A 115343-nucleotide genomic window follows, 5' to 3' on the forward strand; every position below is an offset into this window, starting at 1 on the left:
CACGCCGTGGTGCACTCGGCGACCAAGTACCTCGGTGGGCACTCCGACATCCTCGGGGGACTGGTCGTCACCACCGACGACGAGATCGCCGAGAAGGTCGGGTTCCTGCAGTTCGCCGCCGGCGCGGTCTCGGCTCCGTGGGAGGCGTTCCTGACGATCCGCGGCATCAAGACGCTGCCGCTGCGGATGGAGCGCCACAGCCGCAACGCCACGGCCGTGGCCCAGGCGCTGGTGGGGCACCGCGGCGTCGAGCGCGTCTACTACCCGGGCCTGGCAGACCACCCCGGCCACGAGGTTGCAGCCCGGCAGATGAGCGGCTTCGGCGGGATGGTCTCCCTCGCGCTCGCCGGCGGCGCCGACGCCGCCCGCACCTTCGCCGAGTCGACCCGTGTCTTCCAGCTCGCCGAGTCCCTGGGCGGGGTCGAGTCGCTGGTCAACTACCCGGCCGAGATGACCCACGCCTCGGTGCGCGGCACCGAGCTGGAGGTCCCGGTCAACATCATCCGGCTCTCCGTCGGCATCGAGGAGGAGGCCGACCTGGTCGCCGACATCCTCCAGGCCCTCGACCGCCTCTGACTCACCCCGCAGGATTCTCGGGTCACCCTGTGTGTCAGGCCGGTGGGTGGACGTCGAGGACCCAGGGCTTGGTGGCGCCGCGGCGCTCGTGCAACTCGACCCGGAACCGGGCCGGCGAGCATCCCGGCCAGGGCCGTCGGCGTGCGCGGGTCCACCGCGGAGACGCACAGGGCCCGGGTGACCAGGCCGCGGGTGTGCTTGGCCATGTGTGTCGCGCCGGGCACCCGGATCTGGACCCAGCGGCCGGCGAGCTCGCCCTGCGGGACCCACGCCGCGGCATACGTGCTTGAGCGGCAGTCCACCACCAGGCCGCGCCCGCGCGAGCCGGGGGCATCTCCCGCGCCAGCGGCTCCCGCCAGTGGGCCGCCACCGGCCCCAGGCCGGGGAGGTTCACGGCCATCGACAACCGGTAGGGCGCGACCTTGTCGCTCAGCCGCAGCGCGCCGTAGAGGGCGGACTGGACCACGCACCCGGCGTTGACGCGCGCCGCCGCGACCCGGGATCCAGGGTCGGCAGGTTGAGGGCGTCGTAGAGGACGCCGGTGTAGAGGTCGGGACACGCTGCAGCGGCGGGCGCCGACCGCGAGCCGGGTGTTGCGGGCGATCTCCTCCGCCAGGTTGGGGCTGACCCCGAGGACCGTCGGCCGCGTCGGGCCGGGCGCTGGCCTGACGCCAGGGCCTCCGCCGCCTGCTGCCGGGGCAGCGCCAGGGCGGGCATCGACAGCTGCGAGGGGTCCAACGGGTTGCCCGCGGGTGCGGGTCGACTTGGTCTCCGAGGGAGGCAGCAGGATCAGCACGGCTGCAGCCTAGATACCCCCGCCACGAGCGCGGCCGCGCGGGCTGTCCTGACGGGGCACTGCATAGGGTGGCCGGTATGGCGCAACGATCGACGACGATGTCCGGAGACGCCCGAGCGGCGGAGGCGACCCGCGGGTTGGAGGAGGCGTTCGCCCGGATCCGGGAGGAGGCCGAGGTCCGCGAGGAGTTCCCGCAGGAGGTGCTCGCGGCCGCCCAGCAGGCTGTCGCCGACCCGGACCTGCCGGAGCAGGACGAGCGCGGACGTCGAGTTCATCACGATCGACCCGCCCGGGTCCATGGACCTGGACCAGGCCATGCACATCGAGCGCGCACGGCGAGGGCTACCGGGTGCGGTACGCCATCGCGGACGTGCCCGCGTTCGTGGAGCCCGGCGGGGTCCTGGACGCCGAGGTGCGGCTGCGCGGGCAGACGATCTACTGCCCGGACACCCGGGTCCCGCTGCACCCGACCGTGCTCAGCGAAGAGGCAGCCAGCCTGCTGCCGGAGGTCGACCGTCCGGCCTTCGTCTGGGACATCGTGATCGACGCGGAGGGCAAGCGGGAACAGGCCGAGGTGCACCGGGCGATGGTGCGCAGCCGGCGGCGCTACACCTACGAGGAGGTCCAGCAGTTGGTCGACTCGGGGGAGGGTGAGGAGACGCTCCTGCTGCTCAAGGAGGTCGGCCTAGCTCCGCATCGCGCCGGGAGTCCGCCCGCGGGCGGCGCCAGCCTGCCGATGCCCGAGCAGGAGGTGCAGGTCGACGAGGACGGCCACTACACGCCTGCGGCTGCGCCCGCTGCTGGAGGCGGAGGACTGGAACGCCCAGATCTCGCTGCTCACCGGCATCGTCGCCGCCGAGATCATGCTGGAGGGCGCGGTGGGGATCCTGCGCACCATGCCGCCCGCCGAGCAGCGTGACCTCGACCGGTTCCGCAGACAGGCCCGGGCGCTCGGCATCGACTGGCCGAAGGGAATGGCCTACGGCGACTTCCTGCGCACCCTGGACCGGGACGAGCCGAAGCACCTGGCCCTGATCCACGACGCGACGTCCCTGTTCCGGGGCGCCGGCTACACCCCGTTCGACGGGGAGCTGCCCGAGCAGCAGGAGCAGGCCGCGATCGCGGCGCCCTACACCCACGTGACAGCCCCGCTGCGGCGCCTGGTCGACCGGTTCTCCCTGGTGGTCTGCGAGGCACTGACCCACGGCGAAGACGTCCCCGGGTGGGCCCGGGAGGCGCTGCCGGAGCTGCCCGGAGATCATGCAGAACTCGGACCGGCAGGCCAAGTCGGTGGAACGGGCCTGCACCGACGCGGTCGAGGCCGCGGTGCTGCGGCACCGGGTCGGGGAGGTGTTCGACGCGGTGGTCGTCGACGAGGGCAAGGACTCCCTGGTCGTCCAGGTCACCGACCCCGCGGTCAGCGCGGTCGCCACGGGCCAGGCACAGGTCGGGGACCGGGTGCGGGTCGAGCTCACCCTGGCCGACGTCACCCAGCACCTGGTCCGCTTCGTGGTCCGCGAGGTCGTCGACCAGGAATGAGCGCACCCCTGCCACGGGTCGTCGCGACCGACTGCGACGGCACCCTGCTCCGCCCCGACGGCACCGTCTCGGCGCGGACCCGCGAGGTGCTGGCCCGGCTCGAGAAGGCCGGCAGCACGGTGATCCTGGTCACGGCACGCCCGCCGCGGTGGATGCACGAGCTGGCCGATGTGGTCGGCGGCCACGGCATCGCACTGTGCGGCAACGGCGCCTTCACGTATGACGTGTCGCGCCGCCGTGTCGTCCGTCACCGGCTGCTGCGGGTCGAGGTGGTCAGGGACCTGCTCGGCGAGATCCGGGCCGCGCTGCCGGACGTCACCTTCGCCCTGGAGAGCCTGGAGGGCTTCGCCCGGGAGCGGGCGTTCCAACGGGCCTCCGGACGCCGGGACGCCGAGTGGCTGGTGGGCACCGTCGAGCAGATGCTGGCACACCCACCCGGCAAGATCCTGGTCCGGCACCCCGACTGGCCGGTGGACCAGTTGCGCGACCGGGTCGCGGCCGTCGTCGGTGCGCGCGCGGAGGTGTCGCACTCCGGCGCCGCGGGGCTGACCGAGATCGCGGCGACCGGGGTGACCAAGGGTCTGGCGCTGGCCGACTGGTGCGCCGAGCACGACGTGCCGCCGGAGCAGGTCTGGGCCTTCGGGGACATGCCCAACGACCTGCCGATGCTCTCCTTCGCGGGCCGCTCGTTCGCGGTGGCCAATGCCCACCCCGACGTGCTGGCAGCGGCGACGGACCGTGCCCCGGCCAACCACGACGACGGCGTGGCGACCGTCCTCGAGCAAGCTCTCGCACTCCGGTAGGTTCGCCACCACGACCCCTACCGGCCCGTCACTGGAGGCGCCATGTCCGTCCTGTCCGCACCTCACCGCCGCCCTGTCGTCCGGAGCCGATCGAGGTCGTCGACCTCACCGCTCCGCTGAGCAGCGAGACGCCGCTGCTGGAGCTGCCGCCGGAGTTCGGCCAGACCGCCAGGTTCGAGCTGGAGGAGATCAGCCGCTACGACGATCGCGGCCCGGCCTGGTACTGGAACAACTTCCGCACCGGCGAGCACACCGGCACCCACTTCGACGCCCCGAACCACTGGGTGACCGGCAAGGACCTGGCCGACATCGGCTCGGTCCCGGTGCGCGCGTTCGTGGCGCCGGCGATCGTGCTGGACGTCACCGCACAGGTGGCGGCAGACCCGAACTTCCTGATCGAGCGCGAGCACCTGCGAGGCCTTCGCCGCCGAGCACGGGGGCCTGCCCGACGGGCGGCTGGCTGCTGTGCCGCACCGGGTGGTCGACCCGGGTCACCCAGGAGGAGATGATCAACAACACCGAGACGGGCCCGACGAGCCCGGGCATGTCGGCCGAGTGCGCCCGGTGGGTCGCCGAGGAGTCGCCGCTGCAGGGGATCGGGGTGGAGACCGTCGGCACCGACGCCGGCGCAGCGCACTCTTTCGACCCCGCGTTCCCGTGCCACTCGTTCCTGATGGGCAACGGCAAGTACGGCCTGGCCCAGCTGCAGAACCTCGACCACGCTGCCGCCGACCGGGGCGGTGATCCTCGCCTCGCCGCTGAAGATCGTCGGCGGCTCCGGGCTCGCCGGCCCGCGTGGTCGCCCTCGTCGAGCGCTGAGCCGTGGCACGTCGCGCGAGGCCGTCGGTCGGACCCTGGTCGCGGCCGGGGTCGACCACGTCTTCGGCGTCGTCGGGTCGGGCAACTTCCACGTCACCAACGCGATGGTGGCCGCGGGTGCGCGGTTCGTCGCGGCCCGGCACGAGGGCGGTGGGCGCCACGATGGCCGACGCCTACGCCCGCACCTCCGGGCGACCCGCGGCGCTCACCGTGCACCAGGGGTGCGGGCTGACCAACGCGATGACCGGGATCGCCGAGGCCGCCAAGTCCCGCACGCCGCTGGTCGTGCTCGCCGCCGGAGGCGACCCTCGCCGCTGTCCAACTTCCACGTGGACCAGGAGGCGCTGGCCCGCGCGGTCGGCGCCGTTCCCGGTCCGCGTCGACCGACCCCGCGTATGCCGTGGAGCAGGCGGCTCGCGGCCGTCGCCACCGCGGTGCACCAGCGGCGCGACGGTGCTGCTCAACCTGCCGCTGGAGGTCCAGGCCGCAGCACGTCCCCGACGGTGCCCGGCGCTCGGGGCTCGCCCCGGCGTCGAGCGACCGCCCCGAGCGGCTGCGCCCGTCAGCGGATGACGTGGAGCGGCTGGCAGCCGCGCTCCTGCGAGTCGCGCCGGCGGCCGGTCTTCGTGGCCGGCCGCGGCGGCCGATCCCCCGCGGCGCGCGACGCGCTGAGTCGACGTTGGCCGACGCGGGCCGGTGCGCTGCTGGCCACCTCCGCGGTCGCCAAGGGGCTGTTCGCACGAGCACCCGTGGTCGCTCGACGTCTCGGGCGGATTCTCCTCACCGCTGGCGGCCGAGCTGATCGCCGACGCCGACCTGATCGTCGGCTGGGGTTGCGCGCTGAACATGTGGACGATGCGGCACGGGCGCCCTGATCGGCCGACGGACGCCACCGTCGTGCAGGTCGACGACACCGCCGGGCGCCCTCGGCGCCCACCGGGAGCTGACCTTCGGGGTGCACGGTGACGTGGCCGCCACGGCCCTGGCCGTGACCGAGGCGCTCGGCGGGCCGCTCACCGAAGCGGCAGGTGAGCCGGCGGACGGTGGCGGGCGGACGGCATACGGCTATCGGTCCCCCGCCCTGCGGGAGCGGCTGGCGTCCTCGCTGCGGCTGGCGCGACGTGCCCTACGAGGACACCGTCCGCCAGGACGGCCGGATCGACCCGCGCACCCTGCACCATCGCGCCTGGACGACCTGCTGCCGCGGGAGCGGGTGGTCGGCGGTCGACTCGGGCAACTTCATGGGCTACCCGAGCATGTTCCTGTCGGTGCCCGACGAGCAGGGCTTCTGCTTCACCCAGGCGTTCCAGTCGATCGGGCTCGGGCTGGCCACCGCGATCGGGGCGGCGCTCGCCCAGCCCGACCGGCTGCCGGTCGCGGCGCTGGGGGACGGCGGGGCTGCTGATGGCGCGCGGCCGAGCTCGACACCGTGCGCCGGCTGGGGCTGCCGATGGTGGTGGTGGTCTACAACGACGACGCCTACGGCGCCGAGGTGCACCACTTCGGGCCCGATGGTCACCCGCTCGACACCGTCACCTTCCCGGAGACCGACATCGCCGCCGATCGCCCGCGGCTACGGGTTCACCGGGGTCACGGTGCGCGCCGCCGAGGACCTCGCGGGCGGTCGCTGGCCTGGCTTGAGGGCCCACGGGACACCCCGCTGCTCATCGACGCCAAGGTCGTCGCCGACGAGCCCTCGTGGTGGCTCGAGGAGGCCTTCCGCGGGCCACTGACCGGCTATCCTGTCCCGGTGGATGAGTCGGTCAGGCGACCGCGTCGAGCCCTCCGGGGACTCGCCGAGGAACGTCCGGGCTCCACAGGGCACGGTGGTGGCTAACAGCCACCCGGGGTGACCCGCGGGACAGTGCCACAGAAAACAGACCGCCCCCGGTCCGCCGGGGGTAAGGGTGAAACGGCGGTGTAAGAGACCACCAGCGCGCCGGGTGACCGGCGCGGCTCGGTAAACCCCACCGGGAGCAAGACCAGACAGCACGCGTTCGAGGGCGGCCCGCCCGAGCGTGCGGGTAGGTCGCTGGAGGCGTCTGGCAACAGGCGTCGTAGATGGATGGTCGCCCCCGCCGCAGTGCCGGCAACGGCGCGGCGGGACAGAACCCGGCGTATCGACCGACTCATCCACCCATCAGGTCGGCAGGAGCCTGGTGCGCAGGTCCGCCAGCACGTCCTCGCCGGCGCCCGCGCCGGCCAGGTAGGCGGGCACCCCGCCGTGTTCGTCCTCGATCCACGCCAGGGTCTCCCGGAGCAGCGCGGCGGGGGAGTGGGCCAGCACCTCCAGGATGTTGTCGGTGACCGGCACCCGCAGCCGCCGCATCTTGCGCACCATCCGGTCGGTCCATTCGCCCGCGAGGTTGGCCTCGGTCGCCGCGTAGTCGGCCAGCACCGTGTCCGCGTCCACGTCCAGGGCCCGGAGCACGAGGGCGACGACCAGCCCGGTGCGGTCCTTGCCCGCGGTGCAGTGCACCAGGACGGGCCGGTCGCTCCCCGCGATCACCCGGACCGCACGCCCCAGGTCGGCCCGGTGCTGGGTGAGAATGCTGTGGTAGATGCCGCGCAGCTCGATGGTCTCCGGGTCCCGGTTCAGCGGGCTGCCCGCCATCGGGATCGGCAGGTGGCGGACCCCGGTGCCACGCAGCCGGTCCCGCCCGCCGACCCGTCGGTCCAGGTCGGAGCGCAGGTCGATCACGGTGCCGATGCCCAGGTCCCGCAGCGTCCGGCGCCCCTCCCGTGTCAGCCGGTGCAGGGCGTCCGAGCGGTAGAGCCGTCCCGGGCGCAGCGCCCCCGGCGCGACCTCCCGAAAGTTGTGCGTCCCGGCGACCTCGAGTCGGCCTCCGTCCGGGTCCGGTGTCATGGCCAGGACTCTAGACTGGGCCGGTGATGTCGACGATACGCGAACCCTCCCGCGAGGAGATCCGCCGCTGGCGGCAGTACCTCGCCGACGAACGAGCCGAGGGGCAGGTCTACCGCGACCTGGCCCGCCGGCGGCACGGCGAGGAGCGCGAGATCCTGCTGGGGCTGGCCGAAGCGGAGAAGCGCCACGAGGCGCACTGGTTGGAGTTGTTGGGGGACCAGGTGGGCAGCCCCGTCGCGCCGAGCCTGCGCAACCGGGTGCTGGGATTCCTGGCCCGCCGCTTCGGCTCGGTGTTCGTGCTGGCGATGGCGCAGAACGCCGAGGCCCGCACCCCCTACATCGAGGACGAGGACGCCACGGCCCAGATGGCCGCCGACGAGGTCATCCACGAGGAGGTGCTGCGGGGACTGGCCGCCCGGAGCCGGGCCCAGATGTCGGGCAACTTCCGGGCCGCGGTGTTCGGCGCCAACGACGGGCTGGTCTCCAACCTGGCCCTGGTGATGGGGATGGCCGCGACCGGCGTGGGCACCAGCATCGTGATCGCCGCCGGGGTGGCGGGGCTGCTGGCCGGCGCGATGTCGATGGGGGCGGGGGAGTACATCTCGGTCCGCTCGGCGCGCGAACTGCTCGCGGCCTCCCACCCCAGCGACGAGGCCCGGAACGCCGTCCCCCAGTTGGACCTCGAGGAGAACGAGCTCTACCTGGTCTACCGCTCCCGGGGGATGGACCCGTTGGAGGCGGTGGCCCGGGCGCAGCGTGTGATGCAGGCGGTCAAGAACAGTCCCGGGCTGGCCCTGCCGCCCGGTGCGATGCCGGACGCACCGGCGGATGTCGACCCCGACGAGGTGGTCGGCAACGGGTGGCACGCCGGGATCTCCAGCTTCTGCTTCTTCGCCAGCGGCGCGGTCATCCCGATCCTGCCGTTCGCCGTGGGGCTGACCGGGATCACCGCCCTCGCGGTGGCCGCGGTGCTCGTCGGGCTGGCGCTGCTGACCACGGGCGCCATCGCCGGGGTGCTTTCCGGTGCGCCGTCGTTGCTGCGCGGCCTGCGCCAGCTGGCCATCGGCTACGGCGCCGCGCTCGTGACCTACCTGCTCGGGCTGCTGTTCGGAGCCGCCGGCGTCGGGTGACGCCGGCGCGGCTACAGCCGGGTGGCCCCGGCCCCCCGCAGGTCGAGCACCTCCAGCCCACCCTCGGCGCCGAAGTTGCCCACGTGGCCCAGCAGCATCCCGCGGCCGGTGTCGTTGAGCAGCCCGTCATGGATCGGGACCGCCCGCGGCGCCCCGATCCGCCGGAGGAACCCGACGGTGTCGGCCACCCGCGACCACGGGGCCATCAGCGGCACCAGCACGACGTCCACCTCACCGGGCTCGGCGTCCAGCGCGTCACCGGGGTGGAACACGGTCGGCTCATCCGCGGCGCGGACCACCAGACCCAGGTTGTGGATGCGGGGGACGTACTCGTGGATCGTCGCGTGCAGGTCGCCGACCGGCGTGATGTCCACGGTGCCGACCTGCACGGTCTCGCCTGACGACATACGGCTGACCCGGTCCCCGTGCTCCTCCTGCTGCTGCGCCGCCGTCTCCGGCTCGAGCCACACCCGTGCCTCCGGGTTGGCTGCCAGTAGGGCGCCGAACCGTGCCGGGTCGAGGTGGTCGGGATGCTGGTGGGTGACCAGCACCGCCGTCACGTCGCGCACGTCCTCGAAGTCGGAGAAGGTGCCGGGGTCGATGAGGATGCGTTGGTCGGCCGCCTCGAGCAGCACGCACGAGTGGCCCAGGTGGGTCAGTTCCATCACCCCAATGTATGCCGTGGGGCGCGGCCGCGGGCAGGTGGCGGGGTCCACGTACGATGGGGCCCCGTGGAATTCCTTGGTGGCACCGAGCCGATGCACGACCTGACCTACAACGACGTCTTCATGGTCCCGTCCCGGTCGGCGGTGACCTCCCGCTTCGACGTGGACCTCACCACCCCGGACCAGGTCGGCACCACGATCCCGCTGGTCGTCGCCAACATGACCGCGGTCTCGGGCCGCCGGATGGCCGAGACGGTGGCGCGCCGCGGTGCGGTGGCGATCCTGCCGCAGGACATCCCGGTGCACGCCGTCGACGAGACCGTCAGCGCGGTGAAGGCCTCACACCCGGTCTACGAGACCCCCATCACGATCAGCCCCGACGCGCCCGTGGCCGAGGTGCTCTCGCTGATGGGCAAGCGCGCCCACCGGGCCGCGGTCGCGGTCGAGGGGGACCGGCCCGTCGGTCTGGTGACGGAGGCGGCCTGCCAGGGGGTCGACCGGTTCGCCCAGATCCGGGACGTGATGGTGGAGCCGTCGGTCACCATCACCGAGGGCACCGACCTGCGCGAGGCGTTCGACGCCCTCGAGGGGGCCCACATCGGCATCGCCCCCGTCCTGGACGGCGACCGCCTGCTCGGCGTCGCGACCCGGACCGGGCTGTTGCGCTCGGCCCTCTACACCCCGGCCCTGGACGCCCAGCGCCGGCTGCTCGTGGGCGCCGCGGTGGGGATCAACGGCGACGTCGAGGGCAAGGCGCGCGCACTGCTGGGCAGCGGTGCCGACGTGTTGGTCGTCGACACCGCACACGGCCACCAGGAGAAGATGATCGAGGTGCTGCCGCTCGTCGTCGCGGTGCGCGACGAGCACGAGGACGCGACCGGGGTGCGCGTGCCCGTCGCGGCCGGCAACGTGGTCTCGGCCGACGGCGCGCGCGACCTCGTCGCGGCCGGCGCCGACATCGTCAAGGTGGGCGTGGGGCCGGGGGCCATGTGCACCACCCGGATGATGACCGGGGTGGGCCGCCCCCAGTTCTCGGCCGTCCTGGAGTGTGCCGCGGCGGCCAAGGAGGTCGGCGCCCACGTCTGGGCGGACGGGGGCGTGAAGTATCCCCGCGACGTCGCCCTCGCGCTCGCAGCCGGGGCCGGCAGCGTGATGATCGGCTCCTGGTTCGCCGGGACCTACGAGAGCCCCGGGGACCTGCTGCGCGACGGTGACGGTCGGCTCTACAAGGAGAGCTTCGGGATGGCGTCTGCCCGGGCGGTGAGCAACCGGACCCGCGACTACTCGGCCTTCGACCGGGCCCGGCAGGCGCTGTTCGAGGAGGGGATCTCCTCCTCCAAGATGTACCTCGACCCGGCCCGCCCGGGCGTCGAGGACGTCATCGACCAGATCGTCTCGGGCGTGCGCAGCGCCTTCACCTATGCCGGGGCCTCCTCCATCGGCCAGTTCCACTCCCGCGCGGTCGTCGGCATCCAGGGTGCCGCGGGCTACGACGAGGGCCGGCCCCGCCACACGTCGTGGTGACGGACCCGGCATACGGTCCGGTCCGGCCCCGCCGGGGGGTCTGAGCCGTGCCCCAGGTGCGGGCCTCCGCGTTCGTCCCGGTGCCGCCGGAGGTGGCGTTTGCCGTCTCGCAGACGACCGGCGAGGTGCGGTTGCGCTGGGACCCCTTCATCCGGCACCAGGAGCTGCTCGACGCCGAGGCGCCCGCGAAGGGCGTGCGCACCCTGACCCGGGCCCGGGTGGGCCCGAGGATGGTCTCGGAGTACGTCTCCTACCGGCCCCCGACGTCCGTGGGGATGACCATGGTGACCGGGCCCTGGTTCTTCGACTCCTTCGGGGGTGGCTGGCGGTTCGCCCCGGCGTCGCGGGACGGCGTGGAGGGCACTGAGGCGGTGTGGAAATACACGTATGCCGTGCGTCCGGCCCTCCTGCGTCCGGTCGCCGAGCCGATCGGTCAGTGGCTGCTGGGACGGGAGATCCGGGCCCGGATCGAGGCCTTCGCCCGGGCCTGCGAGGACCCCGAGGTGCTGCGGGCCGCGGGCTACTAGCCGGTCAGGCGAGACCGTCGCGGTGGGCGGCGAGCCAGGCGGCCCCGATGATCCCGGCGTCGTTGCGCAACTGGGCGGCCACAATGGGGGCGCGCAGGTGCAGCAGTGGCAGGAACTTGTCGGCCTTCTTGGACACCCCGCCCCCGACCAGGATCAGGTCGGGCCACAGCAGGTTCTCCACGTGGCTGTAGTAGCGCTGCAACCGGGCGGCCCAGTCCTCCCAGGACAGGTCCTCCTCCTCGCGGATGCTCGAGGCGGCGCGGGTCTCGGCGTCGTGACCGTCCAGCTCCAGGTGCCCGAGCTCGGTGTTGGGCAGCAGCTCGCCGCCCAGGAACAGGGCGGACCCGATGCCGGTGCCGAGCGTCGTCATCAGGACGACCCCCTCGTTGCCTCGGCCGGCACCGAAGTGCATCTCGGCCGCGCCTGCCGCGTCGGCATCGTTGACCACCGTCACCGACCGACCGAGGGCCTCGCCGAACAGTCGCTCGGCGTCCGTGCCGATCCAGGACTTGTCGATGTTGGCGGCCGATCGCACCACCCCGTGGTGGACGACCGCCGGGACGGTGATGCCCACCGGGGAGTCCGGGGCCAGGTCGTCGGCGAACTGCTGCACCACCTCGGCGACCACCTCGGCCACGGCGGCCGGGGTCGAGTTCTCCGGTGTGTCGATGCGGTGCCGGTCGGTGGCGAACTCGCCCTTGACCAGGTCCACGGGGGCACCTTTGATGCCGCTGCCGCCGATGTCGATGCCGAGGATGGGGGTGGTGGCCACGCCGTGCTCCTTCGTCGTCTGGGTGTGCCGGACGAGCAAAGCCTAGGGGAGGGTGAGGATCTCGTTGCCGGTCTCGGTGATCAGGATGGTGTGCTCGAACTGCGCGGACCGTGTGCCGTCCGCGGTCAGGATGGTCCATCCGTCGTCCCAGGAGTACCAGTCGGGGGTGCCCAGGTTCAGCATCGGCTCGATGGTGAAGGTCATCCCCGGCTCGATGACGTCGTCGTAGTCCGGCGCGGCGTCGTAGTGCGGGATGACCAGGCCGGAGTGGAACGACTGGCCGACGCCGTGGCCGGTGTAGTCGCGCACCACGCCGTAGCCGAACCGCTTGGCGTAGGCCTCGATGACCCGCCCGATGACGTTGACCTGGCGCCCGGGGACCGCCGCCCTGATGCCACGCATCATGGCCTGCTCGGTGCGTTCCACCAGCAGCCGCGACTCCTCGGCGACGTCGCCGACCAGGAAGGTCGCGTTGTTGTCGCCGTGCACCCCGCCGATGAAGGCCGTGATGTCGACGTTGACGATGTCACCGTCCTGCAGCGGCCGGTCGTCCGGGATGCCGTGGCAGATCACCTCGTTGACCGAGGTGCACAGCGACTTCGGGAACCCCCGGTAGCCGAGGGTGGAGGGGTAGGCGCCGTGGTCCAGCAGGAACTCGTGGCCGACCCGGTCGATCTCGTCGGTGGTCACCCCCGGCTGCGCGGCCCGGCCGCACTCGGCGAGCGCCTGGGCCGCGATCCTGCAGGCCACCCGCATCGCCTCGATGGTCTCCTGGTCCTTGACCTCCGAGCCCTCGAAGGGGGCCGGAGCCGGCCGGTCGACATACTCGGGCCGGGCGATGCTCGGGGGGACGGCCCGACGGGGACTCACCGTGCCGGGGGCAAGACTTGCGTAGGAGGTCGGCATACGGTGAGTTTAGGTGCCCGGGTCTGCGGCCAGGAGCCGGACCGCGACGGGACCCGACCGGAGGAGGACACGATGCCGTACTGGTTCAACGTCAACACCCGCGAGGTCGTGGAGCACAGCGACCCCGAGCGACCCAAGGGCGAGAGCCTCATGGGACCCTACGACACCGCCGAGGACGCGTCCGCCGCGCTCGAGACGGCGCGCAAGAAGACGGAGGCATGGGACGAGGAGGACCGCCAGGAGGCGCAGTGGCGCACCGGTGACGCCGACGCCGACGGGTGGGACAACAACCCGTTGAACGGCTGACGCGCCGTCAACTTCCCCTGCGAAGCGCAGGATTATCGGGTGACCTGATAGTCCTGTGGCGCGTGGGACTCAGCCGCTGAAGCGGGCCAGCGCGCCCTCCCAGCGGCGGCGCAGCTCCTCGGCGGGGGCGTCCGGTGCCAGGTGCTCGTGGCGCAGGCTGAGTCGGGTGCCCTCCTCGTGGGGGGCGAACTGCAGGTCCACCACGGTCGCGGGGGCGTCGGGGTCGGCGTGCCAGGACACGCGGATCTGCTCGCCGGGGTGGTAGCTGCGGGTCACGCCGTAGGTGCCGTCGGCGGCCCGCCACGGCTCGCCCTTGCCCCCGAGTCGGGCGCCCTCGCCGAGCAGCGCCTCGATGCCCGACGGGGTGATCAGTCGGCGCCAGAGGTCGTCGACCCCGTGCGCGGTGATGTGGTGGACCTCAATGGCGGATTCCCCGGCGTCGGTGCTCGCGTCGGCGGTCTGGCTCTCGGTCATGCAGTGCCTCCTGGTGTGGGCCCACCGACCGTGCCCGGTGGGCAGCTGCTGGTGCGACCAGCCCACCACCGGATCGCCCCGCGCGCAACCCCCTCCGAGCAGGTTCCTGGCGCTCAGCGCTGGATGTAGTTGACCAGCTGCTCGCGCTCCTCCTGGAGCTCGTCGATCCGGTGCTTGACGATGTCGCCGATGCTCACGATCGCGGTGAGCCGCCCCTCCTGGAGGACCGGCAGGTGCCGGACCCGGTGGTCGGTCATCCGTTGTGCCAGCTCCTCCAGCGCGTCATCCGGGACGCAGGTGTGGACGTCGGCCGTCATCAGTTCGGCGACCGGCAGCGACAGGGCCCCCGGGCCGTCGCTGTGCAGCCGGCGCACGACGTCGCGCTCGCTGACGATGCCGGACAGGCTGGCGCCCTCGTCGTCGCTGACCACGACGGCTCCGATGCCGTGCTCGGCGAGCAGCGCCAGCAACGTCGTGACGTCGGCGTCCGATCGGATGGTCACGACCTGGTCGCCCTTGCGGCGGATCACCTCACGGATACGCATTCTCAGACGGTAGTCCGTTCCGGCAGTGGCCGCCAGGGTCCTGTCGGCTTTGTGACACGTCCGAGACCGGAGCCCCCCTGTCGGCGTCCCGCCGTGCCAACGTGGCGGCGACCAGGCCCAGCGCGTTGCTGCCCAGGTGCAGACCCGCCGGGGCGAGCAGACTCCCGGTGCGGCGCCGGAGCCAGCCGAACACCGCGCCGGCGACCGCGGTCGTGAGCAGCGCCTCACCGACCGCCGCGGCGGGTCGTCCCCGGCCGCGCGGCCCGCGCCGGGCCGTCTCCACGTGCCAGAGCGCGAAACAGGCCGTCTGCCAGGCAGCCGCCGCGCGAGGCGGCAGCGCCCGACGGGCGAGGGCGTCCAGGACCCCGCGGAAGATCAGCTCCTCGGCAAGCACCGTCCCCAGCGGGATATGCACCAACAGTTCCGCTGCCAGCGGCCCCCGCGGCGGGTCGGGTGCGGCGGCGGCGAGGGCCGCACGGGCGGCGGGCAGCGCCCACGCGAGCCCGTATGCCGTGCCCGCGCCGCCGAGCGCCAGCCCGCCGGCCGCGAGCCCGGCGGGCAACCGGGCGGGGGACAGGCCCAGGTCGGCGGGGGGCACCCCACCGGTGCGGGCGAGGGCGAGCAGGCCCGTCGCGGCGGCGACTCCGGCCCCGGTGCGGACGGCGGGTCGGTCGGGGAGGCGGGGCACCGCGAGGTTGCCCCACGCCAGCGTGCCCGCGGACGCGGCCGTCAGCACCGCCAGCTCCCGCGTCCGGACCACACCGGTGACCGTAGCGCCTCCTCCCGGCCACACGGCATACGGCAGGATGTGCGCATGGATCGTCAGCAGGAGTACGTGCTTCGCACCATCGAGGAACGTGACATCCGGTTCGTCCGGCTCTGGTTCACCGACGTGCTGGGCGCGCTGAAGTCCGTGGCTGTCGCGCCCGCCGAGCTGGAGAACGCCTTCAGCGAGGGGATCGGCTTCGACGGCAGCGCCATCGAGGGGTTCACCCGGGTCTACGAGGCGGACATGATCGTGCGCCCCGACGCCAGCACCTTCCAGACCCTGGCCTGGCGGGGCGACCACCACGGGACCGCCCGCATGTTCTGCGACATCCTGATGCCGGACGGCAGCCCGGCCGGCTCGGACCCGCGCCACGTGCTCAAGCGCGCCCTGGACGCGGCGGCGGAGGCCGGCTTCACCTTCTACACGCACCCGGAGATCGAGTTCTACCTGTTCAAGGAGCCCTACGTCTCCGGCCAGCCGCCGGTGCCGCTGGACCAGGCCGGCTACTTCGACCACGTCGCCCGCGGCGACGGCCACGACTTCCGCCGCGCGGCCATCACGATGCTGGAGCAGATGGGGATCTCGGTGGAGTTCAGCCACCACGAGGGCGGCCCGGGCCAGAACGAGATCGACCTGCGCTACGCCGACGCACTGTCCACGGCGGACAACATCATGACGTTCCGCACGGTGGTCCGGGAGGTGGCGCTGCGGCACCAGGCGCTACGCCTCGTTCATGCCCAAGCCGCTCGCCGGTCAGCCCGGGTCCGGGCATGCACACCCACGTGTCGCTGTTCGAGGGCGACACGCAACGCCTTCTACGAGCCCGGGGCGTCACTACGAGCTGAGTCAGACGGGGCGCCGGTTCATCGCCGGGCTCCTGCGTGCACGCCCGGGAGATCTCGGCCGTGACCAACCAGTGGGTCAACTCCTACAAGCGGATCTGGGGCGGCGCGGAGGCGCCGGCCCACGTCTGCTGGGGCCACAACAACCGCAGTGCCCTGGTCCGGGTGCCGATGTACAAGCCGGGCAAGGGACAGTCCAGCCGGGTCGAGATCCGGTCCCTGGACTCGGCGTGCAACCCCTACCTGTCGTTCGCGCTGCTCATGGCGGCCGGCCTCAAGGGGATCCAGGAGGGCTATGAGCTGCCGCCCGAGGCCGAGGACGACGTGTGGGCCCTCACCGACAACGAGCGGCGTGCCATGGGGATCGCCGACGCTGCCCGCAGTCGCTGTCGGAGGCCATCGCCGTGATGGAGGACAGCGAGCTGGTCGCCGAGACGCTCGGGGAGGCACGTCTTCGACTTCTTCCTGCGCAACAAGCAGCAGGAGTGGGAGCGACTACCGGGCGCAGGTCACCCCGTTCGAGCTCGATCGGTACCTGGAGCGGCTGTGACCGCGGGCCGGCCCCCCGGACCCACCGGCGGGGACCTGGCACGGGGCGGCTTCGCGGACGCGCGGCGGGCCTCGGGCCTGCTGGAGGAGCTGTCCGCCGCTGTCCCGGCCATGGAGACCGGGTCGTTGGTGCGGGAGCTGGGCGCGGTCGCCGACCCCGACCTGGCGCTGCTGGGGCTGGTCCGGCTGCAGGAGTCTGACCCCGGTCTGGCGCGAGCTGATCGGGACGTCGGGCACCCGCAGGGAGCGGCTGCTGGCGGTGCTCGGCGCCTCCACCGCCCTGGGAGACCACCTGATCCACCACCCGGAGCAGGTCCCGGACATCGCCGAGCCGCCACCCCGGGGCCACTGGGCCGGTCGCACCACGCAGGAGGCCTTCACCCAGCGGCTGCTCGACGGGGTGGGCGCGACCTGGGCGGCCGGGCGGCCATGGACGCGCTGCGCGTCGGGTACCGCCGGGAGCTGGCCGCGCATCGCCGTCGAGGACCTCACGGCCGCCGACGCCACCGAGGAGCTGCCGGTGGTCGCGGCGGCCCTGGCCGACCTGGCGGGCGCCGCGCTGGAGGTCGCGGTCGCGGCTGGCGCGCGGACGAGGAGCCGGACTCCGACGCGGGTGCGCCTGTCTCGCGTCATCGCAATGGGCAAGACGGGTGGCCGCGAGCTGAACTACATCAGCGACGTCGACGTGATCTTCCTTGCGGGTGCCGCCGACGGGGGCGACGAGGACCGCGCGGTGCGGGTGGGGGCCCGGCTTGGCGACGGCCGTCATCCGGATCTGCGGCGCAGGCCACCGCGGAGGGCAGCCTGTGGCCGGTCGACGCCGCGCTGCGGCCCGAGGGCAAGCAGGGGCCGCTGGTCCGCGTCGCTGGCCTCGCACCGGGAGTACTACCAGCGGTGGGCCAAGACCTGGGAGTTCCAGGCGCTGCTCAAGGCGCGGCACGCCGCGGGGGACGAGGACCTGTCGCGGGAGTGCGCTCGACCTGGTGGCAGCCGCTGGTCTGGTCCGCCTCCAGCGCGGGACGGGTTCGTCGACGAGCGTCCAGGCGCATGCGTCGCCGCGTCGACGGAGCACGTGCCGACGGCCGAGGCGGACCGTCAGCTGAAGCTCGGACCGGGCGGACTGCGGGACATCGAGTTCAGCGTGCAGCTGCTGCAGCTGGTGCACGGCCGGGCCGACGAGTCGCTGCGCTCCGAGACCACCCTCGAGGCGCTCGCCGCGCTGCGGCGACGGCGGCTACGTGGGACGGGACGACGCCGCGGCCCTCGACGCGGCCTACCGGTTGCTCCGAGTGCTGGAGCACCGCATCCAGCTGTACCGGCTGCGGCGCACCCACCTGATGCCGTCGGACGGAGGCTGACCTGCGTCGGCTCGGGCGATCCCTGGGCGAGCGGCGCGGACGCGGCCACGGCCATCGTCGCAGCGGTGGCGCGGACAGCAGCGCGAGGTGCGCCGGCTGCACGAGCGTCTCTTCTACCGACCGCTGCTGGCGGCGGTCGCCCGGCTGTCCACCGACGAGCGTGCGCTTGTCGCACCGACGCCGCCACGGACCGGCTTGTCGGCGCTGGGCTTCCGGGACCCGGCCGGGCGCGGTGCGGCACCTCGGAGTCGCTCACCGACGGGGGTCAGCCGCGCGGGCCACCATCCAGCGGCACCTGCTGCCGGTCATGCTCGGCTGGTTCGCCGACGGCGCCGACCCGGACGCCGGGCTGCTCGCGTTCCGGCAGATCAGCGACACCCTGGGCACCACCCACTGGTACCTGCGGATGCTGCGCGACGAGGGGTCGGCGGCCGAGCGGCTCGCCCACGTGCTGTCCACCAGCCGGTATGCCGTGGACCTGCTGATCCGGTCCCCGGAGTCGGTCGCCCTGCTGGGTGACGCGCGGGGTCTGGCCAGGCTGGACCTGGCGACGCTGCGCAGCCGCCTGCTGGCGGCGGCCGGTCGTCACGAGGGGCGGGACGAGGCGTTCCAGGCGGTCCGCACGGTGCGCGCCAGGGAACTGCTCCGGATCGTGCTTGCCGACCTCGTCGGGGAACTGGACGACGCCCAGGTCCGTGCGTCGCTGAGCGGCCTGACCGAGGCCCTCCTCGAAGCGGGGCTGCAGGTGGCCACCCGCGCCGTTGTCGGCGAGGACGACCCGCTGGTCCGGATCCTGGTGGTCGGGATGGGGCGGCTCGGTGGGGCCGAGCTGGGGTACGCCAGCGACGCCGACGTCATGTATGTCTTCGAACCGGTCACCGAGGGGGTCGACGGGGCGGCGGAGCAGGCCCTGGCGATCGTGACCGAGCTGCGCAAGGGACTCACCGGCAACGGGCCCGACCCGGCGCTGGAGCTGGACGCCACGCTGCGCCCCGAGGGCAAGAGCGGGCCGTTGGTGCGCAGCCTGGACTCCTACCGCACGTACTACCAGCGCTGGTCGGCCGGGTGGGAGTCACAGGCGCTGCTGCGGGCCCGGCCGGTCGCGGGGGACCCCGACCTGGGGACCCGGTTCGTCGAGCTCATCGAGCCGCTCCGGTGGCCGCCGGAGGGGATCGACGCCAGGGCGGTCCGCGAGGTCCGCCGGCTCAAGGCCCGGATGGAGGCCGAGCGCCTCCCGCGCGGTGCCGACCCGCGGACGCACTTCAAGCTCGGCATGGGCGGTCTGACCGACGTCGAGTGGGTGGTGCAGCTGCACCAGCTGCGGCACGCCCACGAGCTGCCGGGATTGCGCACCACCAGCACCCTCGACGCCCTCGACGCCCTGGTCGAGGCGGGCCGGGTCGCCGACGCCGACGCGGCGGTGCTGCGCCGGTCCTGGGTGCTGGGGTCCCGGCTGCGCGACGTCGGGGTGCTGTGGCGCGGGCGCCCGGTCGACTCGGTGCCCAGCCACCTGAGGGACGCCGAGGGGATCTGTCGGGTGCTGGGCCGACCGCCCGGGTCGGGGAGCACGCTGGCCGAGGAGTGGCGCCGGGGTGCACGCCGCGCCCGCCAGGTCGTGGAGCGACTGTTCTACGAGGCGCCGCCGGGAACGGCCGCGTCGCCGCGCACTTCGGGCCGTCGCCGTTCGTAGGATGGTCCGGTGACCCCCGACACCCGCACCCCCTCCGGCGCCGCCGGCGCCGAGGAGGAGCAGGCGGGTCTGCTGCTGGTGCGCGGTGCCCCGCCGGAGGTGTCCGCGTGGGCGCGCCGCGGCGTCGTGCCCGTCACCGTCGCGCCGCTGCCGGGCTGGACGGCGGTGCTGCCCAACGGCCCCTCCCTGGCCGGAGCGCCCTACGACGACGCGCTGACGGTCCTGGCCGCCCGGCACGTCTCACCCAAGATCGGCCCGGCCCTCGGCTTCTTCGCGATCGGGGGGCGGGCCGTCATCACCGTGCAGACCCGTTCGCTGCGGCGGCGGATCCGGTGGGTGGTGTGGGATCCCACCCGTGGGATCCAGCGGCCGCCGGACCTCGAGGTGGCACCGCCGAGCATGCTCCTGCGGGTCGCCGGCGGGGGCTCCAAGCGCGAGCTCGTGGAGATCCTGGCCGAGCGCCATCTGGCGCCGCACAAGCTGCTGGCCGCCATCACGGCGGTGCTCGAGCTGCCAGGGGGGCGGCTGCTTATCGACCGGGGCGGGGTGGACGACCTGGCCGGGGCGATCGACCGCGAGCCCTCCGGCGCGGAGGTCGCCTACTTCGAGGACGCGGTGCGCGATGCCGTGCTGCTGCGCCGGGAGCTGGAGTTGGAGGCGTGAGCGGGCCCCTCACTCTGCTCCCCGCGGTCGACGTCGCCGGAGGTCGCGCCGCCCAGGTGGTGGGTCGGGGCGACACCGACCCGTATGCCGTGGCCCGCGGCTGGGTGGACCAGGGCGCCCGGTGGGTCCACCTGGTCGACCTGGACCTCGCCTTCGGCAGGGGACAGAACGCCGCCCAGCTGGCCGACATCGTCCAGGCCCTGCCGGTGCCGGTCCAGCTCTCCGGAGGTCTGGCCGACGATGAGTCCCTGACGGCCGCACTGGGCACCGGCGCGGCCCGGGTCGTGCTCTCCAGCGCGGCGCTGCGCGATCCCGGCTGGGTCCGCGACGCGGTGCGGTCCGATCCCGATCGCGTGGCGGTCGGCGTCGACGTGCACGGTGCGGAGGTGGTGGCCCGCGGCACCGAGGCGCGGTTGGGCCCCCTGGACGACGTGCTGGGGGCGCTGTCCTCGGTGGGGTGCCGCACCTACGTCGTCGCCGACGCGGCCCGTGACGGGCGGCGGCACGGCGCCGACACGGCGCTGTTCCAACGGGTCGCCGAGGCCGTCTCCGGCGGGGTCATCGCCTCCGGCGGCGTCGCCTCGCTGGCCGACCTGACGCGGTTGGCCGCGCTGCGCGACGCGGGAGTCACGGGGGTGGTGCTCGGCTCCGCCCTGTACCACGGGGCGTTCACCCTGTCCGAGGCCCTGGAGACGGCGGCGGGGGTGTCCTCGTGAGCGGAGATCGGTTCGTCGGCCACGATCCCGCGCGGGGCCACGACACCGCGGGGGTGCCGTGGGCCGGCCGGACGCTGACCGGCAGCGGGTTCGACGACGACACCGGCACCGCGGACGCCGCGCTGACGGACGCCCTGGCGGCATTGCGTGCCGCGGGACGGTCGCAGGGGGAGGGACCGTCGCCCGAGGACGAGCGGGACCTGGTGCAGGCGGTGGCCGCGGCCCGCCTGCTGGTGCCGGTGGTCGCCGTGCCCGGCGAGACCGCGCAGTCCGCCACGACCGGCCTGGCGGCCGACGCCTCCAGCGACATGGCCGCCGTCACCCTGACCGCCCCCGACGGCACCCGGGCGCTGCCGGCCTTCACCGACCTGGCCGCGCTCGCCCGGTGGGACCCCCAGGCCCGCCCGGTCCCCGTGGAGGCGTCCCGGGCGGCCCAGGCCGCGGTGCAGGAGGGATGCCAGGTGATCGTGCTCGACCCCCCGCCACCCGGCACGCCGGTGGGGGAGGCGGCCCCCGCATACGTGCTGCGTGGGTCCATGGTGTGGGCCCTGGCCATGGGACGCCGCTGGTGCCCGCCGCATCAGGACCCGGCCGTCGCCGCGGCGGTCGCGGCTGCGGTCCGCGACGTGGACGCGGTCACCGGGCACGCCCTGGCTGCCGGGCCGGGCGGGGCGCTGCGCATCGAGCTGGGGCTGGTGGACGGGCTGGGGCCCGCAGTGGTGCAGGAACTGGTCACCGGCATCGGTCAGCGGATCGCCGCGGACGGCGAGGTCCGGGCCCGGATCGACGCACTGGCCTTCGGGCTCCGGGCCGGGGGGTAGCGACCGTCCGGTCCGTGTGAGGCGTCCGGAACTGCTATCCTTGTCGGGACCAGTCGTACGAACGCGCAGCCACCGGCGGTGGATGGGCGGGCGCACGACGTGCAAGAGAGGCCTAGCGCTTCCACCCGCGACGACCCCAGGGTTGCCGGGTCAAGGGTCCGCGACCGTGGGTCGCCCAGCCAGGGCGGGCACATGGTGCGTCGGCGTATCAGCCGTGGCGACACGGCATACGGCGGCTGCTCGGTGGACCACGGCTGCTCCGGCCTCTCGTGCACCCAGGTGACGGGAGGCCTTTCTCGTCCCCGGGGTCCACACCGACGATGAAGGAGCAAGCACATCAGCGAACCTCGTATCAACGAGCGCATCCGGGTCCCCGAGGTGCGGTTGGTTGGCCCGAACGGCGAGCAGGTCGGCATCGTCCGCGTCGAGGACGCGCTGCGGCTGGCCGCGGAGGCGGACCTCGACCTGGTCGAGGTGGCGCCGATGGCCCGCCCGCCGGTCGCCAAGCTCATGGACTTCGGCAAGTACAAGTACGAAGCCGCCATGAAGGCCCGTGAGGCCCGGAAGAACCAGGTCAACACGGTCATCAAGGAGATCAAGCTCCGCCCGAAGATCGACGCGCACGACTACGGCACCAAGAAGGGCCACGTCGAGCGGTTCCTCAAGGCGGGGGACAAGGTCAAGGTCACCATCATGTTCCGGGGCCGCGAGCAGTCCCGGCCGGAGTTGGGATTCCGGCTGTTGCAGCGCCTCGCCGAGGACGTCGCCGAGCTGGGCTTCGTGGAGAGCGCGCCCAAGCAGGACGGCCGCAACATGGTGATGGTCCTGGGCCCGTCCAAGAAGAAGGCCGCGGTCCGCGACGAGAAGCGCCGCGACCAGCAGCGTTCCCGGGATGCGGCCCGCACCGCCGAGGAGGCGGACACCGGCGCGGAGACCACTCAGGCCCCCGCGAGCTGAACCACCGGGCCGGAGCGCGGCGAGCCACGCCGCGCCCGCTGGCCCGTGCCCGAAGTTTGACGCAAGGAGCACGCGCGACCGTCCGCGGTCGCCAGAGCAACAAGGAGATCGGCACATGCCGAAAATGAAGACGCACAGTGGTGCGAAGAAGCGGTTCCGGGTGACCGGCAGCGGCAAGGTCATGCACCAGCGCGCCCGCCACGTCCACAAGTTCCAGGAGCGCCGCGCGACCCAGGCCCGCCGCCTGGTGAACGACAAGGTCGTCTCCGGCGCCGACGAGAAGACCGCCAAGAAGCTGCTCGGCCGCTGAGCCCGAGCCACCACCACTGACTGACACACAAGGAGTACTCACGTGGCACGCGTGAAGCGGGCGGTCAACGCCCAGAAGAAGCGCCGGGTTACCCTCGAGCGCGCCAGCGGCTACCGGGGCCAGCGGTCCCGCCTGTACCGCAAGGCCAAGGAGCAGGTCACCCACTCGCTGGTCTACAGCTACCGTGACCGCCGGGCCCGCAAGGGTGACTTCCGTCGCCTCTGGATCCAGCGGATCAACGCCGGCGCCCGCGCCAACGGGATGACCTACAACCGGTTCATCCAGGGCCTGAAGGCCGCCGAGATCGAGGTGGACCGCCGCATGCTCGCCGAGCTGGCCGTGCACGACGAGGCCGCCTTCGCCAAGCTGGTGGAGATCGCCAAGGCCAACGTCCCGGCGCAGTCCGAGGGCACCTCCGGCGACACCTCCGCCGCCTGAGCGGGCACGACCCGACGACGGCCCAGGTGACCGCGACCCCCGACCTCCCGCTGCTGAGCAACACGCGCAGCGAGCGGGTCCGGGCGGTGCGGTCCCTGGGCCGTCGTGCTGTCCGCGAACGGCAGGGACGCTTCGTCGTGGAGGGCCCGCAGGCGGTCCGGGAACTGCTCCGGTATGCCGTGGGGTCGGCCCGGGAGGTCTACGTCACCGAGGCCGCCGGGGCCCGGTATGCCGAGCTGGTCGCCGTGGCCAGGGAGGCGGGCGTCGCGGTGCGGACCTGCACCGAGGACGTGCTCGTTGCGATGACCGACACCCCCCACCCGCAGGGCGTGCTGGCCGTCGCCTCTCCCGTGGACGTGCCGCTGGCGCAGGCGCTCGAGTCCGTCTCCGGCGGGGGCTTCGTGGTCGTGCTGACCAACGTGCGCGACCCCGGCAACGCCGGCACCGTGATCCGCGGCGCCGATGCCTTCGGGGCTGCTGCCGTGCTGGTCAGCGACGCCAGCGTCGACGTCTACAACCCCAAGGTGGTCCGGTCCACGGTGGGGTCGCTGTTCCACCTGCCGCTCGTCCGGGGAGTGCCTGTCGCGGACCTGTTGCGGGCCTGCCGCGACGCCGGCCTGCGGTTGCTCGCCGCCGACGGCGGTGGGGCGACGATGCTGCCCGACGCCGACCTCGCCTCCCCGCACGCCTGGGTGCTCGGCAACGAGGCGTGGGGCCTGCCCGACGAGATTGTGGACCAGTGCGACGACGTCGTCGCCGTCCCCATCGTTCGCGCCGAGAGCCTGAACCTGGCGATGGCGGCCACCGTCTGCCTGCACGCCTCCTCGACCGCCTGATCGCCCCACCCGCCCGATCGCGCGCCAGGATCCGGGGTGAAGCCGGCCCCTGGCGCCGGGGCCGCTGAGCACTCACGGGGGTCACTGGCGTGGCGCCAGAGCGGATGACGTGGCTGTGGCTAGCGTTGGCCGATGCACCGAGGGGCGGGGATGGGCCGGGACTTCAACCGGCTGTGGGCGGCCACGGTGTCCAGCCAGGTGGGCAGTGCTGTCGCGATGGGGGCCCTGCCCTTCATCGCCGTCGTGGTCCTGGACGCCTCCGACCTGCAGGTCTCGATGCTGGCAGCACTGGCGGGCGTCGTGAGTGTGCTCCTGGCTCTGCCCCTCGGCCCGTGGGTGGAGTATCGCCGCAAGCGCCCTGTGCTCATCGGCTCCGACCTCTTCCGGTGCCTGGCGTTGGCCAGCATCCCGGTGGCGCATTGGCTGGGGCTGCTCAGCTATCCCCACCTCGCACTCGTCGCGGTGGCCTCGTCCCTGGGGCTGGTGCTGTCCGTGTCGGCCAGCGGGATGCACCTGAAGGCGCTCGTCCCGGCGGACCGTCGCACGGTGGCGCTCAGCAGGATCGACACCACGCAGTGGCTGGCCGGCACGGCCGGACCCCCGCTGGGGGGCGCCCTGGTCGGGGTGCTGGGTCCGACCGTCACCGTCCTGGTCAACGCGGTGACCTTCCTGCTGTCGGCCCTCGGGCTGCGGCGCATCGGCACACCCGAGAAGCCGCCTCCGGTGCGGGCGGGCGGGCAGGGTTGGGCCAGCGAGGTCGGGGCCGGCTGGCGCTTCCTGTGGGGACACCCGACGCTGCGTGCGCTCTTCTGCAACGGGATGCTCTTCGGCGCCATGATCATGGCCGCCTCGCCGCTGATCGCGGTCCTGATGTTGCGCGACCTGGGGCTGGAGCCGTGGCAGTACGGGCTGGCCCTGGGCCTGCCGAGCCTCGGCGGCCTCCTCGGGGCGGCGCTCGCCCCGCACCTGGAGCGCCGGCACGGGACGACACGGGTGCTGCTGGTCGCCGGCGTCCTCCGCACCCTCTGGCTGGTTCCGATCGCCTTCGCCCCGGCGGGCACTCGTGGGCTGGTGACGATCGTCGTCGCGGACTTCCTGCTCCTGCTGTGTGCGGGGGTCTTCAACCCGGTGTGGGTGTCCTACCGCTTCGGTCAGGTCCCGGACGGGCTGATGTCGCGGACCTCGGCGGCCTGGTCGATCACCAACCGGATTGTGCAACCCGCGGCGATCGCCGCCTGGGGTGTGCTGGCCATGGTCACGAGCACGCGGACCGCCATCGCGGTCGCCGGGATCGGGCTGCTGCTGTCGGTGGTGCTGCTTCCCTGGCGGGCCATGGGACGGCGCGGCTCCCTGGCGGCTGGGTTGTCAGCTCCAGACGTCGCGGGGTCAGGGCTCGATGACGACCTTGCCCAGGGCGCGCCCGGTGCCCACGAGCGCGAGGGCGTTGGGCACCTCGTCGAGGCCGGCCGTGCGGTCGATCCGGATCTCCACCTCGCCGGCGGCGCACCGGTCAGCCAGGTCGGCGTAGTGGGCCGGGCCTGTCTTGACGAGGAGCACGCCGATCCGCCTGCGACTGGTGAGGCCGACCAGAGTCCCGGCAGTGACCGTCCGAAGTAGCGTGCGCGTCGGACCCCCGACCACCAGGTACCGTCCGCCGGGAGCGACGATCCGTCGGAAGGCGAAGACAGACCGGTGCGCCACGAGGTCGAGCACGACATCGCAGGGCGCGAGCCGGGTGAAGTCGGTGCGCTGGTAGTCGACGACGTCGTCGGCGCCTAGCGAGCGCATCGAATCCTGCTTGTGAATGTTGTCGACGCCGGTGACGTGGGCACCTGCGGCCTTGGCCAGCTGGATGGCGAACATGCCGGTCCCACCGCCCGCCCCATTGATCAGCACCCGAGAACCGGGCACGGCCTGAGCGACCCCCTGGGAGGCGATCGCCCCGGACTGCGGGAGCGTGCTGGCCTGGGCGAAGGTGAGCCCCGCGGGCTTGTGGGTGATCGCGCTCGCCTTCGCCACGGCATACTCGGCGAATCCGCCCATCGGGCACTCGCCATACACCTCGTCCCCGACCGCGAACCCCTCGACCTCGTGCCCGACGGCGGCGATCCGGCCGGCCACGTCCGAGCCGAGCACCCGGTTGCCCGGGCGGCGCAGGCCGGAGTAGCGGGAGTAGAACGGGCTGCCGGTCAGGCACTCCCAGTCGGCCAGGTTGACCGAGGTGGCGGCCACCTCGACGAGCACCTGGCCCGGCCCGGGCGAGGGGCGCGGAACATCGTCCAGGCGGAGCACCTCGGGCGGTCCGTACCGGTCGTAGACGACGGCCTTCACGATCTGACCGTAGCGCTGCACGGGACCGCCGTCACCCCCGAGCCGCGACGCCAGGTCGGCTTCACCCTGGAACCTGGCGCTATCGACCGGGAAGCTTCTCCTACGGGGCGCGGGATCATCGGGTGACCCGATAATCCGACCGGGGCGCCGCGCTGCCTAGACTGGCGCGCGTGTCCGGACCCAACACGAACTACGACCCCGTCGAGGTGAGCGCCCTCGACCCCGGGGCGATCGAGGTGAACGTCGCCGATGCCCTGGCCGCGATCAGCGGCGCCACCAGCCTGGAGCAACTCAAGGAGGTGCGGCTGGCGCACGCCGCGGAGCGCAGCCCACTGGCCCTGGCGAACCGGGAGATCGGGGCGCTGCCGCCGAGCGCCAAGGCCGAGGCCGGCAAGCGGGTCGGCCAGGCGCGGGGGCAGGTGAGCAAGGCGCTGGCCGAGCGCCAGGCCGAGCTGGAGGCCGAGCGCGACGAGCGGATCCTGGTCGAGGAGGCGCTGGACCTGACCGCGGCACCCGGGCGCCGGCCGATCGGCCGCCGCCACCCGTTGACGCTGACGGCCGAGCGGATGGCCGACGTCATGGTCGGCATGGGCTGGGAGATCGCCGAGGGGCCTGAGGTCGAGGCCGAGTGGTTCAACTTCGACGCGCTCAACTTCGACAAGGACCACCCGGCCCGCCAGATGCAGGACACCTTCTTCGTCGAGCCGGCCGACGCCGGCCTCGTCCTGCGCACGCACACCTCGCCGGTCCAGGCCAGGTCGCTGCTGGAGCGGGGCGCCCCGCTCTACGTCGCGGTGCCCGGCAAGACCTTCCGCACCGACGAACTGGACGCCACGCACACCCCGGTCTTCCACCAGCTGGAGGGCATCGCGATCGACGAGGGCCTGACCATGGCCCACCTGAAGGGGACGCTGGACCGGCTGGCCGGCGAGCTGTTCGGCGAGGGGCTGACCACCCGGCTGCGCCCGGCGTTCTTCCCGTTCACCGAGCCCAGCGCCGAGATGGATTTCGTCTGCTTCGTCTGTCGCGGCGAGGACCCGGTGTGCCGGACGTGTGGCGGCACCGGCTGGATCGAGTGGGGCGGCTGCGGCATGGTCAACCAGAACGTGCTCCGCGCCTGCGGCATCGACCCGGAGCGCTACCAGGGGTTCGCCTTCGGGATGGGCATCGAACGCTCCCTGATGTTCCGCAACACCATCGCGGACATGCGGGAGATCATCGAGGGCGACGTGCGGTTCAACACCCAGTTCGGGAGGGAGATCTGATGCGGGTACCCGTGGAGTGGCTGGCCGAGTACGTGGACCTGCCCGACGGTGCGACCGGCGAGCAGATCGCCGCCGACCTGGTGCGGGTCGGCCTGGAGGAGGAGGGCCTGCACGGCGGGGACGTGCAGGGCCCCCTCGTGGTCGGCCGGGTCCTGGAGGTGACCCCCGAGCCGCAGAAGAACGGCAAGACGATCAACTGGTGCCAGGTCGACGTGGCGGACGCCAACGGGACCGGCGAGCCCCAGGGCATCGTGTGCGGGGCGCACAACTTCGCCGCCGGCGACCTGGTCGCGGTGATCCTGCCCGGGGGCGTGCTGCCCGGCAACTTCGAGATCAGCGCCCGCAAGACCTACGGCCACGTCAGCGCCGGCATGATCTGCTCCTCCCTGGAGCTGGGCCTGGGGCAGGACCACGACGGCATCATCGTGCTGCCGGAGTTCCTCGGGCAGGAAGCCGTCGAGGGCCTGGTCCCCGGCCAGGACCTCATCCCCGTCCTCGGGCTCGACCACGAGGTCGTGGAGGTCAACGTCACGCCGGACCGCGGCTACTGCTTCTCGCTGCGCGGCATCGCCCGCGAGTACTCCCACAGCACCGGCTCGGCCTACCGCGACCCCGCGCTGGTGCGCACCCGCGGTGACGGGGGTCCGCTCACCGTGCCCTCCGCCACCGACACGGGGTATGCCGTGGAGCTGGCTGACCAGGCACCGCTCGGCGGGGTGCCGGGCTGCGACCGCTTCGTGGCCCGGATCGTGCGCGAGCTGGACCCCGCGGCACCAACACCGGCGTGGATGGCCACCCGGCTGACCGAGGCCGGGATGCGGCCCATCTCGCTGCCCGTCGACGTGTCCAACTACGTGATGCTCGCACTCGGCCAGCCCACGCACGCCTACGACCTGGCCACCCTCGGCGGGCCGGTCGTGGTCCGCCGTGCCCGGGCGGGGGAGACGCTGACCACGCTGGATGACGTGGAGCGCACCCTCGATCCCGAGGACCTGCTGATCACCGACGGCGGCGGCCGGGACCGACCGGAGCAGGTGCTCGGCATCGCCGGCGTGATGGGCGGGGCGACCAGTGAGGTGGGTCCGGGGACCACCGAGGTGCTCATCGAGGCGGCCCACTTCGACCCGCGGACCGTGGCCCGCAGTTCCCGGCGGCACCGGCTCTCCACGGAGGCGTCCAAGCGGTTCGAACGGGGCGTGGACCCCGAGCTCGCCGGGGCCGCTGCCCAGCTCATGGTGGACCTGATGGTCGAGTACGGCGGCGGCACCGCCGACGCCGAGGTCACCGACGCCGGCTCCGTGGCCGGGCGCGAGCCGATCGAGCTGGACGTCACCCTGCCGAGCCGCTACGTGGGCGTCGACTACCCCCCGGAGCGGGTGCGCGAGGTCCTTGAGCTCATCGGGTGCGAGGTCACCGACGCCGGCGAGGGACGCCTGAATCTGCTCCCGCCGAGCTGGCGCCCGGACCTGGCCGCGGCGCCGGACCTGGTGGAGGAGGTCGCCAGGATCGACGGCTACGACAAGATCCCGTCCGTGCTGCCCTCCGCCCCCGGCGGGCGCGGGCTGACCCACGCGCAACGAGTCCGGCGGCAGGTCGCCGACGCGCTGGCCGGTCAGGGCCTGCAGGAGGTGCTCACCTACCCGTTCGTGGGGGAGGCGCGGTTCGCCGAGCTCGGTCTCGGGGCCGGGGACGAACGGCGGTATGCCGTGCGCCTGGCGAACCCGTTGTCCGACGAGGCGCCGCTGATGCGGACCGAGCTGCTGCAGACGCTGCCCGAGGCGCTGCGGCGCAACGTCTCCCGGGGTGCCAAGGACGTCGCCCTGTTCGAGCTGGGCACCGTCACCCGGCCCACCCGTGGGGCCGCGGCGCCCGTCCCTGGCGTCGGTGCGAAGCCGGACGAGGACACCCTGCGGGCCATCCGCGACGCGGTCCCCGAGCAGCCCTGGCACGTCGCGCTGGTGGCGACCGGCGAGGTGGACCGGGCCGGCTGGTGGGGCGGGGGCCGTGCCGCCGACGTCACTGACGTGGTGGGCTGGGCGCACGCCGTGTGCGACCTCCTCGGGGTGGCCGTCGAGCGGCTGCAGACCGAACGGGCGCCGTTCCACCCGGGGCGGTGCGTGGAGCTGGCGCTGCCCGACGGCACGACCGTCGGGTGGGCCGGCGAGCTGCACCCGAAGGTCGTGCAGCGGCTCGGCGTGCCGGACCGGACGGCCGCGGCGGAGCTCGACCTGGACGTGCTGATCGCCGCCAGCGAGGCCCGCGAGGCGGGGCGGCCCCTGTCGACGCACCCGGTCGCGGGCTCGGACGTGGCGCTGGTCGTCGGCCGCTCGGTCCGCTACGGCGATGTCGAGGAGTCGCTGCGCGCCGGTGCGGGTGACCTGCTGGAGTCGATCCTGCTGTTCGACGTCTACCGCGGCGACCAGATCGCCGCCGACGAGCAGTCGCTCGCCTTCCACCTGACCTTCCGGGCACCGGACCGGACCCTGAAGACCGCGGAGGTCAATGCCGCCCGCGACGCGGCCGTGGCCCGCGCCGCCCAGGACCACGGGGCGGTGCAGCGATGAGCCGGGTCGCGCTCGTCACCGGTGCCTCCCGCGGGATCGGTGCCCACCTGGTCCGGGCCCTCATGGGTGCCGGGTGGACGGTCGTGGGTCTCTCCCGCAGCGGCGGCAGCGGGCCCGACGGCGTGCCGCTGCTCGCGTGCGACGTTACGGACGCCGAGGCGGTGCACACCACCGTGGAGCGGGTCGTGGCCGAGCACGGGCGGATCGACCTGTTGGTCAACAACGCCGGCCTGATCGAGCCGGAGGTCCCGCTCTGGGAGGCCGACCCCGACACCTGGTGGCAGACCATGGTCACCAACGTCTTGGGTCCCTTCCTGACCAGCCGCTCCGTCGTCCCGGTGATGATCGCCCAGGGCGGGGGCCGGGTGATCAACCTGAACAGCGGCGCCGGCACCCGCGAACGGGCCGACCTCACGGCATACTGCGCCTCCAAGTCCGCCCTCGCCCGGATCACCGGCGGGGTCGCGCTGGCCGGGGCGGAGCACCAGGTCTTCGCCCTCGACCTCGCCCCCGGGGTGGTCGAGACCGACATGACCCACTCGATGCAGATGCACGTGGGCCGCACCGACTGGACTGACCCCGATGACGTGACCGCGATCGCGCTGGCGTTCGCAGACGGTGAGCTCGACGGCTTCTCCGGGCGGATGGTCCGTGCCGGTGCCGACTCCCTCGAGCAGCTCCGCGCGATGTCGGCCCAGGGACTGGACGAGGACGCCCGCGCCCTGCGGCTGCGGCCCTGGGGAGCGGACGACCCCCTGGCCTGAGGTCCGTCGCGCCGTCACTCGCTGCATGAGTATGCAGTCGAAGGTATACTTGTGCGGGTGAGTACCAGTAGCGACCTGGCAGCCGGCGCCATCCCTGCCACCCGCGCGGCCCGCCACCAACGCATCGTGGACCTCCTTGAGCGGCACGCCGTCGCGTCCCAGGGGCAACTGCTGGAGCTACTCGCCGAGGACGGCATCAGCGTCACGCAGGCCACCCTGTCGCGTGACCTGCTCGAGCTGGGTGCCGTGAAGGTGCGGGCGGGGGAGGAGCGCAGCCTGCTCTATGCCGTGCCGGGCCAGGGCGGTGACGCGACGCCCCGCCCGGCGCAGGACGTCGGCGAGGCCCCCAGCCGCCTGGCGCGGCTGTGCGAGGAGCTCCTGGTGTCGGCGCGCTCCGTCGGCAACCAGGTCGTGCTGCGCACCCCGCCGGGAGCCGCGCAGTACCTCGCGTCCGCCATCGATCGCAGCGGCAGCCCCGACATCCTCGGCACCATCGCCGGGGACGACACCATCTTGGTGATCACCCTCGCCCCCGACGGCGGAGCCGACATCGCCGGCCGGCTGCTCGCGCTGGCGGGTGCCGAGTCCGGCGGGTCCCGCCGCTGAACCGCCGCCGAACTCCCGCAGCCGAACTCCCGCCGCCAGCCCCCCGTCGTGGCGGCCGGGCCGTCGACCAGTGAGAATGGACCCATGAGCCTGAGCCTGTGGGGCGGCCGCTTTGCCGGCGGCCCAGCCGACGCCCTGAGCGAGCTGTCCCGGTCGACCCACTTCGACTGGAGGCTGGCGCCCTATGACATCGCCGGCTCCCGCGCGCACGCCCGGGTGCTGCACAAGGCCGGCCTGTTGGACGCCGCCGACCTGGAGCGGATGCTGGAGGGGCTGGAGGGCCTGCTGGAGGAGGTCCGCACGGGCAACTTCCTGCCTCGGCCGGAGGACGAGGATGTGCACACCGCCCTCGAACGCGGCCTGATGGACCGGACCGGGCCGGAGGTCGGGGGGCGGCTGCGGGCCGGGCGCTCGCGCAACGACCAGGTGGCCACCCAGTTCCGGATGTACCTGCGGGACCAGGCCCGGCTGCTGGCCGGACGGGTGCTGGCCGTGGTCGAGGCGCTCGTGGAGCAGGCCGCCCGGCACCCCGAGGTCGCCATGCCCGGGCGCACCCACCTGCAGCACGCGCAGCCGGTGCTGCTGGCCCACCACCTCCAGGCGCACGCCTGGGCACTGCTGCGGGACGTCTCCCGGTTGCAGGACTGGGACGTGCGCGCGGCCGTCTCGCCCTACGGGTCGGGTGCCCTGGCGGGGTCCTCGCTCGGCCTGGACCCCCAGGCGATCGCCGCCGACCTGGGCATGCGGGCCGCCTCGGAGAACTCCATCGACGGCACGGCCAGTCGCGACTTCGCCGCGGAGTTCGCATTCGTGGCGGCGATGGTGAGCGTCGACATCTCCCGGATCTCCGAGGAGGTCATCCTGTGGGCGACCGCGGAGTTCGGCTTCGTGTCCCTGGACGACGCCTACTCCACCGGGTCCAGCATCATGCCGCAGAAGAAGAACCCCGACGTCGCCGAGCTGGCGCGCGGCAAGGCCGGCCGGTTGATCGGTGACCTGGCCGGATTGCTGGCCACCCTCAAGGGGCTGCCGCTGGCCTACAACCGGGACCTGCAGGAGGACAAGGAGCCGGTCTTCGACGCGATCGACACCCTCGAGGTGCTGCTGCCCGCGGTCAGCGGCATGGTCCAGACGCTCACCTTCCATCCGGAGCGCCTGGAGGAGCTGGCACCCCAGGGCTTCTCGCTCGCCACCGACGTGGCCGAGTGGCTGGTCCGCGAGGGTGTGCCCTTCCGCGTCGCGCACGAGGTGGCCGGCGCCTGCGTGCAGGTCTGTGAGCAGCGGGGCATCGGCCTGGAGGACCTGAGCGACGAGGACCTCGCGGCGATCAGTCCCCACCTGAACCCCGGCGTCCGCCGCGTGCTGACCGTGCCGGGCTCGCTGGCCTCCCGCGACGCCTACGGGGGCACCGCGCCGGCGCGGGTCTCTGAGCAACGGGCCCACCTGCTCAAGGAACTCGCCCGAGCCCGCCACTGGGTGGAGGACATGCCGCACATCCGGGACTGACGGCATACGTGTCCCGCTCCCCCCGTCCGGCCCGGCCCAGGGTGGAGCGTGCCCTGCTGACCCGGCCCGCCCTGGAGGTGGCGCCCGATCTGCTCGGGTGCACCGTGTGGCATGAGGGGGTCGGCATCCGGTTGACCGAGGTGGAGGCGTATGCCGGGGAGCAGGACCCCGGGTCGCACGCGTTCCGGGGGCGGACCCCGCGCAATGCCGTGATGTTCGGTCCCGCAGGGTTCCTCTACTGCTATTTCACTTACGGGATGCATCACTGCATCAACGTCGTCTGCGGGGTGGAGGGGACCGCCCAGGCGGTGCTGCTCCGGGCCGGGGAGGTCGTGGCCGGGGAGGACCTGGCCAGGGAGCGGAGGCAGGGCCGGCAGCGCCCGCCGGCGTTCCGCGACCTCGCGCGCGGGCCGGCCCGGCTGACCCGGGCGCTGGGCCTGGACCTGTCGGTCAACGGGACCGACCTGTATGCGGAGGACACCGCGATCTGGCTGGAGCCGGGGGAGCCGGCGGGACGGATCGGCACGGGCCCCCGGGTCGGCGTGCGGGGACGGGGAGGCGACGGCACTGCATACCCCTGGCGGTTCTGGCTTGAGGACGACCCCACCGTCTCGGCCTACCGCCCGGCGGCCCCGCGACGGGTCGGATCACGGGGTCGCGGGAGAGCCGGATAGGTCTGCCTCCGCCGACAGGGCAGGATAGGTCCGGCTACCCGGACCCGGGCAGCCGATCCACGAGGGACGAAGGGAAGCACAACCGTGAGCAACATCTTCGACGAGTTGCAGTGGCGCGGCCTGGTGGCGCAGACCACCGACGAGGACGCCCTGCGGGATTCGCTCGCCGAGGGACCCGTCACGGTGTATTGCGGCTTCGACCCCACGGCGCCGTCGCTGCACTTCGGCAACCTGGTCCAGCTGGTGGTGCTCCGGCACCTGCAGCGGGCGGGGCATCGCGTGCTCTGCCTCGTCGGAGGCTCCACCGGACAGATCGGCGATCCCAAGCCGACCTCGGAACGGGTGCTGAAGACCAAGGAGCAGACGGCGCAGAACGTGGCGCGGATCAAGGCGCTGGTGCGGCCGTTCCTGGACTTCGAGGGCGACAACGCCGCGATCCTGGTGGACAACCTGGACTGGACGGCCCCGATGTCGGCGCTGGACTTCCTGCGTGACGTCGGCAAGCACTTCCGGGTGAACCAGATGATCCGCAAGGAGGCGATCGCGGCGCGCCTGGAGAGCCAGGAGGGTATCTCCTACACCGAGTTCAGCTACCAGTTGCTGCAGGCCCTGGACTTCCTGCACCTGTTCCGGGAGTACGGCTGCACCATGCAGACCGGTGGTAGCGACCAGTGGGGCAACCTCACCGCCGGGGTGGATCTCATCCACCGGGCCGAGGGCAAGGTGGCGCACGCGCTCACCACCCCGCTGCTGACCGACGCGTCCGGGCAGAAGCTGGGCAAGTCCGAGGGCAACGCGGTGTGGCTCTCACCCGATATGACCAGCCCGTACGCGTTCTACCAGTACTTCATCAACGTGGAGGACGCCACGGTGGTGCAGTTGCTCAAGGTGTTCACGGACCGGACCCCCGAGGAGATTGCCGCGCTCGAGGAGTCACTCGCGGAGCGGCCGCACCTGCGGGAGGCCCACCGGGCACTGGCCGGCGACGTGACCACCCTGGTGCACGGGGAGGCGCATACCGCCCAGGTGCAGCAGGCCAGCCAGGTGCTCTTCGGCAAGGGTGACCCGACAGGGCTGGACGAGCAGACCCTGCTCGATGCCACGGCCGAGCTCCCCGGTGGCACCGTCGCCCCCGGCGACACCATCGTGGACGCCCTGGTGGCCACCGGCCTGGCCGACAGCCGAGGAGCTGCACGTCGCACCGTCGCCGAGGGCGGGGCGAGTGTGAACAACACCAAGGTCACCGACGCCGACCACGCGCTGGGGGAGTCCGACTTCCTCCACGGGCGGGTCGCCCTGGTGCGCCGCGGGCGCAAGAACCTCGCGGCCGCCCGGCGGGACTGAACCGTGTGTCCGGTGGTGTGTCGCTCCGTAGGGGGCCGCGCCACCGGGCGCACGCCTCTGACCAGCCGATTTGTACTCGGCCGGAAGTTCGCCTACTGTTTTACCTCGTCAGCCCGAGAGGGAGGCACGGACACCGAGGATTCCTCCGGTGGCCGGTCCCGCAGGTTGACCACCACACTCTGAGCGTCGTTCGGCATCGCCGGATGACCCACGGCCCGCGGTCACGCGGAAGAGTCCCAGGGTGTTACGATAGTCAGGTTGCCCCGATTGCTTCGGCCCGGTTGGGTTGTGGTGGTTGGTGTGTGTCCGATTCTTGAGAACTCAACAGCGTGCCAAAAATCAATGCCAATAACCTCGTCGTGGGGTGGGTGGTGGCTGACCGTTGTGGTTGGTTGTTGCTTGTCCTGCTTCGAATATCCTTTGGTTGATGAAGATCGAGTCAGTTGACTCGTTCTGCTCAGCTAGTTTCAGCCCTTTGTTGGGTTATGGTTTCAGGCTCCTTTGGGGTCTGTACTGTGCTTTAACGGAGAGTTTGATCCTGGCTCAGGACGAACGCTGGCGGCGTGCTTAACACATGCAAGTCGAACGGTGACCTCGGAGCTTGCTCCGGGTGATCAGTGGCGAACGGGTGAGTAACACGTGAGTAACCTGCCCCTTTCTCTGGGATAACTCCGGGAAACCGGTGCTAATACTGGATACGACCCGAGCGGGCATCCGCATCGGGTGGAAAGTTTTTCGGTAAGGGATGGACTCGCGGCCTATCAGCTTGTTGGTGAGGTAGTGGCTCACCAAGGCGACGACGGGTAGCCGGCCTGAGAGGGCGACCGGCCACACTGGGACTGAGACACGGCCCAGACTCCTACGGGAGGCAGCAGTGGGGAATATTGCACAATGGGCGAAAGCCTGATGCAGCGACGCCGCGTGAGGGATGACGGCCTTCGGGTTGTAAACCTCTTTCAGCAGGGAAGAAGCTTTTGTGACGGTACCTGCAGAAGAAGCACCGGCTAACTACGTGCCAGCAGCCGCGGTAATACGTAGGGTGCGAGCGTTGTCCGGAATTATTGGGCGTAAAGAGCTTGTAGGCGGTTTGTCGCGTCTGCTGTGAAAACTCGGGGCTTAACCCCGAGCCTGCAGTGGGTACGGGCAGACTAGAGTATGGTAGGGGAGACTGGAATTCCTGGTGTAGCGGTGGAATGCGCAGATATCAGGAGGAACACCGATGGCGAAGGCAGGTCTCTGGGCCATAACTGACGCTGAGAAGCGAAAGCATGGGTAGCGAACAGGATTAGATACCCTGGTAGTCCATGCCGTAAACGTTGGGCGCTAGGTGTGGGACTCATTCCACGAGTTCCGTGCCGCAGCTAACGCATTAAGCGCCCCGCCTGGGGAGTACGGCCGCAAGGCTAAAACTCAAAGGAATTGACGGGGGCCCGCACAAGCGGCGGAGCATGCGGATTAATTCGATGCAACGCGAAGAACCTTACCAAGGCTTGACATATACCGGAAACACCCAGAGATGGGTGCCCCGCAAGGTCGGTATACAGGTGGTGCATGGTTGTCGTCAGCTCGTGTCGTGAGATGTTGGGTTAAGTCCCGCAACGAGCGCAACCCTCGTTCTATGTTGCCAGCGCGTTATGGCGGGGACTCATAGGAGACTGCCGGGGTCAACTCGGAGGAAGGTGGGGATGACGTCAAATCATCATGCCCCTTACGTCTTGGGCTTCACGCATGCTACAATGGCCAGTACAAAGGGCTGCGATACCGCGAGGTGGAGCGAATCCCAAAAAACTGGTCTCAGTTCGGATTGGGGTCTGCAACTCGACCCCATGAAGTCGGAGTCGCTAGTAATCGCAGATCAGCAACGCTGCGGTGAATACGTTCCCGGGCCTTGTACACACCGCCCGTCAAGTCACGAAAGTCGGTAACACCCGAAGCCGGTGGCCCAACCCTTGTGGAGGGAGCCGTCGAAGGTGGGACTGGTGATTGGGACTAAGTCGTAACAAGGTAGCCGTACCGGAAGGTGCGGCTGGATCACCTCCTTTCTAAGGAGCATCTGGCCACGTGAGTGGTCCAGGAGGCCTGCCTCGGACGAGTGTTCCGGGGAGGTTGCTCAGGGTGGAACATTGATTAGTTGGCCTGCGCGGTGCGCGGGCTGTGAGTACGACCGGGGTTTCCCGGTGTGGAAAGCAGTTCGGGCCTCGGGTGGGCTTGGCACGTTGTTGGGTCCTGAGGACTCGGGCGCTTGCGCTTGACCTCATGGCCGGCCCCGGTAAGGGGGCGGTCGGGCCCTGGTTGTGGTTGAACCGCTGTCCTGCGTTCGCGTGGGAGGGTAGGCGACCGGTTGACCGGGGCGCCGCCCGTATGTTGAGAACTGCACAGTGGACGCGAGCATCTTTGTGGCTTTAAGTTTTTAAGGGCACACGGTGGATGCCTTGGCACCAGGAACCGATGAAGGACGTAGGAATCTGCGATAAGCCTCGGGGAGTCGATAACCAGATCATTGATCCGAGGATTTCCGAATGGGGAAACCCGGCTGGATTCATCTCCAGTCACCCTCGCCTGAACACATAGGGCGAGCGGAGGGAACGTGGGGAAGTGAAACATCTCAGTACCCACAGGAAGAGAAAGCAACCGCGATTCCGTGAGTAGTGGCGAGCGAAAGCGGAAGAGGCCAAACCGATCATGTGTGATAGCTGGTAGGCGTTGCATGGTCGGGGTTGTGGGACCTTCTTACTGTCTCTACCAGGACAGTGCGGAGTAAGAAATTCGTGTCATAGACGAAGGGCTTGGAAGGGCCCGGCACAGAGGGTGAGACCCCCGTAGTCGAAATGTCATGAACTCCGTGGAAGTGCTCCCAAGTAGTACGGGGCCCGAGAAATCCCGTACGAATCTGGCAGGACCACCTGCTAAGCCTAAATATTCCCTGGTGACCGATAGCGGACAAGTACCGTGAGGGAAAGGTGAAAAGTACCCCGGGAGGGGAGTGAAATAGATCCTGAAACCGTGTGCCTACAATCCGTCGGAGCCTCCTTGTGGGGTGACGGCGTGCCTTTTGAAGAATGAGCCTGCGAGTTAGTGCTCAGTGGCGAGGTTAACCCGTGTGGGGAAGCCGTAGCGAAAGCGAGTCCGAATAGGGCGATTGAGTCGCTGGGTCTAGACCCGAAGCGGAGTGATCTACCCATGGCCAGGTTGAAGCGCGGGTAAGACCGCGTGGAGGACCGAACCCACTTAGGTTGAAAACTGAGGGGATGAGCTGTGGGTAGGGGTGAAAGGCCAATCAAACTCCGTGATAGCTGGTTCTCCCCGAAATGCATTTAGGTGCAGCGTCATGTGTTTCTTACCGGAGGTAGAGCTACTGGATGGCTAATGGGCCTCACCAGGTTACTGACGTCAGCCAAACTCCGAATGCCGGTAAGTGAGAGCATGGCAGTGAGACTGCGGGCGATAAGGTTCGTAGTCGAGAGGGAAACAGCCCAGATCACCAGCTAAGGTCCCTAAGCGTGTGCTAAGTGGGAAAGGATGTGGAGTTGCTGTGACAACCAGGAGGTTGGCTTAGAAGCAGCCACCCTTTAAAGAGTGCGTAATAGCTCACTGGTCAAGTGATTCCGCGCCGACAATGTAGCGGGGCTCAAGCACACCACCGAAGCTGTGGCATTGACACATTTGCCCGGCCAGACCTTCGGGTCTGGTCCAAGCGTGTCGATGGGTAGGGGAGCGTCGTGTGGCGAGTGAAGCGGCGGAGTGATCCAGCCGTGGATGCCACACGAGTGAGAATGCAGGCATGAGTAGCGAATGACGGGTGAGAAACCCGTCCGCCGAATAACCAAGGGTTCCAGGGTCAAGTTAATCTGCCCTGGGTTAGTCGGGACCTAAGGCGAGGCCGACAGGCGTAGTCGATGGACAACCGGTTGATATTCCGGTGACCGGCGAAAGACCGACCAATACCGAATCATCTGATGCTAAGCGCCTGAAGCGTGTTGATCTCTTCGGAGTGATACTCGTGGAACGCGCGACCCGACGTTGTAGTAGGTAAGCGATGGAAGGACGCAGGAAGGTAGCCTCCGCGTGGGAATGGTAGTCCACGTCTAAGAGTGTAAGGCGGGGTGTAGGCAAATCCGCACCCCATGTGCCCCAGGCTTGATAGTGACCGCGTATGCGGGAAGAGGGTGATCCTATGCTGCCTAGAAAAGTTCCTAGCGAGGTCATAGCCGCCCGTACCCTAAACCGACTCAGGTGGTTAGGTAGAGAATACCAAGGCGATCGAGTGAATCGTGGTTAAGGAATTCGGCAAAATACCCCCGTAACTTCGGGAGAAGGGGGGCCCAGAGGGTGACGGCACTTGCTGCCCGAGCCTGAACGGCCGCAGAGACCAGGGAGAAGCGACTGTTTACTAAAAACACAGGTCCGTGCGAAGTTGCAAAACGATGTATACGGACTGACGCCTGCCCGGTGCTGGAACGTTAAGGGGACGGGTTAGCCTCACGGCGAAGCTCTGAACTTAAGCGCCAGTAAACGGCGGTGGTAACTATAACCATCCTAAGGTAGCGAAATTCCTTGTCGGGTAAGTTCCGACCTGCACGAATGGCGTAACGACTTCTCCACTGTCTCAACCACGAACTCGGCGAAATTGCACTACGAGTAAAGATGCTCGTTACGCGCAGCAGGACGGAAAGACCCCGGGACCTTTACTATAGCTTGGTATTGGTGTTCGGTACGGCTTGTGTAGGATAGGTGGGAGACTATGAAGCCGGCACGCCAGTGTCGGTGGAGTCAACGTTGAAATACCACTCTGGTCGTTCTGGATATCTAACCTCGGTCCGTGATCCGGATCAGGGACAGTGCCTGGTGGGTAGTTTAACTGGGGCGGTTGCCTCCCAAAGAGTAACGGAGGCGCCCAAAGGTTCCCTCAGCCTGGTTGGCAATCAGGTTTCGAGTGTAAGTGCACAAGGGAGCTTGACTGCGAGACAGACATGTCGAGCAGAGACGAAAGTCGGGACTAGTGACCCGACGGTGGCTTGTGGAAGCGCCGTCGCTCAACGGATAAAAGGTACCCCGGGGATAACAGGCTGATCCTGCCCAAGAGCTCATATCGACGGCATGGTTTGGCACCTCGATGTCGGCTCGTCGCATCCTGGGGCTGGAGTCGGTCCCAAGGGTTGGGCTGTTCGCCCATTAAAGCGGTACGCGAGCTGGGTTTAGAACGTCGTGAGACAGTTCGGTCCCTATCCGCTGCGCGCGTAGGAAACTTGAGAAGAGCTGACCCTAGTACGAGAGGACCGGGTTGGACGAACCACTGGTGTGTCAGTTGTCCTGCCAAGGGCACCGCTGATTAGCTACGTTCGGACGTGATAACCGCTGAAAGCATCTAAGCGGGAAGCACACTTCAAGATGAGGTTTCCATGGGGTTTACCCCGAGAGGCTCCCAGCTAGAACACTGGGTTGATAGGCCGGATGTGGAAGTGCAGTAATGCATGGAGCTGACCGGTACTAATAAGCCGATAACTTAAACAACAAAAATGCTACGCGTCCACTGTGTGGTTCCCGAGATACGGTCGGGAACAGGATCGACCACAACTCGATAGAGTTACGGCGGCCATAGCGAGAGGGAAACGCCCGGTCACATACCGAACCCGGAAGCTAAGCCTCTCAGCGCCGATGGTACTGCACTGGAGACGGTGTGGGAGAGTAGGACACCGCCGGACAACCATTCAGTCAGCCCCGTGGGACCAGCACACCTGGACCCACGGGGCTGACTCATATCCCCACCCCTTCCAACACCCACCCCCGCACACCGCGCAGGTCCCTTCCGCGAGGGCGCGGGCTGGTGCCAGACTGGGGAGCGTGTCCCGTGGCGGCCTCGGGCAGGTGTGGCGATCACCTGCCTCCGGCTGGGGTCTGGTCTTCGCGGCCCTGGCGCTGGTGGCGTCGTTCTCGCCGAGTCTCTTGCCGCGCACCTGGCCACTCCAAGGTGCCGCTGCCGGCGTGACCGCGGGCATCGTCTACGGCCTCACCGTGCTGGTGGTCTGGGCGGTCCGGCGTCTCACGGTCCTGCTCGGTGTCCGGGTGGAGGTGACATCGACCCCTGCACGTGGCGTCGTGGTGGGCGGATGGGTCGTCATTGGCGTGGCGTTCTTCTGGTACTGGGTCTGGGCACTGCGAGGCCAACGTCTGACCGCCGAGCTGGTGCAGATGGATCCGCCGGCAGCGTGGAAGTCAGCGCTGGCCCTCGTCCTGGGAATCGTCCTGGCGGTGGTCGGTGTCCTGCTGGGACGGTGCCTGCGGTATGCGGCGGGAGCTGTGGCCTCTCGGGTGCCTCCCGTCGTCCCGCGCTGGGCTGCTGCGGTCGCTGCCGCAGTCGTGGTGGCGGTCATCGCCGTGTGGACGACGAACGCCGTGGTGGTGTCGAGGGTCAGCCAGGCCCTGGGGGAGCGGTTCTACGAGGTCAATGAGCAGACACGTGAGGGAGTCGTCCCGCCGTCGGTGAGCGAGCGCTCGGGGAGCGCCGGGTCGCTCCTCGCGTGGAACTCCCTCGGTCAGGAGGGGCAGGTCTTCGTGACCGGCGGTCCTTCGGTCGAGGAGATCGGAGCCGTGACCGGCCGTCCCGCCGTGGAACCTGTGCGCGTCTATGGCGGGCTGGGCCATGCGGACACCTTCGACGCGGTTGCTGACCGGGTCGTCGAGGAGCTGCACCGCACGGGCGCCTTCGACCGCGAGGTCCTGGTCGTCTACAACACGACGGGCACCGGGTGGGTGAACGAGTGGTCGGTGCAGTCCCTGGAGTACCTCACCGGCGGGGACGTGGCTGTGGCGGCCATGCAGTACTCCTACCTGCCGAGCCCGTTGTCTTTGATCGCCGATCGTGTCCGGCCGCCAGCCGCGGGCAAGACCTTCTTCGATCGGGTCCACGCCGAGTGGGAAACCCTGCCCGAGCAGTCGCGGCCCCGCTTGATGGTGGCAGGGGAGTCCCTCGGCGCCTTCGGCGGCCACGGAGCCTTCGCGGACGTCGAGGACTTGGTCGAGCGGGTGGACGGGGCCGTCTGGATCGGCACCCCGGCGTTCACACCGCTGTGGCGCAGCATCACCGAGGCCCGACAGCAGGGGTCACCCGAAGTCGCTCCCGTCGTGGACAACGGCCGACACCTTCGATTCGTGACCAGGCCTGCGGACTTGCACGCCGACATCTACGGCAGGCCGCTGGGGGAGTGGGAGGATCCCAGGATCGTCTACCTTCAGCATGCCTCCGACCCCATCTCACGATGGGAGTTCGACCTGATCTCCTCGAGCCCCGACTGGATCCGTGAGAAGGCCGGCACGGACGTCAACCCCGACATCACGTGGTTGCCGTTGGTCACCTTCTGGCAGGTCACGACGGACCAGGCGCTCGGCAACGCCACCGCTGCGGGTCACGGGCATCTGTACCACCACGACCTGGTCCTGGCCTGGGCCGCCGTCCTCGGGGTCGAGGACGGAGATGCCGAAGCCATCACCGAGGCCATCGCCGCGCGACAGGCCGACCGCTAGCCGGCCGAGCCGCGCCGGAACCGACCGTGGCGGCCGTCGCCTGTGCCCCTGCGCCGGCGCGGCTAGCCGATTTGGCAGCCGACCGAGACTGCTGGTACTGTAGATCCTCGCAGCACAGGCCAATCCTGAGCAGCGACACCGATCCGGATCATCACGCGGACCGAGGCGAAAGCCCGGGTTTGCACGCGGGAGATTGGCTCGGTTACGATAGTCAGGTTGCCCCGATTGCTTCGGCCCGGTTGGGTTGTGGTGGTTGGTGTGTGTCCGATTCTTGAGAACTCAACAGCGTGCCAAAAATCAATGCCAATAACCTCGTCGTGGGGTGGGTGGTGGCTGACCGTTGTGGTTGGTTGTTGCTTGTCCTGCTTCGAATATCCTTTGGTTGATGAAGATCGAGTCAGTTGACTCGTTCTGCTCAGCTAGTTTCAGCCCTTTGTTGGGTTATGGTTTCAGGCTCCTTTGGGGTCTGTACTGTGCTTTAACGGAGAGTTTGATCCTGGCTCAGGACGAACGCTGGCGGCGTGCTTAACACATGCAAGTCGAACGGTGACCTCGGAGCTTGCTCCGGGTGATCAGTGGCGAACGGGTGAGTAACACGTGAGTAACCTGCCCCTTTCTCTGGGATAACTCCGGGAAACCGGTGCTAATACTGGATACGACCCGAGCGGGCATCCGCATCGGGTGGAAAGTTTTTCGGTAAGGGATGGACTCGCGGCCTATCAGCTTGTTGGTGAGGTAGTGGCTCACCAAGGCGACGACGGGTAGCCGGCCTGAGAGGGCGACCGGCCACACTGGGACTGAGACACGGCCCAGACTCCTACGGGAGGCAGCAGTGGGGAATATTGCACAATGGGCGAAAGCCTGATGCAGCGACGCCGCGTGAGGGATGACGGCCTTCGGGTTGTAAACCTCTTTCAGCAGGGAAGAAGCTTTTGTGACGGTACCTGCAGAAGAAGCACCGGCTAACTACGTGCCAGCAGCCGCGGTAATACGTAGGGTGCGAGCGTTGTCCGGAATTATTGGGCGTAAAGAGCTTGTAGGCGGTTTGTCGCGTCTGCTGTGAAAACTCGGGGCTTAACCCCGAGCCTGCAGTGGGTACGGGCAGACTAGAGTATGGTAGGGGAGACTGGAATTCCTGGTGTAGCGGTGGAATGCGCAGATATCAGGAGGAACACCGATGGCGAAGGCAGGTCTCTGGGCCATAACTGACGCTGAGAAGCGAAAGCATGGGTAGCGAACAGGATTAGATACCCTGGTAGTCCATGCCGTAAACGTTGGGCGCTAGGTGTGGGACTCATTCCACGAGTTCCGTGCCGCAGCTAACGCATTAAGCGCCCCGCCTGGGGAGTACGGCCGCAAGGCTAAAACTCAAAGGAATTGACGGGGGCCCGCACAAGCGGCGGAGCATGCGGATTAATTCGATGCAACGCGAAGAACCTTACCAAGGCTTGACATATACCGGAAACACCCAGAGATGGGTGCCCCGCAAGGTCGGTATACAGGTGGTGCATGGTTGTCGTCAGCTCGTGTCGTGAGATGTTGGGTTAAGTCCCGCAACGAGCGCAACCCTCGTTCTATGTTGCCAGCGCGTTATGGCGGGGACTCATAGGAGACTGCCGGGGTCAACTCGGAGGAAGGTGGGGATGACGTCAAATCATCATGCCCCTTACGTCTTGGGCTTCACGCATGCTACAATGGCCAGTACAAAGGGCTGCGATACCGCGAGGTGGAGCGAATCCCAAAAAACTGGTCTCAGTTCGGATTGGGGTCTGCAACTCGACCCCATGAAGTCGGAGTCGCTAGTAATCGCAGATCAGCAACGCTGCGGTGAATACGTTCCCGGGCCTTGTACACACCGCCCGTCAAGTCACGAAAGTCGGTAACACCCGAAGCCGGTGGCCCAACCCTTGTGGAGGGAGCCGTCGAAGGTGGGACTGGTGATTGGGACTAAGTCGTAACAAGGTAGCCGTACCGGAAGGTGCGGCTGGATCACCTCCTTTCTAAGGAGCATCTGGCCACGTGAGTGGTCCAGGAGGCCTGCCTCGGACGAGTGTTCCGGGGAGGTTGCTCAGGGTGGAACATTGATTAGTTGGCCTGCGCGGTGCGCGGGCTGTGAGTACGACCGGGGTTTCCCGGTGTGGAAAGCAGTTCGGGCCTCGGGTGGGCTTGGCACGTTGTTGGGTCCTGAGGACTCGGGCGCTTGCGCTTGACCTCATGGCCGGCCCCGGTAAGGGGGCGGTCGGGCCCTGGTTGTGGTTGAACCGCTGTCCTGCGTTCGCGTGGGAGGGTAGGCGACCGGTTGACCGGGGCGCCGCCCGTATGTTGAGAACTGCACAGTGGACGCGAGCATCTTTGTGGCTTTAAGTTTTTAAGGGCACACGGTGGATGCCTTGGCACCAGGAACCGATGAAGGACGTAGGAATCTGCGATAAGCCTCGGGGAGTCGATAACCAGATCATTGATCCGAGGATTTCCGAATGGGGAAACCCGGCTGGATTCATCTCCAGTCACCCTCGCCTGAACACATAGGGCGAGCGGAGGGAACGTGGGGAAGTGAAACATCTCAGTACCCACAGGAAGAGAAAGCAACCGCGATTCCGTGAGTAGTGGCGAGCGAAAGCGGAAGAGGCCAAACCGATCATGTGTGATAGCTGGTAGGCGTTGCATGGTCGGGGTTGTGGGACCTTCTTACTGTCTCTACCAGGACAGTGCGGAGTAAGAAATTCGTGTCATAGACGAAGGGCTTGGAAGGGCCCGGCACAGAGGGTGAGACCCCCGTAGTCGAAATGTCATGAACTCCGTGGAAGTGCTCCCAAGTAGTACGGGGCCCGAGAAATCCCGTACGAATCTGGCAGGACCACCTGCTAAGCCTAAATATTCCCTGGTGACCGATAGCGGACAAGTACCGTGAGGGAAAGGTGAAAAGTACCCCGGGAGGGGAGTGAAATAGATCCTGAAACCGTGTGCCTACAATCCGTCGGAGCCTCCTTGTGGGGTGACGGCGTGCCTTTTGAAGAATGAGCCTGCGAGTTAGTGCTCAGTGGCGAGGTTAACCCGTGTGGGGAAGCCGTAGCGAAAGCGAGTCCGAATAGGGCGATTGAGTCGCTGGGTCTAGACCCGAAGCGGAGTGATCTACCCATGGCCAGGTTGAAGCGCGGGTAAGACCGCGTGGAGGACCGAACCCACTTAGGTTGAAAACTGAGGGGATGAGCTGTGGGTAGGGGTGAAAGGCCAATCAAACTCCGTGATAGCTGGTTCTCCCCGAAATGCATTTAGGTGCAGCGTCATGTGTTTCTTACCGGAGGTAGAGCTACTGGATGGCTAATGGGCCTCACCAGGTTACTGACGTCAGCCAAACTCCGAATGCCGGTAAGTGAGAGCATGGCAGTGAGACTGCGGGCGATAAGGTTCGTAGTCGAGAGGGAAACAGCCCAGATCACCAGCTAAGGTCCCTAAGCGTGTGCTAAGTGGGAAAGGATGTGGAGTTGCTGTGACAACCAGGAGGTTGGCTTAGAAGCAGCCACCCTTTAAAGAGTGCGTAATAGCTCACTGGTCAAGTGATTCCGCGCCGACAATGTAGCGGGGCTCAAGCACACCACCGAAGCTGTGGCATTGACACATTTGCCCGGCCAGACCTTCGGGTCTGGTCCAAGCGTGTCGATGGGTAGGGGAGCGTCGTGTGGCGAGTGAAGCGGCGGAGTGATCCAGCCGTGGATGCCACACGAGTGAGAATGCAGGCATGAGTAGCGAATGACGGGTGAGAAACCCGTCCGCCGAATAACCAAGGGTTCCAGGGTCAAGTTAATCTGCCCTGGGTTAGTCGGGACCTAAGGCGAGGCCGACAGGCGTAGTCGATGGACAACCGGTTGATATTCCGGTGACCGGCGAAAGACCGACCAATACCGAATCATCTGATGCTAAGCGCCTGAAGCGTGTTGATCTCTTCGGAGTGATACTCGTGGAACGCGCGACCCGACGTTGTAGTAGGTAAGCGATGGAAGGACGCAGGAAGGTAGCCTCCGCGTGGGAATGGTAGTCCACGTCTAAGAGTGTAAGGCGGGGTGTAGGCAAATCCGCACCCCATGTGCCCCAGGCTTGATAGTGACCGCGTATGCGGGAAGAGGGTGATCCTATGCTGCCTAGAAAAGTTCCTAGCGAGGTCATAGCCGCCCGTACCCTAAACCGACTCAGGTGGTTAGGTAGAGAATACCAAGGCGATCGAGTGAATCGTGGTTAAGGAATTCGGCAAAATACCCCCGTAACTTCGGGAGAAGGGGGGCCCAGAGGGTGACGGCACTTGCTGCCCGAGCCTGAACGGCCGCAGAGACCAGGGAGAAGCGACTGTTTACTAAAAACACAGGTCCGTGCGAAGTTGCAAAACGATGTATACGGACTGACGCCTGCCCGGTGCTGGAACGTTAAGGGGACGGGTTAGCCTCACGGCGAAGCTCTGAACTTAAGCGCCAGTAAACGGCGGTGGTAACTATAACCATCCTAAGGTAGCGAAATTCCTTGTCGGGTAAGTTCCGACCTGCACGAATGGCGTAACGACTTCTCCACTGTCTCAACCACGAACTCGGCGAAATTGCACTACGAGTAAAGATGCTCGTTACGCGCAGCAGGACGGAAAGACCCCGGGACCTTTACTATAGCTTGGTATTGGTGTTCGGTACGGCTTGTGTAGGATAGGTGGGAGACTATGAAGCCGGCACGCCAGTGTCGGTGGAGTCAACGTTGAAATACCACTCTGGTCGTTCTGGATATCTAACCTCGGTCCGTGATCCGGATCAGGGACAGTGCCTGGTGGGTAGTTTAACTGGGGCGGTTGCCTCCCAAAGAGTAACGGAGGCGCCCAAAGGTTCCCTCAGCCTGGTTGGCAATCAGGTTTCGAGTGTAAGTGCACAAGGGAGCTTGACTGCGAGACAGACATGTCGAGCAGAGACGAAAGTCGGGACTAGTGACCCGACGGTGGCTTGTGGAAGCGCCGTCGCTCAACGGATAAAAGGTACCCCGGGGATAACAGGCTGATCCTGCCCAAGAGCTCATATCGACGGCATGGTTTGGCACCTCGATGTCGGCTCGTCGCATCCTGGGGCTGGAGTCGGTCCCAAGGGTTGGGCTGTTCGCCCATTAAAGCGGTACGCGAGCTGGGTTTAGAACGTCGTGAGACAGTTCGGTCCCTATCCGCTGCGCGCGTAGGAAACTTGAGAAGAGCTGACCCTAGTACGAGAGGACCGGGTTGGACGAACCACTGGTGTGTCAGTTGTCCTGCCAAGGGCACCGCTGATTAGCTACGTTCGGACGTGATAACCGCTGAAAGCATCTAAGCGGGAAGCACACTTCAAGATGAGGTTTCCATGGGGTTTACCCCGAGAGGCTCCCAGCTAGAACACTGGGTTGATAGGCCGGATGTGGAAGTGCAGTAATGCATGGAGCTGACCGGTACTAATAAGCCGATAACTTAAACAACAAAAATGCTACGCGTCCACTGTGTGGTTCCCGAGATACGGTCGGGAACAGGATCGACCACAACTCGATAGAGTTACGGCGGCCATAGCGAGAGGGAAACGCCCGGTCACATACCGAACCCGGAAGCTAAGCCTCTCAGCGCCGATGGTACTGCACTGGAGACGGTGTGGGAGAGTAGGACACCGCCGGACAACCATTCAGTCAGCCCCGTGGGACCAGCACACCTGGACCCACGGGGCTGACTCATATCCCCACCCCTTCCAACACCCACCCCCGCACACCGAATACACCGAAGTATCGTGGCATCGGCGATCGGTGGTGGGGCATGGCGCGGTCTGTGAGCGGGATAGAGTTTCCTGTCCGGCCGGACGCGCGGCGCGCTGGTGCGGAACACGACAGCTACCCCAGGAGGCACGGTGTCCAACGAGGACCAAGAGAAGCGAGACGCCGAGGAGCGGTCGTCCCGCGACGGATCCGGAACCGGAGACTTCGAGCGCCGTGACTCGCGGCGCCGGGACGCGGGGCGACGGGGCGGCGATCGTGAATCGGGCAGTCGGGGCAACGGCGACGGGCGTCGGCGCAGCCCGCAACAGTCTCGCGGCGGCGCCGGTGAGCGTCCCCGCGGTGGAGGTTCCCCTGGGGACAGGTGGGCTGATGGCGCATCCCGGGGCGCGGGACGTGGGAGGGACGATGGGCGGGGGTACTCCGGTGGCGGGCGTGCCGGTGGGGCGGGCTGGCGGGAGCGCGCGTGGGAGGAGCGCGGCAACCGGGACGGCGGTGGCCGCTGGGACGACCGTCGCCGCGATGACCGGGGTGAGCGGCGTGGCGGACGCGACGAGCGTGGGCGCGGCGGCTGGGAGAACCGGGGTGAGCGGCGTGGCGGACGCGACGAGCGTGGGCGCGGCGGCTGGGACGACCGAGGAGGGCGAGACGGGCGGCGTGACGAGCGGGGGGGCGGCGGCTGGGAGAACCGGGGTGAGCGGCGTGGCGGACGCGACGAGCGCCGCGGAGGACGGGATCAGCGCGGCCGGTGGGAGGAGCGTGAGGGTGCCGGGGCGCGTGACAGGCGCGAGGACCGCCCCCGCAGGGACGACCGGTCTCGCAGGGACGACCGGCCGCGCAGGGATGACCGGCCTCGTAGAGATGACCGTCCGCCGAGGGCTGGGGGCGGGCCTGGCGGCCGCCCGTCGGGCGATCGCTACGACCGTCCGCACGGAGACCGGGAGCGGGAGCGCACTGCACGCCGGACGCCCGAGCCGGAGATCCCCGAGGGCGTGGACACCTCGTCCCTGGACCGGGGGGTGTGGCAGGAACTGCGCACCCTGAGCAAGGACAACGCTGCGGGCGTCGCCGAGCACCTGGTGGCCGCCGGAATGGCGATGGCCGAGGGAGAGCTGGACCGGGCGTTGGAGCACGCGAAGACCGCGTCACGTCGGGCCGGTCGGGTCGCCTCGGTGCGCGAGGCGCTCGGCGTCGTGCACTACCGGCGCGGTGAGTGGTCCAGTGCGCTGGCGGAGTTCCGCACGGCCCGCCGGCTGTCGGGAAGCAACCACCTGCTGCCGCAGATGGCTGACGTCGAGCGTGGGCTGGGGCGACCGGAACGTGCCCTGGACCTGGCCGCCGGCCCCGAGGCAGAGACTCTGTCGCGCGCGGACCGGGTCGAGCTGGCCATCGTGGTCGCCGGCGCCCGTCGCGACATGGGGCAGCACGACGCGGCGGTGGCCACGCTGCGTGACCTCGCCCGGACCACGCGCCCGACCCAGGCATGGGCGGCACGACTCTTCTATGCGTATGCCGACGCCTTGCTGGCGGTGGACCGGGCGGACGAGGCGCGGGAGTGGTTCGCGCGGTCGCTGGACGCCGACGCTGCCGCGGAGACCGACGCCGACGAGCGACTCGCCGAGCTCGACGGCATCGCGCTCACCGACCTGGAGGACGTGGACGAGCCGGAGCGCGACCTGGAGGCCGAACCGGAGCGCGAGGCCGTGGCCGATCCGCAGGACGAGGAGGTCCCGGTCGACGGGGCCGAGGCGGCCACCGAGGACGGCCGGGCGTGACGGAGATGCCGGAGCGGCTTGACACCCAGCGCTACCGCGGGCTGATCTGCGACCTGGATGGCGTGGTCTACCGCGGGGGCGAAGCCTGCCCGGGCGCAGTGCAGGGTCTGGAGGAGGCTCGGGCGGCGGGAGTCAGGCTGCTGTTCCTGACCAACAACGCGGGGCACCGCCCCGAGGACGTGGAGGACCGGCTGCGCGCGCTGGGAGTGACCGTGGAGCCGGGGGAGGTGCTCACCAGCTCGATGGTGGCGGCGGCCCACGTCGCGTCCCTGCCTCCGCCCGCCCCGGATGCGGTGGCCCTGGCCGTCGGTGGGCCCGGCGTGCGCTTGTGCCTGGAACGTGCCGGTGTGCAGACCGTCGGCCCGGCCGAGCTGGCTGAGGGGACGGGCCAGCCGGTGTGGGTCGTGGTGCAGGGTTACGGGCCGCAGCTGACCGTCGCCGATCTCAACGAGGCCGCCTACGCCCTCAACGCCGGTGCCCGGTGGGTGGCCACGAACGCGGACAGCACACTGCCCACCGAACGAGGCCTGGCCCCGGGGAACGGCTCGCTGCTGGCAGCGGTGTCCCACGCGACCGGCCGAGCACCCGACATCGTGCTCGGCAAGCCGGAGCGCGCAGCGTTCGAGGCGGCCCTGGATGTGCTCGGCCTGGCGCCTCATGAGGTGCTCGCGCTGGGGGACCGGCTGGACACCGACATCCGGGGGGCCCGTGCGGCGGGCATCCCCACCGCGCTGGTCCTGACCGGGGTGCACGGGCGCGACGACGTGGCGGCTGCGCCCCAGGGGTCACGGCCCGACCTGATCGTCGACACCATCCCCGACCTGGGACTGGGCAAGCCCGCGTGACTTGGGAATGCGCAAGCCTACGGGGCCTAGGGTTGGGCAAGCCCGCGTGACCTGGGACTGCGCGAGCCCGCGCGACCTGGACCTGGGCGACGGCCGGGCACGCCGACGTCGATGACCCCGGCGTGCGTCCCCGACCAGGTAGCGTGGAGCCGATGACCGAGAACCCCGCCCCCACCACCGGCGATCCCGTCGTGGACGAGGCCCTCGCCGAGTTCGCCGAGCACGCCGACGGGGCCCTCCCGGACCGGGTGGCCGCCGCCACCGAGGCGCACCGTCGGCTGCAGCACCGGCTGAGCGAGCCGGCCGCGCCGGAGGGCGACGCCCCGCGACCGGGTGCCTGACGGCAGGCGCTCCGTGCCCGACAGCGAGCCGTCCCGTGTCTGAGGGCACCCGTCTGGACCGGCTGATGGTCGATGCCGGGCTGGCCCGTTCGCGGGGGCAGGCGCAGGACCTGGTGCGTGCCGGAGGGGTGCGCGTCGGTGGGCGCGTGATCCACAAGCCGTCGTATGCCGTGCCGCCGGGTGCCGAGGTCGCCGTCGACCGGCCCGGGGAGGACTGGGTGGGCCGCGGCGCAGAGAAGCTGCGGGCGGCACTGGAGGAGTGGGCACCGCTGGGCCTGGACGTGGCCGGACGGCGCTGCCTCGATGTCGGCGCCTCCACCGGCGGGTTCACCCAGGTGCTGCTGCGGGCCGGGGCCGACCACGTGACCGCCCTGGATGTCGGCAGCGGACAGTTGGTGGCGGAGCTGGCGGAGGACGACCGGGTCCGGGACCTGCCGGGCATCAACATCCGCCAGGTGCGCCCGGATGACCTGGGCCCGCCCTTCGACCTGGTCGTCGCGGACCTGTCCTTCATCTCGCTGACCACGGCACTGCCGTCGATGGCCCTGCTGCTGGCACCGGGCGGGGCGATGGTGCTGCTGGTCAAGCCACAGTTCGAGGTGGGTCGGGAACGGCTCGGCAAGGGCGGCCTGGTGCGCCGGGCCAGGGACCGGGCGGCGGCGATCGCCCGGGTGGTGGCCGCCGCCGCACAGGTCGGCCTCGGCGTCAGCGCCCTGACCCGGTCGGCCGTCACCGGCACCCACGGCAACGTGGAGTACCTGCTGTGGTTGGCCGGGGCCGCACCCGGCATGATGAGCACGCCGGAGATCACCCTCCGGATCGAGGAGCTGACCGGGGAGGAGCCGGCATGACACGCCGCGTGCTGATGCTCACCCACCCGCAACGGCCCGAGGTGCAGCCCCTGGCGCGGGAGTTCGCCGCGCTGCTGCGGGACCGCGGGGTCGAGGTGGCCACCATCGAGGAGACCGCCGGAACGGTGAGCGCCGACTGGGTGCCCCCGGAGGCGGCCCTGGCCCGCGACTCCGAGCTGGTCGTCGTCCTCGGCGGGGACGGCACCATCTTGCGCGGCGCGGAGGTGGCCCGGGACGCCGGGACCCCCCTGCTCGGCGTCAACCTGGGGCGGGTCGGGTTCCTCGCGGAGGCGGAGCGTGAGGAGGTCACCGAGGTCGTCGACCGGATCGTGGCCCGCGACTACACGGTCGAGGAGCGGATGACCCTGGAGGTCGACGTCTACCGCGACGGCGCCCGGGTGGCCCACAGCTGGGCGCTGAACGAGGCGAGTGTGGAGAAGGCCGCCCGCGAGAAGATGCTCGAGCTCACCGTCGAGATCGACGGCCGCCCGCTGTCCACCTGGGGTTGTGACGGGGTGGTGATGGCCACGCCCACCGGCTCCACGGCATACGCCTTCTCCGGAGGGGGACCCGTCGTCTGGCCGGACGTCGCGGCCCTCCTGGTGGTGCCCATCTCCGCGCACGCCCTGTTCGCCCGCCCGCTCGTCCTCGGCCCGGACACGCACCTGGCCGTCGAGGTGGTCCCGCACGCCGGGGTGACCGGCGTGATGTGGTGCGACGGCCGACGTGCCGTGGACCTCCCTCCCGGCGCCCGCATCGAGGTGCGGCGCAGCGGGGTGCCGGTGCGCCTGGCGCGGCTGACCAGTTCGCCGTTCACCGACCGGCTGGTCGCCAAGTTCCAGCTCCCGGTCCAGGGCTGGCGGGGTCGCCCCGACGGTGCGGCGACCTAGAATCACAGCGTGCTCAGCCGGATCCGGATCCAGCGGCTCGGCGTCATCGACGACGCCGAGCTGGATCTCGCGCCCGGGCTGAACGTCATCACCGGGGAGACCGGCGCCGGCAAGACCATGGTCGTCTCGGGGCTGGGCCTGCTGCTCGGTGACCGGGCCGACTCGAGCCTGGTGCGCTCGGGGGCCCGCGCGGCGGTCGTGGAGGGCGAGCTGGACCTCCCGGCCGGGCACGCGGCGCTGGAGCGGGCGGAGGGCGCCGGAGGGGAGGTCGAGGACGGACTGATCCTGGTGCGGACGGTCAGCGCCGAGGGTCGCTCCCGCGCCCATGTCGGAGGCCGCGCGGCACCGGTCGGCGTGCTCACCGAGATCGGCGAGCTGGTCGTCGCCGTCCACGGACAGGCCGACCAGTGGCGGCTGCGGCGGCCGGACCAGCACCGCGTCCTGCTGGACACCTTCGGCGGGGAGGAACTCACCGCCGCTCGCACGGCATACGAGCAGGTGTATGACGAGTGGCTGGCCGCGCAGGAGGACCTCACCACGCTGCGGGGAGCCGTGGGGGAGCGCACCCGGGAGGCCGAGATGCTCCGGACCGCGCTGGCGGAGATCGAGGCGGTGGACCCGCACCCCGGTGAGGAGGAGGACCTGAGGGTCGAGGCGGAGCGGTTGGGTCACGGGGACGCGCTGCGCCGGGCCGCGGAGGAGGCGCACGAGGTCCTCACCGGTGAGGACGCGCAGGGATACACCCCGGTGTCGGACCTGCTGGCCGGGGTCACCCCACCGTTGACGCAGGCGGGGGAGCACGACCCCGCCCTGGCGGACCTGGGTCGACGGGCTGCGGAGCTGGGCTACCTGGCCTCTGACCTTGCCTCCGATCTGGCCTCCTACGCCGCCGGGGTCGAGACCGACCCGCAACGGCTGGCCGACGTGCAGGAACGCCAGGCCGCCCTGACCGCCCTGCTGCGTCGCTACGGGGCCACGACCCACGAGGTGCTGGCCTGGGCCCAGGAGTCGGCCGGCAGACTGACCGACCTGGAGCGGTCCGACGACCGGATCGTCGAGCTGACCGCGCAGGTGGAGCGGGCCCGGGAGGAGCTGCTGTCACGCGGCGTCGACCTGAGCGCGTTGCGGCGCGTTGCGGCACAGACGCTCGGCGCCCGGGTGACCGAGGAGCTCGCCCACCTGGCCATGGGGTCGGCCGAGGTCGTGGTGGCCGTGGGCAGCGCCCCGGACGAGGAGGGCCTGGAGGTCCCCGGGGAGGGCCGGGTGAGGGCACGGCGACACGGTCTGGACGACGTCGAGATCCGGCTGGCGGCCAACCCGGGAACCCCCGCGCGCACGGTGACCCGGGCAGCCTCGGGCGGCGAACTGTCCCGCGTGATGCTGGCACTGGAGGTGGTCAGCGCGCAGGGCGAGGTGCCGACGTATGTCTTCGACGAGGTGGACGCGGGAGTGGGCGGCGCCGCGGCACTGGACCTCGGGGCGCGGTTGGCGGCGCTGGCCCGGCACGCGCAGGTGATCGTGGTGACCCACCTGGGGCAGGTGGCGGCGTTCGCCGACCGGCACTTGGTCGTGCAGAAGAGCTCGCAGGGCCAGGTCACCTCGAGCGGGGTCCACCCGGTCGAGGGGGAGGACCGGGTCGCCGAGATCGCCCGGATGCTCGGCGGGGTCAGCGACTCCCGCGCGGCGCTGGAGCACGCCGCAGAGCTGCTCGCGGAGCACGCTGTGCAGCGCGCCGGGGGCTGACCAGCGCCGAACACGGGCGGCGGTCTGGCACGATGGGCGATCATGACCTTGTCCAGACGGCCGGCGCACCGGGACGTCCCGGAGGACTCACCCGTCGCCGGGCCCATCCGGGTTGATCCGCGGACCAAGAACCTCACCAAACGGCTCACGCCCGGGGACATCGCCGTGATCAACCACGAGGACCTCGACCAGGTCAGTGCCCAGGCCCTGGTGGCCTGCCGTCCCAGTGCCGTCGTCAACGCTGCCGCCTCGATCAGCGGGGCCTACCCTAACCTCGGGCCCCAGATCCTGCTGGAGGCCGGTATCCCCCTGCTGGACCGGGCGGGTGAGACCCTGATGACCCAGGTCACCGAGGGGGCCGAGGGGCGACTCGAGGGCACCAGGGTGCTGGTCGACGACGCGGTCCTGGCCGAGGGCACCCGGCTCACCCTGCCGGACGTCCACGAGGCGATGGAGGCGGCCCGCGGCAACGTCTCGGAGCAGATCTCCTCCTTCGCCCGCAACACGATGGAGTACGTCAAGAACGAGCAGCACCTGCTGCTCGACGGCATCGACCTGCCGGAGTTGAGCACCCCGATGCGGGGCAGGTACGCCCTCGTGGTCGTCCGTGGGTACCACTACAAGGAGGACCTGCAGACGCTGCGCCCCTTCATCCGGGAGGCCAAGCCGGTGCTGATCGGCGTGGACGGCGGGGCGGACGCCCTGGTCGAGCTGGGGCACCGACCCGACCTCATCGTGGGCGACATGGATTCGGTCAGCGACGGGGCGCTCACCTCCGGGGCGGAGATCGTTGTCCACGCCTACCGTGACGGGCGGGCACCCGGGCTGGACCGGGTGCAGGCGCTGGGGGTCAGCGACCCGATCGTGCTCGCCGCGACGGGCACCAGCGAAGACGTGGCCATGCTGCTGGCCGACGGCCTCGGGTGCGAGCTGATCGTGGCGGTGGGGACCCACGCCACGCTCATCGAGTTCCTGGACAAGGGCCGCCAGGGGATGGCCAGCACGTTCCTGACCCGGCTGCGGGTCGGCGGCAAACTGGTCGACGCCAAGGGCGTCAGCCTGCTCTACCGTTCCCGGATCTCCGGTGCCGCACTGATCTGGTTGGTGATCGCCGGACTGCTCGCAGTGGGTGCTGCCCTGGCCGCGACACCGGGCGGGCGCACCCTGTTCCAGGTGCTGGCCGTGCGCTGGGACGACTTCTGGGCCTTCGTCGGGGGGATCTTCGGGTGATCGACTTCCGCTACCACATCGTCTCGCTCGTCGCGGTCTTCCTGGCGCTGGCGGTCGGCATCGTCCTGGGCGCCGGTCCCCTGCGCGAGGAGCTCGGCAACACCCTGGAGTCCCAGGTGTCCGAGCTCCGGGACGAACGTGCGTTGCTGCGTGCCGAGCTCGATGACACCCAGCTGCGCAATGACGCCAAGGACGAACTGGTCTCCATCCTGGCGCCGGTGGCCACGCAGGACCGGCTCGCCGACACGCGGGTGGGCATCGTGATGTTGCCCGGGGCCGACAACACCATGCACGACACCGTCAGCGACACGGTCGCCCGGGCAGGTGGCCAGGTGGTCGCCACCACCTGGTACCGCAACGAGGCAGAGGACCCTGAGCTCGCGGCGACCCGACACGAGCTGGCCCAGGAACTGGCAGCCCTCGTCGGTGATCCGGAGCCCCGCGAGGGCAGCGAGCCGACGCTCGGCACCGTCCTGGCCGCAGTCATCGCCGGCGTGGACGAGCCGGGCCAGAGCGGTCAGTGGGCGGTGGCCCAGCAACGGCTGGAGGAGTTGGACTTCGTCGAGGTCGACCGGGACGAGGACCACGACAACGTGGCTGTCCCCGGGACCCCCGACCTCGGGCCGCCCGACGCGGTCGTGGTGATCAGCGGGGGGCTGAGCCAGGCGGCGGTGGAACAGGACGAGGACGGAGCCGGCCTGCTGGCGGCCCGGTTGGACCTCGTCGCGGCACTCGGGGCGATCGAGATGCCGACCGTCGTCCTCGGCTACGGCACGGAACACTTCGAGAACCCGGAGGGTCAGACGCACGACGCACTGCTGCAGGCGGTGCGCGGCGACGGGTCGGTCGCCGACACCGTCGCCACGGTCGACAACGGGGACTCCTACACCGGTCAGGTGGCACTCGTCCTCACGCTCGGCCAGGCGCTCGTCGGGCAGTTCGGCCAGTGGGGGGTGGGCCCGGGTGCCGAGGGGGTGGCGCCGCAGATGCCCGCCTCGCGGGCGGTCGACGGGGAGGGCCCCACCGGACCCGTGGTCCAGCCCCCGGTGGCCACCCTGCCACCGGGCAGCGGGATGTCGCCCACCGAGGGGGAGCCGGGCGGCAACGACGACAGCAGCGGCGAACCCTCCGACCCGGCGGGCGACACCTCGGACGCCACGGCCACACCGTGAGCGGACCGATCCCGGGCGGGGCGCGGGTGCGGGACCTGGCCCTGGCCGCTGCGGCCGCCGGGCTCACGGGCGTGCTGTGGCACCGGCTCAGGACGGGTCCGGTGCCCGGCGGCGGACGACGCTGGTCCCGCACCAACCACGCCGGTGACCAGGTCACCCTGCTGGAGGGCGTCGCCCTGGTGGCCGGTGCCGCCGGGACCGCGGCCCTGTGCGGACCCGTCGCCGGGGCGGGGGCCGCGCGATCCGCCGCCGTCGTCGTCACCGCCGGGGGAGCGGGCTGGGTCGGCGCGGTCGACGACCTGCGGCAGGACACGGACCGCAAGGGGCTGGCAGGACACCTCGGGGCCCTGGCCAAGGGCCGGGTGACGACCGGGTCGCTGAAGATCCTGGTCCTCGCCGGGACCGGTCTGGTCGCCTGCGCCCTGGTGGACCGGGCGTCCGCGCCCGCAGGAGCCGGGGAGCCGCCCGTGCCTGCGCTGTGGCGGACCGTCGTGGGAGGGGCCGTGGTGGCCGGTGCTGCCAACCTGACCAACCTGCTGGACCTGCGCCCCGGGAGGGCGCTGAAGGCCGGGCTGCTCGGGTCGGTGCCGCTCGCGTCCACCGGCCCGGGGTCCCCGGTCGCGGGCGTCGTGGCGGGCACGGCAGCGGCCCTGCTGCCCGCCGACCTGGCGGGGACCAGCATGCTGGGCGACACGGGCGCCAACCCCCTGGGCGCCCTGGTGGGCCTGGCCATGGTGGACCGGTGGCGCGGTCCGGGGCGGATGGTCGCCCTGGGCGTGATCACCGGCCTGACCCTGGCCTCCGAGCGGGTCAGCTTCACCGCCGTCATCGAGTCGACCCCGGTGCTGCGCGAACTCGACGCGCTGGGGCGCCCACCGCGGTGAGCGCTCCCAGCCCCCGCCTGGCTGCCGGGAGCCTGCTGGCCGGGGCCGGGATCATCGCGGCCACCACGCTGGTCTCCCGGGTGGTGGGGCTCGGCCGCTGGTTCGTCTTCTCCCACTCCGTCGGGGCGACCTGCGTGGGCCAGATCTACGCGACGGCCAACCAGGTGCCCAACGTGCTCTACGAGATCGCGGCCGGTGGGGCGCTCGCGGCAGTCGTCGTGCCCCTCGTCGCGGGCCACCTGAACCGGGGCGCCGAGGACGCGGCGGACAGGACCGCGTCGGCGCTGCTGACCTGGGCGCTGAGCCTGCTGGTGCCGCTGGCCGTCGTCGTCGCGCTCCTCGCCGGACCGATCGCGGGCGCACTGCTGGGTGAGCAGAGCTGCGAGCAGCCATCGGCCACCCGGACCGGTGCCCTGATGCTCGTGATCTTTGCCCCCCAGGTGGTGCTCTACGGCATCGGGATCGTGCTGGCCGGCGTCCTGCAGGCGCACCGACGATTCCTGGCGGCCGCCCTGGCCCCGCTGCTGTCCAGCCTCGTCGTGATCGCCGCCTACCTGGCCTACGGCATGCTGCGGGGCGAGGGCCCGGCGCCGGAGGACGCCGGCCGCGAGGCCATCCTGGTGCTTGCCTGGGGCACCACCGCCGGTGTCGTGGCGCTGAGCCTGCCGTTGTTCCTCCCGGCACTGCGGGCCGGGGTGCGGCTGCGCCCCACGTGGCGCTTCCCGGAGGGGACCGGGTCCCGGGCCGGGGCCCTGGCGGTGGCGGGACTGATCGCCGTGGGCGCCCAACAGCTGTGTGTCCTCGCCACCGTGTGGTTGGCCAACCGCTCCGCGGACGTCGGCGTGGTCAACGTCTTCACCTACACCCAGACGGTCTACCTGCTGCCGTATGCCGTGCTGGCCGTGCCGCTGGCCACCGCGGCCTTCCCCCGGCTCACCGACCCGGGGGAGGCCACGGCGACGCTGCGCCGGACCGCGCAGGCGGTGCTGGCCACGGGGGTGGTCGCCGCGGTCGCGCTGGTGGCGGTGCGGCGTGAGGTCGGCGAACTGTTCCTGGCGCTGGACGCCGGGGCGGGCAGTGCGGGACGGGGGGCGCTGGAGGCGTTGCCCACGGCCGTGGCCGCCTACGCCCCGGGGCTCGCCGGATTCGGCCTGGCCGCACTGCTCACCCGGGCCCTCTATGCCCACGGCAGCGCCCGGGCGGCCGCCGGCTCCGTGGCCGCCGGGTGGCTCCTCGCGGCGGCGCTCCCCCTCCTGCTGCTGGCGCCCGCGCAGGGCGCCACGGCGTCGCACACCCTGGTGGTGCTCGGCGCCGCCAGCGCACTGGGCATGACCCTCACAGCCCTGTTGCAGGCCCGCCAGGTGCGGCGGGACTGGGGGCCGGGGGCGCTCGCGGGGAGCCTGCGCCCGGCAGTCGTCGCCGCGCTCGGTGCCCTGGTCGTGCTCGGTCTGCGGGAGGTGCTGGGCGTGGCCTGGTCGCCGGCGGGCCCGTGGGAGGCGGTCGTGTCGGCCGGCGTCACCGGCCCGACCGTCCTCGCGGCCGGGCTCCTGGGGGTGCGTGCCGTAGCCCCGGAGACCTTCCTGCGGATCCGTCGGGCCATCACCCGGAGCGGCCCCGGGGGCCGGGATAGGACAGACTGAGGTCGTGACGGACATCCTGCTGGTGACGGGCCTGGTGGCCGGTGGCGTCGGGCGACACGTGACCGGCCTGGCAGCCGGGTTGGTCGCCGAAGGGCACCAGGTGTCGGTCGCCTGCCCGCAGGTCGTGGCCGCCAGGTTCGACATCGAGGGCACCGGCGCCCGGGTGGTGCCGGTCGACATCGGCTCCCGCCCCGCGCCCCGCAGGGACCGTGCGGCCACGGCCACGCTCCGGGCTGCGATGGAGGGGCACGAGGTGGTGCACGCCCACGGGTTGCGGGCCGGTGCGCTCGCCCTGTTCGCCCGCGGACAGGCGACGAGCCCGGCCGTGGTCGTCACCAGCCACAACGCGGCACCGGAGGGGCGGCTTGCCGCGGCCGTGCACCGCGGACTGGAACGCAAGGTCTGCCAGGGCGCCGACCTGTTCCTGGGGGTCTCCGAGGACCTCCTGGAGCGGGCCCGCGAGCGGGGCGCGACCGAGACCGACCGCGCGGTCGTCGCGGCAGCGCGGGCCGTGCCGCAGACCAGCCCGGAGACCGTCCGGGCGGCGCTCGGGGTCACCCCCGGCCAGATGCTGGTCGTCAGCGTCGGACGCCTCGCGGCGCAGAAAGCCTTCGACCGGCTGCTCGAGGTGCTGGGCCGGGAGGAGTTCACCGGCCTCGACCTGCAGGTCGCCATCGTCGGGGACGGCCCGCAGCGCGAGTCCCTGCAGCGCACCATCGACCGCCTCTCGCTCCCGGTGACCCTCCTGGGGCACCGGGACGACGTCGCGGACCTGCTCGCGGCCGCCGACGTGGCGGTCTCCTCGGCCCGGTGGGAGGGACAGCCGGTGTGGGTGCAGGAGGCGCTCAGCGTCGGTGTCCCGATCGTGGCGACCGACGTCGGCGGCACCGCCGAGGTGCTCGACGGGGGCGGGGTGCTGGTGCCCGGGGACGACCCGGAGGCACTGGCTGCCGGCCTCGCAGGCGTGCTCACCGACGCGGACCTGCGTGCGGAACTGCGCGAGCGCGCCCTCCTGCGGGCGGGACAACTGCCCAGCGGTGAGGACGCCGTCCGGGCCGCGCTCACGGCATACGGGCGAGCCGCTGACCTGACCCCCGCACCCGGTGACGTAGACTGACAGCCCGTGGCAGACCAGACGAAACACCTCTTTGTGACAGGCGGAGTCGCTTCCTCTCTCGGCAAGGGACTGACCGCATCGAGCCTGGGCCTGCTGCTCCGGGCGCGTGGCCTCAAGGTCACCATGCAAAAGCTCGATCCCTACATCAACGTCGACCCCGGGACGATGAATCCGTTCCAGCACGGCGAGGTGTTCGTGACCGAGGACGGCGCCGAGTGCGACCTCGACATCGGGCACTACGAACGGTTCCTCGACACCAACCTGCGGGGCCGGTCAAACGTGACGACCGGGCAGGTTTACAACGACGTGATCGCCAAGGAGCGCCGCGGTGAGTTCCTCGGCGACACGGTGCAGGTGATTCCGCACATCACCAACGAGATCAAGGCCCGGATGCGGGCCGACGCCACCGAGTTGCCCCCGGACGAGCGACCCGACGTGATCATCACCGAGATCGGCGGCACGGTCGGCGACATCGAGTCGCTGCCGTTCCTGGAGGCGGCCCGGCAGGTGCGCCACGACGTCGGCCGGTCCAACTGCTTCTTCCTCCACGTCTCCCTGGTGCCCTACCTGGCCCCGAGCGGTGAGCTGAAGACCAAGCCGACCCAGCACTCGGTCGCCCAGTTGCGCCAGGTCGGCATCACCCCCGACGCGCTGGTGCTGCGCTCGGACCGCGAGGTGCCGACGTCGATCAAGCGCAAGATCTCGATGATGTGCGACGTCGACGTCGACGGGGTGGCTAACGCGATGGACGCCCCGAGCATCTACGACATCCCCAAGGTGATCCACGCCGAGGGGCTGGACGCGTTCGTGGTGCGCTACCTGGGCCTGCCGTTCCGCGACGTCGACTGGTCCGACTGGGACTCCCTGCTGCGCCGGGTTCACGAGCCGGAGCACGAGGTGGAGATCGCCCTGGTCGGCAAGTACGTCGACCTGCCGGATGCCTACCTGTCGGTGAGCGAGGCGATGCGCGCCGGGGGGTTCCACCACGACGCGAAGGTCTCCATCCGGTGGGTGGCCTCCGACGAGTGCCGCACCGAGGCGGGGGCGAGCAAGGCCCTCGGCGGGGTCGACGCCATCCTGGTGCCCGGCGGGTTCGGGGTGCGCGGCATCGAGGGCAAGATCGGTGCCCTGCGGTGGGCCCGGGAACGCGGCGTGCCGACGCTGGGGATCTGCCTGGGGCTGCAGGCCATGGTCATCGAGTTCGCCCGCAACGTCGCCGGGATCGAGGGTGCTAGCTCCACCGAGTTCGACCCCGACGGTCCGGCGCCGGTCATCGCCACGATGGAGGAGCAGAAGGCCTTCGTCGAGGGCGCCGGTGACCTGGGGGGCACCATGCGGCTCGGCTCCTACGAGGCCGCGCTGGAGTCCGGGTCGGTCGCAGCACAGGCGTACGGGTCGACGTCGGTGACCGAGCGGCACCGGCACCGCTACGAGGTCAACAACGGCTACCGGGACCAACTCGCCGAGGCTGGACTGACCTTCTGCGGCACCTCGCCCGACGGGTCCCTGGTGGAGTTCGTCGAGCTGCCCGCCGACGTGCACCCCTACTACGTGTCCACGCAGGCCCACCCGGAGTTCAAGTCCCGCCCGCACCGGGCGCACCCGCTGTTCGCCGGACTGGTCGGCGCCGCCCTCGACGTGCAGCGCAGCCAGCGCCTCGTCGAGGTGGAGCGCACCCACAGCGCATGACCCTGGACGCCCCCCGCGCCGTCGCCGCCGAGCTGGAGGACCGCCTCGAGCGGTCGCCGGTGCGTGAGTCCGACGTCGTCTTCGACGGCCGCGTCTGGGACGTGCGCCGGGACCGGGTCGACCTCGGCGAGGCCGGTGAGGTGGTCCGGGAGTACGTCGACCACCCCGGTGCCGTGGCCGTGCTCGCGCTGCGGGAGGACCGCGGCGCGCCCGAGGTGCTGCTCATCCAGCAATACCGCCACCCGATCGGCGCCCACGAATGGGAACTTCCCGCGGGGCTGCTCGACGTCGCCGGGGAAGCGCCGTGGGTCGGTGCCGCCCGGGAGCTGGACGAGGAGGCCGACCTGCGGGCCGCCACCTGGCACCTGCTCGCCGACTACCTCTCCTCACCGGGCGGGGTCAGCGAGGCGCTGCGCGTCTATCTGGCCCGGGACCTGGCCGACGTGCCCGAGGGTGAGCGGTTCACCCGGGAGGCCGAGGAGCTCGGTATGCCGACCCGTTGGGTCCCCCTTGACCTGGCCGTGGACGCGGTGCTGGCCGGGCGGCTGCGCAACGCCACCGTCGCCATCGGCGTGCTCAGCGCCCAGGCCTCGCTGGCCCGCGGGTGGGACACCCTCCGGCCGGTCGACACCCCCTGGCCCGCCCACCCGCGGCTGGGCTGACGCACCCCGCGGACTCAACCTTTCGGGGCGGCACGCCGTTGAGAATGGTGACGGTGCCGTCTCCGGGTGGAGCGGCCGACCACGGTGAGGAGCGGGCGTGCGGAGCGATCAGGAGCAGGAGTTCGTGGCGTTCGTCGACGCCGTGTCGCCGCGCCTGCTCGCCAGCGCCTGGCTGCTCACCGGGGACGCGGACGCAGCCCAGGATCTGGTCCAGGAGACCCTGACCCGGCTCTACGTCCGCTGGCGGCGGGTCCGCGGCGGCAACCCCACGGCATACGCCCGTCGGGTGTTGACCAACCTGCACACCGACGCCTGGCGCGGCCGGCGCCACGAGGTGCTGGTCGCCGAGCCCGCCGAGCGTGCCGGGAGCGACCCGCACACGGGTCGACACTTCGACGTGGTCCGGGCTTTGCAGGAGCTGCCGCCGCGGGAGCGTGAGGTGGTCGTGCTGCGGCACTACCTGGACCAGTCCGAGGAGCAGACCGCTCAGAGCCTCGGCACCTCGGTCGGCACCGTCAAGAGCTCGGCCTCACGCGGCCTGGCCAAGTTGCGGGAGATCCTGCGGGAAGGAGACGAGTCCCATGTCGGACGAGCGTGACGTGGTGGAGTTGCTGGACCGTGCGGTGCGGGAGGGCCCTGCGCTGCATCTCGACAGCGCGGCCGTGCTGGCCGCCGGGCGGGGCAGGGTGCGGCGTCGTCGGCTCACCGGAATCGGGGCCACCCTCGTGCTGGCGGGGGGCGTGTGGCTCGGTGGAACCCACCTGGGCGGGCAGGAGCAGGTGGCGCCGTCTCCGGCGACCACCGACCAGGAGGGCCGGGTCGTGCCGATGGAGCAGGGCGTCACCCTTCTCGGGCACGCATTCAGCGTCTCGCTCAGCCAAGAGACCCATGGCGAGCTGATCCTGACCCAGCAGGACGACCCGGACCGGCGACAGTTCGTGCTGGGCCCGACGACCGGGACCGAGGTGCAGTTCCAGCGGATCCCAGCGGGCGTGGTGGTCGCAGTCCCGGGGTGGGACCCGTCCCAGCCCGCGCCGACGGAGGCGCAGGTCCGGTCCGCCGGTGGAGACCTGCGGTGGGTGGAGAGCGCCGACGCCGTCGTGGTCCAGACCCCGGACGCGGCGGTGGCGCTGCTCTCGGTGCCGGCCGAGTCGGGTGAGCAGCTCTCCGTCGGTGGGGTGCGCCTCGCCGACGGAACGGTGCTGGAGGAGGTGTCGGCCACTTTCCCGCCACCCGACCTGGAGGTCACCACCGGGGACGACGGCTATGGGCTGCTCCTCGACGGGGCCCCGGTGCAGTTCGTGACGTCCCTGGCCGGGGACGTGGACGTCTGGACCAGCCACAGCCGCACCGTCGTGGTCTCACCGACGGGCGAGGCGGACTGGTCGATGGTGCTGATCCGGGGCCACCAGTCCGGGTTCCCCGAGCTCCAGGACGGCCTAGAGATCGAGGGTCAGGCGATGAGCGTCCGCGTGTACGAGGGACTGATCGCCGAGGACGTGGCCGACGTGCTGATCGGGCGGGGCGGCGAGTTGTCGCTCGGCTCGGGTGGGGATGTCCTGACGCAGCAGTTGACCTCGCTCGAGGGTGCCGCCTGCTACGTGCCCAGCGTCGACCTCTGGTGCGTCCAGCAGTCTGCGGCGGCGGAGGGGTACCCCGCAGTGGCGGCCCACGGGGTCGCGGTTCTGCCCGCTGGACTCGCCGACCCCTACGTGCTCGGCGGCGACTATTCGAACGGCACCCTGGAGTTCCTGGTCGCCCAGCGGATGCCGGAGGGCGCGACCGGCGCCACGCTGCAGATACCCGGTGGGGAGCCCGTGCCCGCGGAGGTCGTGCGGATGGGGGACTCGGCGTTGGCCGTGGCCCGGGCCGCCGCACCGGCGCAAGACGCGGACGTCGCTCCGGAGGCGGAGTGGGCGGACCTGATGTGGGCGATGGACGGGTTCACCTGGGAATAGGCGGCACAAAGCGGTTGCCCGGCCCGGTCCGGGTGGGCACGATGGAGGGCCTCGACCAGGGAGGCCGGCCATGACGCACGTGTCCCGCCCGACCCTGCCCACCCAGGACGGTGTGCTGGACGTGGCCTGCGATGAGTCCGGCGCCGAGGGGGAGCACCTGGCGGGAGCCACGACCGACGTCTTCGCCCACGCCACGGTGGCCGTGCCGCGTCCGCTGGCCGAGGGAGCCGTCGCGGACATCCGCGACCTCATCGGGTCGCCGGCGTTGGAGTACAAGGCGAATCACCTGCTCCGGCGCAAGCACCGGGAGGTGCTGAGGTGGTTCCTCGGTCCGGACGGGCCGGTCCACGGATGCGCGCGCGTCCACCTGGTCCAGAAGGAGTACTTCCTGCTGCGGCGACTCACCCAGTTCCTGCTCGTGGACGCGGACGCTGCGACTTCGCTGTACCCGTCCGGGAGCGGGACCGGGCCCCGGTGGGACGCGTTCCTGCACGCCGCCAACGAGCTGATGCGGACCAGGGCCGTGGAGGAACCGGCAGACCCTGTCGGGGCCTTCTACGGGTCCCTGGACGCGCTGCCCCACTCCGGGACCGGTGTGTGCCAGCGCCTGGCCGGGACGCGTGCCCGGGCCGAACGGTTGCGGCCCGCACTCGTAGGGGACGCCGCGTCGATCCCCACGCTGGATCCGCTATTCCCAGCCATCGAGCGGGCCGTGCACCTGTGGGGGACGCCGGACCGACCGGTGCTGCTGGTCCACGACGAACAGCGCTCGCTCTCCCCGGACCGGGTGGCGTCCCTGGCGCGCGGGATGAACGGCTGCCTCGCCGGGATCCGCCTGGTGGACTCCACGACCGACCCGCGGGTCCAGCTCGCGGACTTCCTCGCCGGGGTGGCCCGGTGGATCGCCTCGGAGGCGCTCGGCGGGTCGGGTGAGCCCGACCTCACCGCCGCGCTCACGGCATACGTCGATCCCGCCTCGGTGTGGGCGGACCGGGCGAGCTGGTCCCGCCTGGCCCCGGGGGCGCTGGCGGGGTGACCCGCGCGGCCGCCGGTCAGTCGCCGGCGACGAAGAAGAGCCAGGTGCCGTCCCCGGCGATGCCGACCCGCCAGCCCGAGTAGCCCTCGGCGCCGCGCATGCGGTCGACCTCCTCCTGCGGGTAGAGCCCGGCGTCGACGATCTCCTGCCAGTCCTCGTCGGTCGCGTCCAGGGAGTAGGCGGCCGGCCAGACCGTGACGGGGCCGTCGCCCTCGTAGGTCTCCTGGCTCGGGCTGGTTGCCGTGAGCAGGACCGCGAGAGCCAGGTAGCGACCCTCGACGTCGGGCAGCCCGAGGGCCTCCTCGGGGGGCGTCTCCCCGAAGGACAGGGTCGGCTGGTCCGCCTCGGCGGCGGAGATCAACGCGTCCGAGTCGCAGCCGACCGCGGCGTCCAGCAGCGAGGTCGCCTGGTCGACGACGGGCTGGGGGGAGTCGCCGGCGTTCAGGTCGCCCGGGGTGTAGCCGCTGCTGGAGCACTCCTCGGCCGGGGGTGCCGCCGCGTCGGTGGTCTCCTCGGCCTCGTCGGACTCCGACGGCTCGGCCGACTCGGTCTCGGTGCCCTCGCCGTCTTCCGACTCCTCGTCCTCCTCGGCGGGCGGCACTGCGGCGGTGTCCTCCTCGGAGTCCTGCTCGGTCTCGTCGCCGACGTCCCGCCCGGGGTCGTCCTGGATGGGGTCGGCGACGTCGGAGGCGGTGGTCGGATCCGCCGGCGGTTCCTCCTCGGTGCCGCACGACGCGGTCAGCAGGAGGGCAGCAGTGAGGGTCGGAGCGAGGATGGCACGGCGCACGTGGACGTCCTTCGGGTCGTGGAGTCGGGCGTCGTCCAACATATCCGTAGACTGGTGCCCGCGTGGCAGACCGCCACGCGACCACCACGATCCCGACCAGAGGTTCCACCGTGCTCCGAACACACCGGGCCGGCACCCTGCGTGCCGACCACGCCGACCAGACCGTCACGCTCACCGGGTGGGTTGCCCGGCGACGCGATCACGGCGGGGTGGCGTTCCTGGATCTGCGGGACGCCTCCGGCGTCGTCCAGGTGGTGGCCCGCGACGAGGTGCTCGCCGAGGGCGGGGCCCACGATCTGCGCAACGAGTACTGCATCAAGGTGACCGGCAGCGTTCGGGTGCGGCCGGACGGCAACACCAACCCGGACCTGCCGACCGGTGAGATCGAGGTCGTCGCCGGCGACCTGGAGGTGCTCAGCGAGTCCGAGGCCCTGCCGTTCCAGATCGACGAGCGGGTCTCCGTGGGTGAGGAGGCGCGGCTGCGGCACCGCTACCTGGACCTGCGCCGCCCGGGTGCCAGCGCCGCCGGGCAGAACCTCCGGCTGCGCAGCAAGGTGAACGCGGCCGCCCGCAACCTGCTGGACGAGCGGGACTTCGTCGAGGTCGAGACCCCGACGCTGACCCGGTCCACCCCCGAGGGTGCCCGTGACTTCCTGGTGCCGGCCCGCCTGCAGCCCGGGTCCTGGTACGCCCTCCCGCAGAGCCCGCAGCTGTTCAAGCAGTTGCTCATGGTCGCGGGGCTGGAGCGGTACTACCAGATCGCCCGCTGCTACCGGGACGAGGACTTCCGCGCCGACCGGCAGCCGGAGTTCACCCAGCTCGACATCGAGATGAGCTTCGTCGAGCAGGAGGACGTCATCGAGCTCGGCGAGGCCATCGCCACGGCGGTCTGGCAGGTCATCGGTGTCGACCTGCCCACCCCGTTCCCGCGGATCACGTATGCCGAGTCGATGGCCCGCTACGGGTCCGACAAGCCCGACCTGCGCTTCGACCTCGAGCTGGTGGATTGCACCGAGTACTTCGCCGACACCCCGTTCCGGGTCTTCCAGGCCCCGTATGTCGGGGCGGTCGTCATGCCCGGTGGCGGCAGCCAGCCGCGGCGCCAGTTCGACGCCTGGCAGGAGTGGGCCAAGCAGCGGGGCGCCAAGGGGCTGGCCTACGTCACCGTGGCCGAGGACGGCACGCTCGGCGGGCCGGTCGCCAAGAACCTGACTGACGCGGAGCGGGACGGCCTGGCTGCCCACGTTGGCGCGAAGCCGGGGGACTGCGTGTTCTTCGGGGCCGGTGCCGTCAAGTCCACGCGGGCGCTGCTCGGGGCGGCGCGCACCGAGATCGCGCGCCGTTGCGACCTCATCGACGAGTCGGCCTGGTCGCTGCTGTGGGTGGTCGACGCGCCGCTGTTCGAGCCGGCCAGCGAGGCCGTCGCCGCGGGTGACGTCGCCGTCGGTGGTGGCGCCTGGACGGCCGTGCACCACGCGTTCACCTCCCCGCAGGAGCAGTTCCTCGACACCCTGGAGGAGGACCCGGGCTCCGCACTGGCCTACGCCTACGACCTGGTCTGCAACGGCAACGAGATCGGCGGTGGGTCGATCCGTATCCACCGCCGGGACGTCCAGGAGAGGGTCTTCGCCATCATGGGGTTGTCCGAGGAGGAGGCCCGGGAGAAGTTCGGCTTCCTGCTCGAGGCGTTCAAGTTCGGGGCCCCGCCGCACGGTGGGATCGCCTTTGGCTGGGACCGGATCGTGGCGTTGCTGGCCGGGACGGAGTCCATCCGCGACGTCATCGCCTTCCCCAAGTCCGGTGGCGGGTTCGACCCGCTGACCGCGGCGCCCGCCCCCATCACCGCGGCCCAGCGCAAGGAGGCCGGGGTCGACGCGGTGCCTGCGGCGGACGCCCCGCCGGTGCAGGGCGTCGAGGACGTCAGTCCGGCCGAGAGCTGAGCCGTGACAGGAGCTCGGGGGCGCCGTCCCCCTCGAGCTCCGCGGGCTTCACACCACGTCCGGACAGGACGAGCAGCATCGCCTCGGCGCTGCCGCGGACCTCGGGTCCCTGGCCATGGGTCCAGTCCACATCGTGTGCGACGAGCCGGAGGTCGGCCGTCCGGCGCGACGGGCCGCCACTGACCGGGATCGTGAACGGCCAGCGGGCGGCCAGGAGCCAGCTCGCGACCGGGCGGAAGGCCTCGGCTGGCACGGGGCGGGGCCGTCCGAGGGGACGCCGGACGTCGAGGGCGTGCACGGTGGCGTCGACCACGGACAGGATCTGCGGCAGGCCGGGTGGGCCGGCATCCTCGGCGACATTGCGTCGCAACCGGTCCAGGATGGCGTCGGTGCCTCGGCCGGACCACCGGACGGCCGACTCGGCGATCATCCGGTTGTAACCGAAGCGGGACCGTGCCAACTCGCCCACCATCTCGTGCGGCCGGAGCGACTGCCCGTATGCCGCGTGGGCGGCCACATCCTGGACCGTCCAGCCGGCGCACAGTGAGGGCGTGGCCCACTGCTGGGAATCCAGGGTCTCCAGGAGGTCGAGCAGTGCCTGCCGCTCGGTGCGCAGGACCGGGGTCAACGCGCCCACGCTCTGAGTGTGGCACCGCCGCTTCCCGGGCACCAGACCCACATCGCCAGACGGCACGTCCGGTGCCCCGCCTGACCGCCAGACGAGGCGTCCGGTGGGGTGTGCGCACCGCCAGACCACACGTCCGGTGGGGTGTGCGCACCGCCAGACGACACGTCCGGTGGGGTGTGCGCACCGCCAGACGACACGTCCGGTGGGGGTGGGGTCCGTAGGGTGTGGGGGTGAGCCCTCCCGCAGCGCCGGACGTCGTGGTCGTCGGGTCGGGGCCGAACGGGCTCGCGGCCGCGGTGACCCTGGCGCGGGCCGGGCTGGGGGTCACCGTGATGGAGGGGCAGCCGAGCCCGGGGGGCGGGGTGCGGACGCTGCCGTTCCGGGCGCCCGGCGCACCCGGGGGCGAGGGACTGCTCCGGGACGTGTGCGCCGCGGTGCCCGCTGCCGCGCCGTCGTCACCGTTCTTTGCCGCGTTCGACCTGCCGGCCCGGGGTGTGGAGCTCATCGTCCCCGAGGTGTCCTACGCCCATCCGCTGGACGATGGGCGGGCCGGCATCGCCTACCGGGACCTCGCCAGGACCGTGGCCGGGCTGGGGGAGGACGGGCCCCGGTGGCGCACCCTCATGGGTCCCCTGGTGCGGCACCACCGGGACGTGGCGGCACTGGCACTCTCCGACAAGCGCTCGCTGCCCCGGGCCGCCACCACGCCCGCGGGGCTGGCCGCGGCGGGGGCCGCGTTCACCCGGGCGCTGGGACTGCTGTCCCGCGCGGTCACCGACCCGTGGTGGCGGGCCGAGGTCGCCCCGGCCCTGGTGACCGGGGTGGCCGCACACAGCATCACTGCGCTGCCCTCGCTCGCGGCCGCGGGCACCGCCGCCTACCTGGGTGCCCTGGCGCACAGCCCGACCGGCTGGCCGCTGGTGCGCGGCGGCATCGGGGAGATCACCCGGGCGCTGGTCGCCGACCTGGAGTCCCACGGGGGCAGGCTCGTCCTCGACCACCCCGTCCGGTCCCGCGCGGACATCCCCCCGGCGCGGGCCGTGGTCCTGGACACCCACGTCGCGGTCGCCGCCGGGCTGCTGGCCGAGCCCCATCGGTCACGGTTGCGGCAGCTGCCCCTCGGGTCCGGCGTGTGCAAGGTGGACTTTGTGCTCTCCGGGCCAGTCCCCTGGGCACATCCGGAGGTAGGGCGGGCTGGCACCGTGCACCTCGCCGGGTCGGTGGCCCAGGCCAGGGCGGCCGAGGCCGAGGTCGCTGCGGGGCGCCATGCGGAGCACCCGGTGATGCTGGTCAGCGACCCCACCGTGCACGACCCCGGGCGGCTCGGGACCTCGGGGCTGCGGCCGCTGTGGGCCTACGCGCACGTCCCGCAGGGCTCGACGCGCGACCTGCGCGCCGCGGCGGAGGCCCAGGTGGAACGGTTCGCACCCGGATTCCGCGACGTCGTGGTGGACTGCGTCGTCACCCCGGCCTCCCGACTGTCGGAGCAGAACGCGGGCTACCCGGGGGGCGACATCTCGGGGGGACTCGTCACGATGCGGCACATGGTCGCCCGGCCGTCGTGGGGGCGGGACCCGTATGCCGTGGCGCCGGGGGTGTGGCTGTGCTCGGCGTCCACTCCACCGGGGCCCGGGGTCCACGGGATGTCCGGCCTGCACGCCGCACGACGGGTGTTGCGCGAGTTCGGGATCAGGCGGGTGCCTCCACTCGGGCCCCGCTGACCGGTGCGGCGCCCACGGCTGGGCACCGGGCGACCGTCAGGCGAGGCGGCGGCTGTGCCAGGGGTAGGCGGTGCGGTAGCCGAGGCGGCGATAGACGGACAGGGCGGTGGCGTTCGCGCTGTACACGCCGAGCGTGCACACCCCGTGTGCTCCCAGCGCGTGGCGGGTCAGTGCCGCCGTGATGGCCGTGCCGAGTCCGCTGCCCCGGTGGTCGCGGTGGACGACGATGCCGGCCAGGTGCGGGGCCCCGGAGTTCAGGAGCTGCATGCCGCCGGCCGCGATCAGCGCTCCGTCACCGCTCCGGAGGCCGAGCCACAGGACGGTCCGGCCCGTCCCCGGCTCACCCTCGGCGGTGGGGCTGTGCTCCGTGGACAGGACCGAAATCGCATCGGCATCCGCCACGTCGTCCAACTCCACCAGCATCTCTTCGCCGCGGGCCGGAGCCGGCGCCGAGGTGGTCCACATAAAATCCCACTCGCCGCCGCCGGCGAGGTCGAAGTGCGCCGCCAGCACCGCGGCATACGGCTGCGGGATCGACAGCCCGTTCACGCCGAGCCGCGCGACATGCCCCTCCTCGCGCAACCCGGTGAGCAGGTCCGCGAGCCCGACCTCGGGGGACAGGGTGCCGGTGGACAGCGGGATCAACCACAGGCCGTGCCGGTGCGTGCCCAATCGCTCCACGGCGACCGCACCGGCGCCGGCGAGGACGGCGCCCTCAAACGGGTCGGGGACGGCCCACCGGACGAACGGGTCGTCCCGGGTCAGATCCAATAGGTCCCGGTGGCTGCCCACGGGGCGGAGCGGTCGGTCGAGCACCGCCACATCGTAGGAAAGTGGTGAGAGCCGGCCCGCGGTCAGGTCGCGAGCCAGGCCGCGGCGACGGCGAGGAGACCAGCCGCCAGGCTGTGCAGCAGGGGCGGAAGGGAGGCCGCGGCGCGCGCGGTCACCAGGTTGTCGGAGGGGTACTCGTTCATGTCTCAAGCCTGCGCCGGGAGGGTGCGCACGCGCATCGATCCGCGGGACCGTTCTGAAGTGCGACGTCGGTCGCCGGGGGGCGGTGCCGGGTCATCCCGGGGTATGACGAGAGACTCCGCACCGCTTGCCCCAGACCGGGTGGGGGTCGGCGGGCGCGGGATGCCCGGTGCGTCCAGCAGCGCGGGTTAACCTGCCCACGTGCCCGGATCCGACGGTGGCGACCTGTTCGCCCAGCAAGTGGACGAGACGGGTGACCTGCGCCCGCCCCTGGCCGTCCGGATGCGACCGGCCACCCTGGAGGAGGTCCGCGGCCAGGCCGACGTGCTGCGCCCGGGCAGTCCGCTGCGCCGGTTGATCGAGGGACAGGGCGGTGCCGCGGGGCCGTTGTCGGCGATCCTGTGGGGTCCGCCGGGGACGGGCAAGACGACGCTGGCCCACCTGGTGGCCCAGGCCGCGGGCCGGACCTTCGTCGAGCTGTCCGCGGTCACCGCGGGGGTGAAGGATGTGCGGGCGGTCATGGAGCAGGCCACCCGGGAGCGCAGCCTCTACAGCCGCCAGACGGTGCTGTTCCTGGACGAGATCCACCGGTTCAGCAAGGCCCAGCAGGACGCGCTGCTCCCCGGTGTGGAGAACCGCCTGGTGATCCTGGTGGCCGCGACGACCGAGAACCCCTCGTTCAGCGTCATCGCGCCGCTGTTGTCCCGGTCCATGCTGATCCGGTTGCAGTCCCTGGACGACGCGCAGGTCGGGCAGGTCCTCGACGAGGCGCTGGAGGACGAGCGGGGGCTGGCCGACCGGTTCACCCTCGAGCCGGAGGCCCGGGAGCACATCATCCGGATCGCGGGCGGCGACGCCCGCCGGGCGCTGACCACGCTGGAGGCAGCCGCCGGGGTCGCCGAGGACGCCGTCGCGGCAGGCCGCGAGGAGGATCAGGTCGTGATCGCCCTCGCGGCGGCCGAGCAGGCGGTGGACCAGGCCGCGGTGCGTTACGACCGGGCGGGGGACCAGCACTACGACGTCGCCAGCGCGTTCATCAAGTCGATGCGGGGCAGCGACGTCGACGCGGCACTGCACTACCTGGCCCGACAGCTGGAGGCCGGGGAGGATCCGCGGTTCATCGCCCGGCGGATCGTCATCGCCGCCAGCGAGGACGTGGGAATGGGCGACCCGACGGCCCTGCAGACCGCGGTCGCGGCGCTGCACGCTGTCGCCCAGATCGGGATGCCGGAGGCCCGGATCATCCTGGCCCAGGCGGTCGTCCACAATGCCCTGGCCCCCAAGTCCAACGCGGCCTACCGGGGCATCAACGCCGCCATCGAGGACGTGCGCGCCGGGCGCGGCGGGGCAGTGCCCGCCCATCTGCGGGGTACCGGCTACGCACGGGCGGCCGACCTCGGCCACGGGGAGGGCTACCGCTACAGCCACGACGAGCCGGCGGGGGTGGGGCCGCAGCAGTACCTGCCCGACGACCTCGTCGACGCCGACTACTACCAGCCCACCGACCGCGGCTGGGAGGAGCGGCTGGGCCCGCGCTGGCGCCAGCTGCGCGGGATCATCCGGGGTGAGGAGTCCTCCGGTTAGAGTGTCCCGACCCCGTTCGAGCATGAGGAGCCCATGGAAACCGCCGAGATCCGCCGTCGCTGGCTGTCCTTCTTCGAGGGCAAGGGCCACACGGTGGTGCCCAGCGCGCCGCTGCTGTATGACGACCCGAACCTGCTGTTCGTCAACGCCGGGATGGTGCCGTTCAAGCCCTACTTCCTGGGGCAGCAGACCCCGCCCTGGGAGCGGGCCACCTCGGTGCAGAAGTGCGTGCGCACGCTGGACATCGAGGAGGTCGGCAAGACCACCCGGCATGGCACGTTCTTCCAGATGAACGGCAACTTCTCCTTCGGCGACTACTTCAAGGAAGGGGCCATCTCCTACGCGTGGGAGCTGGTCACCGGGTCCCAGGACGAGGGGTTCCTGGGCTTTGACCCCGACACCGTGTGGGTGACCGTGCTGGAGGGGGACGACGAGGCCGCAGACCTGTGGCACCGGGTGGCCGGGCTGCCGCACGACCGCATCCAGCGCCGGGGACGGGAGGACAACTACTGGCACATGGGGGTTCCCGGCCCAGGGGGCCCGTGCAGCGAGATCTACATCGACCGCGGCCCCGAGCACGGCCCCGACGGTGGGCCTGTCGTCGACGAGGACCGGTTCCTGGAGATCTGGAACCTGGTGTTCATGCAGGAGGAGCTCTCCGAGGTCCGGTCCAAGGTCGACTTCGACATCGCCCGGGAACTGCCGAACAAGAACATCGACACCGGGATGGGTCTGGAGCGGGTGGCCTACCTGCTGCAGGGGGTGGACAACCTCTACGAGATCGACGAGGTCTACCCGGTCATCGCCGCGGCCGAGGAACTCTCCGGGCGGCACTACGGCGCCGACCACGGTGACGACGTCCGGTTCCGGGTGGTCGCCGACCACGTCCGTTCCGGCCTGATGCTGATGGGCGACGGGGTGACCCCGGGCAACGAGGGGCGCGGCTACGTGCTGCGCCGCCTGCTGCGCCGTGCCGTGCGGTCCATGCGCCTGCTGGGCGTGCAGGACCCGGCGCTGCCGCAGCTGCTGCCGATCAGCCTGGAGGCCATGAGCAAGTCCTACCCGGAGCTGGAGCCGATGTTCGGGCGGATCAGCCAGGTCGCCTACGCGGAGGAGGACGCGTTCCGGCGCACCCTGGCCCAGGGCACCACGATCCTGGACACCGCCGTCACCCGGGCCAAGGCCGAAGGCGCCGGGCAACTGGCCGGTGACCAGGCGTTCGCGCTGCACGACACCTACGGCTTCCCGATCGACCTGACCCTGGAGATGGCGCAGGAGCAGGGCCTGTCGGTGGACCGCGAGGGCTTCACCCGGTTGATGACCGAGCAGCGGGAGCGCGCCAAGGCCGATGCCCGCGCCAAGAAGTCCGGGCACGCCGACACCGAGGTGTGGCGGGAGCTGCGGGACCGGGGCGCCACGGAGTTCTTGGCCTACCAGACCCTGACCGCCGAGGCCTCGGTCCAGGGACTCGTCGTCGACGGGGCCCGGGTGCCGGTGCTGGAGCAGGGGCAGCGCGGCATGCTCGTGCTGGACCGCACCCCCTTCTACGCCGAGTCCGGTGGTCAGATCGCCGACGAGGGCATCATCGAGGCCGACGGCGTCCGGCTGCGGGTGCGGGACGTGCAGCGCCCGGTGAAGGGCCTCATCGTGCACACCGTCGAGGTCGAGGAGGGCCAGCTGGCCGAGGGCACCGGCGTGCAGGCGCTGGTCGACCCCGACTGGCGGGTGCAGGCCTGTCAGGCGCACTCGGGCACGCACGTCGTCCACGCGGCGCTGCGCCAGGTGCTGGGCCCCAACGCGCTGCAGAGCGGGTCCTACAACAAGCCCGGCTACCTGCGGCTCGACTTCGCCTGGAACTCCTCGCTGTCGCCGGAGACCCGCTCGGAGATCGAGGAGGTCGCCAACCTGGCGCTGCGGCAAGACCTGCCCGTGTCGGCGAGCTACATGACCCTGCCCGAGGCCCGCGAGCAGGGGGCGCTCGCGCTGTTCGGCGAGACGTATGACGAGCAGGTGCGGGTTGTCGAGATCGGCGGTCCCTGGTCGCGCGAGCTGTGCGGTGGCACCCACGTGCGGCACTCCTCCCAGGTCGGTGCGCTGACCCTGATCGGGGAGTCCTCGGTCGGCTCCGGCTCCCGGCGCGTGGAGGCGCTGGTCGGGATGGACGCCCTGCACTACCTGGCCAAGGAGCGGGCGCTCGTGGCCGAGTTGACCTCCCTGGTGGGGGTCAGCCCGGAGCACCTCACCGACCGGGTGTCCCAGGTGCTGGGCCGGTTGAAGGAGGCCGAGCGGGAGATCGCCGGCATGCGGCAGCAACAGGTGCTCGCGGCCGCGGGCCAGCTCGTCGAGCAGGCCAAGGACGTCTCCGGGATCCGGGTCCTGACGCACGACGCCGGCACCGGGGTCGCCGGGGACGAACTGCGGTCCCTGGCGACCGACCTGCGCGAACGGCTGGGCAACGAGCGTGCCTCCGTCGTCGCCGTGGCCGGGGTGAACAACGACCGGCCTGCCATCGTCGTCGCCACCAACCCCACCGCGAGAGAGGCTGGGGTGAAGGCCGGGGCCCTGGTCAAGGCTGCCGCCCAGGCGCTGGGTGGCGGGGGCGGCGGCAAGGACGACCTCGCGCAGGGCGGGGGCCAGGACCCCACCCAGGTCCCGGCCGCCCTGGCTGCGGTCGAGCACGCCGTTGCCGATCACGTGGGCCTGCCCAGGTAGCCCGGCGTGCGGCGCGGTGTGCGGCTGGGGGTTGACGTAGGTCAGGTGAGGGTCGGGGTGGCCCAGAGCGACCCCGACGGCATGCTGGCGACCCCCGTCGCCACCCTCCAGCGCGATCCGCAGGATGGTGCCGACGTCGACCAGATCGCCGGGATCGCCTCGGAGACAGCGGCGATCGAGGTCGTCGTCGGTCTCCCGCGGTCACTCTCCGGTGACGAGGGAGTAGCCGCGCAGCGCGCACGCGACTACGCTGCAACGTTGCACCTCCGCCTCGCCCCGGTGGCGGTGACACTGTTCGACGAGCGGTTGACGACCGTTGATGCCCACCGTGCCCTGCGCTCCAGCGGGGTCCACGGCCGAGCGCACCGCTCCCGGATCGACCAGGCCGCCGCAGTGCTCATCCTGCAGGCGGCGTTGGACGCCGAACGCAGTACCGGTCGCCCGGCCGGCGAACCCGTGGGTGCACGCAAGCCACGGACCAAGAGGTCCGCGGCCCGACACGAAGGACCGCAGCCGTGACTCGACCCCCTGAGAACGACTCGACGACCAGTGAGTCCCCGGACGCCGAGCGTCCGCACGACGAGCCAAGCCACGACGAGCACGCCCACGAGGAGCACCCTGCCGAGGAACCTGCCTATCTCACGGACGAGCACGGTGCCGATGCTCACCGCGCGGACGAGGAATGGCTGACCGAGCACGACGAGACGCTGGCCGACGACGTGATCGCGGCGGGGTTGCACCCCGACGACGACCACCTGGACCACGACCTGGAGCCGCGCCGCAAGCGCAAGCACCACAACCCGGCTGTGCGGTGGACCGCCATCGTCGCGGCCCTGGTGATCGTGCTCGGGGCCGGCTACTTCGGCGGCCGGGCCCTGGGCGGGCTGATCCCCAGCTTCGACTTCGGCAGCGGGGCGCCGGAGGACTTCGAGGGCTCCGGCAGCGGTGAGGTGCAGGTGGAGATCCCGCAGGGTGCCGGCGGTGGCGAGATCGGCCGGGTGTTGGCCGACGCCGGGGTCGTGGCCAGCGCCGAGGCCTTCGCCAACGTGGCCGCCGCCGACCCGCGGGCCACCGGGATCCAACCGGGCAGCTACACCCTGGCCCAGGAGATGAGCGCCAGCGCGGCCCTGGAAGGGCTGCTGAACCCGGAGAGCCGCAACGTCGCCCGGGTCACCGTCCGGGAGGGCCTGTGGGTCTCCGAGGTGTTCGCGCTGCTCGCCGAGCAGACCGGCAACGACGTGGCCGACTACGAGGAGGTCGACCCCGAGTCGCTCGACCTGCCCGAGGGCGCCGACGGTGAGCTGGAGGGATACCTCGCCCCCGACACCTACGCCTTCGCCCCGGACGACACGCCGCAGGAGCAGCTCCAGCAGATGGTCAACCTGGGCAAGCAGCGCTACGAGAGCCTCGGCGTGAGCTCCGAGGACATGCACGACACCCTCGTCATCGCGAGCCTGATCGAGGGGGAGGCCTCCAACCCCGACGACCTGGGCAAGGTGTCCCGGGTCATCCAGAACCGGCTGGAGGACGACGAGCCGCTCGGGCTGGACTCCACGATCCACTTCATCGCCCAGGCCCGTGGGCACGCCGGGACCACCGACGAGCAGCGCGAGGTGGACGACCCCTACAACACCTACCGCAACACCGGCCTCCCGCCCGGGCCGATCAACAGCCCCGGCGCGGCCGCGATCGAGGCGGCGCTCAACCCCGCCGAGGGCGACTGGATGTTCTTCGTGACGGTGAACCCCGACACCGGCGAGACGGTGTTCACCGAGACCTACGAGGAGCACCAGGAGGAGGAGAAGAAGTTCCACGCCTGGTGCCGGGAGAACCCGGACCGCTGCTGACCCATGGAGCGCCGTGCCGGGGTGGTCGGTGACCCGATCGCCCACTCGCTGTCGCCCGTGCTGCATACGGCCGCGTATGCCGCGCTCGGGCTGGGTGACTGGACCTACCACCGGGACCGGGTGCCCGCGGGCGCGTTGGCCGCGCACGTCGCGGGCCTGGACGGAGCCTGGGCGGGACTGTCGGTGACCATGCCCGGCAAGGAGGAGGCGCTGGCGCTGGCTGTGGAGGCCGGTGAGGAGGCACTGCTGGTCGGTGCGGCGAACACCCTCACCCGGTGCCCGGGCGGCTGGCGCGCGGACAACACCGATGTCGCGGGGCTGGTCGAGGCACTCCGGGAGGCCGGGGTCACGACGCCGGCACTCGTCGACCTGATCGGCTCCGGCGCCACGGCCCGATCCGCCCTGGTGGCCCTGCACCGGCTCGGGGTGCGGGCCGTCCGCTTCGTGGTGCGGGACCGGGTGCGCCCGGAGACGGCCGCGCTGGCCGCGCACCTGGGGATCACGGTGACTGCCGTCCCGTATGCGGGGTGGGCGCCGTCCGGTGCCACCGAGGGACGGGTGCGGGCGGACCTGGTGTTGAGCACGGTGCCCCCGGGCGCCACGCCGCCTGTGGACGACGCTCCCGTATCCGGGGGCGGTGTGGTGTTCGATGTGACGTATGCACCCTGGCCCAGCCCCTTCGCGACCGACGTCGCCCGACACCGGCGCACCGTCGTCGGCGGGTGGAGCATGCTGCTGCACCAGGCCGCGGCCCAGGTGCACCTGATGACAGGGCGGGACGCGCCGGTGGCGGCGATGCGCGGGGCCCTCGCGGGGGTCCTGCCCCAGGTCAGCACGGGATGAACCCCTGGTATCTGACGCTCGTCGTGGCGGGACTGTCCCTGGCGGGCCTGCCCGTGGCCCGGTGGCTGCGCTGGGTGACCTACCGCAAACCGGACGAGGAGGAGCTCCCGCTGCCCGGTAGCCGTTGGTGGGTCCCCCCGTGGATGGCCATCGCCGGCGGCGCGTTGACCTGGCGCATCGTGATGTCCGACCCCGCGCGCGGGGTGGGGGACGTCGTCGACCCGGGTGTGGGCAGCGGGAGGGAGGGGTGGATCCAACTCGTGCTCCTGCTGACCACGCTCGTGGTCGTGCTCGCCTGCGTCTGCCTGGCCGCGATGGACATGGACGTGCACCGGCTGCCGGACCGCATCATGTGGCCGACCATGGGCACCCTGACCTTCGGCCTGCTGGTCGCCGCGTTGCTGGGCGGCGGGCTCGGCACCTGGGTCGGGGCCCTCGTCGCCGGCCTCGCCTGCGGGCTCGGCTACCTGCTGCTGGCGCTGACGTCCCTGGCCCGGGGCTCGCTGGCCCTCGGCCTGGGCGACGTCAAGCTGGCGGCGCTGCTGGGCGCCGGACTGGGCTGGTTCGGCTGGCAACCCGTGGTGGTCGGGATGTACGCGGGATTCCTCCTCGGGGGCCTGCTCGCCGTGGCGCTGCTCGTGCTGGGCCGGGTCACCTTCCGGGGGCACCTGCCCTACGGCCCGCCCATGATGCTCGGTGCACTGCTGGGGGCGATGGTCCCGCCGGACGTGCTGTCCGGGCTGTTCTGAACCCGTGACAGGATTCTCCCCATGTTGCGCTGGTTGACCGCCGGGGAGTCCCATGGCCCCGCCCTGACCGCCGTCCTGGAGGGGCTGCCCGCAGGTGTCCGGGTGGACCGGGCCGCCGTGGAGGGCGCCCTGGCGCGGCGTCGCCTCGGCTACGGCCGCGGCGCCCGGATGTCGTTCGAGGCCGACCGGCTCAGCTTCCTGGGCGGTATGCGCCACGGGGTGACACTCGGCTCACCCCTGGCGCTCCAGATCGCCAACAGCGAGTGGGCCAAGTGGGAGTCGGTGATGGGACCCGAGCCGGTCGACGCCGACGACCTGGCCAGGGCCGACGACGTGGGAGCGCCCCAGGAACTGGCCCGCAACCGCCCGCTGACCCGTCCCCGCCCCGGCCACGCCGACCTCGTGGGGATGCAGAAGTACGGCTTCGACGAGGCGCGCTCGGTCCTGGAGCGGGCCTCGGCCCGGGAAACCGCCGCCCGGGTCGCGCTGGGCGCCGTCGCCGCAGCCTTCCTGGAGCAGGCCTGTGGCGTCGAGGTGGTCAGCCACACGGTCGCGATCGGCACCGCCTCCCGTGCCACGGCCGACGACGACGCACCGCTGGTGGAGGACCTGCCCCGTGCCGCGGACGTGCCGCGGTTGGACGAGGACCCGGTCCGCAGCCTGGACCCCGACCTGTCCGCGGCGATGGTCGGCGAGATCGACACGGCCAAGAAGGCGGGTGACACCCTGGGCGGTGTCGTCGAGGTCCTGGCCTGGGGCCTGCCGCCGGGGCTGGGCTCCCACGTGCACTGGGACCGCCGGTTGGACTCCCGGCTGGCGGGGGCCCTGATGGGGATCCAGGCGATCAAGGGCGTCGAGCTGGGCGAGGGCTTCCGCACAGCGGGCCGGCGCGGCAGCGAGGCGCACGACGAGATCGAGCGTGACGGGGAGGGCCTGGTGCGCCGCCGGACGTTGCGTTCGGGGGGCACCGAAGGTGGGATGAGCACTGGCGAGGTGCTCCGGGTCCGCGCGGCCATGAAGCCGATCAGCACCGTGCCGCGGGCGCTGCAGACCATCGACGTCACCGACGGCAGCGCGGCCACCGCCATCCACCAGCGGTCCGACGTGTGCGCCGTCCCGGCAGCCGGCGTCGTGGCCGAGGCGATGGTCGCCCTGGTCCTGGCCGACGCGGTGCTGGAGAAGTTCGGTGGCGACTCCGTCGCCGAGGTCAGCCGCAACCTGCGCTCCTACCTGGACGCCATCCCCGAGACCATGCGCGGGGACTGGGATGTCTAGCCCGCGGGTCGTGCTGGTCGGGCCGCCCGGCGCGGGCAAGACCACGGTCGGCGGCCTGCTCGCGACGGACCTGGGCGTCGCCTTCCTGGACACCGACGCCGCCGTGGAGTCCGCCCAGGGCCGCACGATCAGTGACATCTTCGTCGAGGACGGTGAGGCACGGTTCCGGGAGCTGGAGCGTGCCCAGGTGGTGCGATCGCTCGCCGAGCACGACGGCGTCCTGGCACTGGGTGGCGGGGCCGTGATGGACCCCACCGTGCAGGAGTCGCTTCAGGGCCACCGTGTGGTCTTTCTCGACGTCGCCATCGGGGACGCCGCGTCCCGGGTCGGCTTCGACGGGTCACGACCGCTGCTGGCGGTGAACCCGAGGGCCAGCTGGACCCGGATGATGAACGCCCGCAGGGCCACCTACCAGGCGGTCGCCACGCACCGCGTCGACACCGGCGGACGCACCCCCGAGGAGGTCGCCGGCGAGGTCCGGGAGCTGGTGGGGGAGCAGTGAGCGGGGCGCAGGTCGAGCCACAGGTGGTGCCCGTGGGCCGCGAGTATGCCGTGCACGTCGGCCCGGGCGTGCTGTCCGAGCTGGGCGCCCTGGTGCGCCAGGGCCGCCGGGTCATGGTGGTGCACCAGCCCGGCCGCGAGGATCTGGCCGAGCAGGTGCGGGAGGTGGTCGCGTCGGCCGGTGGGGAGACCCACCTCCACTGCGTGCCGGACGCCGAGGCGGCCAAGGAGGTCGGCGTGCTCGCTGGGGCCTGGTCCGAGTTGGGTCGCGCCGGGTTCACCCGCGACGACCTCGTGGTGGGGCTGGGCGGGGGAGCGGCGACCGACCTCGCCGGGTTCGTCGCCGCCACCTGGCTGCGCGGGGTCGACCTGGTGCAACTGCCGACCTCGCTGCTCGGCGTCGTCGACGCCGCGGTCGGCGGCAAGACCGGGATCAACACCGCCGAGGGCAAGAACCTGGTCGGGGCCTTCCACCCGCCGCGGGCGGTGCTGTGCGACCCGGCCTGGTTGGACTCGATGGCACCCGGCGACTACGTCTCCGGCCTCGCCGAGATCATCAAGTGCGGCTTCATCCGGGACCCGGAGATCCTGGACCTCATCGAGCAGGACCCCGCGGCAGCCACCCGGCCCCGGGAGCCGGTGACCGTGGAGCTGATCGCCCGGGCCGTCCGGGTCAAGAGCGACGTCGTCGCCGCCGACCTGCGGGAGGCCTCGCTGCGCGAGATCCTCAACTACGGCCACACCTTCGCCCACGCCATCGAGCAGGTGGAGGGCTACACCTGGCGCCACGGGGACGCCGTGGCCGTCGGTATGGTCTTCGTCGCCGAACTCGCCCGCGCCGCGGGCCTCATCGAGGAGGACCTGGTGGCCCACCACCGCCGGCTGCTGACCGCGGTCGGCCTCCCCACGACATACGACGGCGGTTCCTGGTCATCGCTGCGCGCGGCGATGGGGCGCGACAAGAAGGCCCGGGGGAGCACGCTGCGATTCGTGGTCCTGGAGGGGCTGGCCTCACCCGGCCTGCTCACCGGGCCCGACGAGGCACTGCTGGAGCAGGCCTACCGGGCCGTCTCCTCCTGAGGGTGCAGCGGCGCGCCGCCCCGTGAGGTGGCCGAGCGGCGGGCGCTGCCGCCTCGGCTGGCCGGCGCCATCAGGTCGTGCAACGCCGCCAGGTCCTGCTCGGCCGGCAGCCCCCAGCCCTGCTCGTAGCCGGCCACCTCGCGCAACGGGGTCGCTGAGCGGTTGCCGAGGAGGATCTCGACCTGGTCGGCGTCGATCATCGCGGGATGCACCACCCCGCAGGCCTCCGCCAGCTTGAGCATCTCCCGGCGCCAGGCCCGCAGGTAGTTGGCGGCCCGCTCGGACTTCAACGGCACGTCGATCCCGCGGGTCAGCCACGGGTTCTGTGTGGCGACACCGGTCGGGCAGCGGTCGTTGTGACAGTGCTGCGCCTGGATGCACCCGATCGAGATCATCGCCTCCCGGGCCACGTAGACCATGTCGACGCCCAGGGCGAAGGCCACGGCGGCACTGTCGGGCATGCCCAGCTTGCCGGCGCCGATGAAGACGATGTCCTCGGTCAGGCCGCGCTCGGCGAAGAGCCGGTACATCCGGGGGAACCCGATCCGGAACGGCAGCGACACCGAGTCGGAGAAGCTCAGCGGCGCGGCGCCGGTGCCGCCCTCCCCGCCGTCGATCGCGATGAAGTCCACGCCCCGGTCGGTGGTGGCCATCTGCTCGGCCAGCTCCTCCCAGAACGCGAGGTCGCCCACGGCCGACTTGATCCCGACCGGCAGCCCGGTCTCCGTGGCGATCATCTCGATCCAGTCCAGCATGGAGTCGACGCTGTCGAACTCGGCGTGCCGGGAGGGGCTGGCGCAGTCCCGGTCCCGGCGGATACCGCGGATCTGGGCGATCTCCTCGGTGATCTTCGCCTGGGGCAGCATCCCGCCCAGACCGGGCTTGGCGCCCTGGCTCAACTTGACCTCGATCGCCTTCACGGGGGCCGAGGCGACCAGGTCCTTGAGCCGCTCCAGGCTGAACGCGCCGTCCTCGTCGCGGCACCCGAAGTAGGCGGTGCCGATCTGGAAGATGAGGTCCGCGCCCTGGCGGTGGTGCTCGGAGATGCCGCCCTCACCGGTGTTGTGCAGGGCCCCGGCCCCGGCGCACCCGCGGTTCAGCGCCTCGACCGCCGGGCCGGACAGGGACCCGAAGCTCATCGCGGACACGTGGATGATCGACTGCGGTCGGAACGCCTTGGCCCGGCCGCGGGCGGCCCCGAGCACCTTGGCGCACGGGAGCACGTCCTGCTCCCCGGAGTGCGGCAGGGTGCTCGGGGAGACCTCCGCGAACGTGCGGTGCTTCAGCACGGCATACCCCTCGGCGTGCTCCACGTCGTTGTCGGTGCCGAAGCCGAAGTAGGGGTTCTCCAGCTTGGAGCTGGCGTAGATGAAGCGTCGTTGGTCGCGGCTGAACGGCCGCTCCTCGTCGTTGTCGGTGACGATGTACTGCCGCAGCTCGGGTCCGACCCCCTCCAACAGGTAGCGGAAATGCCCCACGACGGGGAAGGTGCGCAGGATCGCGTGCTTGCGCTGGGTCAGGTCCCGGGCGGCCAGGGCGGCCAGCCCGGCAGCGGGGAGCGCCAGGGCCTTGGTCCAGTTCATGGCCGACACTCTGCCGCATAGGATGGCGTCGTGTCGCGCCATGTGCTCGTCCTCAGCGGACCCAACTTGGCGGCCCTGGGCAGCCGGGAGCCGGAGATCTACGGCACCCTGACCCTCTCCGACGTGCACGAACAGGTCGGTGCTGCCGCAGCCGAACTGGACCTGACCGTCGACTGTCGGCAGACCGACGACGAGGCGGAACTGATCGGCTGGCTGCACGAGGCCGCCCGCGCCGGCTGGGACGTCGCGCTCAACCCGGCGGCCTTCACCCACTACTCCTACGCCGTGGGCGACGCCTGCGCGCACCTGGTCGGGTGCGGCTCGCGGCTGGTCGAGGTGCACCTGTCCAACCCCGCGGCCCGGGAGTCCTTCCGGCACACCTCGGTGGTGGCCCGGTCCGCCACGGGCACCGTCGCAGGCTTCGGAGCCGCGTCCTACCTGCTGGCGCTGCGGGCCCTCGCCGGGCGGTGAACGGGTCGCGGATCGCGACGACCCCCGACGAGCCGTTAAACTGGTCTGCGATCCCGCAGCCCCTCCCGTGGTGCCCTCGCGCGCCGGGGCGGCCCCTCCGCATACGAAAGAGACGCCTGTGGCAACGACGAACGACCTGAAGAACGGCATGGTCCTCAGCATGGACAACGGGCTGTGGCAGGTGCAGGAGTTCCAGCACGTCAAGCCCGGCAAGGGCCCGGCGTTCGTGCGCACCAAGCTGAAGAACGTCACGTCCGGCAAGATCGTGGACAAGACCTTCAACGCCGGCACCAAGGTCGAGACCGCCACGGTGGACCGCTCGGACATGCAGTACCTCTACAACGACGGCACGGACTTCATCTTCATGGACTCCAAGACCTACGAGCAGGTCCCGGTGTCCCCCGAGGTGATGGGCAACGCCAGCGACTACCTGCTGGAGAACAGCGAGGCGATGATCGCCACCCACGAGGGCACCGTGCTCTACATCGAGCTGCCCCCCTCGGTCGTGCTCGAGATCACGCACACCGACCCGGGCCTGCAGGGCGACCGCTCCACCGGCGGCACCAAGCCGGCGACCCTGGAGACCGGCGCGCAGATCCAGGTGCCGCTGTTCCTTGAGACCGGCACCAAGGTCAAGGTGGACACCCGCGACGGGTCCTACCTCGGCCGGGTGAACTGACCCTTCGTGGGAGCCAGGACCAAGGCCCGCAAGCGCGCGCTTGAGCTGCTGTTCGAGGCCGAACTGCGCGAGGTGAACGTTGCCGACCTGCTCGCCGAGCGGGTGGCCGCGCCGACCACGCAGCACCCGCTGCCGGAGTACACCACCGAGCTGGTGCGGGGCGTCGTGGAGCGGTGGACGGCGATCAACGAGGTGTTGTCCACCTACAGCCAGGGGTGGCCGCTGGACCGGATGCCCGCTGTCGACCGCGCCGTCCTCCGGATCGCGTCGTGGGAGATCGTCTGGAACGACGACGTCCCCGACTCGGTCGCGATCGCCGAGGCTGTCGAGCTGACCCAGCGCCTCTCGACCGACGATTCCCCGAAGTTCGTCAACGGCCTCCTCGCGCGTGTCTCCGAGGTGAAGCTCACCCTCGCCTAGTCGACCGGACGCGCCAGTTGGCGGTCCCAGACCCCCACCGGACGCGTCATGTGGCGGTCATCCAAGGGCACCGGACGCGCCAGGTGGCGATCTCACCAGAACCCGCGTGACACTGGTGGGGGTGCAGGGCGAAGGCGAGCGGCCTCGTGGAGCGACATCACCTGACCGCCGATGCGTAGCCACCCGCGGAACTTCGTGGGGTGCCCCTGGTGCATGGCTACCCGAATCCGGGAGACGACGACCTCGGGCTCCCGGACCGCTTCCGTCGTGGTCCATCGCGCGCCGGTGAGACCGAGAGCGAGCAGCCGCTCGTGACGTTGCTGCTGCAGCGCCATCGACTGCTGGATCGACTCGGTCTCGCTGAGCCCCTGATCCTTCATAGGCAGCAGGTATTTGGCCGATCCGTCGGCCTCCAGGAATGTGCCGGTCTCTTCCAGCAGACCGTCCACGCGGCCCACCAGGTGGAACCCCTCGTCGAGGATCTCCACCTGCGGCAGCGGGAGGGGGAGCCCCAACCCGTGGAACTGGACGAACGAGTAGGACTCCAGCCAGGTCTCCCGATGCGGGTCGTGCAGCGCGAAGGCTTCCAGGGCCCTTGGCCGCCCTCGCCATCGAACCTGTTCCCGCAACTCCGAGCGAACTGCTGCGGCGGTCACCAGCCCGTCACGCACCGCACCATCCAGCACGGCGACCGAGTGTGGGGGCTTGGAGGTGCGCAGGACGTCAGCAACGGTCCGTGGGACGGTCGTCACCCGCAGTCCATCGACCACGACCGTGGCGTTCTGTACGGAGTCTGCATGATGCAGAACGGCGCCTTCGACCTGCCGCGACGTGGGGAACCGCTCGATCGCGGTGAGATGCACGGGCATGTCGGGATGAAGTCGCAGATCGAGGCCATGCAGGACTGCCGCCGTCTGGTGACTGGCCGCGTGCCCCGGATGCAGCGACAGGAGTTCAGCGCACTTGTCGAGGTGACGGGCGCGGAGTAACTCCCACGGCTCAGCGTCTTCCACAGTGACGGATGGCACGTAGAGGCCGTGGGCCACCCGCTTGATCTCGCGAGTGCTCAGGGCGTGCCGCAGGTGGTGCCGTGTGAAGCCAGCCGCTGACACATCACGCCAGCGGAAGGGGCGGGGGAGTTCACTAAACAGGTCGGCCACCACCCCAGACTGGCCCCCTGTGGGGAGGGGACGTCGCGGCTATCCACAGGCTTCGTCCAGCAGGTGTCGCCACGGGTGGTCGACGGGCAGTCGTGCCCTGAGCAGTGCGGCGTCGGCCGCGCTGAGGGCTGGTATCGTCTCGCGGGCGTCCAGGGTGTCCTTCGCGCGCGGCCGGGCCGACTTGTAGAGCAGTTGAAGCCCTGGCGCGAGATACGGGATGCCGTCCGGGGACCGCAGCACGGCCACCTCCCACGGCAGGATGAACGCGTCATCCCGGCGGTACACCCAGGACTCGTCCGTGCCGTGCGACACGGTGAGATCCATCACCCATGGCCCGTCCTCGCCCCGGCGCATCCACACGTTGTTCTCGTGACGTTCCACGTCGAGGTCCTGCCCGGCATACCGGCTGAGCACTCCCGCTGCCGCCACCCACGCCGTCCAGCCGGTGCTGGACTCCAGGCGGCCGAGCAGCGAGGGGCAGTCCTGGCGCAGCAGAGCGACGTCGATGTCGTCGTGCGCCCGCCATGACCTGCCGGTGTGCAGTTCGAGTGCGTGTCCGCCGGTGATCCAGCATCGGACCGGCGTCGGGTGGAAGATCTCGACCGCCGCGCCGAGACCCAGTGGTTCCCAGCGTCCGTATGCCGAATCCACCCGCCCACCGTAAGGGGCCGCCAGGTCGTGCGTCCGGTGGGGTGGAGGGGCCGCCAGGTGGTGCGTCCGGTGGGGTGGGGGGACCGCCAGGTGGTGCGTCCGGTGGGGGGGAGAGGGCCGGTCGAGGTAGGGTGGGGTGACCGACGCAGATCCTTTAACCACCGTCCTGTGAGGCGGGGAAGGAGAGTGGGCCTGATGTGCCCTGCCCGTGACCAGGCTCCCCAGCACGAGGGGGCGACCGGCGAGACCGCCGCAGGAGCCGGACGGGTGGTGCTGGCAGAGCCGGAGATCGCCCGGGCGCTGCGCCGGATCGCCCACGAGATCCTCGAGGCCAACAAGGGGGCGCAGGACCTCGTCCTGCTCGGGATCCCCACCCGTGGCGCGCCGCTCGCACGGCGCATGGCCGGGGTGCTGCACGATGTCGAGGGGGTCGACGTGCCGGTGGGGACGCTCGACATCACGATGTACCGCGACGACCTGCGCTCCCAGCCGGTGCGCCAGGTGGAGCGGATGGAGTTGCCGGAGGGCGGGATCGACGACAAGGTCGTGGTCCTCGTCGATGACGTCCTCTACTCCGGCCGCACGGTCCGGGCAGCGCTGGACACCCTGGCCGATCTCGGCCGGCCCAAGGCGGTCCGCCTGGCGGTGCTGGTGGACCGGGGGCACCGGGAGCTACCGATCCGCGCCGACTACGTCGGCAAGAACCTGCCGACCGCCAAGTCCGAGCGGGTCTCGGTGCGCCTGAGCGAGGTCGACGACGCCGACCGGGTCGTCATCTCGGGGGCGGGGGAGGCACAGTGAAGCACCTGCTCTCGATCGAGGACCTCGCCCGCGAGGAGATCCTGGAGATCCTGGACACCGCGGAGAGCATGCACGAGGTGCAGCACCGTGAGATCAAGAAGCTGCCGACGCTGCGCGGCCGCACCATCATCAACTTCTTCTTCGAGGACTCCACCCGCACTCGCAGCTCCTTCGAGCTCGCCGGCAAGTGGCTGTCCGCCGACACCATCAACCTCACCGGCAAGGGCACCTCGATCTCCAAGGGCGAGTCGTTGCGCGACACCGTGATGACGATCGACGCCATGGGCGTGGACATGATGATCATCCGGCACATGGCCTCCGGTGCCCCGGCGCAGATCGCGCAGTGGACCAAGTGCTCCATCGTCAACGCGGGCGACGGCACCCACGAGCACCCGAGCCAGGCGCTGCTGGACGCCTATACGATGCGCAACCGGCTCGGTGACCTCGAGGGCAAGCACGTGGCGATGGTCGGCGACCTGACCCACTCCCGGGTCTTCCGCAGCAACCTGCTCTGCCTGCGCAAACTCGGCGCGAAGGTCACCCTCGTGGCGCCGCCGACGCTGCTCCCCGCTGGCATGGGGCCTTGGGCACACGCCGAGGACGTCACGGTCTCCCATGACCTGGACGCGGTGCTGCCGACCGTCGATGCCGTGATGATGCTCCGGGTTCAGCGGGAGCGGATGAGCGGCGGGTTCTTCCCCACCGCCCGGGAGTATGCCGTCACGTACGGCCTCACCAAGGACCGCCTGCGTCTCCTCCCGGACCATGCCGTCATCTGTCACCCCGGCCCGATGAACCGCGGGCTGGAGATCTCCGGCGACGCGGCCGACGCCGCCCAGTCGCTGATCCTGGACCAGGTCTCGGCTGGAGTCGCGGTCCGGATGTCGATCCTCTACCACCTGCTGTCCGGCGAAGGGACCACCGCATGAGCGCCACGATCACGTCAAGCCCCTGCTGATTGTCGGAGCCGACCTGCTCGGGGAGGGCGTCGGCGACCTGCTGCTCGTCGACGGCAGGATCGCGGCGACCGGCCCGGACGCCGCGGACCAGGCGCCCTCGGACGCCCAGCGCTACCACGGCGACGGCATGATCGCCCTGCCCGGCCTGGTCGACCTGCACACCCACCTGCGCGAGCCGGGGCGGGAGGACGCGGAGACGATCGACACCGGATCGCAGGCGGCCGCCGCGGGCGGCTACACCGCGGTGTTCGCGATGGCCAACACCAGCCCGGTCACCGACACGGCCGAGGCGGCCGAACGGATCGTCGACCTCGGCGGGCGCGCCGGCTACGTCGACGTCCACCCGGTCGGGGCGGTCTCCAAGGGACTGGCCGGGCAGGAGCTGGCCGAACTGGGGCTGATGGCCCGCTCGCGCGCGAAGGTCCGGGTGTTCTCCGACGACGGCAAGTGCGTGCACGACGCCCGGCTGATGCGCCGGGCCCTGGAGTACGTCAAGGCCTTCGACGGCGTGGTCAGCCAGCACGCGCAGGACCCGTCGCTGGCCGGGCCGACCGCCTGCTGCCACGAGGGCGAGCTGTCCGGCCGCCTCGGCCTGCCCGGCTGGCCCGGCGTGGCCGAGGAGTCGATCGTGGCCCGCGATGTCATGCTGGCCCGGCACACCGGGTCTCGGGTGCACATCGCCCACGTCTCGACCGCCGGCAGCGTCGAGGTGGTCCGCTGGGCCAAGGCGCAGGGGATCGACGTGACCGCCGAGGTCACGCCGCACCACCTGGTGCTGACCACGGACCTGCTCAGCTCCTACGACCCGGTCTACAAGGTCAACCCGCCGCTGCGCCCCGCGGAGGACGTCGAGGCGCTGCGGGCTGGCCTGGCCGACGGGACGATCGACATCGTCGCCACCGACCACGCCCCCCACGTGCGCCAGGACAAGGAGCACGCGTTCGTCGATGCGGCGTTCGGGATGCTGGGGCTGGAGACGGCCCTGTCGGTCGTCAGCTCCGTCATGGTCGGCGAGGGCCGGATGTCCTGGGCCGACGTGGCCCGCACGATGTCCACCGCCCCGGCCCGGATCGCCCGGCTGGACAGCCAGGGCCAGGGCCTCACGGTCGGAGCACCCGCCAACGTCACCCTGGTCGACCCGGCGCGTACGGTCACCGTCGACGCGGCCACGTCCAAGTCGCTGTCGCGCAACAACCCCTGGCACGGCCACGAGCTGACCGGTGGCGTGCACATGACCATCCTGCGCGGCCGGGTCACCGCCCGCGAGGGCCTGGTCTGGGGAGCGGACGCGTGAGCGCCCCGGCGGTGCTCGTGCTCGAGGACGGCCGCACGTTCCCGGGCGAGGCCTACGGCGCGGTCGGTGAGACGGTCGGGGAGGCCGTCTTCTGCACCGGCATGACCGGCTACCAGGAGACCCTCACCGACCCCTCCTACCACCGCCAGGTGGTGGTGATGACCGCGCCGCACATCGGCAACACCGGCGTCAACGCGACCGACATGGAGAGCCAGCGGATCTGGGTGGCCGGGTTCGTCGTGCGCGACCCCGCGATCCGCCCCTCCAACTGGCGGTCCCAGGGGGACCTGCAGACCGCGCTGGCCGACCACGGCGTGGTCGGGATCAGCGGCGTCGACACGCGTGCCCTCACCCGCCACATCCGCGACAAGGGCGCCATGCGGGCGGGCATCTTCTCCGGCCCGGCCGCCGGGGAGACCCCCGAGCAGTTGCTCGCCCGGGTGCACGACGCGCCGGTGATGACCGGGGCGGCGCTCGCCGCCGAGGTCTCCACCACCGAGCCGTATGTCGTGCAGCCGGTCGGGGAGCGCCGGTTCACCGTGGCGGCGCTGGACCTGGGCATCAAGGGCACGACGCCCGCGCTCATGGCCGAGCAGGGCATCGAGGTGCACGTGCTGCCGGCCACGACGACGTTCGAGCAGATCGAGCAGCTCGCCCCGGACGGGGTCTTCTTCTCCAACGGCCCCGGGGACCCCGCCACCGCGGACTCCGAGGTCGCGGTGCTGCGCCGGGTGCTGGAGGCCGGGATCCCGTTCTTCGGCATCTGCTTCGGCAACCAGCTGCTGGGCCGGGCGCTGGGCCTGGGCACCTACAAGCTGCCGTTCGGCCACCGCGGGATCAACCAGCCGGTGCTGGACCGGGCGACCGGCAAGGTCGAGGTGACCAGCCACAACCACGGCTTCGCCGTCGAGTGGCCGCACGCCACCGACGAGCCGGCGGACACGGCATACGGGCGGGTGCGGGTGTCCCACATCGCCCTGAACGACGACGTCGTCGAGGGACTGGAGTGCCTGGACGCCCCGGCGTTCTCGGTGCAGTACCACCCGGAGGCGGCCGCCGGTCCGCACGACGCGGCCTACCTCTTCGACCGGTTCACCGATCTGATGCAGCAGAGAGCAGGTGCAGATGCCCAGGCGTGAGGACATCGCCAGCGTCCTGGTGATCGGCTCCGGCCCGATCGTCATCGGGCAGGCGGCCGAGTTCGACTACTCCGGCACGCAGGCTTGCCGGGTGCTGCGGGAGGAGGGGATCAGGGTCGTCCTGGTCAACTCCAACCCGGCCACCATCATGACCGACCCGGAGGTGGCCGATGCCACCTACGTGGAGCCGATCACCCCCGAGGTCGTCGAGGCGATCATCGCCAAGGAGCGCCCGGACGCGGTGCTGGCGACGCTGGGCGGGCAGACGGCACTGAACACCGCCATCGCGCTGCACGAGTCGGGCGTCCTGGAGCGCTACGGCTGCCCGTTGATCGGGGCCAACGTCCAGGCGATCGAGCTCGGCGAGGACCGGCAGGCCTTCAAGGGCGTCGTCGAGCGGTGCGGCGCCGAGGTCGCGGCGAGCCGCATCTGCCACAGCATGGAGGAGTGTCTGGCCGCGGCCGAGGAGCTGGGTTACCCCCTCGTCGTGCGTCCCTCCTTCACCATGGGCGGGTTGGGGTCCGGCTTCGCCCACGACGAGGCCGGGCTGCGTCTCATCGCCGGTGCCGGCCTGCAGGACAGCCCGACCACCGAGGTGCTCCTGGAGGAGTCGATCCTGGGGTGGAAGGAGTACGAGCTGGAGGTGATGCGCGACCGTGCGGACAACGTGGTCGTGGTCTGCTCCATCGAGAACCTCGACCCGATGGGCGTGCACACCGGCGACTCCATCACGGTGGCGCCGGCGATGACGCTCACCGACCGGGAGTACCAGCGGCTGCGGGACATCGGCATCGCCGTGATCCGCGAGGTCGGGGTCGACACCGGCGGGTGCAACATCCAGTTCGCGGTCAACCCCCAGGACGGCCGGGTCATCGTCATCGAGATGAACCCCCGGGTATCCCGTTCCTCGGCGCTGGCCTCCAAGGCCACCGGCTTCCCGATCGCCAAGATCGCCGCCAAGATGGCGCTGGGCTACACCCTCGACGAGGTGCCCAACGACATCACCTCACCCGGGGGGCTCCGCCCCCCGGGTTCCCCCGGTATTCATCGGCCTTCGAGCCCACGCTGGACTACGTGGTGGTCAAGGTGCCGCGGTTCGCGTTCGAGAAGTTCCCGGCGGCCGACCCGACGCTGACCACGACGATGAAGTCGGTGGGCGAGGCCATGTCGATCGGGCGCAACTTCACCGAGGCACTGCAGAAGGCCTTGCGCTCGGTCGAGCGCAAGGGGTCCTCCTTCCACTGGCGCCCCGACGAGCAGCCGACCGAGGGGATGGCCCGGGCGCTGCTGGAGCAGGCCCGGACGCCGACCGACGGCCGGCTCGTGCTGGTGCAGCAGGCGCTGCGCGGCGGGCTGTCGGTCGAGGAGGTGCACGGGGCGACCGGGATCGACCCGTGGTTCCTGGACCAGATCGTGCTGATCAACCAGTTGGCCGCGGAACTGGTGGAGGCCACCTCGGGGGCGACCGGCCAGCTGGCGCCGGAACTGTTGCGGCGTGCCAAGCGGCACGGGTTCTCGGACGCGCAGGTCGCCGAGATCACCGGCATGGCCGAGCCGGTCGTCCGGGGGTTGCGGCACGCGCTCGGGGTGCGCCCCGTGTTCAAGACGGTCGACACCTGTGCCGGTGAGTTCCCCGCCCGCACGCCCTACCACTACTCCAGTTACGACACCGAGACCGAGGTCGCCCCGCGGGACCGGCCGGCCGTGCTGATCCTGGGCTCGGGCCCGAACCGGATCGGACAGGGCATCGAGTTCGACTACTCCTGCGTGCACGCCTCGCTGGCGCTGCGCGAGGCCGGCTTCGACACGGTGATGGTGAACTGCAACCCCGAGACGGTGTCCACCGACTACGACACCTCCAGCCGGCTCTACTTCGAGCCGCTGACCCTGGAGGACGTGCTCGAGGTGGTGTATGCCGAGCGGCAGGCCGGTCCGGTCGCGGGGGTGATCGTGCAGCTGGGCGGGCAGACGCCCCTGGGGCTGGCGGCCGCGCTCAAGGCCGAGGGGGTGCCCGTGGTCGGCACCTCTCCGGAGGCGATCCACCTGGCCGAGGACCGGGGCGCCTTCGGCAGGGTGCTCGCGGACACGGGTCTGACGGCACCGCGCCACGGCACGGCTTACAGCACCGAGGAGGCCCTCGCGGTCGCGCACGAGATCGGCTACCCAGTCCTGGTGCGACCCAGCTACGTGCTCGGCGGTCGGGGGATGGAGATCGTCTACGACGACGAGGCTCTGGAGCGCTACGTCTCCCGGGCCACCGACGCGGCGCCGGAGCACCCGGTGCTGGTCGACCGGTTCCTGGACGACGCCATCGAGATCGACGTGGACGGGCTCTATGACGGGCGCGACCTCTATCTCGGTGGGGTGATGGAGCACATCGAGGAGGCCGGCATCCACTCCGGGGACTCCGCCTGCGTGCTCCCGCCGGTCACCTTGGGCCGGGAGGAGATGTCGCGGGTCCGGGAGGCGACCCGCCTGCTGGCCGAGGCTATCGGGGTCCGCGGCCTGATCAACGTCCAGTTCGCCCTGGCCCAGGACGTCCTGTACGTCCTGGAGGCCAACCCGCGGGCCAGCCGGACGGTGCCGTTCGTGGCGAAGGCGACCGGTGTGCCCCTGGCCAGGGCCGCGGCCCGGGTGATGCTGGGCGCGACCGTGGCGCAGTTGCGGGAGGAGGGGCTGTTGCCCCCCGGCGACACCGACGGTGCCCTGCTGCCGGCGCACGCCCCCGTGTCGGTCAAGGAGGCGATCCTGCCGTTCCGCAGGTTCCGGACCACCACCGGTCAGGCCGTGGACTCGATCCTCGGCCCGGAGATGCGCTCGACCGGTGAGGTGATGGGCATCGACCAGGACTTCGGCACGGCGTTCGCCAAGAGCCAGCTGCGCGCCGGCACCGCGCTGCCGACCTCGGGCACCGTCTTCGTTTCCGTCGCCAACCGGGACAAGCGCTCCATGATCTTCCCGGTGAAGCGCCTGGTGGACCTCGGGTTCACCCTGGTGGCGACCGCGGGCACCGCCGACGTGCTGCGGCGCAACGGCATCCCCGCCCAGGTGGTGCGCAAGCACAGCCAGGGTGCGGGTGCTGATGGCGAGCCCACCATCGTGGAGCTGATCACCGACGGACGGATCGACATGGTGATCAACACGCCGTCCGGTCGGGATGCCCGGGCCGACGGCTATGCGATCCGGGCCGCCACCACGAGCCTGGACCGCCCGATCATCACGACGGTGCAGCAGGTCGGTGCGGCGGTCCTCGGGATCGAGGCCACGCAGACCGGCCGGCTCCGGGTCGCCTCCCTCCAGGAGCACGCGGCCCGGCTCGACCTCTACGGCCGGGCACCCGAGGCCGCGGCGAGCGGACCGGGCGAGAGCGACCGGGGCACCGGCACGCCGTGAACACGGCGGTGGCGGGCCCCCGGGAGGCCGAGGTCGTCTCGACCCGGCTGGATGGCGCCTTCCAGTTGGTCGCGCTGACCGTCCCCGGGCCGCCCCAGCCGGCGCGGCCGGGCCAGTTCGTCCTGGTCCCGCCCGAGCCGGGCGGCGGCCGGGTGCTGCCGCGCACCTGGTGGCTGACGGGGGCGCATGGGGGTGCCGGGCACCCGACGACCCTTGAGGTGGTCCTGCCGCCCGCCGAGCTGGTGCCGGGGGACCGGGTGCGTCTGACCGGTCCGCTGGGCCGGGGATTCGCGCTGCCCACGCAGCCGGTCCCGTCCGTGGTCGTGGGTCACGAGCTCGCCCAGGGACCGGCGCGGTGGCTGACCGGGCTGCTGGCGGCACGCGGGGCTCCTGTGCACGCGGTGCTCACCGCGCGGGATCAGGGGCGCCACCTGGACCCGGCGCCGGTGCGCCGCGGGGCGGCCGGGGTGGTCCTCACCGAGGGGGAGGACGTGGGGGCCCTGGTGGCAGACCTGGTGGGCCGGCACGGCGTAGGGGTGGTGTATGCCGTGGGGCCCGCCGGCGTCGTCCGCGCCGCAGCCACGGCTGCCGCGGCGGCGGGGGTGGTGAGCCAGGTGGCCGCCTTCGACGCCGGGACGGAGGCACCGGTCTGCGGTGTCGGGCTGTGCGGGGCGTGCACCGTCCACGTGCACCCGGCGAACGGGGCGGGGACCCCGGTCGCCGTCCGACCCTGCACCGTCGGACCCGTGCTCGCCGGTGAGCTCCTGCTGCCGCCCTCCGGGAGCGTGTCATGAGGTCCTGGCGCGGCGCGGGGGTCCCGCGGGTGACGGCTGCCGCGGGGTGCGGCGGCACCGGCCCGGAGCTGGCCCGGTGCGGCGACCTGGCCCGGCTGGACGCCGTGCTCCTGGGGCCGGTGGGCAACCCGGTCGCCGCGACACCCGACCCGGTGGCGCTCGAGCAGGTCCCCGGTGGACTGCTGCACACGCCCGCGCCGGTGCTCCCGGTGCGGACCGTCGTGACCGAGCACCTACCCTGGCTGGCCGCCCGCGACCTGCCCACCGTGTGTGCCGTGCGGGGCGGCAGCGTCCCCGAGGTCGCCGACGTGGTGACCCGCCTGCGCCGCGGTCTCGACTTCGACACCGTGTGTGCGGTCGAGGTGGACCTGGCCGCGGCTGACCTGGCGCGGGACGGTCGGCGCGGCGGGTTCCAGGACGACGAGCAGGAGTGTCTCCGGCTCATGGCCCGGCTGCGCGAGCTGCTCCCGCGCGACCTTCCGCTGCTGGCCAAGATCGGGCTGGACTGCGCCGACCCCGTGGCCACGGCCCGGTCCTCGGTCGCCGGCGGCGCGGCTGCGCTGGTCCTGAGCGGGACCGTCGCGGCCCACCCGGCGGGGACCCGTCTCGCCGGCCCTGCGGTCGCCCGGGTCACCGCGGGCGCGGTCTCCCGGATGGTCGCGGCCATGGAGCAGGGTCGGGTCCCTCGGGTCCCGATCGTCGCCGGGGGCGGGGTGCACGATGCCACGACCGCCAGCACGGTGCTCCGGCTGGGTGCGCACGGCGTCCAGGTCGGGACGGCACTGCTGGGCGACCCCGGGGCCCTCTGGCACATCACCGACGCCGTCGCCCGCCACCAGGGCGAGGGCCACCCCCACCAGGAGGAGACAGGATGACGCAGCAGCACCCGTTCGGCGTCCGGATCACCGAGGCCATGGCCCGCAGCGGCCCGTTGTGCGTGGGACTGGACCCGCACCCCGCGCTGCTGGCGCAGTGGGGCCTGCCGGACGCACCGGAGGGACTGCGGTCCTTCACCGACACGGTCCTGGACGCGGTGGTGGGCCGGGTCGCGGCGGTGAAGCCCCAGGCGGCCTTCTACGAGCGTCACGGGGCCGCGGGCGTGCAGGTGCTCGAGGACGCCCTGACCCGTTTGCGGGGCAGCGGGACCCTGTCGGTCCTGGACGCCAAGCGTGGCGACATCGGCTCGACGATGGACGGCTACGCCCAGGCCTATCTGGCGGACGGAGCCCCCATGGCCGCGGACGCGGTGACGGTCAGCCCCTACCTGGGCTACGGCTCGCTGGCACCCGCGGTGCGGTTGGCCGCGGAGACCGGTCGCGGGGTCTTCGTGCTCGCCCTGACCTCCAACCCCGAGGGTGCCCAGGTGCAGCACCAGGGGGAGCCGGCCGTGGCGGCCCGGATCGTGAGCGCGGCGGCGGCCGACAACGAAGGGGCGCGCCCGGTCGGGCACGTGGGCCTGGTGGTGGGGGCCACGGTCGGCCCCGAGGCGCGGCGCCTCGGGTTGGACCTCGCGGGCGCCAACGGGGTGCTGCTGACGCCGGGGATCGGGGCCCAGGGCGCGCGCCCCGAGGATCTGCGCGAGTCCTTCGGGGAGGCCCGGCGGCGGCTGCTGGTCCCAGTGAGTCGCGCTCTGCTGCAGGAGGGCCCGCACGTGTCCGCCCTGCGGGAGGCCGTCGACAGGTGGACCGCCGACCTGTCGACTGCACTGGGGGACTGACCGACTTGCGAGCTCGGGTTGGCAGCCTGCGGACCTAGTGGATAAGTTCGCTGCTAGCGTTCCGACCCCAGGGGGGCCGGTGCGCGCACCCCGACCAGACGAAGCGACCAAGGAGTTTGACCGTGGCTCTTCCCCAGCTGACACCCGAGCAGCGTGCCGAGGCTCTCGCCAAGGCGGCGGCAGCGCGCCGTGAGCGGGCGGCCGTCAAGAACCGCCTGAAGAACGCCCAGGGCTCGCTCGCCGAGGTGATCGCGGAGGGCAAGGACAATGACGTCATCGGCAAGATGAAGGTCTCGGCCCTGCTGGAGTCGATGCCAGGGGTCGGGCGGGTCCGGGCCCGCCAGATCATGGAGGAGGTCGGCATCTCCGAGAGCCGGCGGGTGCGGGGGCTTGGGGCCAACCAGGCGCAGAAGCTGCTCGAACGCTTCAGCCAGGCCTGACGGCCCCCGTGGTGACCGACCCCGCGCAGGGGAACGGGGCCGACGCGGGGCAGGGGCCGCAGCCGACCCGCCGCCTCGTGGTATTGGCGGGGCCGACCGCGGTCGGGAAGGGGACGGTGGCGGCCCACGTCCGGGCCCACCACCCGGAGGTGTGGCTGTCCGTCTCGATGACGACCCGGCCCCCACGACCCGGCGAGGTGGACGGGGTCCACTACCACTTCGTGGACGACGCCGAGTTCGAGCGGATGCGGGCTGCGGGGGAGTTCCTGGAGTGGGCCGTGGTGCACGGCAGGGCCAAGTACGCCACGCCCCGGACGCCGGTGCTCGAGGCGCTTGAGGCGGGCCGGCCCGCGCTGCTGGAGATCGACCTGCAGGGGGCGCGCCAGGTGCGGGCACGGATGCCGGAGGCGCTGTTCGTCTTCCTGGCACCTCCCTCGTGGGAGGAGCTGGTGGATCGGCTGGTCGGCCGCGGCACCGAGAGCGAGGAGGAACGGGAGGCGCGCCTGGCCACCGCTCGCACCGAACTGGCCGCCGTGGCCGAGTTCGACACGACCATCGTGAACGACCAGGTCGCCAGAGCGGCCTCCGAACTCGTATCATTGATGGTTGACCCCCACACGACCGGACTACCCGTGAGGAAACACACGACGTGATCGGCACCATCGCCAACCCCGACGGCATCACCAACCCGCCCATCGACAGCCTGCTGGAGCGCGCTGACTCCAAGTACGCCCTGGTGATCTACGCCGCCAAGCGTGCCCGGCAGATCAACGCCTACTACTCCCAGCTGTCCGAGGGCCTGCTGGAGTACGTCGGCCCGCTCGTGGAGTCGGACGTGACCGACAAGGCGCTGTCCATCGCGCTGCAGGAAGTCGACCAGGGCAAGCTGCACCTGTCCGAGGTCGAGAAGGCCTGAGGCCCCGGCCCTGACGCACCCCCACCCCGGACACCGAGACGCCAGGAGTCGTCGCATGCGGGTCGTGCTGGGAGTGAGTGGGGGGATCGCCGCCTACAAGGCGTGTGGTCTCCTGCGCCACTTCACCGAGAGCGGACACGAGGTGACCGTCGTCCCGACGCGGGCGGCGCTGCAGTTCGTGGGCGCCGCGACGTGGGCCGCCCTGTCCGGGCGGCCGGTCGCCGAGGACGTGTTCGAGGAGGTCCACGAGGTGCCGCACGTGCGGCTGGGACAGCAGGCCGACCTCGTGGTGGTGGCGCCCGCGACCGCCGACCTGCTCGCCAGGGCCGCCCACGGGCTGGCGGACGACCTGCTCACCAACACCCTGTTGACGGCCCGCTGCCCGGTGGTGCTGGCGCCCGCCATGCACACCGAGATGTGGCTGCACCCGGCCACGGTCGCCAACGTCGCCACGCTCCGCGAGCGGGGGGTGCACGTGATCGAGCCGGCCTCCGGGCGGCTCACCGGCACCGACACCGGCCCGGGACGCCTACCCGAGCCGTCCGACATCTTTGCCGAGTGCCTGCGCGTGGTCGAGTCGGCGGCCTCCGGGGGGACCCGCGACGACGACGCCGCCGGGTGCGGAGTCCGCCAGAGGTGCCACAGGACCTGGCGGGGCGCACCGTGGTGGTCTCCGCCGGTGGCACCCGGGAGCCGCTGGACCCCGTCCGGTTCCTGGGCAACCGCTCCTCCGGCAAAGCAGGGGTATGCCGTGGCGCGGGTCGCGGCCGAGCGCGGCGCCACGGTGCGCCTGGTCGCGGCGAACGTCGACCTCCCGGCGCCGCCGGGGGTGGAGGTGACGCCGGTCGAGACCGCCCTGGACCTCCAGCAGGCGGTCACCGCTGCCGTGGCCGGCGCGGACGTCGTGGTGATGACGGCGGCGGTCGCCGACTTCCGGCCCAAGCACTACGAGCAGGCCAAGATCAAGAAGTCGCACGAGCCGGGGGCACCGGAGGCCCCGGTCGTCGAGCTGGTGCGCAACCCGGACATCCTCGCCGGGCTGGTGCAGGACCGGGGGCCGGCCACGCACCCGGTGATCGTCGGCTTCGCCGCGGAGACCGGCGACGCCTCGGGGGACGTGATCGGCCTGGCCAGGGACAAACTCGCCCGGAAGGGGTGCGACCTGCTGGTCGCCAACGAGGTCGGCCGGGAGCTGACCTTCGGCCAGGACGAGAGCACCGTCCACCTGCTGCGGCCCGACCGCGACGAGGTGCGCACGGTGGGACCGGCGGACAAGTCCGTCGTGGCCGCGGCGCTGTGGGACGAGGTGGCCGACTTGCTCTCACAAATCTGATCGTGCCCTTGGCTATTCATCCAGTCCAATCACCTGGACTGGGCCCCTCAGGGAGGGAGGCCTTCCTGAAACTTCTCCCACCCGACACGCGATTCGGGCAGGCGACTTGGGACGGGATCGAACGGTGATGCCACTGCGGTGACTGTCGAGTTCGGATGAGGCGTCCGTTCGGCGAGGTGGGGCTAGGCGGTATGAGGCGACCCCGGTCGCCTCAACCCCTAGACCAGGTGAGGCGGTTGACGCCCGGCCAAGAGGGGTCGAGCACAAGTGCCTTCTGTAAGCCGAGGACCCCCCAGGTAGAGCGACCTCATGGATCAGTCCTCACCACCCCCACAAATCAGGGCGGGGCACGACACCCCATCAGCACTCGACGGGCGACCTACCCGCCGGCCGGGGCACGATCTAGGACTAGACGTCATCGCCTCTGGAGGCCATGGTGTTCATCGGCCGACGGCTCGGCCACAAGCCTCCCACCAACGCGCACGGGCCGGAGCGAGACCTACACCCCCCTTTGGGACGTCAGCGGTGGATCTCAGCCCCCTGTGGCAGCGCTACGAGCGACATGTGGTCCACCTCAATGTGGCGCCACGCACAGTCCGACCAAGCATTCGCGGTGGCGCATCGTCCCGCTCCGCCTGTCAGCGGCGCTTGAAAACTGGTCAGGTACGGCGCTCGAAGACTGGTCACCTCTACCACGATTAGGGAGTGATCACGATGGAAGATTGGGCACTGATCAGGAGGCTGGCTGCTGACGGCAAGCCGAAGGCAGCGATCGCCAGGGAGCTGGGGATCTCACGGACCACGGTCGCCAAGGCGGTCGCCTCGGCGGGGCCGCCGAAGTACGAGCGAAAGAGCGGACCGACGTCCTTCACGCCGTACGAGGCGCGGGTTCGGGCGCTGCTGGCAGAGGTTCCGGATATGCCGGCGACGGTGGTCGCTGAGCGGGTCGGGTGGACCGGGTCGATCCGGTGGTTTAGGGACAACGTGAACCGGGTGCGGGTCGACCACCGGCCGATCGATCCGGCGGACCGGTTGACCTGGTCGGTCGGCTGACGCGGCCCAGTGCGACCTGTGGTTCCCGCCGCGCAAGATCCTGCTGGAGGACGGGTCCAGGGCGTTGCTGCCGGTGCTGGTGATGACCCTGGCGTTCTCCCGGTTCATCCTGGCCAGGATGATCCCCACCCGCAAGTGTGAGGACCTGCTGCTGGGCATATGGCTGCTGCTGGCCCAGCTGGGACGGGTACCGCGCCGCCTGATCTGGGACAACGAACCCGGCATCGGGCGGGGCAAGAAGTTGACCGAACCGACCGCCGTGTTCTCCGGTGACTCTGGCCACCAAGATGGTGCTGCTGCCACCGCGGGACCCGGAGTCCAAGGGAGTGGTCGAGCGAGGCAACGGCTTCTTCGAGACCTCGTTCATGCCAGGGCGGCACTTCGAATCACCAGCCGACTTCAACGACCAGTTCGCCGACCTGGCTGGATCACCGCGAACAGCCCGGACGGTACGCACCATCAAGGCCCGTCCGGTGGACCTGCTCGCCGCGGACAAGGACAACGATGCTGCCCCTGCCACCGGCGCTGCTGCACCTGGGCTGGCGCAACCACGTCCGCCTCGGCCGGGACTATTACGTGCGTATCGACACCAGCGACTACTCGGTGCACCCTGCCGCGATCGGCGGCCGGGTCGACGTGGCCGCTGACCTGGAGATGGTCCGTGTCCGGCACGGCGGCCGGCTGGTCGCCGAGCACCCACGCAGGTGGGCCCGCGGGATGACGGTGACCGACCCGGCCCACGTCGAAGCAGCTGCGGCCCTGCGCCGCGCCTACCAGGGGCGGGACCAGGGGGGCGAGGTTCCCGATCAGAGCCAGGACCTGTTCCGCGACCTGGGCGACTACGACCGGGCCTTCGGCCTGGACGTCCAGGCAGGAGGGCAGCTGTGAGCACCACCAAGACAGCCCCGGCAGCCGAGACGATCAAGACCATCACTCACCTGGCTGCCGCGCTCAAGGCACCCCGGATCACCGAGTCCGCTACCCGGCTGGCCGAGCACGCCCGCGACAGCCGGGTGGACCCACGAGGACTACCTGGCCGCGGTCCTGGAACGCGAAGTCGCCGCCCGCAACGCCTCCGGCGCCCAGCTGCGCATCCGCGCCGCCGGGCTGGCCGCTGCCAAGACCCTGGACGACTTCGACTTCGAGCACCAGCCCGCCGCCCGCACCCCCGTGCAGGCCCTGGCCTCCGGGGCCTGGCTGACCGAGCACCGCAACGTCGTCCTCCTGGGCCCGCCGGGCACGGGCAAGACACACTGTGAGACTCCGTGTCAAGCGCTCACGCCATGAGCGCCGCGGGCGGTCCGAGGCCTCAGCTGCGGTCCGTCTGCCAGAGTCGGTGCCGGTGACCATGACTGACCCGAATGACTCACTGGCCGGCCCGTGCTTGGGTCGCGCCTTCGCGTTGGATTTGTCGTCGTGGTCGCCGGCACCGGCCTGGCCCACCGACCGCTGGCCTGATCAGAAGCCTGGCCGACAGATGTCGTGCCTCATCACAGTCCTGCCGCGCGGTGACCGCACCCAGACCGGTGCCGACATCGGCACCCATCCTCGAAGGAGAGCACCGTGCAACCCATGCTCGCAGGCCAGGTGGACTACGTCATCGGCGTGGACACCCACCGCGACACCAACACCGCTGCCATCGTCGAGGCCGCCACAGGCGGCGTCGTCGACGACCTGCAGTGCCCCACCGACGCCATGGGGTACAAGCGCACTTACGCCTTCGCCACCAAGCACGCGTCGGGCCGGCGGGTCTGGGCGATCGAGGGCACCGGCAGCTACGGCTCGGGGCTGACAACGTTCCTGCTCGAGCGGGGTGAGTGGGTCGTCGAGATCGACCGACCCTCGCGGCCGGCCCGTCGCAACGGCGCCAAGAGCGACGAGCTCGACGCCGTCCGCGCCGCCCGCGAGGCGCTCTCGCGTGAACACCTGGCGGCGCCGCGTGCCCGGGGCGACCGCGAGGCGCTGAGGGTGCTGCTCACCGCTCGGCAGGGCGCCGTGGTGAGCCGCACCAAGGCGATCGGCCAGCTCAAGGCGCTCATCGTCAACGCCCCGCAGGCGCTGCGAGATCAACTGCGCCGCGGCACCACCGACGAGCAGCTCGAGCGCTGCTCCCGCCTGCGGACCTCTCCGGCGCAGTCGGTCGAGCACCGCACCACGATCCGAGCCATCCGCGCCGTTGCTCGACGCGCGTTGTTCCTCGAGGCCGAGGCCGCCGAGCACGAAAGCGACATCGAGGAACTCGTGATGACGATCTGCCCCTCCCTGCTGGACCTTCCAGGCGTCGGCCCGGTCACCGCGGCCCAGTTCATCATCTCCTGGTCCCACGCCCGCCGGGTCCGCAACGAGGCCGCGTTCGCCTCCCTCGCCGGTGCAGCACCCATTCCGGCCAGCAGCGGAAACACCGTGCGGCACCGGCTCAACCGCGCCGGCGACCGACAGCTCAACAGAGCACTGCACACTGTGGCGCTCTCACGACTCCAGCATCATCCGGCGACCAAGGCCTACGCCGCCCGACGGACCCAGGAAGGCAAGACACCCCGAGAGATCAAACGCTGCCTCAAGCGCGCGATCGCCCGCCAGATCTACCGGCACTTGGAGTCACACGCGGCGGCTCAAAGAGAACTCTCACTGGCCGCTTGACAGACATAGAAGCATCTGTGAGTGACCACGATCGTGGCGTCGACATCGAGGACAATCAGGTCATCGCGCAGGTCGGTTCCAGCAACCTTGCTGGCCGGCACACCGCCGGGCAGCTGGGACCACACGTGGCGGCGGACTCGCGCCCGAGCGGTCTGGATCTTCTTCAACCGACCAGGCGTGACCTCATCCAGCGTGCGCCACACCGTGGGTGGCGACGCGACCGGACCGAGCACGCTGGACTGGTGTGCCAGCACGTCGATGTCGGCGATCGCCTCACCACCATCGGCCAGCATCACCGCGACGTCGCTCAGCACCCTGCCGCGGTCGTGACCGGGGTAGAAGTTGCGGCGCACCATCGCCTTGGACAGTTCGCTCGTCAGGCCGACCCGGTCGGCCAGAAGCCGGGTTGCGACACTGCCCGCGTGGGCCACCACGCCGACACCATCGGAGGTAACGGACAGACCGGACGACCACGACGTACGCTTCACTTACCGAGTGCTTCCTGCTGGGCGACCTGGGACCTTAGACAAGTCCAAGTCTTCCCTGCTCAGGGAGCACTTCGGTGTTTCAACGCGCCAATCACGCCGCCGAGTCGTGAACGATCCGGGCTAACGTCTCTTGCTCCTCTCGCCAGATAGTCATGGAACGTGCACATCACCTGAGTAGGACGGGCCGCATTGACGAACGGCCGAGCGTGCAGTAACGTGCAAAGCACTCATGTTGGATCTCCAGAGGAAAGGCAGTGATAGCCATGACCAGCAAAGACACCAACACGAGCGAGTTGGCGCTCGACGAGTTCGAAATGATCGCGGACGGCCCTGCACTTGAGAGCCTGACGCCCGCTCATGCTATGGCAGAGAACGGCGCATCGGTTACGGACACTCAGATCGCCAACTGTAGCTGTGCATCGTGCAGCCAGAGCAACCAGCCCACGGGCTTGCCGCTCAGTGAGCAGTTCTGAAAGCACAGTAGCAAAGGCCGAGAGCGCAGTTTCTGCACTCTCGGCCTTTGCGCGCACACCTTGGTTTCCGTGTCGCGTGGGCATTCTAGCGAGCGATACTCGGTTGCTGGAACTGGCCAAGAACCTTGAAGTGATGAAGGCGGAGTCAGTGCAAGTCGGAAAAGACTTGTCCGAATTTCTGACTGGGGAAGTTGCGCAGGCTCCGTCTGGCGAGTCCAGGGCCTCGCTCTTAAACCTGCGCCGCGCTGCCTACAACTACAGAGCCATTCCTGAGCCATGGAATGAGTCGACAGATTCACTCGGACCTCGGGCAGAGAGATGGCTCGGCGCATACGCAACTAGCCGCGATCAATATGACAAAATGCTCGCTCAGTTCCAAGCAGAATACACCGCCGAACTCCAAAGGGAAATCCAGAGGCTTCGCCAGAGGTGCTCCGACCCAGCATTCTTGCATTCTGTGAAACGGGCGAACGCCAAACTGGCATCCGAATTCGACTCATCGCTGAGCGCCCCGACAGCAGTGAATCGGCTCGTTAGGACGTTCTACAAATACTTGACCCGAGCTTCTGTCAAAACGAGCCCACTCGCGACGTTCGGCGTGGTCGGGCCAGTGATCATGCAGCACGCAGAAGCGCAATTGTCATTGGATACTGATGCAGCACGGTATCAGGCGTTTGTTCCTGTGCCGCCGCCTGGATTCTTGCCAGTTGCGACAAGGATGACCGCACAGTCGGAACTGCGGCTGAATCCTACACTCGCCACGTGGCTGGGCCGCTGCTGGATCGTCGACGAGGGAAGTGACTCCCGCCTTATGGCGGCTCCTAATCACTTGCCAGACATTTTGGGATCGTGGTTGAGGGCCGCGGACACTGTCTGTCGCCCCCTACCGGAATCCGTCCTCCCCACTGGTGTCGCTGCAGACTTGAAGCGGCTTGGCCTACTGGAGGACCCCTGCGTCCGGCTTCCCGTGAGCCAGTGGTGGGAAGGTGTCGAATTCTCGCGCGAGGAAGGAACTCCTCGCACCCGTTCAGCGGACATTGCTTCGTCTCTCGGGCTAAAGCGGATCATCACGGAGCCGCAGCATTCCAGCAAAGTCTCGGGTAGCAAGCAGCGAGATGAAGGCCTCATTACACCACCACCGTCAGTGACGGAGGAGCCAGCGGTTAGCCTGCCCGTTCTGGGAAGAGGAAATGGCGCATTCTGGCAGGATCAAGTGAACCTATTGAAGGTCCTTCTGCCGCTGATAGAATTGACGGGACCTGGCAGACTCATGCAGGCAGCGCTAACGGACTGGCGGGGGTGTGAACGCGAGAACTCCCCATTGACTCGAGTGTGGCAGGAGATGCGTGCGGAAATTAGAACTGGTAGTTCTATCGGATCCGTGTTCGAGTGCATCTTAAGTCGACGACCAGTGGCCGGGTCAAGAGCGGAGAAGGAACATCCGAACGTTAGCCGGGAGCTTCGACGAAGGTCGAGTGTCGTCACTTCGATCGACGGCCTAGCTCAGCGGCGCAGTGCCCCTGACGGCACGAGCGTTTTGAGTCTGGATCCTGAAGAGTTGCGTCAGAAGCTCTCAGAGTTGCGATCTGTATACCGTCCCGGGGCGATCGAGTGTCACCTCCAGGTTATCGGGCGTTCTGGGACACGTGAACACATTGACCATACTGTTCTCAATAGCGTGTACGTGGGCTTCGGATCCTTCCAAGCTCGAATGAGTTATGTGACCGGCGGAGCTGTGGAACCGCCGACGACAAATGACTCGTTGCGTGACGTCCTTGAAGTCGCTCCCCTTTCCCACGCGCTTGGGGGATTCGGCATTAGCGCATTCTCTGGGAGGCGACGCTTTACTGTGGGTAGTGACAGCCTCGTGCCCCTCGAGAACGAAGTTGCGGCAGGTAGCCTGGACCTTGTCTACAACGAAGCGATGGAGAGCTTTGTAGTTTGCGAGCGTGGCAGCGGCGTCGAGGTGACGCCAGCTGCGGTATCACGCGTAGCGATGGAAATGCTGCCACCTTTTCAACGGCTTGCCGTAGCTATAGGGGGCCAGTATCCTGGATTTGCTCCCTGGTGGACCCTTCGTACGCTCGGGCGCGAGGAGTTGAGCGACGGCGTCACTTACCTTCCCGAAATCAAACTCGGTGAGCTAATGGTGCTTCGTAGGGCTGGATGGATAGTTCAGCGTAAGATCTTGGAGCCCATTTGTGCCGCGGCGGACTCTGATCAGTTCACGTTGCTCGCTGATTTACAAAGTGTTTTCGCCCTGCCCCGATTCTGCATGTATCGTATGCTCGAGGCTGTCGAAGAGCGTCACAGCCCGCGCAAGCAACGAAAACCCCTCCTCCTAGACTTCGCGTCCCCCGTGTCGGTAGCTGTGTTCGCTCAGGAAGTGCGAAGTACCAGGGGTTCTGTGCTCATAGAGAGTGTAAATCCGGCCATCTCCGACTATGGCCACCGAGATTTCGTGTCGGAGATCGCGTTGGAGGTGCCGTGAGTATGAAGCTGTCCGCTGGCGACTGGTATGAGTTCCGCGTCTTCTATGGTCCCCGCGGGGAGGACCCTGACACCCTCATCTGTACCCTCGAGGACATCGGCCGCAAAGATGACTGGCGGTGGTGGTTCATCCGCCATTGGGAGGGTGGCTTACATCTGCGCGTGAGACTCGACCCAGCTACTGTGGTGAAATCTTCCGTGCGGAAGTCCCTTGAGGGCCTGGAGATCGGAGTCGGACGTGCGTGGTCTAGCGACCAAGAGATCAAGTCGTACCTGAGACGGTCAGCAGAGCACGCTCGGCGGGAAGGGATGCATAGCTTCGAGACCCGCCTCCGGCAGCCAGGCACGGTCGAGGAGTATCAGTATCAGCCGGAAGGTCGCTTCTACGCGGGCGCCTCCTACCATGGTTGGGTTGAGGAGCACTTCGTGAACTGCAGCCGGTTCGCGTCCGCGATTGTGTCCCGCTCATCTCCAGAGGGGCGTGAAGTCCGTCTGTTGGCGATTCTCCTTGTCGCGGCTTTGCTCCGGGGAGTGCAACCAAAGGAACTGGCGGGACTTGGCGGCAGTCTTACAGCCAAGAGATCGAGCGATTCGTGGCTCACTCGAGACGCTGTCGCCAAGGTAGTCAACGTTTCGATAGCTACGTGGAAGCGCGAACCTGAGGCTGAAGGGGCATCCGATGAACTGGTTTTATGGGCCGACAGCTTGGAGGCGCTCCTTCGCGCCACTCCGGTTCGGTACCACGACCGCTTGACGTACAATTGCGTGCACATGGCCGCTAATCGGCTGGGCGTTCGACTGGCAATAGAGTCGGAACTCAGGGGTGTCTTGGAGAGCAGGTCGTGATGGGAGGATACTCGATGTCGCTTGAGATTCACCGGCATGCAGGAAGCCTGGACGAGATAATTGTTGGGCCAGTCTCGGCCTTCTATTCTGACTGTTCTCGCCGCGGTGTTGCAGGCTATTTTACTCGCTCGTGGCTCAGGGGGAATCATGTCGGGGTGCACCTCCGTCGGGATGGCGAAGGTCAGTTGACACCACACGGCGAGGGCGCCGTACTTGTCGAGGCGATGCAACACCTTGTTCAACCGATTTTCGACGCCTCAAGCCCGGTGGCCAGAGCGAATAGCGATAGACTCAAGCTAGAGGCCGCTTTGACGGAAGCGGAAGCAATTAGAGGCAAACTCGAGTGGCGTCCGGATCTGACCGTTCATGCGCGAGAATACGATCAGCGGCTTCACGTGCATGGAAACAAACAGCATGAAGAACTTCAGGCATGGTATCTCGAGAAGACGGATCCTCATGTGATCGAGATTCTGCGAACCCAGCCGAGTCGGAATGATAGATTACAAGTCGCACTGGAGGCGCTTATAGACGTGGCGAATATTGCGTCCATTCGAGGACTCCTGGACGTCTTTCCAAGTTACACTTCACACGCAGAAGGATTCTTGTTTCGAGAGGATCACCAGGGTTCAATAAGAGAGCGCTGGGAAAAGCGTTTCGCCGCGAACGAATCAAAACTACGTGATCGTGCCGTCAGCCGTGTGGGAGGAATAAGTTCCCCCCTCGTTCGCGACGTTGGTGGGGTGCCGCTAGTGAAGGCCGTTCAGAGTCACGTGCGTATCCACGGCGGCAACCGGCCGGCCCATTTGTCAGGCGAGGGGCCTGCGCCGAAGACGCTACCAATGAGTGATTTTCATTCTCGCTTGCTTTCGGACGACTCGTGGTGGCGACGCGTGGGCCAATCCGAAGACTTCCAGGCCCTGCGATTCCTGCTGAACCTCGTGTACCTGAACTTGACTCGCTTGGGTCTTCAGCCCCAAGATCGGTACTATTTGGCCTACCTGCTTTCTCGGACGGGCGAGCGGGTGACAGGGCAGAGGGCGATTGAACGCATAAGAGAGATGCGAACCTGGGAGTGGCCGAATGCATGAAGTGATCCGAGAGCAGTTCTCGTTGCGAAGTGGAGTGGAGGGCCGGCCGGGTCGCACCGGCATCACCCTTATTTGCGAGTACCGGGAGTTCACCATACATGAACTTACCGTGGCAGATATCGAGTGTTTGTCCGGGTTCCGGGAATGGGACAATTGGGTCTCGACTGTCGGAGCGGAGAACGCGCGCCGGCTCCGTCTGCAAGGCTGGTTGGATTCCAGAGTTGTCACTGCATCAGGTGTTGAGTACGTTGTGTTTCCTCACCGGGAGTCAGCCTGCGAGTGTGGTTCGATGGTAACGCCCGAGCAGGCAACACTCTTTGACAACGTGATCGCTGAGGTGCACTCTGGGTTCAGCAATCTTTGGCGACCGGGATCGGCCGGGCATTTGCGGTTGGAAACACCTGATATTCATCGTGTGCTCGAACGACTCCGTTGGGGTGCAGGATCCCTACCCGTGACGGATCGGGAAGACCGATTGGGAGTCCTGCTCGTCGCGGACCTGGTGCGGTGCGGCCTAGCACGGTGTGCCAAGGACTGCAACGACAGGTCCTTCGGTGACAATTGGCCCTGGCAGTTGGCCGATGGGGTCCTTCACGATAGAAGTAGGTACGCTTGGGGTTCGAGACTACCGCGTGGTTTTTATGGAGACATTTCGAAGCTGCAGGGCCGTCGAGACATAAGTCTGCGCGACGACCTTATGGTGGTCGATGTCGAGGAGTCCGGCGAAGTCAGCGATGATGTGCGGGCTCTTGGCCGCATCATGGACCGTCGAAGATCAACAAGGCCGCAGGATGGCGATGACGCCGTTCACGCCAGTGATATCCTCGGCATTCTCCTCGCTGCACTCCGAAAGGAGCTCGTCGACGATGATACTGGCCGGCGGATCAGGGCGGCTTATCCTAGCGGAGGGGGATTCTACGGGATTGAATCATTCTTGGTGGCGCGCAATGTTGTCGGCCTGCTGCCCGGCGTGTATGGCTGGGATGCCTTCCGCGGAAAGCTAGTGAGAATTTCGGAGCCCAGCCTAGCTGCGCTCTCAATCCTAAAGAGCGCATCTAGGAGTATGGATAGCGAGCTGCCATCGGCGATGTTGGTGTTTGGTGGTGACTACCGCCTGTATAGCGCAAAGTATACGGGCATACCGTATGTAACCATGCTGAAAGAGGTGGGGGCAATGATGGAAGCTGTCTATTTGGTCGCGGCGGCGAAGGGTGTGGGTGTTTCTGGGGTCGGCTCAGGAAGCGGGGATGCTCTGCGTCGCGCTTTGCCTGAAGAATACTCCTACTTCGAAGCATTGGGCGAGTTGTCTGTCGGAGGAGCGTTGTGAGAAAGGTTCTGCGCTTTGCGCCCGGTTTCCATGTCTCACCTGGGGAGCGCGGCGGCGTTATTCTGGGCCCTGACGGGCCAAAATTCGTTCAAGGCGATCGCTTCCGCTGGTACATCGACCATTTGCGCGCTTCCTGGACAAATGTAGGAACGCGTGAGCAGGCGGTTGATGGCCTACAGGCTGTAAACGCCGAGGCTATGCTGGGAGTTATTCGACTGCTGGAGTCCGCTGGTGTGATCGAGGAGGTGGTTGCCCCGTCAGGCGCGGGGACTCCCACGTTTCCCCTGTTGGAGGCCCGGGGAGACAAGAACTGGGTGGATGCGCTCCAGGCTGTACTCGGAGAGTCCCGTCACGAGGGTAAGGGCGATAGGCCTCAGGGGCGAGTCCTCGTATGTCTCGACGCCTGTCGGCAAGATCCGCGAGGTCTGTTGAGCAAGTGGGCCGAGGCAGTGCGTGGCCTCGACCGTGGTGTCAAGCCGTTGGCCCTCGTGTGCATCGGTCCGGGGGCACTCCTGGCCGGCTCTCCCGGTTGTTTGTTACAAGTCATCGATCGGGTCAAGAGCCTCAGCCCTTGCAGTCACCGGGAGCGGAGCCTGATCGGGGGCCAGGCAGCTCGACTAGTCCAGAGTGCTGAGTCTCTGAGCGACCTCACAGTAGACGGCGACGCGGTTCTGATATCAGGCGGTGGGCGTGTCTCCGTTGTGCGGCTAGACCCTGGTCCGCTTGTTGAATGGGTCGGTGGCGACGTCTCTATTGAGCGAATACTGGAGGGGGACGATCCTGTCGTTCCCTCTGACGCGGACAGACTTCTCGGCCCATGCGTAGTTGAGCGAGTTGGGCCACTGGAGTTTCTCAGTGATGAAGACTGGACTCAGGCTCCGATTCGCTTGGCGTGTGCCCGAGGCCGTGGGGGCGGTGAGGCCCAGGTGTTGACGTGCGGGTGGCGATACAGGGAAGTGAGGACGGTGGCCATGGCTCAGGGCCTGTTGGATGTGGTGACAGGCAGGGTTCCCTCGATGAGGGATCTGAGTCCACCCCTTGGTGGCGGCCGAGAGGCTGGGACTGTCTTTGCAGCACGGAGCACATGGGGGGAGGCGATGACGACAGCACTAGGCCAAGCGGCTGAGTTGGCTCTTGGGCATCTTCAGAGCGAAGGCGATGAGCCTTTGGGGCATGATCAGATCCGCCAGGGTTTGCGCGCGCGCGGTGCCTTAAAGGCCATAGCAGTAACTGAGGCCCTAGGTCACCGGTATCGCTACTCGGCGCGCGCCATTCTGGGTGGGGCTTTCTGGAAGGTCGAGCTAGAAAGCAGAGAGGGGAAATCTGAGGGGATTGGGGTCACCCTTGACGACACCGTCGAACGGATCTTCTTGGGTAACCTAGGCGAAGCTCAACGTCCGCCTGAGGTAGGAGGGTTGCCCGGAAACGTAAGCCCCTTCAGAGTCGACTCAGTGCTGGATACACGAGTCAGCTCAAACCGTCTTGTCGAAGCAACCCGTAGGCTGTCGGAAGTCTTTGATGTCTCGTTGGAGTTTGGGTCAGTTGGTGACATCTCGAACTGTCCTGGGTCGCGCTGCGTACGTCTATCCTGGAGGGCTTCGTGATGGATGGCGAAATTATTGTGAGCGGCGAAGGGCTTCTGGCGGAAACTCTGCGGGCGCAGTTCCCAGGGGCCGGTGGCCTTACCTTGGCTGGAGGATCTGTTCTCGAGTGCGTAGTGAGCGATGGGTGGGCGTCCTTCGAAGAGCTAGGTGGGACCTCACGTGTGGCGAATCACCAAGATTCGTTCACGTCGTGGCTTGGGGTTGTTGTGCAATTTGATCAGATACTCATCGGACCGCGCACTGGTCAAATCTGGGATGGGTGCGGTATGTGTCTGGAGTTTCGTGATGCGAACAACCAGCATAGTCAGTCCGGCTATCGGCGGGCGGTCTCTGAAGTGATTGCTTCGCCTGAGCGGACGACGCCGTTGCTGGATGGCGGCTGCGTGGAACCGACGCTGGCTGTTTTGCGAGAGATCGCGGGCATGAGGCCAATCCGGGGCGCGAACTGGTTTGGGACAGTGAATCTTCGCGAGTTAACTTGGAGTGTACGCCGATTTGTTCCTGTTGCGGGTTGTGAGTGCGACAAGGAGCGGGAGCATCGCCCCACTAAGCGCCTGAGATTCTCTGGTGTTCATGCTCAAGCAGGAATGGGTGCGCGCGGCAGGGACTTTGTCCCTGAACTGACCAGTCTTGAAGAGAGGCTGGTTGATGAGAGGTACGGCGTGATCAGATTCATCGAGGAACGGGAGTTTCCCGGCCTGGTCACAGCTGCAGCCCATCTCCCGATGCGCACTCTTTCCCTGGCGACGGGGTACGGGCGTGCGATGACGCGTGCAGAGAGCCGACTGATAGCCATTCTAGAGGGTCTTGAGCGGCTCGGTGCAATGCCCGGCCGTGATACGGGTGCAATCGTCTCCAGTTGGGAGGAGTTGCCTGGACTGGCGCTTGATCCCAGGGATCTGGGACGTCACGTTCAAGAGGCATATGACGACCGTGATTTTCGGTATGCTGAATTTGACGCTCAGGGGCTGTATCGGTGGGTTCTGGGGAGGCGATTGACTGACAATGTTCAAGCATTTATTCCCGAGGGTCTTGCGTACTACGGAATCGGCCAGCAGGGGCCTTCCGAAGAGGCTATTCTATATGAGGTATCCAACGGCTGCGCGCTGGGTGCTTCGTTGGAGGAGGCTGTTCTGTACGGGACTCTAGAGGTTATCGAACGTGATGCCTTCCTTCGTCACTGGTACTTGAGGAAGCCTGGGCGCAGGATTGATCCGTCGAGTGTTCGAGACGGGCAGAGTCTCCTACTGATCAATCTTATTCAGGCCGAGTTCAACCTAGATGTTGTTATCCTGGACGTAACCCAGGAGTTTGGTGTCCCGAGCGTTTGGTCGCTGGCGCTGGGTACTGGAGACGGACCCTGTGTCGTAAGTGCCGGAGGTGCAGGGTTGGACCCTGAGTCTGCGATCAGGTCGGCTCTGATCGAGTTAATGACGGGAGTGGCAGGCCTGGTTATCCGATGGGCGGACGATGAGCAGCGGGCTCGTGGACTAGCTATGCAAGAGGATCCCAATCTCGTAGAAGAACTCAGCGACCATGCCTTGGCGTTTGGGTCCGAAGCAAGTCGTGCGAGACTTGAATTTGCTGAGAATGCGTCGGAGGAGGTAGCTGTTCAGGAGATGCCGACGGTGCCGTTTGATGGGGACATCGCTGCGTCGCTTGGTTGGATTCGAGACTCGTTACTCCAACATGGCTTTGAAATATACGCGGTGGACCAGTCCGAGCGAGAGCACGAAAGCGTTGGCGTTCGGTGCGCCAAGGTATTGGTGCCTGGTCTTGTGCCTATGACGTTCGGACATGCCAACCGTCGACTTCGGGACCTTCCTAGACTTCTTGGAGGGGACGCGGCGTCGGACGGCCAGGTTCCAAACCCCTGGCCCCATCCGTTCCTGTAGCATCGGGCTCCCTAGTACGTTCCGATGCCGCGAAAGTGAGAGCGCCGTTGACCCGCCTGTTCACCTCCGAGTCCGTCACCGAGGGCCACCCGGACAAGATCTGTGACCAGATCAGCGACGGCATCCTGGACGGGTTGCTGCGACAGGACACCGGGGCCCGCGTGGCGGTCGAGACGATGGTGACGACCGGCCTGGTGCACGTGGCGGGCGAGGTGCGCACCACGGGCTACGTCGAGATCCCCAGGATCGTGCGCGACACGATCCTGGGGATCGGCTACGACAGCTCCGAGAAGGGCTTCGACGGGCGCACCTGCGGTGTCGAGGTTTCGATCGGCGAGCAGTCGATGGACATCGCGACGGGGGTGGACACGGCATACGAGCACCGCAGCGGGGCGACCCAGGACGCCCGGGACCTGCTCGGCGCGGGGGACCAGGGGTTGATGTTCGGCTACGCCTGCAACGACACGCCGGAGCTGATGCCGCTGCCCATCTTCCTGGCGCACCGCCTCGCCGAGCGGCTCACCGAGGTGCGCAAGTCCGGGGAGCTGGACTACCTGAGCCCGGACGGCAAGACCCAGGTGACCATCGGCTACGACGGAGACCGCGCGGTGCGGCTGGATACCGTGGTGCTCTCCACCCAGCACCGTGCCGACATTTCCCTCGCCGACCAGCTGGAGCCCGACATCATCGCGCA

95 protein-coding genes, 6 rRNA genes, 1 other RNA gene and 10 pseudogenes (2 of these 112 only partly in view) are annotated in these 115343 nt (G+C 70.0%); 96 read left to right on the forward strand and 16 right to left on the reverse strand.

Annotated elements, in window-relative coordinates:
- Positions 1–576, forward strand: the end of a protein-coding gene (locus AC1QRC_RS11245) for a cystathionine gamma-synthase (protein WP_484203407.1). It extends 654 nt beyond the left edge of the window; only the last 576 of its 1230 coding nucleotides appear in the window; its start codon lies off the left edge, out of view; the stop codon is at positions 574–576.
- A 34-nt stretch (positions 577–610) separates the two neighbouring features.
- Here the strand turns inward: AC1QRC_RS11245 and yaaA are convergent, their stop codons facing one another.
- A complete protein-coding gene (gene yaaA, locus AC1QRC_RS11250; RefSeq protein ID WP_484203408.1) occupies positions 611–1372 on the reverse strand; it encodes a peroxide stress protein YaaA in 762 nt (253 codons plus the stop codon).
- A 349-nt stretch (positions 1373–1721) separates the two neighbouring features.
- On the opposite strand from yaaA, the gene AC1QRC_RS11255 reads away from it, so the two are divergent.
- The 9 genes and pseudogenes from AC1QRC_RS11255 to rnpB all read left to right on the forward strand — a co-directional run bounded on the left by AC1QRC_RS11255 (position 1722) and on the right by rnpB (position 6669).
- Positions 1722–2291, forward strand: coding sequence for an RNB domain-containing ribonuclease (locus AC1QRC_RS11255; protein WP_484203409.1), 570 nt, complete (start codon positions 1722–1724; stop codon positions 2289–2291).
- Positions 2292–2632: 341 nt separating this feature from the next.
- The gene (locus AC1QRC_RS11260; RefSeq protein ID WP_484203410.1) at positions 2633–2911 is read left to right on the forward strand and encodes a hypothetical protein; all 279 of its coding nucleotides are present in this window, start codon (positions 2633–2635) and stop codon (positions 2909–2911) included.
- Positions 2908–3714 carry an HAD family hydrolase gene (locus tag AC1QRC_RS11265; protein WP_484203411.1) on the forward strand — a complete coding sequence of 269 codons (807 nt, stop codon included), beginning with the start codon at positions 2908–2910 and terminating at the stop codon, positions 3712–3714. The genes AC1QRC_RS11260 and AC1QRC_RS11265 overlap by 4 nt, the downstream gene beginning before the upstream one ends.
- 143 nt (positions 3715–3857) lie before the next feature.
- Positions 3858–4223 (forward strand): cyclase family protein, encoded by a 366-nt coding sequence (locus AC1QRC_RS11270; protein WP_484206623.1) that lies wholly within the window; start codon positions 3858–3860, stop codon positions 4221–4223.
- Positions 4178–4279 (forward strand): annotated as a pseudogene (locus AC1QRC_RS11275) (cyclase family protein); the annotation flags it as partial. The gene AC1QRC_RS11270 and the pseudogene AC1QRC_RS11275, both read left to right, overlap by 46 nt.
- A gap of 175 nt (positions 4280–4454) precedes the next feature.
- Positions 4455–4622: pseudogene (locus AC1QRC_RS11280) on the forward strand (hypothetical protein); the annotation flags it as partial.
- A gap of 28 nt (positions 4623–4650) precedes the next feature.
- A complete protein-coding gene (locus tag AC1QRC_RS11285) occupies positions 4651–5106 on the forward strand; it encodes a thiamine pyrophosphate-binding protein (protein WP_484203412.1) in 456 nt (151 codons plus the stop codon).
- Positions 5107–5789: 683 nt separating this feature from the next.
- On the forward strand, positions 5790–6266 hold the full coding sequence (locus AC1QRC_RS11290) for a thiamine pyrophosphate-dependent enzyme (RefSeq protein ID WP_484206624.1): 477 nt from the start codon (positions 5790–5792) through the stop codon (positions 6264–6266).
- A 22-nt stretch (positions 6267–6288) separates the two neighbouring features.
- Positions 6289–6669, forward strand: an RNA gene (gene rnpB, locus AC1QRC_RS11295) — RNase P RNA component class A.
- Positions 6670–6673: 4 nt separating this feature from the next.
- On the opposite strand, the gene AC1QRC_RS11300 is transcribed toward rnpB, so the two are convergent.
- Positions 6674–7399: a tyrosine-protein phosphatase gene (locus tag AC1QRC_RS11300; RefSeq protein ID WP_484203413.1), complete on the reverse strand. Its 726-nt coding sequence runs from the start codon at positions 7397–7399 to the stop codon at positions 6674–6676.
- Between the two features lie 26 nt (positions 7400–7425).
- On the opposite strand from AC1QRC_RS11300, the gene AC1QRC_RS11305 reads away from it, so the two are divergent.
- Positions 7426–8529, forward strand: a complete 1104-nt coding sequence (locus AC1QRC_RS11305) for a VIT1/CCC1 transporter family protein (RefSeq protein WP_484206625.1) — start codon at positions 7426–7428, stop codon at positions 8527–8529.
- An 11-nt stretch (positions 8530–8540) separates the two neighbouring features.
- Here the strand turns inward: AC1QRC_RS11305 and AC1QRC_RS11310 are convergent, their stop codons facing one another.
- Positions 8541–9194 carry an MBL fold metallo-hydrolase gene (locus AC1QRC_RS11310; protein WP_484203414.1) on the reverse strand — a complete coding sequence of 218 codons (654 nt, stop codon included), beginning with the start codon at positions 9192–9194 and terminating at the stop codon, positions 8541–8543.
- A gap of 66 nt (positions 9195–9260) precedes the next feature.
- On the opposite strand from AC1QRC_RS11310, the gene AC1QRC_RS11315 reads away from it, so the two are divergent.
- Together AC1QRC_RS11315 and AC1QRC_RS11320 are read left to right on the forward strand one after the other, a co-directional pair.
- Positions 9261–10718: a GuaB1 family IMP dehydrogenase-related protein gene (locus AC1QRC_RS11315; RefSeq protein WP_484203415.1), complete on the forward strand. Its 1458-nt coding sequence runs from the start codon at positions 9261–9263 to the stop codon at positions 10716–10718.
- Between the two features lie 47 nt (positions 10719–10765).
- The gene (locus AC1QRC_RS11320; RefSeq protein WP_484203416.1) at positions 10766–11245 is read left to right on the forward strand and encodes a type II toxin-antitoxin system RatA family toxin; all 480 of its coding nucleotides are present in this window, start codon (positions 10766–10768) and stop codon (positions 11243–11245) included.
- A 4-nt stretch (positions 11246–11249) separates the two neighbouring features.
- Here AC1QRC_RS11320 and ppgK read toward each other — a convergent pair whose 3' ends face one another.
- Together ppgK and map are read right to left on the reverse strand one after the other, a co-directional pair.
- A complete protein-coding gene (gene ppgK, locus AC1QRC_RS11325; RefSeq protein ID WP_484203417.1) occupies positions 11250–12017 on the reverse strand; it encodes a polyphosphate--glucose phosphotransferase in 768 nt (255 codons plus the stop codon).
- A gap of 42 nt (positions 12018–12059) precedes the next feature.
- On the reverse strand, positions 12060–12923 hold the full coding sequence (gene map / locus AC1QRC_RS11330; protein ID WP_484203418.1) for a type I methionyl aminopeptidase: 864 nt from the start codon (positions 12921–12923) through the stop codon (positions 12060–12062).
- A 3-nt stretch (positions 12924–12926) separates the two neighbouring features.
- Between map and AC1QRC_RS11335 the strand changes: the two genes are divergently transcribed.
- Positions 12927–13229, forward strand: a complete 303-nt coding sequence (locus AC1QRC_RS11335; protein ID WP_484203419.1) for a methionine aminopeptidase — start codon at positions 12927–12929, stop codon at positions 13227–13229.
- A 69-nt stretch (positions 13230–13298) separates the two neighbouring features.
- Here the strand turns inward: AC1QRC_RS11335 and AC1QRC_RS11340 are convergent, their stop codons facing one another.
- The 3 genes from AC1QRC_RS11340 to AC1QRC_RS11350 form a co-directional block, all read right to left on the reverse strand.
- Positions 13299–13703, reverse strand: coding sequence for an SRPBCC family protein (locus tag AC1QRC_RS11340; protein WP_484203420.1), 405 nt, complete (start codon positions 13701–13703; stop codon positions 13299–13301).
- A gap of 113 nt (positions 13704–13816) precedes the next feature.
- The gene (locus tag AC1QRC_RS11345; RefSeq protein WP_484203421.1) at positions 13817–14248 is read right to left on the reverse strand and encodes a CBS domain-containing protein; all 432 of its coding nucleotides are present in this window, start codon (positions 14246–14248) and stop codon (positions 13817–13819) included.
- Entirely contained in the window at positions 14235–15008 is a 774-nt protein-coding gene (locus AC1QRC_RS11350) for a lysostaphin resistance A-like protein (protein WP_484203422.1), read from the reverse strand. The genes AC1QRC_RS11345 and AC1QRC_RS11350 overlap by 14 nt, the downstream gene beginning before the upstream one ends.
- 54 nt (positions 15009–15062) lie before the next feature.
- On the opposite strand from AC1QRC_RS11350, the pseudogene AC1QRC_RS11355 reads away from it, so the two are divergent.
- From AC1QRC_RS11355 to AC1QRC_RS11420, 14 genes and pseudogenes are all read left to right on the forward strand, one after another.
- Positions 15063–15725 (forward strand): annotated as a pseudogene (locus tag AC1QRC_RS11355) (glutamine synthetase family protein); the annotation flags it as partial.
- A 25-nt stretch (positions 15726–15750) separates the two neighbouring features.
- Positions 15751–15828, forward strand: a pseudogene (locus tag AC1QRC_RS11360) (hypothetical protein); the annotation flags it as partial.
- Positions 15829–15922: 94 nt separating this feature from the next.
- Positions 15923–16267: a hypothetical protein gene (locus AC1QRC_RS11365; RefSeq protein ID WP_484203423.1), complete on the forward strand. Its 345-nt coding sequence runs from the start codon at positions 15923–15925 to the stop codon at positions 16265–16267.
- A 400-nt stretch (positions 16268–16667) separates the two neighbouring features.
- Positions 16668–17552 (forward strand): annotated as a pseudogene (locus AC1QRC_RS11370) (bifunctional [glutamine synthetase] adenylyltransferase/[glutamine synthetase]-adenylyl-L-tyrosine phosphorylase); the annotation flags it as partial.
- 94 nt (positions 17553–17646) lie between these two features.
- Positions 17647–17766: a [protein-PII] uridylyltransferase family protein gene (locus tag AC1QRC_RS11375; RefSeq protein ID WP_484203424.1), complete on the forward strand. Its 120-nt coding sequence runs from the start codon at positions 17647–17649 to the stop codon at positions 17764–17766.
- A gap of 307 nt (positions 17767–18073) precedes the next feature.
- Positions 18074–19456 (forward strand): [protein-PII] uridylyltransferase family protein, encoded by a 1383-nt coding sequence (locus tag AC1QRC_RS11380; protein ID WP_484203425.1) that lies wholly within the window; start codon positions 18074–18076, stop codon positions 19454–19456.
- Between the two features lie 9 nt (positions 19457–19465).
- Positions 19466–20119, forward strand: a complete 654-nt coding sequence (locus tag AC1QRC_RS11385) for a hypothetical protein (protein WP_484203426.1) — start codon at positions 19466–19468, stop codon at positions 20117–20119.
- On the forward strand, positions 20116–20835 hold the full coding sequence (locus AC1QRC_RS11390) for a HisA/HisF-related TIM barrel protein (protein WP_484203427.1): 720 nt from the start codon (positions 20116–20118) through the stop codon (positions 20833–20835). Before AC1QRC_RS11385 ends, AC1QRC_RS11390 begins: the two co-directional genes overlap by 4 nt.
- Positions 20832–21656 (forward strand): SseB family protein, encoded by an 825-nt coding sequence (locus tag AC1QRC_RS11395; RefSeq protein ID WP_484203428.1) that lies wholly within the window; start codon positions 20832–20834, stop codon positions 21654–21656. Before AC1QRC_RS11390 ends, AC1QRC_RS11395 begins: the two co-directional genes overlap by 4 nt.
- Before the next feature lie 378 nt (positions 21657–22034).
- The gene (infC, locus tag AC1QRC_RS11400) at positions 22035–22613 is read left to right on the forward strand and encodes a translation initiation factor IF-3 (protein ID WP_484203429.1); all 579 of its coding nucleotides are present in this window, start codon (positions 22035–22037) and stop codon (positions 22611–22613) included.
- Between the two features lie 115 nt (positions 22614–22728).
- Complete coding sequence (gene rpmI, locus AC1QRC_RS11405) at positions 22729–22923, forward strand: 50S ribosomal protein L35 (protein ID WP_484203430.1); 195 nt, start codon at positions 22729–22731, stop codon at positions 22921–22923.
- A 42-nt stretch (positions 22924–22965) separates the two neighbouring features.
- On the forward strand, positions 22966–23361 hold the full coding sequence (gene rplT / locus AC1QRC_RS11410; protein ID WP_484203431.1) for a 50S ribosomal protein L20: 396 nt from the start codon (positions 22966–22968) through the stop codon (positions 23359–23361).
- 26 nt (positions 23362–23387) lie between these two features.
- Complete coding sequence (locus AC1QRC_RS11415) at positions 23388–24197, forward strand: TrmH family RNA methyltransferase (protein ID WP_484203432.1); 810 nt, start codon at positions 23388–23390, stop codon at positions 24195–24197.
- A 150-nt stretch (positions 24198–24347) separates the two neighbouring features.
- A pseudogene (locus AC1QRC_RS11420) lies at positions 24348–25505 on the forward strand (MFS transporter); the annotation flags it as partial.
- Between the two features lie 78 nt (positions 25506–25583).
- Here the strand turns inward: AC1QRC_RS11420 and AC1QRC_RS11425 are convergent.
- Entirely contained in the window at positions 25584–26528 is a 945-nt protein-coding gene (locus AC1QRC_RS11425; RefSeq protein WP_484203433.1) for an NAD(P)-dependent alcohol dehydrogenase, read from the reverse strand.
- A 170-nt stretch (positions 26529–26698) separates the two neighbouring features.
- On the opposite strand from AC1QRC_RS11425, the gene pheS reads away from it, so the two are divergent.
- The 30 genes from pheS (at position 26699) to AC1QRC_RS11575 (ending at position 66356) form a co-directional block, all read left to right on the forward strand.
- Positions 26699–27793, forward strand: a complete 1095-nt coding sequence (pheS, locus tag AC1QRC_RS11430; protein ID WP_484203434.1) for a phenylalanine--tRNA ligase subunit alpha — start codon at positions 26699–26701, stop codon at positions 27791–27793.
- Positions 27793–30357: a phenylalanine--tRNA ligase subunit beta gene (pheT, locus tag AC1QRC_RS11435; RefSeq protein WP_484203435.1), complete on the forward strand. Its 2565-nt coding sequence runs from the start codon at positions 27793–27795 to the stop codon at positions 30355–30357. Before pheS ends, pheT begins: the two co-directional genes overlap by 1 nt.
- A complete protein-coding gene (locus AC1QRC_RS11440) occupies positions 30354–31121 on the forward strand; it encodes an SDR family oxidoreductase (protein ID WP_484203436.1) in 768 nt (255 codons plus the stop codon). The genes pheT and AC1QRC_RS11440 overlap by 4 nt, the downstream gene beginning before the upstream one ends.
- A 57-nt stretch (positions 31122–31178) precedes the next feature.
- Positions 31179–31727, forward strand: a complete 549-nt coding sequence (locus AC1QRC_RS11445) for an arginine repressor (RefSeq protein WP_484203437.1) — start codon at positions 31179–31181, stop codon at positions 31725–31727.
- Between the two features lie 84 nt (positions 31728–31811).
- On the forward strand, positions 31812–33233 hold the full coding sequence (gene argH / locus AC1QRC_RS11450) for an argininosuccinate lyase (protein WP_484203438.1): 1422 nt from the start codon (positions 31812–31814) through the stop codon (positions 33231–33233).
- A gap of 8 nt (positions 33234–33241) precedes the next feature.
- On the forward strand, positions 33242–33907 hold the full coding sequence (locus AC1QRC_RS11455; protein ID WP_484203439.1) for a DNA-3-methyladenine glycosylase: 666 nt from the start codon (positions 33242–33244) through the stop codon (positions 33905–33907).
- An 84-nt stretch (positions 33908–33991) separates the two neighbouring features.
- On the forward strand, positions 33992–35251 hold the full coding sequence (gene tyrS / locus AC1QRC_RS11460) for a tyrosine--tRNA ligase (RefSeq protein WP_484203440.1): 1260 nt from the start codon (positions 33992–33994) through the stop codon (positions 35249–35251).
- Between the two features lie 520 nt (positions 35252–35771).
- Positions 35772–37293, forward strand: a 16S ribosomal RNA gene (locus tag AC1QRC_RS11465).
- Positions 37294–37651: 358 nt separating this feature from the next.
- A 23S ribosomal RNA gene (locus AC1QRC_RS11470) occupies positions 37652–40762 on the forward strand.
- 74 nt (positions 40763–40836) lie between these two features.
- Positions 40837–40953, forward strand: a 5S ribosomal RNA gene (gene rrf, locus AC1QRC_RS11475).
- Together the 16S, 23S and 5S rRNA genes form the textbook arrangement of a ribosomal RNA operon.
- Before the next feature lie 139 nt (positions 40954–41092).
- Positions 41093–42772 (forward strand): alpha/beta hydrolase, encoded by a 1680-nt coding sequence (locus AC1QRC_RS11480; protein WP_484203441.1) that lies wholly within the window; start codon positions 41093–41095, stop codon positions 42770–42772.
- A gap of 478 nt (positions 42773–43250) precedes the next feature.
- Positions 43251–44772 (forward strand): 16S ribosomal RNA (locus tag AC1QRC_RS11485).
- A gap of 358 nt (positions 44773–45130) precedes the next feature.
- Positions 45131–48241 (forward strand): 23S ribosomal RNA (locus tag AC1QRC_RS11490).
- A 74-nt stretch (positions 48242–48315) separates the two neighbouring features.
- Positions 48316–48432: ribosomal RNA gene (gene rrf / locus AC1QRC_RS11495) — 5S ribosomal RNA — on the forward strand.
- 1083 nt (positions 48433–49515) lie between these two features.
- Positions 49516–50298, forward strand: coding sequence for a tetratricopeptide repeat protein (locus AC1QRC_RS11500; RefSeq protein ID WP_484203442.1), 783 nt, complete (start codon positions 49516–49518; stop codon positions 50296–50298).
- 5 nt (positions 50299–50303) lie between these two features.
- A complete protein-coding gene (locus tag AC1QRC_RS11505; protein WP_484206626.1) occupies positions 50304–51143 on the forward strand; it encodes an HAD-IIA family hydrolase in 840 nt (279 codons plus the stop codon).
- Positions 51144–51295: 152 nt separating this feature from the next.
- Complete coding sequence (locus AC1QRC_RS11510) at positions 51296–51484, forward strand: hypothetical protein (protein WP_484203443.1); 189 nt, start codon at positions 51296–51298, stop codon at positions 51482–51484.
- A 35-nt stretch (positions 51485–51519) separates the two neighbouring features.
- A complete protein-coding gene (locus AC1QRC_RS11515; protein WP_484203444.1) occupies positions 51520–52335 on the forward strand; it encodes a TlyA family RNA methyltransferase in 816 nt (271 codons plus the stop codon).
- Positions 52332–53225 carry an NAD kinase gene (locus tag AC1QRC_RS11520; RefSeq protein WP_484203445.1) on the forward strand — a complete coding sequence of 298 codons (894 nt, stop codon included), beginning with the start codon at positions 52332–52334 and terminating at the stop codon, positions 53223–53225. Before AC1QRC_RS11515 ends, AC1QRC_RS11520 begins: the two co-directional genes overlap by 4 nt.
- 9 nt (positions 53226–53234) lie before the next feature.
- The gene (recN, locus tag AC1QRC_RS11525) at positions 53235–54968 is read left to right on the forward strand and encodes a DNA repair protein RecN (RefSeq protein ID WP_484203446.1); all 1734 of its coding nucleotides are present in this window, start codon (positions 53235–53237) and stop codon (positions 54966–54968) included.
- A gap of 42 nt (positions 54969–55010) precedes the next feature.
- Complete coding sequence (gene steA / locus AC1QRC_RS11530) at positions 55011–56198, forward strand: putative cytokinetic ring protein SteA (RefSeq protein ID WP_484203447.1); 1188 nt, start codon at positions 55011–55013, stop codon at positions 56196–56198.
- Complete coding sequence (locus tag AC1QRC_RS11535; RefSeq protein ID WP_484203448.1) at positions 56195–57370, forward strand: copper transporter; 1176 nt, start codon at positions 56195–56197, stop codon at positions 57368–57370. The genes steA and AC1QRC_RS11535 overlap by 4 nt, the downstream gene beginning before the upstream one ends.
- The gene (locus AC1QRC_RS11540; protein ID WP_484203449.1) at positions 57367–58254 is read left to right on the forward strand and encodes a hypothetical protein; all 888 of its coding nucleotides are present in this window, start codon (positions 57367–57369) and stop codon (positions 58252–58254) included. Before AC1QRC_RS11535 ends, AC1QRC_RS11540 begins: the two co-directional genes overlap by 4 nt.
- Complete coding sequence (gene murJ / locus AC1QRC_RS11545; protein ID WP_484203450.1) at positions 58251–59894, forward strand: murein biosynthesis integral membrane protein MurJ; 1644 nt, start codon at positions 58251–58253, stop codon at positions 59892–59894. The genes AC1QRC_RS11540 and murJ overlap by 4 nt, the downstream gene beginning before the upstream one ends.
- 4 nt (positions 59895–59898) lie before the next feature.
- Entirely contained in the window at positions 59899–61011 is a 1113-nt protein-coding gene (locus AC1QRC_RS11550; RefSeq protein ID WP_484203451.1) for a glycosyltransferase family 4 protein, read from the forward strand.
- A gap of 6 nt (positions 61012–61017) precedes the next feature.
- Positions 61018–62700, forward strand: coding sequence for a CTP synthase (locus AC1QRC_RS11555; protein WP_484203452.1), 1683 nt, complete (start codon positions 61018–61020; stop codon positions 62698–62700).
- The gene (locus AC1QRC_RS11560; RefSeq protein ID WP_484203453.1) at positions 62697–63362 is read left to right on the forward strand and encodes an NUDIX domain-containing protein; all 666 of its coding nucleotides are present in this window, start codon (positions 62697–62699) and stop codon (positions 63360–63362) included. The genes AC1QRC_RS11555 and AC1QRC_RS11560 overlap by 4 nt, the downstream gene beginning before the upstream one ends.
- A gap of 97 nt (positions 63363–63459) precedes the next feature.
- A complete protein-coding gene (locus AC1QRC_RS11565; RefSeq protein ID WP_484203454.1) occupies positions 63460–63960 on the forward strand; it encodes a SigE family RNA polymerase sigma factor in 501 nt (166 codons plus the stop codon).
- Positions 63944–65320, forward strand: coding sequence for a hypothetical protein (locus AC1QRC_RS11570; protein ID WP_484203455.1), 1377 nt, complete (start codon positions 63944–63946; stop codon positions 65318–65320). The genes AC1QRC_RS11565 and AC1QRC_RS11570 overlap by 17 nt, the downstream gene beginning before the upstream one ends.
- A gap of 70 nt (positions 65321–65390) precedes the next feature.
- On the forward strand, positions 65391–66356 hold the full coding sequence (locus tag AC1QRC_RS11575; RefSeq protein WP_484203456.1) for a hypothetical protein: 966 nt from the start codon (positions 65391–65393) through the stop codon (positions 66354–66356).
- 16 nt (positions 66357–66372) lie between these two features.
- Here AC1QRC_RS11575 and AC1QRC_RS11580 read toward each other — a convergent pair whose 3' ends face one another.
- Complete coding sequence (locus tag AC1QRC_RS11580; protein ID WP_484203457.1) at positions 66373–67185, reverse strand: hypothetical protein; 813 nt, start codon at positions 67183–67185, stop codon at positions 66373–66375.
- 68 nt (positions 67186–67253) lie between these two features.
- Here AC1QRC_RS11580 and aspS point away from each other — a divergent pair, with 68 nt between their 5' ends.
- Positions 67254–69083, forward strand: a complete 1830-nt coding sequence (gene aspS / locus AC1QRC_RS11585) for an aspartate--tRNA ligase (protein ID WP_484203458.1) — start codon at positions 67254–67256, stop codon at positions 69081–69083.
- Here aspS and AC1QRC_RS11590 read toward each other — a convergent pair.
- Positions 69064–69720, reverse strand: a complete 657-nt coding sequence (locus AC1QRC_RS11590) for a maleylpyruvate isomerase family mycothiol-dependent enzyme (protein WP_484203459.1) — start codon at positions 69718–69720, stop codon at positions 69064–69066. The genes aspS and AC1QRC_RS11590 overlap by 20 nt on opposite strands.
- Positions 69721–69941: 221 nt before the next feature.
- Between AC1QRC_RS11590 and AC1QRC_RS11595 the strand changes: the two genes are divergently transcribed.
- Positions 69942–71432 carry a phytoene desaturase family protein gene (locus tag AC1QRC_RS11595; protein ID WP_484203460.1) on the forward strand — a complete coding sequence of 497 codons (1491 nt, stop codon included), beginning with the start codon at positions 69942–69944 and terminating at the stop codon, positions 71430–71432.
- Positions 71433–71468: 36 nt separating this feature from the next.
- Here AC1QRC_RS11595 and AC1QRC_RS11600 read toward each other — a convergent pair whose 3' ends face one another.
- Positions 71469–72248, reverse strand: coding sequence for a GNAT family N-acetyltransferase (locus AC1QRC_RS11600; protein ID WP_484203461.1), 780 nt, complete (start codon positions 72246–72248; stop codon positions 71469–71471).
- A gap of 438 nt (positions 72249–72686) precedes the next feature.
- Here AC1QRC_RS11600 and AC1QRC_RS11605 point away from each other — a divergent pair, with 438 nt between their 5' ends.
- From AC1QRC_RS11605 to aroB, 9 genes are read left to right on the forward strand one after another with little or no spacing between them, the layout of a single operon-like run.
- The gene (locus tag AC1QRC_RS11605) at positions 72687–73988 is read left to right on the forward strand and encodes a replication-associated recombination protein A (RefSeq protein WP_484206627.1); all 1302 of its coding nucleotides are present in this window, start codon (positions 72687–72689) and stop codon (positions 73986–73988) included.
- A gap of 33 nt (positions 73989–74021) precedes the next feature.
- Complete coding sequence (alaS, locus tag AC1QRC_RS11610) at positions 74022–76700, forward strand: alanine--tRNA ligase (protein ID WP_484203462.1); 2679 nt, start codon at positions 74022–74024, stop codon at positions 76698–76700.
- 6 nt (positions 76701–76706) lie between these two features.
- Positions 76707–77219, forward strand: coding sequence for a Holliday junction resolvase RuvX (gene ruvX, locus AC1QRC_RS11615; RefSeq protein ID WP_484203463.1), 513 nt, complete (start codon positions 76707–76709; stop codon positions 77217–77219).
- Positions 77216–78547, forward strand: coding sequence for an endolytic transglycosylase MltG (gene mltG / locus AC1QRC_RS11620; RefSeq protein ID WP_484203464.1), 1332 nt, complete (start codon positions 77216–77218; stop codon positions 78545–78547). The genes ruvX and mltG overlap by 4 nt, the downstream gene beginning before the upstream one ends.
- A gap of 3 nt (positions 78548–78550) precedes the next feature.
- Complete coding sequence (locus tag AC1QRC_RS11625; RefSeq protein WP_484203465.1) at positions 78551–79390, forward strand: shikimate dehydrogenase; 840 nt, start codon at positions 78551–78553, stop codon at positions 79388–79390.
- Positions 79387–80139 carry a prepilin peptidase gene (locus AC1QRC_RS11630; protein ID WP_484203466.1) on the forward strand — a complete coding sequence of 251 codons (753 nt, stop codon included), beginning with the start codon at positions 79387–79389 and terminating at the stop codon, positions 80137–80139. The genes AC1QRC_RS11625 and AC1QRC_RS11630 overlap by 4 nt, the downstream gene beginning before the upstream one ends.
- 21 nt (positions 80140–80160) lie before the next feature.
- Positions 80161–81414, forward strand: coding sequence for a chorismate synthase (gene aroC, locus AC1QRC_RS11635; protein WP_484203467.1), 1254 nt, complete (start codon positions 80161–80163; stop codon positions 81412–81414).
- Positions 81407–81916 (forward strand): shikimate kinase, encoded by a 510-nt coding sequence (locus AC1QRC_RS11640; protein WP_484203468.1) that lies wholly within the window; start codon positions 81407–81409, stop codon positions 81914–81916. Before aroC ends, AC1QRC_RS11640 begins: the two co-directional genes overlap by 8 nt.
- Complete coding sequence (gene aroB, locus AC1QRC_RS11645; RefSeq protein WP_484203469.1) at positions 81913–82995, forward strand: 3-dehydroquinate synthase; 1083 nt, start codon at positions 81913–81915, stop codon at positions 82993–82995. The genes AC1QRC_RS11640 and aroB overlap by 4 nt, the downstream gene beginning before the upstream one ends.
- Here aroB and AC1QRC_RS11650 read toward each other — a convergent pair.
- Complete coding sequence (locus AC1QRC_RS11650; protein WP_484203470.1) at positions 82974–84578, reverse strand: glutamate synthase-related protein; 1605 nt, start codon at positions 84576–84578, stop codon at positions 82974–82976. The two genes, aroB and AC1QRC_RS11650, sit on opposite strands and share 22 nt — an antisense overlap.
- 30 nt (positions 84579–84608) lie before the next feature.
- Between AC1QRC_RS11650 and AC1QRC_RS11655 the strand changes: the two genes are divergently transcribed.
- The 3 genes from AC1QRC_RS11655 (at position 84609) to nusB (ending at position 86148) form a co-directional block, all read left to right on the forward strand.
- Positions 84609–85049 carry a type II 3-dehydroquinate dehydratase gene (locus tag AC1QRC_RS11655; RefSeq protein ID WP_484203471.1) on the forward strand — a complete coding sequence of 147 codons (441 nt, stop codon included), beginning with the start codon at positions 84609–84611 and terminating at the stop codon, positions 85047–85049.
- Between the two features lie 118 nt (positions 85050–85167).
- Positions 85168–85728, forward strand: coding sequence for an elongation factor P (efp, locus tag AC1QRC_RS11660; protein WP_484203472.1), 561 nt, complete (start codon positions 85168–85170; stop codon positions 85726–85728).
- 6 nt (positions 85729–85734) lie between these two features.
- Positions 85735–86148 (forward strand): transcription antitermination factor NusB, encoded by a 414-nt coding sequence (nusB, locus tag AC1QRC_RS11665; RefSeq protein ID WP_484203473.1) that lies wholly within the window; start codon positions 85735–85737, stop codon positions 86146–86148.
- 92 nt (positions 86149–86240) lie between these two features.
- Here the strand turns inward: nusB and AC1QRC_RS11670 are convergent, their stop codons facing one another.
- Both AC1QRC_RS11670 and AC1QRC_RS11675 read right to left on the reverse strand, forming a co-directional pair.
- Positions 86241–87308 carry a hypothetical protein gene (locus AC1QRC_RS11670; protein ID WP_484203474.1) on the reverse strand — a complete coding sequence of 356 codons (1068 nt, stop codon included), beginning with the start codon at positions 87306–87308 and terminating at the stop codon, positions 86241–86243.
- 39 nt (positions 87309–87347) lie between these two features.
- On the reverse strand, positions 87348–87959 hold the full coding sequence (locus tag AC1QRC_RS11675) for a nucleotidyltransferase domain-containing protein (RefSeq protein ID WP_484203475.1): 612 nt from the start codon (positions 87957–87959) through the stop codon (positions 87348–87350).
- Between the two features lie 195 nt (positions 87960–88154).
- Between AC1QRC_RS11675 and pyrR the strand changes: the two genes are divergently transcribed.
- The 17 genes and pseudogenes from pyrR (at position 88155) to AC1QRC_RS11760 (ending at position 104438) form a co-directional block, all read left to right on the forward strand.
- Positions 88155–88760 carry a bifunctional pyr operon transcriptional regulator/uracil phosphoribosyltransferase PyrR gene (gene pyrR, locus AC1QRC_RS11680; protein ID WP_484203476.1) on the forward strand — a complete coding sequence of 202 codons (606 nt, stop codon included), beginning with the start codon at positions 88155–88157 and terminating at the stop codon, positions 88758–88760.
- Entirely contained in the window at positions 88757–89689 is a 933-nt protein-coding gene (locus AC1QRC_RS11685) for an aspartate carbamoyltransferase catalytic subunit (RefSeq protein WP_484203477.1), read from the forward strand. The genes pyrR and AC1QRC_RS11685 overlap by 4 nt, the downstream gene beginning before the upstream one ends.
- A gap of 25 nt (positions 89690–89714) precedes the next feature.
- A complete protein-coding gene (locus AC1QRC_RS11690; protein WP_484206628.1) occupies positions 89715–91013 on the forward strand; it encodes a dihydroorotase in 1299 nt (432 codons plus the stop codon).
- Positions 91010–92152, forward strand: coding sequence for a glutamine-hydrolyzing carbamoyl-phosphate synthase small subunit (gene carA, locus AC1QRC_RS11695; RefSeq protein WP_484203478.1), 1143 nt, complete (start codon positions 91010–91012; stop codon positions 92150–92152). Before AC1QRC_RS11690 ends, carA begins: the two co-directional genes overlap by 4 nt.
- A pseudogene (carB, locus tag AC1QRC_RS11700) lies at positions 92139–95545 on the forward strand (carbamoyl-phosphate synthase large subunit). Before carA ends, carB begins: the two are co-directional and overlap by 14 nt.
- On the forward strand, positions 95542–96339 hold the full coding sequence (locus AC1QRC_RS11705) for an iron-sulfur cluster-binding protein (protein WP_484203479.1): 798 nt from the start codon (positions 95542–95544) through the stop codon (positions 96337–96339). Before carB ends, AC1QRC_RS11705 begins: the two are co-directional and overlap by 4 nt.
- A complete protein-coding gene (locus AC1QRC_RS11710; protein ID WP_484203480.1) occupies positions 96336–97214 on the forward strand; it encodes a nitronate monooxygenase in 879 nt (292 codons plus the stop codon). The genes AC1QRC_RS11705 and AC1QRC_RS11710 overlap by 4 nt, the downstream gene beginning before the upstream one ends.
- Positions 97211–98056, forward strand: coding sequence for an orotidine-5'-phosphate decarboxylase (gene pyrF, locus AC1QRC_RS11715; RefSeq protein ID WP_484203481.1), 846 nt, complete (start codon positions 97211–97213; stop codon positions 98054–98056). Before AC1QRC_RS11710 ends, pyrF begins: the two co-directional genes overlap by 4 nt.
- 122 nt (positions 98057–98178) lie before the next feature.
- Entirely contained in the window at positions 98179–98496 is a 318-nt protein-coding gene (gene mihF, locus AC1QRC_RS11720) for an integration host factor, actinobacterial type (protein ID WP_484203482.1), read from the forward strand.
- 11 nt (positions 98497–98507) lie between these two features.
- On the forward strand, positions 98508–99149 hold the full coding sequence (gene gmk / locus AC1QRC_RS11725) for a guanylate kinase (protein WP_484203483.1): 642 nt from the start codon (positions 98508–98510) through the stop codon (positions 99147–99149).
- Complete coding sequence (rpoZ, locus tag AC1QRC_RS11730; protein ID WP_484203484.1) at positions 99146–99412, forward strand: DNA-directed RNA polymerase subunit omega; 267 nt, start codon at positions 99146–99148, stop codon at positions 99410–99412. The genes gmk and rpoZ overlap by 4 nt, the downstream gene beginning before the upstream one ends.
- A gap of 55 nt (positions 99413–99467) precedes the next feature.
- Positions 99468–99968, forward strand: a pseudogene (locus tag AC1QRC_RS11735) (flavoprotein); the annotation flags it as partial.
- Positions 99969–100160: 192 nt separating this feature from the next.
- Positions 100161–100745, forward strand: a pseudogene (locus AC1QRC_RS11740) (phosphopantothenoylcysteine decarboxylase domain-containing protein); the annotation flags it as partial.
- Between the two features lie 714 nt (positions 100746–101459).
- On the forward strand, positions 101460–101798 hold the full coding sequence (locus AC1QRC_RS11745; protein ID WP_484203485.1) for a helix-turn-helix domain-containing protein: 339 nt from the start codon (positions 101460–101462) through the stop codon (positions 101796–101798).
- 504 nt (positions 101799–102302) lie between these two features.
- Positions 102303–102686, forward strand: coding sequence for a Mu transposase domain-containing protein (locus AC1QRC_RS11750; RefSeq protein ID WP_484203486.1), 384 nt, complete (start codon positions 102303–102305; stop codon positions 102684–102686).
- Positions 102683–103061, forward strand: a pseudogene (locus AC1QRC_RS11755) (ATP-binding protein); the annotation flags it as partial. The gene AC1QRC_RS11750 and the pseudogene AC1QRC_RS11755, both read left to right, overlap by 4 nt.
- A gap of 309 nt (positions 103062–103370) precedes the next feature.
- Positions 103371–104438 (forward strand): IS110 family RNA-guided transposase, encoded by a 1068-nt coding sequence (locus tag AC1QRC_RS11760; protein ID WP_484203487.1) that lies wholly within the window; start codon positions 103371–103373, stop codon positions 104436–104438.
- Here AC1QRC_RS11760 and AC1QRC_RS11765 read toward each other — a convergent pair.
- Positions 104411–104926 carry a transposase gene (locus AC1QRC_RS11765; protein ID WP_484203488.1) on the reverse strand — a complete coding sequence of 172 codons (516 nt, stop codon included), beginning with the start codon at positions 104924–104926 and terminating at the stop codon, positions 104411–104413. The genes AC1QRC_RS11760 and AC1QRC_RS11765 overlap by 28 nt on opposite strands.
- 263 nt (positions 104927–105189) lie before the next feature.
- On the opposite strand from AC1QRC_RS11765, the gene AC1QRC_RS11770 reads away from it, so the two are divergent.
- The 7 genes from AC1QRC_RS11770 to metK form a co-directional block, all read left to right on the forward strand.
- The gene (locus AC1QRC_RS11770; protein WP_484203489.1) at positions 105190–105399 is read left to right on the forward strand and encodes a thiomuracin/GE37468 family thiazolyl RiPP peptide; all 210 of its coding nucleotides are present in this window, start codon (positions 105190–105192) and stop codon (positions 105397–105399) included.
- Positions 105400–107083: 1684 nt separating this feature from the next.
- Positions 107084–107890 carry a hypothetical protein gene (locus tag AC1QRC_RS11775; protein WP_484203490.1) on the forward strand — a complete coding sequence of 269 codons (807 nt, stop codon included), beginning with the start codon at positions 107084–107086 and terminating at the stop codon, positions 107888–107890.
- 2 nt (positions 107891–107892) lie between these two features.
- Complete coding sequence (locus AC1QRC_RS11780; RefSeq protein ID WP_484206629.1) at positions 107893–108735, forward strand: lantibiotic dehydratase C-terminal domain-containing protein; 843 nt, start codon at positions 107893–107895, stop codon at positions 108733–108735.
- A gap of 14 nt (positions 108736–108749) precedes the next feature.
- Entirely contained in the window at positions 108750–109823 is a 1074-nt protein-coding gene (locus AC1QRC_RS11785; RefSeq protein WP_484203491.1) for a lantibiotic dehydratase C-terminal domain-containing protein, read from the forward strand.
- Between the two features lie 700 nt (positions 109824–110523).
- Complete coding sequence (locus AC1QRC_RS11790; protein ID WP_484203492.1) at positions 110524–111150, forward strand: nitroreductase family protein; 627 nt, start codon at positions 110524–110526, stop codon at positions 111148–111150.
- Positions 111151–113341: 2191 nt separating this feature from the next.
- Positions 113342–114649, forward strand: coding sequence for a YcaO-like family protein (locus tag AC1QRC_RS11795; RefSeq protein ID WP_484203493.1), 1308 nt, complete (start codon positions 113342–113344; stop codon positions 114647–114649).
- 47 nt (positions 114650–114696) lie between these two features.
- Positions 114697–115343: the 5' portion of a methionine adenosyltransferase gene (metK, locus tag AC1QRC_RS11800; protein ID WP_484203494.1), read on the forward strand. Its footprint extends 568 nt past the window's final position; only the first 647 of its 1215 coding nucleotides appear in the window; it begins with the start codon at positions 114697–114699; the stop codon falls past the right edge of the window.

Source organism: Ornithinicoccus sp. (genome assembly GCF_057176825.1).

What these genes read in the sequence shown, in the direction of transcription:
- AC1QRC_RS11710 (WP_484203480.1), top strand. Translation starts at nt 96,336, where the DNA reads ATGAGGTCCTGGCGCGGCGCGGGGGTCCCGCGGGTGACGGCTGCCGCG.
- steA (WP_484203447.1), top strand. Translation starts at nt 55,011, where the DNA reads ATGACCTTGTCCAGACGGCCGGCGCACCGGGACGTCCCGGAGGACTCA.
- AC1QRC_RS11640 (WP_484203468.1), top strand. Translation starts at nt 81,407, where the DNA reads ATGTCTAGCCCGCGGGTCGTGCTGGTCGGGCCGCCCGGCGCGGGCAAG.
- rpmI (WP_484203430.1), top strand. Translation starts at nt 22,729, where the DNA reads ATGCCGAAAATGAAGACGCACAGTGGTGCGAAGAAGCGGTTCCGGGTG.
- AC1QRC_RS11650 (WP_484203470.1), bottom strand. Translation starts at nt 84,578, where the DNA reads ATGAACTGGACCAAGGCCCTGGCGCTCCCCGCTGCCGGGCTGGCCGCC.
- AC1QRC_RS11580 (WP_484203457.1), bottom strand. Translation starts at nt 67,185, where the DNA reads ATGTTGGACGACGCCCGACTCCACGACCCGAAGGACGTCCACGTGCGC.
- AC1QRC_RS11770 (WP_484203489.1), top strand. Translation starts at nt 105,190, where the DNA reads ATGACCAGCAAAGACACCAACACGAGCGAGTTGGCGCTCGACGAGTTC.
- AC1QRC_RS11345 (WP_484203421.1), bottom strand. Translation starts at nt 14,248, where the DNA reads ATGCGTATCCGTGAGGTGATCCGCCGCAAGGGCGACCAGGTCGTGACC.
- AC1QRC_RS11505 (WP_484206626.1), top strand. Translation starts at nt 50,304, where the DNA reads ATGCCGGAGCGGCTTGACACCCAGCGCTACCGCGGGCTGATCTGCGAC.
- AC1QRC_RS11260 (WP_484203410.1), top strand. Translation starts at nt 2,633, where the DNA reads ATGCAGAACTCGGACCGGCAGGCCAAGTCGGTGGAACGGGCCTGCACC.
- AC1QRC_RS11795 (WP_484203493.1), top strand. Translation starts at nt 113,342, where the DNA reads ATGGGTGCGCGCGGCAGGGACTTTGTCCCTGAACTGACCAGTCTTGAA.
- AC1QRC_RS11265 (WP_484203411.1), top strand. Translation starts at nt 2,908, where the DNA reads ATGAGCGCACCCCTGCCACGGGTCGTCGCGACCGACTGCGACGGCACC.
- AC1QRC_RS11780 (WP_484206629.1), top strand. Translation starts at nt 107,893, where the DNA reads ATGAAGCTGTCCGCTGGCGACTGGTATGAGTTCCGCGTCTTCTATGGT.
- AC1QRC_RS11745 (WP_484203485.1), top strand. Translation starts at nt 101,460, where the DNA reads ATGGAAGATTGGGCACTGATCAGGAGGCTGGCTGCTGACGGCAAGCCG.
- argH (WP_484203438.1), top strand. Translation starts at nt 31,812, where the DNA reads ATGAGCCTGAGCCTGTGGGGCGGCCGCTTTGCCGGCGGCCCAGCCGAC.
- AC1QRC_RS11340 (WP_484203420.1), bottom strand. Translation starts at nt 13,703, where the DNA reads ATGACCGAGAGCCAGACCGCCGACGCGAGCACCGACGCCGGGGAATCC.
- AC1QRC_RS11290 (WP_484206624.1), top strand. Translation starts at nt 5,790, where the DNA reads ATGTTCCTGTCGGTGCCCGACGAGCAGGGCTTCTGCTTCACCCAGGCG.
- pheT (WP_484203435.1), top strand. Translation starts at nt 27,793, where the DNA reads ATGCGGGTACCCGTGGAGTGGCTGGCCGAGTACGTGGACCTGCCCGAC.
- AC1QRC_RS11300 (WP_484203413.1), bottom strand. Translation starts at nt 7,399, where the DNA reads ATGACACCGGACCCGGACGGAGGCCGACTCGAGGTCGCCGGGACGCAC.
- AC1QRC_RS11785 (WP_484203491.1), top strand. Translation starts at nt 108,750, where the DNA reads ATGTCGCTTGAGATTCACCGGCATGCAGGAAGCCTGGACGAGATAATT.
- AC1QRC_RS11630 (WP_484203466.1), top strand. Translation starts at nt 79,387, where the DNA reads ATGAACCCCTGGTATCTGACGCTCGTCGTGGCGGGACTGTCCCTGGCG.
- AC1QRC_RS11520 (WP_484203445.1), top strand. Translation starts at nt 52,332, where the DNA reads ATGACACGCCGCGTGCTGATGCTCACCCACCCGCAACGGCCCGAGGTG.
- AC1QRC_RS11560 (WP_484203453.1), top strand. Translation starts at nt 62,697, where the DNA reads ATGACCCTGGACGCCCCCCGCGCCGTCGCCGCCGAGCTGGAGGACCGC.
- AC1QRC_RS11440 (WP_484203436.1), top strand. Translation starts at nt 30,354, where the DNA reads ATGAGCCGGGTCGCGCTCGTCACCGGTGCCTCCCGCGGGATCGGTGCC.
- pyrR (WP_484203476.1), top strand. Translation starts at nt 88,155, where the DNA reads ATGTGCCCTGCCCGTGACCAGGCTCCCCAGCACGAGGGGGCGACCGGC.
- pyrF (WP_484203481.1), top strand. Translation starts at nt 97,211, where the DNA reads ATGACGCAGCAGCACCCGTTCGGCGTCCGGATCACCGAGGCCATGGCC.
- AC1QRC_RS11305 (WP_484206625.1), top strand. Translation starts at nt 7,426, where the DNA reads ATGTCGACGATACGCGAACCCTCCCGCGAGGAGATCCGCCGCTGGCGG.
- AC1QRC_RS11575 (WP_484203456.1), top strand. Translation starts at nt 65,391, where the DNA reads ATGACGCACGTGTCCCGCCCGACCCTGCCCACCCAGGACGGTGTGCTG.
- AC1QRC_RS11605 (WP_484206627.1), top strand. Translation starts at nt 72,687, where the DNA reads ATGCGACCGGCCACCCTGGAGGAGGTCCGCGGCCAGGCCGACGTGCTG.
- map (WP_484203418.1), bottom strand. Translation starts at nt 12,923, where the DNA reads ATGCCGACCTCCTACGCAAGTCTTGCCCCCGGCACGGTGAGTCCCCGT.
- AC1QRC_RS11625 (WP_484203465.1), top strand. Translation starts at nt 78,551, where the DNA reads ATGGAGCGCCGTGCCGGGGTGGTCGGTGACCCGATCGCCCACTCGCTG.
- AC1QRC_RS11760 (WP_484203487.1), top strand. Translation starts at nt 103,371, where the DNA reads ATGCTCGCAGGCCAGGTGGACTACGTCATCGGCGTGGACACCCACCGC.
- AC1QRC_RS11750 (WP_484203486.1), top strand. Translation starts at nt 102,303, where the DNA reads ATGCTGCCCCTGCCACCGGCGCTGCTGCACCTGGGCTGGCGCAACCAC.
- AC1QRC_RS11570 (WP_484203455.1), top strand. Translation starts at nt 63,944, where the DNA reads ATGTCGGACGAGCGTGACGTGGTGGAGTTGCTGGACCGTGCGGTGCGG.
- aroC (WP_484203467.1), top strand. Translation starts at nt 80,161, where the DNA reads ATGTTGCGCTGGTTGACCGCCGGGGAGTCCCATGGCCCCGCCCTGACC.
- AC1QRC_RS11380 (WP_484203425.1), top strand. Translation starts at nt 18,074, where the DNA reads ATGCTCGGCTGGTTCGCCGACGGCGCCGACCCGGACGCCGGGCTGCTC.
- AC1QRC_RS11510 (WP_484203443.1), top strand. Translation starts at nt 51,296, where the DNA reads ATGACCGAGAACCCCGCCCCCACCACCGGCGATCCCGTCGTGGACGAG.
- AC1QRC_RS11310 (WP_484203414.1), bottom strand. Translation starts at nt 9,194, where the DNA reads ATGGAACTGACCCACCTGGGCCACTCGTGCGTGCTGCTCGAGGCGGCC.
- alaS (WP_484203462.1), top strand. Translation starts at nt 74,022, where the DNA reads ATGGAAACCGCCGAGATCCGCCGTCGCTGGCTGTCCTTCTTCGAGGGC.